Here is a 115,343-nt window from a genome sequence, read left to right as displayed (position 1 = left end):
TAACACGCTATGAAGGGGATTGGACATTCCAGAAACTTGCAAATAATAAGGTGAAAGTAACGACCAGTGGTTATGCTGATCCTGCTGGTGCAATTCCGTTGAGCTTTGTAAATATGTTTGTTCAACAGCAACCTTATCAGATGCTGCTTAAAATGAAGCGGGAAGTGACCAGTCCAATTTATGAACACCCTAAATTACCAGATATTTTAAAATAAATAGCTTAAAAAAAGCGCCTGAGATCAGGCGCTTTTTTATTAATCTGAACATTGCTGTAAAGCTTGTGCAGGGCTGCTTTCGCGTTTGATTTGAAATAAAACCAATAACAAACCTAACCCTGCCAACAATGCGCCAGCAAAAGATACTGCGCTATAACCCCAACCTAGATCGAGTACTAACGCGCCTGCTGCTGCACCTACGGCATTACCTAAGTTAAACGCACCAATATTCACTGAAGAGGCAAGTCCTGGTGCTTCATGAGCGACTGACATTACACGCATTTGCAAAGGTGGTACTAAAGCAAAGGTTGCTGCACCCCAGATCACTAATGCAATGGCTGCTCCAATCTGGCTTTGTGCAAGAATTGGGAAAGTCACCATCATCACAATCAACAGAACCAAGAAACCAATCAAAGTTTTGTTAATGGACAAATCTGCAAAACGTCCGCCTAAATGGTTACCAATTGAGAAACCGACACCAATCAGCACCAACATGAACGTAATGAAAGTCGGTGAAGCATGGGTAAACTCAGTCAAACTTGGCGCAATATAGGTGTAGAGCGTAAACATTGCACCTGCACCGAGTACGGTGGTGAGTAGCGCAAGGACCACAGGAGTACGCGTTAATACCTTCAACTCAGCTTTCACATTTGGTTTTTGGGCAACCATACCTTGAGGGAGCGCTTTCCATAAAGCCAGCATGGTAATTACACCAAGCAAAGAAATCGCAAGGAAAGACATACGCCAGCCAATGTTTTGCCCAACCCATGTTGCTAACGGTACACCACCAATATTGGCAATGGTTAAACCCATAAACATGGTTGCTACAGCACTGGCCTGTTTATGTGCGGGTACAATGCTTGCCGCTACAACAGAGCCAATCCCGAAGAAGGCACCGTGGTTCAAGCTTGTGATGAGACGTGCACCTAATAAGCTCATATAGCTTGGTGAAAATGCCGCTATCAGGTTACCTACCGTAAAGATCGCCATCAGCAAAATAAGCGCATTACGGCGTGCAAAACCACCGAACCATAGGGTCATGAATGGGGCACCTAGCATGACACCAAGTGCATAACCTGTAATTAACATACCGGCCGTTGGAATTGAAATCCCTAAATCATTAGCGATATTCGGCAACAATCCCATTGGTGAGAATTCAGTGGTGCCAATGGCAAAGGCACCAATTGCCAATGCCAATAACGAGAACGCCGTATTTGATTGAGTGTTCATGAGTTTAGTCCCAAACTGGTGCCCATGGTTCTGGGCTAACTTCACGACTGTTACGATCAAGTTCGGCAATCATTTGCATTTCAGCTGAAGTTAACTCGATATCCTGTGCTTTTAAGTTGCTAATCAGGTTTTCACGTTTAGTCGAAGATGGAATAACTGCAAAACCACGTTGCAATGCCCATGCAAGTGCAATTTGCGCTGTCGTTGCTTTATGCGCTGCTGCAATTTCAGCGAGAACTGGGTCTTGAAGCACTTTGCCGTAGGCAAGCGTCATGTATGAAGTGACATCAATGTTCTTCTCTTGTAAGAAATTTACAAGCTTATGGTTTTGAAGATAAGGGCTTAGCTCAATCTGGTTCGTTGCAATATGTTCTACACCAATTGTGTCAATTGCTTGTTGAGTAAGCTCAATATTGAAGTTTGAAATACCAATTTGTTTAGTTAAGCCCTGTTGTTTTGCTTCACGTAAAAGCTTCATAACTTCAGGAATTGAAACGCCTAAATCTGGCGCTGGCCAATGGATCAACGTGAGGTCAACATGGTCAGTACGAAGCTTTTGTAGGCTCTCTTTTAAGCTTGGAATGAACTTATCTTGAGCAAAATTATCTACCCAGATTTTTGTGGTTAAAAATAAGTCCTGACGGGATACACCGCTTTCGGCAATCGCTTGACCAATCGCTGCCTCATTATCATAAATTTGAGCAGTATCAATGACACGGTAACCTATGTCTAAAGCAGTTTTAACAGAATCAATAACTGCTTGTTCTTTAAGACGGAAAGTTCCTAGACCAAAACGTGGGATATTCATGTATTTACCTAAATTTGAATAATCATTTAACTTGATGTGCATTTTGCTTTTTTTATTGTTGCGAAAAAATAGATGAATAAGCAAAATATCTTTGATCATTAGTCAATAATGGAATAAGACATGAAATCAACAATTGAAGAGCTGGTCGCGTTTATCGCAATCGTTGATACAGGCTCTTTTGTTGCGGCGGCAGAACATTTAAAACAAACGCCTTCAGGAGTCAGTCGATCTTTAACGCGCCTAGAAGCGAAGTTAGATGTGACTTTGTTAGAACGAACGACACGTAAATTAAAACTCACTCAAGAAGGGCAGCAGTTTCTGGTAAAGGCCCGTAAAATCTTAAATGAGCTAAATGCGGCTGAAGAAGAACTACAAAAATCTGATCAGGGCACTGCGGGACTCATTCGCATTGATTCAGCAACGCCGTTTGTCTTACACGTTATTGCGCCATTAATGCATAAGTTTCGTGAGTGCTATCCAAATATTGAAATTGAATTAAATAGTAATGATCAGGTGATTGACCTGCTACAACATAAAACCGATGTGGCATTTCGATTCGGAGAACTTAATGATTCAAGTCTTCATGCCAAATTAGTATGTAAAAGTCGCTTATTTATCGTTGCAAGCCCTGAGTATTTAGAAATTAAGGGTACACCGACACAACCTGAACAGCTTGAACAACACGATTTGATCGGTTTTACCAGACCTGCATATATCAATAGTTGGCCGATTAAAGTTGGCGATGAATATTTTTTTGCGCAATCAAAAATTAAAGCATCAAGTGGGGAGACAGTACGTCAGCTGACGATTAGAGGACATGGTATTGCACGACTATCTGAATTTGAAATTTGGAAAGATATTGAAGAAGGGCGATTGATAGCCTTATTTGAAGACCAAATTGAACATCAGTATCAAAGCATCCATGCTGTGTATTATCAACAAGAGCATCTACCAAAAAGAATTCGTTTATTTATTGAGTTTTTGGCAGAACAGTTAAAAGACGGTTTTAAAAACGCTCTCTAAAAGTAGTGTAACTGTCAGTTGGGAAATGAACTTCTAAAAGTGGAGTCGTTTGTCCTTCTGATGAATGTTGAGACAGAAAATAGCTTTTTTGATGATCTCGGCAGCTAAAATATAAAGTCGAATAAACCGAGTTCACCATTACAACTTCATTTGAGCTATTCCGTTTATATTGATAATGAGAAATCGCATTGGTCTCGTCATCAGTGCGTTGCTCCATTTTATAGTCTTGTTGATTTGTCATTTTTAAATAACCTTCTATGAGGCTTTGGCAAACAGTATGTCTGTACTGCTCATCTTTTGGTTGTTGTTGGCAACCAGCTAAAACAATAGTAAATAACAATATAGCTTTTAATTTCATGACTTTGCTACTTTCTGAGTTGATTTCTATAGCCTAAAGGTGTTCTATAAACCAGTACAGATACAGAAATTTTTAAAAAAGCAGCACAGAATGACTTTCCAATATCAGGTTCTTGCCAATCAATTAGCACATCGTATTTATCAAGATGAGCTTAAACCTCATCAGAAACTTATTTCTTTACGAGATTTTGCTCGTCAGCACAGCATTAGTTTAAGTACAGCAAAAAGTTGTTATGAGTTACTTGAGGCGAGGGGGCTTATTTATGTAAAGCCAAAGTCAGGTTATTTTGTGGTAGCTCGTGCACAATCTGGACCTATTCCTGAAAGTCCAGATTTCTTGTCTTTACCTCGACAAGTTTCAAATCTGGAATTGCATAATCAAATTCAGGAAGCTGCCTTACAAAGCCATCTTGTACCATTAGGCTCTATTCAGTTAACGCCTCATTTTATTCCTGTGGAAGGTTTACGTCGTTCTATTCAACGGGCTTTAAAAAATTGTCAGCCTCAAGACTTTCTTTATTGTAATAAACAAGGACATGAGCAATTAAGAAAAGCGTTATCTGATCATTGGCGTGAAGATGGAATTTTTATCGCGGCAGAAGATATTTTTATTACCAATGGCTGCATGCCTGCTTTGTCTTTGGTGATTCAACATCTAACAGAAGTAGGCGATAGTATTTTAATTCCGACGCCTACTTTTAATGGACAACTACAGCTTATAGCCAGTTTAAAACGGCAGATTATTGAAATTCCAGCGCATCATCGTGGTATCGATCTTGAGCGCTTAGAATCATTTATGAAGCAAGGTTTGGCTAAGGTTTGCTTAATGACAGCCAACTATCAGAACCCATTGGGATATTGTTTAAGTAATTCAGAAAAACAAAAGATTGCCGAATTAGCAGCAAAGTATCAGTGCTTTATTATCGAAGATGATATTTATGGAGAGTGTGGCTACAGCGGTGAGCGACCATTGCCTATACGCTATTGGGACCGTGAAGGCTATGTAATTTGGTGTGGGTCGGTTTCTAAGTCATTGTCGAGTGCGTATCGCGTAGGGTGGTTCTGTTTAAGCGCGAAGCTACAGCATTTAAGGCTTGAGCTGGTAGCCAGTAATATAGGGGTCAATACACCGCTACAATTAGGCCTAGCTGATTTTATTTATAGTCGTGGTTACAGGGAGCATTTAGAGCAGTTAAGACCGAATTTGATGCGGCAAGTCGAGGAGTATCGTAGTTGTATTTTAAATGCCTTTGAAGGTGTTCCAATTGCACTTAGCCAACCAGAAGGGGGTTATGCCTTATGGATGCAGTTACCTAAAACTGTAGATAGTTTGGCGCTCTATTACACTGCAAAATCTCACGGAATTACCGTAGTTCCCGGGCATGTTTTTGGTGAGGATGAACGCTATAGACATTTTATTCGTTTAAATGCAGGTCATGAGTTAACAGCAGATGTCCGCCAAGCAATTAAAGACTTAGCGGACTGGTCACGGCAACAGATTAAAACAGTGAGTTAGCCTTATTCTGCAAAGTCTGCCTTAAGTACAATGCGGTAGCGTGCCTGACCTGAGTGTAGACGTTCAATTGCTTCATTGAGCTGTGACATTGGAAATAGCTCAATTTGAGGTGCAATTTTTTTGCGTGCAGCAAACTTTAAAAGTTGACGTAGTGCAGCAGGTGAACCCGTAGGTGAACCAGTCACTGACTTGGCACCACCAATAAGAGAGCCAACAGAAACAGGAACAGGCTCAAGCGTAAGACCTAAGAAATGTAAGGTTCCGTTTGGTGCCAGTGTTGCAATAAAAGCAGACCAATTTAGAGTCACATTCACGGTACTTAGCAATAAATCGAATTTACCTTTTTGAGCTTTTACTGCCTCTGTATCGCGGCTATTCACTACATGGTCCGCTCCCATTGCCTTGAGTTCTTCTGTTTTGTCAGGATTAGAACTAAAAGCAGTGATTTCACAGCCCCATGCTTTAAGTAGCTTAATGGCGATATGACCTAAACCACCAATACCAATTACACCGACATGATGCGTTGCCTGTATTTTGTGTTTGAGTAGTGGATCAAAAACGGTAATTCCGCCACAAAGTAAAGGACCAGCACTTTCAGCGTCTAAATTTTCAGGGAGGGGAATAGCCCACTGCCAGCCTGCACGGACCTTATCGGCAAAGCCACCCGCATGTCCTACGATTGTTGCAACACTTCCGCCCGTGCACAGTACTTGCTGACCACCAATACATTCATCGCAGGCTTGGCAACTTTCAGCCGTCCAGCCAATGCCGACACGTTGCCCAATTTGTAGACCTTTGGCTTCTGAGCCCAAAGCAACAATTCGTCCAATAATTTCATGACCTGCAACCACAGGGTACACGGTCGAACGCCATTCATTATTTAAAACAGAAATATCAGAATGACATAAACCACAATATTCAACTTTTACCTCAACCTGATGCGGTTGTAATTCACCTGCGTCAAATTGATAGGGAACCAGTTTTTCACCTGCCTGCATTGCAGCATAAGCTTGAATCGTATTATTGCTCATCGGAAACTCCTTAAGCGGCTTTGAACCGTTCTGGTGGGTTATGAAGCTTTAAATTGGCAATCGTTTTCATGATCATCGACCATGCCTACTGCCTGCATAAAAGCATAGCAGGTGGTTGGGCCAACAAATTTGAAACCATTCTTTTTAAGTGTCTTGGAAAGTTTTACGCTCAGTTCGGTTTGAGCAGGGGCCTTACGATAATCTACAACATCATTGTTTTGTGGCGCTGCATCTACAAACTGCCAAAGCCATGTAGGAACATCACCAACTTGTGCTTTGAGCGCTTGCCAAGCAATAGCATTATCACGAATGGCTTTGAGTTTCCCCAAGTGACGAATTAAGCCAGCATCAGATAATTTTAGTTCTAAAAAATCATCTGTAAATGAAGCAATGTCTGCAATCGGATGATTAAAAAAATGCTGACGATAGCTTTCTCTTTTTTTCAATACGGTAATCCATGAAAGGCCCGCTTGCTGACCTTCAAGACAGAGCATTTCAAATAATCGTGCTTCGTCGTGTTCGGGTTTACCCCATTCTTCATCATGGTAAGCAATATAGAGTGGATCGTCGGAACACCATCCGCAACGTTGAGTTTTCATGATAATGCTCCTTATATTTATCTTAGAATTTTAAAGTTTAAATAAGACCCATTCATTTGGGCGAGTATCCCAATAATACAGTTCTGCTTGTGTTAAGTCTTCAAACTTCAGCCAAAAGTCTTTGCCGACTTTGTCTGAAAAACCGGTACTGATCAGTAGGGCATCATCGCTGATTTCCATGATCCAGCCTTGATAGCTATTGCCATTTAAAACGATCTTTTGCTGGTTACCAGACTCGGCAAACTCTACTAAGCGATTGATCAGCGCTTCCGACATAAAATGTTCCTAGCGTAAATATGAATAAGGATTAACAGCACCACGCCCTTTACCATCTAGATAAAGACCATAATGAAGATGAGGTGAAGTATAACGTGCATTGCCCGTATTGCCGACATAGCCAATGAGGTCGCCCTTTTTGACATAGTCACCCACATTTAAGCCACGTTTGTGACCATCAAGATGAGCATAATAATGCCATGTCCCGGCTGGACCTAAAATCCAGATGACTTTGCCACCGAGGTTATTATTACGAAGATCTGCAACGAGTCCTTCGGTTGCACTGTACACTTTGGTTCCACGTGGAGCCAAAATATCAATTCCTTCGTGACTACGACCCTGACTCCGAGCAGCTCCCCATGTGTCTTTTAATTCATCACGGTCAATACCTTTTACAGGTACAGGTAGTCGACTTGGAAGCTGCATACTTTTGAGTTTGATGACTTGAGCAGGTGGAAGTGGGGCAGGTTTTTTAGGTGTACTGGCACAGGCAGCCAAAAGAATAATCAGAAAACCAAGTGAGAAATGAGAAACAAAACGTCGCACAAAATACTCCCTGTCACAGCCATATCAAAATTATTTTACTCACTATGTCATGAACGGCTTGTCGAGATCAATTTTTTCATAGCGGTTGGAACACCTTTGGCAATGGCTTGTTCCGGACTCAACCATTGACCTTCAAGTTCAATAGCCAGATGTTCTTTTTGATCAGGTTCCACGTGGAACACGTGAGCATTAAGTAACCATGTGAAATGAGTGAAGCTATGGCTGATCTGAAAAGTTTGTGCATGAGGCTGTAATTTATATTGCTGGCTTATGCTCAGTCGTTCATGTTCATTTTCTAAAATAGGTAAACAGAATAAACCGCCCCATAGACCATGAGCTTGACGTTGTTGCCAGAACCATTCACCTTCGCACTGAATAATAAGAACATCTGCTGTTTTAACAGGTGGTGTTTTTTTCGGTTTTTTAAAAGGTAATTCTTGTTCTAACCCTTGCTGATAAGCCTGACAATGAGCTTGCATTGGACAATATAAACATAGCGGTTTTTTAGGAGTACAAATGGTTGCACCCAAGTCCATAATCGCTTGCGTGTAATCATGGTTGCGATGTGTAGGGCAAAGCTCTTCAGCGAGTTTCCACATTTCACGTTCGTGTTGTGGTTTGCTTAAGTCATCTTCAATAGCAAAGAAGCGAGCTAAAACGCGTTTCACGTTGCCATCCATAATGACGCCGTACTGACGTAAACCTAAAGACATGAGCGCGCCTGCGGTAGAGCGACCAATGCCAGGTAGTGCAATCCATTCTTCTAGCGTTTCAGGAAATTTACCTTGCTGCGTGACAAGACCAGCCGCTTTATGCAAATTGCGTGCACGAGCGTAGTAACCGAGGCCAGCCCAATAAGGTGCTACTTCATCCCAAGTTGTATGACCTAAAGCGTCTACCGTTGGAAAGCGCTCCATAAAGCGGTCAAAATATTGCAAGACCGTTTTCACCTGAGTCTGTTGTAGCATAATTTCAGAAACCCAAACTTTGTACGGATCATCGGCAACTTGCCAAGGCAAATCGTGACGACCATGTTGATCGAACCAGTTTAAGAGGGCATCAGAAAAAGAAAATTCAGGCATGAACAGCTATAGAAGAGAAGTAAGGGCTAAATTATAGCTGAAATTTGGGTGAAATTTTGTTTAAAGCAAACGAAGAAAATGGACATATAAAAACAGGGGCTACATCAAAAATGTAGTCCCTGTTCTATGGGTAAAAAGAATTAATCCTTTTGTACACCCCAAAGTTGATCTAGTTTCAACGGCTGGTTTTTATAGTAAGGAATGACATGAATGTGGAAATGATCTGAAGTTTTTCCAAAAACTTCACCATCATTAAAGCCAATATGAAAGCCATCTGGTTGATGACGAAGCTGGGTTTCATGACGGGCAATTTCAAGAAGTGTAAGCAAGCCTTGATGTTCTTTAGATGTAATGTCAAAAAAAGAACTAACATGGCGCAGTGGTGTTACTACACAGTGGCCTTTAGATAACGGATTAGAATCAGGCAAAATTACGGCAAATTCATTCTTATCAATGATGTCATATTCATCAAATTCGCAATACGGACATTTTTTGTCAGTCATTGTTGTATCCTCTCATGTTATTCCATTAAACCCCGAGTGCGGGAAATAAGACTAGGCTTTGCTCTAGCTCAACGGGAGTATAGTTATTGAAGTATGGTTTAAAAAATACAGTAAAAATATTGCAAAGTCATAAACATTTAAGGGAGCAAATGCAAAAAAATCATTTGCTCCAAATTTGCTTCTTTTATTTTAGAGTACGATCTAATAAAGCGTACATTTTAGCAAGGCCTTGTTTTTCCGCTTCGCTATTGTAGCCAAGGTCCACACCGTTCGCTTTAGCTCTTTCATCGGCAAGCGGGTTACTAAAGCCATGTTTAGCACCTTCTAAAACCACTACTTCATGTTTAACCTCAGCAGCTTGCATCTCTTTTTCAAAATTAGCAACATCTTCTAAGGTGACCATACTGTCTAATTCACCATGTAGAACTAAAACTTCACCTTGAATGTCGCCTTTTTGAGCAGGAACTTTAGGCGTTAATGTGCCATGGAAAGTTGCAGTTGCTTTTAGTGGAGCACCTGAACGCGCAAGATCTAATACGACTTTACCACCATAGCAGTAACCGACAGCAGCAATTTTCTCACTGTTTACTTCCGGCTGAGCAGCTAAAGTTTGAAGCCCAGCATTGGCACGATCAGTCACCGTGTCTAACTCTTCAAATGTCTGCATCATCCATTCATAGGCTTGAGCTGCGGTCGTTGTAACTTTTTTATCACCATACATATCAATTGCAAGCGCAGCATAGCCGTGTTCAGCAAGTTCACGTGCGCGTTGCTCTGTATATTCGTTACGTCCCCACCACTCAGGAGCAACAATCACACCCGCAACAGGTGTTTCGCTATCTGGAGCCGCAAAGTAACCAATTAAATGGCTACCATCTGGTGCAGTATATTGAATTTCACGGGTTTTAATTGCAGTACTCATGACATTAATCCTGAAATTTAAATCGATTTAAATACGCTTGATTAAAGCATAAAAATTAAGAGCTAAAATAAATAACTATGTAAAAATCTACATCAAAAGAAAAAGATACAAAGCTATAAGCAATAAAAAAAGAAGGAAACTAGTTCCTTCTTTTTATGTGATCATGATTAAATTAAGTTCGGCCTCGAGAAATGAACCCAATTACAGCTAGAATTACAGCTACAACTAATAAAATCACGGCAAAGTCTTTAGATAGCCCTGCAACACCACCAAACCCTAATAGACTGGCAATGAGTGCAATTACTGCAAAAATTATCGCCCAACGGAACATAATGCTGTCCTCCTTATTTTTCATTGTCATTTAACTATATAGCGTGTTTTTTACTCGGAATGTGTCGTTTATGTGGTTGAAATGTATATTAAACAATCATTTTGTGATGTCATAAATACAGCTTCTTTTTTAGTACAGACCACTTCAATGCTATACTGATACATCGTTTTATCTCATCAGCTGTTAAAAGATTATGTCTACCGAGACCTCACTTCGACCACTCTTTTGGAAAAACTATCCGTTAGAGCAACTGACTCAGGCTGAGTGGGAAGCTTTATGTGATGGCTGTGGTTTGTGCTGTCTGGTAAAACTAGAAGATGAAGATACGCATGAGGTGGCTTATACCAAAGTGGCCTGTAAGTTACTTGATTGTGGTACAGGGCGTTGCACGGATTATCCGAATCGTCAGCAGCAAGTACCTGACTGCCTACAATTAACGGTAGAGTCTTTAAAAACAATCCACTGGTTGCCATCAAGCTGTGCCTATAAGCGCTTGAATGAAGGCAAGAATTTACCTTCTTGGCATTATTTAAATACGGGTTCGAGACAAAGCGTGGTTAAAGCGAAAAAGTCAGTTGCAGGACGTTGTATTTCTGAAGTTGATGTCCATGAAGATGATCTTGAAGATTATATTGTACGCTGGGTGCGCTAATTTAGTCTTAAAAGAGAATGTTTGATTACAGCGTATAATAAAGTAACACTTTTATCGTAATTTTTTTGCTCATCTCCGTAATATAACAATAAAAACAAAGGAGATAAAAATGATGAGACGATTAGCAGTCCCCTTATTATGTAGTAGCTTTTTTTTGTTAATGGCCTGTGGGTCTAATAATACCAATTCAAAAAATCCTGAGCAAAATACGACTGCAAAAGCAGATCGGTCTGTTGCCATCAAACAAACTTATCAGGTTGAAGCAGTCTCACATTTTAATGAGCCTTGGGCTGTGACCAGTCTGCCTGATCAGCGTTTATTAGTGACCGAACGGCAAGGTAAATTAAAAATTTTTAACCCAAAAAATAAGCAAATGTTGGACGTGCAAGGTGTTCCAGCGGTGAACTATGGAGGACAGGGTGGTTTAGGAGATGTCATTTTACACCCTGACTTTGCCAAGAATCATTGGGTTTATCTCAGCTATGCTACAAAAGGGCAAGGTGGATCTGGTGCAGTGATTTCACGTGCGAAACTAGATTTATCTCATCCTAATCAGCCAAAACTCACCGATATAAAGCAGATTTGGCAGCAAGTACCTAAAGTCTCGGGACAAGGCCATTATGGACATCGCATGCTTTTTGGTACAGATGGTAAGCTGTGGGTCAGTTCAGGTGAGCGACAAAAGTTTGATCCTGCCCAAAACATGAAAAGTAACTTAGGTAAAATCTTGCGTTTAAATGAGGATGGCACCGCGGCTGTAGGTAACCCTTTTTATAAGCAAGGCGGGGTCACTGCTGAAATATGGTCACTGGGACACCGTAACCCGTTAGGTATGGCTTTTGACCGCCAAGGACAGCTGTGGGTGGTTGAGATGGGGCCTAAAGGTGGTGATGAGCTTAATATTATTACCAAAGGTGAAAATTATGGTTATCCAATCGTTTCAAATGGAGACCACTATTCGGGCCAACCTATTCCAGATCATCACACTCGGCCAGAGTTTAAAGCACCCGAAATTGACTGGACTCCTGTTATCTCTCCATCGAGTATGATCATTTATCGCGGACAACAATTTCCTGCATGGCAAAATAAAGCCTTAATTGGCGGGTTATCTTCCGAAGCGATTATTGTGGTGGATTTAGAGCATAAGCCCGTGAAAGAAGTGCAAAGATTGGATATGAAAAAACGTATTCGTGGGTTGCATGAAGCACAAGATGGTTCGATTTGGGTGATTGAAGATGGCTCAAATGCGCGTTTACTCAAGCTGAGTAAGAAACCCTCTTAATGCTAAGCAAGAGCCTGTAAATAAAGGGCGTGTCTCATAGATTCAAATTGTAGATTTCTGTGAGACACAATAGACTATAGTGAAAAGACGATAAAGCCATTTGAGATGTCAGACACCCATATTCCACTTCCCGAACGCCTGCGCCCAAGAGACTTGTCTGAAATTATTGGGCAAGACCATTTATTAGGTGAACATGCGCCCTTACGTCAAATGATTGATCAGGGACATTTGCCCTCTATTATTTTTTGGGGACCACCAGGCGTTGGTAAAACAACGATTGCTTTACTTTTGGCACAAGCGATAGACCGTCCATTTGTGAGCTTGTCTGCGCTGAATACGGGCGTAAAAGAATTACGTGAAGTGATTGCAGAAAGTGGTGATTTACTGACGCCTGTAGTTTTTATTGATGAAATTCATCGTTTTAATAAATCACAGCAAGATGCTTTATTGGGTGCTGTTGAAAAAGGCAAAATTACTTTAATTGGTGCGACCACTGAAAATCCATCTTTTGAAGTCAATAGTGCGCTTTTATCACGTTGTCAGGTCTATACCTTAAATAGTTTAGACAGTGAGGCAATTCAGACACTACTCAACAATGCACTTCAAAGCGATAAATTCTTAAAAGACCGTTATATCCATATTGAAGAATATGATGCGCTGATTCAATTCGCAGCAGGTGATGCACGTAAAGCGCTTAATTTACTGGACTTGATCGCAAGTACTTTTGAACCAGAAGTTGAAAACACGATTACCAATGCGGTAGTAGTGAAAGTCGCTCAGCAAAATATTGCGCGTTATGACAAATCGGGCGAGCAGCATTACGACCTTGTTTCTGCCTTTATTAAATCAATTCGTGGTAGTGATCCAGATGCAACGCTATATTGGATGGCACGTATGCTTAAAGGCGGAGAAGATCCTGTTTTTATTGCAAGACGTATGCTGATTGCAGCCTCAGAAGACATCGGAAACTCCAACCCCAATGCGCTATTGCTCGCAGGTGAGTGTTTCCGCTCTGTACAAGCGGTAGGTATGCCTGAGGCCCGAATTATTCTAGGTCAAACAGCAGTTTACTTAGCAACGAGTGCAAAAAGTAATAGTACCTATTTAGCGATTAATAAGGCACTTGAACTTGCTGAAAAAACGGCAAATTTACCTGTGCCTTTGCATTTGAGAAATGCGCCGACCAAGCTTATGAAACAGCAAGGCTATGGAATTAATTATCTCTATCCTCATGACTACCCAGAGCACTTTGTGCTGCAAGACTATTTGCCGCCTGAGTTGAAGGGAACCAAACTTTATGAGTCTGCGAGAAATAAGCGTGAGGTTGAAGGTGAGCGCTTACAGCAACGCAGATGGCAGCAGGAACAATAGTTCCTGCTTTATGCTATTCCAGCTCTTCAGTGACCTGACCATAAATCAGTAGAGTGAACACGCCTGTACCGCCAATAATATTGCCGATAGTGGTTGGGATGAGGAAAGTAAACAGATACTTGCTAATAGAAGCTTCTCCTTGCCAGACTAGATAGGACATTTCTGTGGAACCAACCACTACATGGGTAAAGTCACCCAGTCCTATCAAATACGTCATAAAAAAGATGAGTAGAAACTTATTACTGACCGAAGGCAACATCCAGACCAATGCAGCAATTAACAGCCCTGACATAATGCCTTTGAGCAGATTCTGGGTTGCAGAAAAGGAGCCCACATGATGTGCGAGTTCATCTAGTGCTTTATCAATATCTGGCGTAAACAGGTGAGTAGTTAGGAAAAATAAACTCGCCAAAGCTGTTCCAATGATGTTGCATAGAATCACAATGCCCCATAAGCGGCCCACTGCTCGTAATTTATCGAAAGTAAAGGGATTAAATAAAGGCACAACTGTGGTGATGGTATTTTCGGTAAAGAGTTGCATGTGACTCAAAATAGCGATCAAGAACCCAATGGTATAACCAACATTAGTGATTAAATCGGTCCAGACTGCATCAGCTGGGAGATAAGCAGCAATAATCGCTTTAAATACAAATGAAAAACTGATGACCAAACCCGCGGCAATCCCTGAAAAGATGAGTGCAGTTGTTGGACGATCAAGCTCTTCGGCACCATCACGGCGGATAATTTCATAAACCAGACGAGGTGACAGTTTCTCATGTTCTTCGACTGCCATTTTTTCACGCCAGCTTAAAGTTTTCTCGACTTTCTTTTCCTCTATTTCATGGTCCATCAGGTTTACTCCTTACTGAATAAATATCTTATATTTATTGTTTTATTTATTGTTAAGGCAGTGTTCAGGATAAATCTAGTCTATTCATAACAGCTTTATGTGTCTTTTTATAAATTGAATGCACAATGGCTGGATCATCAATCACAAAATCAAAGAAAAGTATAAGCTCTTAAAGTACGGATAAGTGCCATATAGTCACCTTGAGAAGCTTCAGAAATGACGGTTTCTACTTCAGCTTCGCTCCATCCTTGTTTTAAGGCAGAAGTGCTAAAGTTTTTTAATAAGACCAAAGGATTTTCACCAAAATGGATTGGATGATTCATTAATCTCTTTTCAAGCTTAGATAATTCCATAGGTTCATCCGAGTTTTTAAATTTAATTATTGTGAAGTGCTTTGTGTTTTTTTAGATTTTAGTGTTTTAAATTAAGCTTATGCAAGTGTTAATTTATTGAAATAGACAAATCTGTCTACATTGTTTGGGGCGCATGGCGCTGAATATAAAAAAACCGGGCTTTGGCCCGGTTTTTTTATGAAGTTTTACTGATTAGATGTCAGATAAATCTACGCCTAAACGAGCAGCAACTTCTTCATAAGCTTCAACAACACCGCCTAAACCTTGACGGAAACGATCTTTGTCGAGTTTCTTCTTAGAGTCTTTATCCCATAAACGGCAGCCGTCTGGAGAGAACTCATCACCAAGCACGATGCGGTCATGGAAAACACCGAATTCAAGCTTGAAGTCCACCAAAATCATGTTGCCTTCAGCAAATAATGCTTTTAATACATCGTTTACTTTATAAGTTAAAACTTTCATTTGTTCTAACTGTTCAGCAGTTGCCCAACCTAAAGCAATCGCTTGAGATTCGTTAACCATTGGGTCGCCTAGACCGTCATCTTTATAGAACAATTCAAATGTAGGAGGAGTTAACTCTTTACCTTCTTCTACACCTAAGCGACGGCATAGAGAACCAGCTGCGTAGTTACGAATTACACATTCAACTGGAATCATTTGAAGTTTTTTAACAAGCACTTCAGTTGGAGAAAGCAATTTTTCAAAATGCGTTTCAATACCCGCAGCAGCAAGTTTTTCCATGATGAAGGCGTTAAAACGGTTGTTCACCTTGCCTTTACGATCTAGTTGTTCGATTTTTTCGCCGTTGAACGCAGAGGCATCATCACGAAAGACTAAAATCAGATGGTCGGCATTGTCTGTTTCATATACAGATTTTGCTTTACCAGTATAGAGCAAGGTTTGTTTAAACATGAGGGAACCTTTTTAAAAAAAATGCCTAGTAAACGACTAGGCTGGCCAATTTTGGTAAATCTGGTTTAGCACTTCAGCAGCCACATCTGGGCTTGCAAAAGTGTTATCTACATTAAATAGAGCAAGAGTATGACTAGAACCTACACCAGTAAGTTTAAGCACATAAGTATTGTCATTTACTTTAATCGTCGCTTGATTACTGCCTTGAGCGATGATGTTGAAATTTAAAGTACTTAAAGTTGCTTTGGTGTATTGCCAGATCTCGGCTGTATTTCCATCAACTTTTAACAACGGGTTTTTATTACCGTCAGTCACAAGCTGAGGACGTCCAAGCGCAGTCGTCGTTTGAGCAGAGGCATCTAGTGTCGCATTACCTTGGGTTTGTTCAGGGCGTGGCAAGGCATAACGGTTGCCACGCTTGTTTTCAAACTTCGGTGCGTTATCGATAGCGCGCTGTTCTACAGTTGGTGCAGGATACAAAGGTGTCGCTGGTCGTACAGTTGCATCGGCAGGATATTCAAGCGGGGCAAGTTGCTTGGCATTTTTATAATCTAAAGAGTGATTATTAATTGCGAAGCGACCACAACCAGCTAAACTTAAGGCTGAAACTGCAAGGACTAAACCAAGACGTAATTGCATCATAAATTGCTCTTATTAAATAATTCCCGCATCTTTTAGGGCATTGCGGAGAGGTTCGCGATATTGCTCAGCGAGAGGAGTGAGTGGTAAACGAATACCAGTATCAATCAGTCCCATCTCATGTAGTGCCCATTTCACAGGAATTGGGTTTGATTCGCAAAATAGAATATTGTGTAAATTTGCAATCTTATTGTTAAGCGTCTTCGCTTGTTGTTCATCTTTGGCAATTGCGACAGCACATACTTCACTCATTGCTTTAGGTGCAACATTTGCAGTAACCGAGATGTTACCGTCAGCGCCAAGAAGCATAAGTTCCCATGCTGTCTCATCATCACCTGAGTACACAGCCATCTTGCCGTTTAATGCCTCAATTAAAGCTTTACCACGAGGTACGTCACCTGTTGCATCTTTAATGCCAACAATATTCGAGATCTCTGCTAAGCGTACAGCTGTGTCGTTTGAAAGGTCTACGCCAGTACGACCAGGTACGTTATAGAGAATAAGCGGTAATTCAACAGCTTCAGCAATCGCTTTATAGTGTTGGTAAAGGCCTTCTTGGGTTGGCTTGTTATAATATGGTGTTACAAGTAAAGCTGCGTCAGCACCGAGGTCTTTAGCAGCTTTAGTTAATTCGATTGCTTCACGGGTTGAGTTTGCACCAGTACCGGCAATAATTGGAATACGTTTATTGGCTACACGAATAATTTCTTTAATAACCTGTGTGTGCTCTTCCATGCTCAATGTTGAGGCTTCGCCGGTTGTACCGACGGCTACAATACTGTTTGTACCTTGTTCTATGTGCCACTCAACCAGCTTCTCAAGACCCTTCCAATCTACACCGCCGTCTTTCAACATGGGTGTGACGATTGCGACGATTGAGCCTTGAATGGTCTGTGCTTGCTGAGTCATTTTTAAAAATATCCTATTTATCCATCCGAATCTGAGGTAAGAAAAACAAAATGTGGGATGGTTGCAGTATTTTGATTGTCCAGTTCTAACAATAACAGATTGTTGAATGACAATTATGCAAATTATGACTGATCAGACGCATAAGAACAATACGCCTAACGGATAATCGCGATGTAAACTTGAGGAAAAGATAGGATGTTTTCATTATTGCGCGCTAAGAATACCCAGTAAACATAACAATACGGCTTGATTCGACTGAGCCTTACTTAATATGGGCTTTTTTTGTGGCAAGATAGAATGCAATTTCCCAGTTGGGATTGAAGATGACATGAAAATGAATAAACAACCACAAAATGCGGTTTTAATCGTAGTTGATGTACAAAATGGTTTTACACCGGGTGGAAATTTAGCAGTCGCCGATGCCGATATAATTATTCCAACGATTAACCAACTTGCTGGTTGTTTTGAAAATGTCGTCCTGACTCAGGACTGGCACCCGGATAATCATATCTCTTTTGCAGCCAATCATTTGGGTAAGCAGCCATTTGAAACCATTGAACTCGACTATGGACCACAGGTGCTTTGGCCTAAGCATTGTGTACAAGGTACTCAAGATGCCGAGTTTCATCCTGATTTAAATATTCCGACAGCTCAACTGATTATCCGAAAAGGCTTTCATGCTCATATTGATAGCTACTCGGCTTTTATGGAAGCAGATCACGCCACCATGACCGGTTTAACCAGTTACCTAAAAGAGCGTGGCATTGATACGGTTTATGTGGTCGGAATTGCCACGGACTTTTGTGTAGCATGGACTGCTTTAGATGCAGTTAAGCAAGGTTTTAAAACTTTAGTGGTTGAAGATGCTTGTAAAGGGATTGATCTGAATGGTTCGTTAGAACACGCGTGGCAAACCATGCAGCGACAAGGTGTTGTCCGTATTCAGTCGACTGATCTGTTGAGTAAGCACTAAGTATATTGCTCTAGTTTTTAACTTTCATATTTTAATTTTTAGGGATAGAAAGTATGGCTGCATTCCTACGCTTTACCCAATTTATTCAAAAAACTTTTGCCCTATGGGTGATTGTTTTTGCAGCGCTAGCGCTATGGCAGCCTGAATTTTTTGTCTGGCTCAAAGCGTACATTCCATGGATTTTGGGCATTATTATGCTTGGTATGGGAATGACCATGACCGTCGATGACTTTAAAGGGGTATTACAAAGCCCTAAAGCGGTATTGATTGGGGTGATAGCGCAGTTTGTCGTAATGCCTGGCTTGGCATATGTTTTATGTAAACTATTTAATTTACCGCCTGAAATTGCGGTTGGGGTCATTTTGGTGGGTTGTTGCCCAGGGGGAACGGCTTCAAATGTGATTACCTATATGGCCAAAGGCAATGTGGCGTTATCGGTAGCCTGTACATCGGTATCAACACTTTTGGCACCTGTATTAACCCCTGCGATTTTCTATCTGCTTGCCAGCCAATGGCTAAAGATTGATGCAGCTTCGATGTTTATTTCGATTTTGCAGGTGGTGCTACTGCCTATTGTGATTGGTTTGATTTTAAGAACATGGCTTAAACGTCAGATCGAATCTTATATTCAAGTCATGCCTTTAGTTTCGGTCATTGCAATTGTAGCGATTGTGGCCGCGATTATTGGTGGAAGCAAAGCAGCAATTTTACAGTCGGGTTTGCTTATTTTGGCTGTGGTGATTTTACATAATGGGCTTGGATATTTATTAGGTTTTACCGCAGCGCGTTTCTTTAAATTACCTTATGCGGACAGTAAAGCGATTGCTATTGAGGTGGGGATGCAAAACTCAGGCTTAGGTGTTGCACTTGCGGCAGTCCATTTTGCTGCTTCTCCGATTACAGCTGTACCAAGCGCAATTTTCAGTCTTTGGCATAATATTTCTGGGCCTGCGCTTGCGACTTATTGGGCAAGTAAACACAAACAAGAATAACTGTATAAACAACATTCATTAGGAAAGAAGGCCAAACGAATAGTTTGGCCTTTTTATTTAAAGCATATTTTAGGGGAGCTAAAGCTAGAACTGGTATGTCTTTTGCTTTGAATTGATGCACTAAAAATAACGTGAATATGAGTATAAATCGTAAAGAAAAATAAGGCATTTCCTTGATGAATCAGATTTTTAAATTATTTATTCCCATGCTCTCAAGCAATTTAATTCTAGTTTTAAGTGGATTGATTGATATTGCTTATGTAGGGCATTTTAGTAACGATCATGTAGCAGCATTATCGGTGACCTTATCTTTATATACAGTGGTTTATGTCATTGGTATGGGGATTCTGCAAGGCGTGATGCTCAAGCTTTCAGAAGCTTATGGTTCCCATGACATACCACGCATTCGTCAAATTTTTATTCAAGGCATCTGGCTGATGTTATGTTCGGCATTGCTGAGTATTGGCTTGCTTTACTTGTTCCGTGATTTACCAAAATTGTTTGGAGCATCTGAACATGTTGTGTCAATTACTAAAAACTGTATTTGGGCTTTGGTATTTATTTTACCTGCCCATTTACTGATGCGCTTATTTACAGCTTTGTCTCAGGTCACTGAAAATGCGCATAAGGTTTTACTATCAGATAGTATTTTCTTCATTCTTAAAATTATTTTGTCCTATCTTTTGATTTATGGCGTTGCTTCATTTTCAATTCCGCCACTCGGTGCCATAGGGGCTTTATTAGCCACTCTCATTGTACGGTGGTTTATGTTGGCTGTTTACTACCTGTTTTTTCTGGAGAAAAGATACATCTTTATTGAGCATCCCGAACGGTCAGTTGAAGATAGCCGAGAAAGTCTGCGGATGATTTTAAAAATAGGTATACCGACTGCGATCATGGCGTTGATGGACGTTGTTGCATTTTGTTCGGTTGCTATTCTGATTTTGCCTTTTGGGAGTGTGGTGTCAGCGGCACATCAAATTGTCGCGAGTACTGGCGGCTTCATGTTTATTTTTCCTTCGTCAATTGCCTCGGCTTATAGCATTTTGGTGTCACGATCTATGGGCAGCGGGAACATGGAAGAAGCAAACAAAATTGCCAGACAAAGTATATGGGTGATTATGGCAGTAAGCGGCAGTCTATCCCTGTGTTTATGGCTGGAGAGGGACTTAATTGTCACCTTTTATTCAGATGATTTGGCTGTTCAGATTTTGGCTGCATCACTGCTGTTGATTGTCTGTATGTCTCACTTTCTAGATGGCTTAATGACGTTATTGACCTCTTTGCTGCGTTGTTGGGATGTGTCGATTTTACCAATGCTGATTTTCTTGGTCGTGGTGTTATGTTTCGGATTAGGCGGTGGTTGGTGGATGGCCTATAAAGGACTGCATTGGCAAGATATCTCGATTTCTGCGATGGGAATTTATGGTTTCTGGTGGATGGCTGCCATAAGTTATTTAGTGGCTTGTCTAATGAGTGCCATCTGTTTCCATTTTAGAAAACAATTAAGAGGTTTTTGATTAGGTAGATCAACACACTCTTAAAGAGGATGTTCTACTAACCAATCTTCAATCTCATTTTCAGAAATTACTTCAAAGCCGTGGCGCTGCAAAAGCGCTGTGGTGATTCCAACTCCCGTAATTTTCTCACCTTGAAAAGTACCGTTATAAATTTTTTGGCTACCACAAGATGGGCTATTCTCTTTTAAAACCACACAAGTCGCTTTTATTTGCTGTGCAACTTCTAGGGTGCGGTAAGCACCTTTTAAATATAACTCTGTCACATCTAAACCAGATGAATCAGTAATTCTTGCTTTGCCATCAAGCACATCTTGACCTGTTCCGCCCACAATTTCTGCGGGTAAACGGGGAGTGGTAAAACCACCTAATAGCTCTGGGCATAATGCTTGGGCTTTTTTATTGATTAATAGCTGCTTAAGTCGGGTATTTGGACAGGATTTACCATCATATCGAACAGGTTCACCAATTAAACATGCGCTGACTAAAAGCATAGTTTTCCAAACTCAAAGCAAGAGAGATTTTTGAAGATAAAGAATCATAAACAGAATATCGAATATGACAATTGATTTTAAAAACAGGCAAACTAAAAGATTACTAAAATTATGCAATTCATAATTAAGTTATGTATTGCATAATTTAATTGTTTTTAGTAGCATCTAATTCAAGGTAAATGGCCATTGGAGATCCAACAAGGATGTTGGTCTCCATAAATCTATAAATGATTTTTAGGAAAAGACGATTTTTAAAGGTTTATTGAAAAATCTCAATCGTACTTTTAGATAACAAAGGACAGTGTGTATGGAAAACAAACACCACATGGAACGGAAATTAATCATTAAAAGCTCTACGCTCATCATATCTTCGTTTTAATGACTCGTTTTTTTCTCATAGGATGCGTTGGGTTAAGCCAATTTGACGGTTCAAATACTCACCCAATAGCAACGTATTCTATAGAGAAAGGAGCTGAGTTCATCAGCAATAGAGATAAACGGAACAGGTAATCACCAGAGGGAAACTAGATGGATATTTTAGAGAACCCATTAGAATTATGCGGTTTTGCATTTATTGAGTTTGTTTCAAAAGAAAATGAATTAGATCCAGTTTTTGAAACAATCGGCTTTTCAAAAGTAGCCAAGCATAAATCGAAAGAAGCGTACTTATGGCGTCAAGGAAATATCAATATTATCCTGAATTATCAGCCAGAATCTTATGCTTCATTCTTCTTTAATGAACATGGTCCATCTGCTTGTGCGATGGGTTTTAAAACACGTGATGCAGCAAAAGCTTTCCAAAAAGCAGTAGAGCTTGGTGCTGAACCAATGTATTCAAAAGTTGGGCCAATGGAGCTCAACATTCCGGCAATTAAAGGTATTGGTGGTATGCCAATCTTTTTAGTTGACCGTGATATTTATGAAAATGACTTTGTTTTCTTTGATGATGCCGAGAAACGTCCAGTAGGGGCAGGCTTAAATGAGATTGACCACCTAACCCATAACGTCTACAAAGGCCGTATGGAGTATTGGGCAAACTTCTATGAAAAAATCTTTAACTTCCAAGAAATTCGCTACTTTGATATTAAAGGTGAATATACAGGTTTAACGTCTAAAGCATTAACAGCACCAGACGGTAAGATCCGTATTCCGTTAAACGAAGATTCTGACAAAGGAAACGGCCAAATTGCAGAGTTCCTATCTGACTTTAATGGCGAAGGTATTCAGCATATCGCGTTTATTTGTGATGACTTAATCTCGACTTGGGATAAGTTAAAAGGCCTTGGTCTGAAATTCATGACACCGCCGCCAAATACGTATTATGAAATGCTAGAAGATCGTTTACCTGAGCATGGTGAACCGACTGATGAATTAAAACAGCGCGGTATTTTGCTTGATGGTAATACTAAAGACGGTCAGAAAAAGCTTTTATTGCAAATTTTCTCTGAAAACATGATTGGTCCAGTTTTCTTTGAATTTATTCAACGTAAAGATGATGATGGCTTTGGAGAAGGTAACTTCAAGGCGTTATTTGAGTCGATTGAACGTGACCAGATTCGTCGCGGCGTTTTAGAAACTAAATAAATAAGCTGAGCTTTATTCCTGATCTAAAAAAACCAAGAGTTTGATCTCTTGGTTTTTTTTTATGGCTATTGATTAGCGACTTTTAATATATTGATTGATGAGATTCACTTCATTTTTCAAGATTTCAATCGTTTTACTGTGAGGGTCGACTGGTAAAAACATTTCGCTATCCAGTGCGACAATACAAAACTCGATGCTTTGGTTTGAATTAAACACAGGTAAACCTACCGCATTAATTCCTGTCAATAAATCGCCTTTCGCTGCCGACATTTGTTGCTGGCGAATAGTGTCTTTAAGCTCTGTAAATGCTTGCCAGTTTTGTGGTGCGATGTTTAGACCAAGCTCTTGATGCTTTTGCCATTCTGCTTCCATTAATGGACGAACAAAATGTTCTGGAAGATAAGAAGCAAATAGTCGTCCCGCAGCAGAATTAACTAAAGGCATAATCGAGCCGACTTTAGTAACAATCGAAATAGGATGGTTTGATTCAATCGACTGAACCACGACAGGGCCTTTTGGTGACCATTTACTAATTTGTATACCGCAACCAATTTTGTTTTGTAGGTCGTAAATTAAATGCTGTACCAGCTGTAGTGTGTCGCTATGTTGAACACAGTTGAGACCTAAGCGCCATGCCTGATCACCTAAAGCATATTGTCCATCATCAAGCTGTTTTGCATATTCCATACGAATAAGGCTGACCAGATAGCGGTGGACCTTGGCAGGATGCATTTCTAGCTTGCTAGACAGATCTTTGAGAATAATAGGTTGATTGTGCTCTAAAAGGGCGTTTAGTACAGATAAACCGACTTCAAGTGATTGAACCCCCCCAGATACTTTTTCTTCAATCATTTAAATACCCTTAATAAATTTACTTCAGCTGTTAAACAGTGACGATCAAAACATAAATTGAAATTGGCGCGTTTTACATCATGCCTGAGCCTAGTGAAAAATAGAAATCACCTTTTTCTATTAGCGAAATTGACATGTTTAATAACCAACAACTTTCTAAAATCACTATGCTCTTATTTATAGCGCAATTTTCTAGAAATTTAGCAGTTTTAAATAATATAAATCGGCATTGATATAGAACTGCTATTAAAACAATTCTAATCAATGCCGATTTTTAGTTCGCTCTTTTAAAATTAGGTTCCTAACTCTTCTTCATGCAAGAAATGGGTGTGGTGTGGAGCACGTTTGGTTTTGCTCCATTCCTCTAGCATTTCAGCTTTCATTTCTTCAGTAATTTTTGCAATTTTTTCTTCAGCATGCGCATCGTTATAAGTCAGTTCTAAACGATGACCATTTGGATCGAAGAAGTAAATTGAGTGGAAAATGCCATGGTTAGTTACACCTAAGACTTTCACACCATTTTCTTCTAAATGTTGCTTGGCAGCCATCAACGCATTTAAGTCTTCAACTTCAAAAGCAATATGTTGTACCCATTGAGGCGTATTTTCGTCTCGGCCCATTTCTGGTTGAGTTGGCAATTCAAAAAATGCCAAAACGTTACCTTGACCAGCATCTAAGAATAAATGCATATATGGGTCAAAGGCTTTAGTTGACGGCACATGGTCTTCAGCAAAAGCTAAAATGAAATCCATATTGAGCATTTTTTTATACCACTCAACAGTTTCTTTCGCATCCTTACAACGATATGCAACGTGATGTATTTTTTTAATGGCAAATGTCATATTAAAACTCCTTTTTACTATTCCCAATCTGGTTGTTGTTCTGGCGCCGCGTTATAAAAGGCTGGGATAGACAAACAATGGTGATAAATCGATTCAATTTTTGGAAACGCAGATAAATCAATCTTGAAGCGTTTCGCGTTGTAGACCTGTGGAATCAGACAGCAATCTGCAATGGTTGCTTGTTGTCCAAAGCAAAATTGTTCATTTGAATCTTGAAGTAGCTGTTCGAGATTTTGAAAGCCTTCAATAATCCAGTGTTGATACCAATAATTTTTCTGCTCATCTGAAACATTTAAGTCATTTTTTAAGTATTTCAGTACGCGTAAGTTGTTTAATGGGTGAATATCACAGGCGATTGCTTGAGCAAAAGCGCGAACTTTTGCTCTGTCTTGCACATCTCTTGGAAGTAATTTGGTTTCTGGATATTGCTCATCCAGATATTCCAAAATACTTAACGATTGAGACAAGGTTAAATCGCTGTCAATTAAAGTCGGGACCAGAGCACTACGGTTTAACTTTAAATAGTCTTCGCTTTGCTGTTCGTTTTTTACCAGATGAACTGGAACAGTCTCATAAGCTAATCCTTTAATGTTTAGACCAATCCGTACTCTGTAGGCTGCAGAGCTACGAAAGTAACTATACAGCTTCATAGTCAGGCTCCGAAGTTTCTGCAAAATCGAAATTTAATGCAGGAAGGACTGTATTTCGAACTTCACCGAAGCCAATGCGAATACCATTTTTCTCACAATGACCTTTCATGATCAGGGTATCGCCGTCTTGCAAGAAACCACGAGTTTCGCCATTGGCAAGTGTTAAAGGCTTGGTGGTGTTCCATGTAAGCTCAAGCAAGCTACCATACGAATCTGGTGTAGAACCTGAAATGGTACCTGAACCCATTAAATCGCCAACCTGAACATTACAGCCGCCAATGGTGTGGTGAGTAAGCTGTTGAGCCATAGACCAATACATATATTTAAAATTGGTTTTGCAGATCACATCAGCTTGAGCCGATTTCGGGCTTTGAATTTCAACACTCAAATTAATGTCGTAACTATTCGCGATATTTTCTTGTAAATACGTTAAAGGTTTAGGCTCTTGTTTTGGGCCTTCCACTTTAAATGGCTCAAGTGCTTCAAGTGTGACTACCCAAGGTGAGATGGCACTAGCAAATGATTTTGAATTGAAAGGACCTAGAGGCACATATTCCCATTGCTGGATATCGCGTGCTGACCAGTCATTAAGTAATACCATTCCAAAAATATGATCCCACGCATTTTCAATTGAGATTGGTTGGCCAAGCTCGGTTGGTTTACCAATAACAAATGCTGTTTCAAGTTCAAAGTCGAGTTTACGCGTAGCTGAGAAAACTGGACGCTCTTCATTTGGAAGTTTAATTTGTCCAGATGGACGCACGACTTGAGTGCCACTGACTACCACAGAGCTAGCACGGCCATTGTAACCAACAGGCAATTCAGTCCAGTTTGGAAGTAAGGCATTTTTAGGATCGCGGAACATACAGCCTACATTGGTGGCATGTTCCTTAGAAGAATAGAAATCGGTATAACCAGGTACTTGAAGTGGTAAATGCAACGTAACACTGTCTTGCTTAACCAAAACTTCCTGACGCAATGCTTCATTTTCTTGAAGCGTTAAATTTTCAACCGAGAGAAGAGACTGTAGTGTCTTACGAACTTTTGACCAGTTGGCTTTGCCAGACTCGATAAATTTATTGAGTGTTGGCTGGTTAAAATATGTGTCTTGTTCTGAAAGTTTTAAAAGACCGTGCTTTTCAAGAGCAGCGAGATCAATCACCCAATCACCAATAGCTACACCAACTTGACGCTCACTTTCGTTAGCTCTGCTAAAAACACCGTAAGGCAAATTATGAATAGTGAAATCTGATTGAGGTGAAACTTCAATAAAAGAGTTTAGTTTTTGTTCCATTTTCGCTTCCTTGTCTTTATCTCGGGTCTTATACAAATAAAAGTTCGGTCTAGGACTGAGCTACTCAATAAGTTTTAACCTTTGCTTAGATCATCTTTTGTCTTATGAGTTTGATATAGACCGAGCACAACCAATTACTTCATGTCTCTATAATACTGAATTCATCAAATTACGCAATACATAATTTAATTACACATTTCATAATAATTGTCATTTCTTGTATTTTCTGTTTTCATTCGCGCTTATGAGAAAAGTCACGCAATTATTTTTTTCATGAATCTCTATGAAAATCTGATCAATTTATGATATACGTAATTTATTGGAAAAAAATTACGTGACACGGATGAGAATAATCATATGTCAGCACAAGAGCAAGGAAACCTGAAACATGGTTTGAGTAATCGGCACATCCAGCTTATTGCATTGGGTGGGGCGATTGGCACAGGGCTTTTTCTTGGTATATCACAATCGATTAAATTAGCAGGTCCATCGGTTATCCTCGGTTATGCCATTGCAGGATTTATTGCTTTTTTAATGATGCGTCAGCTTGGCGAAATGGTGGTTGAAGAGCCAGTCAGTGGATCTTTTAGTCATTTTGCCTACAAATATTGGGGACCATTTGCAGGGTTCATGTCAGGATGGAACTATTGGGTACTCAATGTGCTCGTCTGTATGGCAGAACTAAGTGCAATTGGTCTTTATATTCAATATTGGTGGCCGCAAATCCCAACGTGGGCATCTGCTTTAACCTTCTTTGTCTTAATTAATGGCATTAATTTGCTACATGTTAAGTTTTTTGGCGAAATGGAATTTTGGTTTTCTATTGTCAAAATCTTGGCGATTCTTGCAATGATTGGTTTTGGTTCATATTTACTTGCAACAGGCACGGCAGGTCCGCAGGCAAGCATTTCGAACCTTTGGGCACTTGGTGGTTTCTTCCCATTTGGTGTTGAAGGCTTAGTAATGGCAATGGCAGTCATTATTTTTGCTTTCGGTGGTATTGAGCTTTTCGGTATTACTGCAGCTGAAGCACGTGACCCTGATAAAACTTTACCTAAAGCTGTGAATCAAATTATTTACCGTATTTTGATTTTCTATATTGCGACGCTTTTTGTTTTATTCTCGCTATTCCCATGGAACCAAATGGCACAAGGCGGAAGCCCTTTTGTGATGGTCTTTGCTTCTTTAGATAGCCAAGGCATTGCAACATTATTGAACTTTGTCATTTTGACAGCTGCGGTTTCAGTTTATAACGGCACAAGTTATTGCAGTAGCCGTATGCTATTGGGCCTTGCGCAACAAGGAAATGCACCAAAAGTATTTGCACGTATTAATAAACGCGGTATTCCAACCAATGCAGTAATCCTTTCTGCGGCAGTCACTATTTTATGTGTACTGTTAAACTATATTTTCCCTGAAAAAGCATTTGGTTTGCTCATGATGCTGGTGGTTGCAGCGATTGTAATTAACTGGGTTGTAATTTCATGGACGCATTTAAAATTCCGCAAATATATGCAGCGCCAAGGACAAACAACGAAGTTCCCAAGCTTTATGTATCCGTTTAGCAACTATTTATGCATATTATTTATGCTTGGCATTTTGATCGTGATGTCTTTAACACCAGATATGCGTGTTGCAGTCATGATGATTCCTGGTTGGATCTTATGTTTAATGGTGGCGTACCAATTTAAACGCCGAAAATTAAAAGCTGAGCAGTCTGTACCTGCCTTAGAAGCAGATATTTAATAATTTATTGAGTTGTATCTAAAAAGGACGTCTGACAGGCGTCCTTTTTATTTTTAAAATTTAGCAACAGAAATTAAAGGATTTTACTATTGTTATAATATAACATTTCATTAATTTAATGATGAGCAATTTTCCCATTTTTGGTGAAGATAGAGCATATTTATGAAGCGTTATTTAGGTTTAATTTTATTAACTCTCACAGCATGTAGCACTCCAACTCCCAAGCCAACAATTCCTCAACACACCCAAACATCTTTACCTCAACCTACAAAAACAGTGGTCAGAATAAAGCCTCAACCCGAGGCGTATGTTGCGTGGTTAGCAACAGCAGACCATCGACAGTCTGTGCAAGCTTACAAGCAATTTCTTAAGCAAAAGGCATTTGCCGATTTAGTGCCAGACCATGAGTTATTACGCTCAGCTCGAGATTGGCAGAAATGTGGAGTTGAGCCTTATACAGTACCTCCACGCGAGATTTGGTCCAATATCGTTCCGACACTTAGTATTTTAAAAGCGTTAGTTGAGGATGGTGTAATTAATGATTTTGAAGTGACTTCGGTCTACCGAGCGTTATCTCTAAACCGCTGTGCTGGTGGTGCTGATGCTTCTCGACATGTCTTTAATGCAGCGCTTGATTTTCGAATTGGCCCAGAACAGCCGAGTGATTTAGACCAATTCAATATTCAGCAAACTAAAACCAAACTTTGTCAGTTCTGGGCGACAAAAGGTCAAGCGCTTAATATGGGACTGGGTGTTTATGCTTCAGGACAAATTCATATTGATAGCCAAGGATTCCGTGCATGGGGGCCTGACCATCACTACAAAACCTCAATTTGTCAGGGATTATAAAAGCAATTTTTTCAACGACTAAGTAAATTGGCTTAAATAAAACTAGAATAAAAACTTGATCCATAGTTATGTTATAACATAACATTATTGTGGTTTAGAAATAGATTACGCCTGTGATCTGGTCATATTAAATGGCCAGCCATGATCAGTTTAAATATTATTCAAAGAGATCAAGCCATGCGCACTGCAATCGCCAACTCATTTGCTAAGCTTCCTGTCACTGTTTTATCGGGCTTTTTAGGTGCAGGAAAGACCACATTACTCAACCATATTTTAAATAATCGTGAAGGCCGCCGTATTGCCGTGATTGTCAATGATATGTCTGAGGTGAATATTGATGCGGCATTAGTACGCGAAGGTGGGGCGGAGCTTTCAAGAACAGATGAAAAGCTGGTTGAAATGAGTAATGGCTGTATCTGTTGTACGCTACGAGAAGATTTACTGGTTGAGGTAAGACGTTTAGCTGATGAAGGACGCTTTGACCAGTTAGTCATTGAGTCAACTGGCATTTCAGAACCTTTACCTGTGGCAGAAACCTTTACCTTTGAAGATGAAGATGGAAACTCACTCAATGAGTTCGCTCGACTCGACACCATGGTCACGGTAGTCGATGCTTTTAACTTTCTTAAAGATTACAGTTCAGTTGACTCCCTGCAACAACGCGGCGAGTCATTAGGCGAACAAGATGAGAGAACTGTGGTTGACCTCCTTATCGACCAGATTGAGTTTTGTGATGTGATTGTGCTGAATAAAATTGACCTGATTGATCAGGCTCAGCAAGACCAACTCATCGCCATTTTAAAAACATTAAACCCGCGTGCCCGAATTGAAATTGCACAATTTGGAAACATCGCTTTAGATAAAATTTTAAATACGCAGTTATTTGATTTTGATGAAGCTGCGCAAGCACCAGGCTGGTTAAAAGAGTTACGCGGCGAGCATACGCCAGAGACTGAAGAGTATGGAATCAGTAGCTTTGTTTACCGCGCGCGTCGACCTTTTCATCCAAAGCGTTTTTATGATTTGGTACAGGCTGAGTGGCCGGGAGTCGTGCGTTCCAAAGGCTTTTTCTGGTTGGCTGCCGAACCAACATTGGCTTATTCATGGTCACAAGCGGGTGCAATGGCTCGACATGGCTTAGCTGGTTATTGGTGGGCGGCCGTTGCAGAAGAAGATTGGCCGAGTGACCTAGCCAGCATTGAACAAATTAAGAAAAATTGGGATGTCCGCACAGGTGATGCGCGTCAGGAACTGGTTTTAATTGGTATGCAAATGGATGAGCACGCGTTAATACAGCGCTTAGATCGTTGCTTGTTAAGCGATGAAGAAATGGCTTTAGGGCCACAAGTTTGGCAGAGCTGGTCTAACCCTTTTAAGCAAGATGATGAAACCATGTTGATTGCTTGATTAAATAAGCCCCTATTTTAAAGGGGCTTATTTTTATGATTTGTCTTTAATGAAAAGCTTTCGAATGTAGCTGTTAAGCGGTGTGGAATAGTATTTTTCAATTGCTGCGCTAATGATGAAAGTTAGAATCAGATAGCTAATTAAAAGCATAATTTTGATGCTAGAGTCGGTCTGAGCCGGAACAAAGGCAACTTTCATAAGGCCTAGTACTACCAGATGGAACAGATAAGTCTCATAACTTCTTTGCCCCAACCAAACCATAATTTTTGTAAATAAGTTATACGCTTGCGTTCCAGCGGGATGTTGAAAACACAAAATCAGTAAGCCTGTAGCAAAAGCAAATAAGCTAATACCCCATGTACTCACTTCTTTAATTGGCGCATATAAATATAGAGCGGCCATACCCAAAATAAGCAACCAAGAAAAAGGTTTTTTATAGTGCCAATTTGGCTGGTATTTATGAGAAAAAATCGCCGTTAAACAGCCAATTGCTATGCCGTCAAAACTTGAAAAATAATGATATAAATAAGCGCCGCTTTCTTCTCCAAAATGCAGAGATCTAAAATAAGGGCCATATAAAATTACGCCAACAAGTAAAGCAATAAAGACCTTATTACTACGTGTGAGTAGGCACAATAATGGGAAAATAAAGTAAAAAACTTCTTCTACAGAGAGTGACCACAACACGCCCAAAGCGTAGTTTACCCAACCGAATTTAATAATCAGGATATTCATCCAGAAGGTTAAAGCTGCAAATATTGTTAGTGGATAAGAGACTTCAATGCCATTGGGTGCTTGGTTCATAAAGGGTTTTAAGTCAAATGAACCAAGTATGCTTACACCTAAAATGAGTAATATCAGACACGGTAAAATACGCGCTGCCCGTCGGATATAAAAATGCTTGAGGTTAATTGCGGAAAATTGTTTATCTCTTTTTAAAGTGTGATGGGTAATTAAAAAACCCGAAATCACAAAAAACATGGTGACGCCATAATTTCCATTTCTTGCGATGACTGTGCTAAATGCTTCACCTAAGAAATCAAAACCTAACCATGTATCTTTGAGTTTATAGGGAATATTAAAATGATGTAAAAGAACCAAAAGGATAGAGATTCCTCGAAGAATATCTATTTTATAATTACGCATTCGATGTGCTTCCAGTTTTATTAATATACTGTGTGGCAGAAGAATACTATCGATCAGTTATTTTAAATAAAAGTTTTAAGCATCATTTCGTAAATTAGAAAAGACGATACTTTTTATATCCTTGAATTGAGCATAGACTTAGCAGAAATAACTATTAAATAAATATTGATAAAATACTAATATATTTGAATTTCTCTACATAAAACTTTAAATTAGCTCTTATTGAGATATGTTTATTTTTTAAACTTTTTGAAATCTATTTAATTCATAAATTAACATGTTGTATGTGGTTGTATATACATAGCATGTCAACTAAAATACCTTTTTGCCTGCTGCCTTTTTGAGTAATTAGTTATGCCCAGAACATCAAAACAAGAACATACTGAGCTTTCGATTGAAGCTGATAGTCCAGTTCCTTTATATCAGCGCGTCAAACAGCTGATTTCACAAAAGATTTATGAAGGTTCGTGGGCTGTAAATAAAAAAATTCCTTCGGAAAGTGAACTCGTTAATCAACTCGGCTGTAGCCGTATGACGGTAAACCGTGCGCTACGTGAGTTAACAACAGAAGGCTTACTTGTTCGAATTCAAGGCGTTGGTTCTTTCGTTGCTGAAGGGCAAGGCCGAACTGCACTTTTTCAGATTAATAATATTGCCGATGAGATTATTGCACGAAACCATAAGCATCACGCTGAAGTTTTAGTCTTAGAACAAATTTATGCAAATGCAGAGCAAAGCGTGTTAATGCAGACTCGCGAAGGCCAAAGATTATTTCACTCGATTATTGTGCATTATGAAAATGATGTACCTGTTCAGGTCGAAGATCGTCTGGTTGATGCAGCGCTTATTCCAAATTATTTAGAACAAGATTTTAAAACCATTACTCCAAATGCTTACCTCATGGCAAAAGCACCCGTGACAGAAGGTGAACACATTGTTGAGGCCGTTTTAGCATCTCCTCAAGAGTGCAAGTGGTTGAAGATTACTAAAGCTGAACCATGCTTACTCATTCGCCGCCGTACATGGTCAAATAAACAACTCATTTCAAGTGCGCGTTTGATCTACCCGGGTAGTCGCTATTATCTCGAAGGGAAATTTAACCCATGATTGAATTGATCAGGGCCGATCAATATACAAAAATGCTTTGGAAAAATGGTGCGGGTTTTACTTTGGAAATTGCCAGAAGCCAAGGTGGGGGTGATTTCGATTGGCGTATTTCGATGGCAGATGTGACCACTTCCGGACCATTTTCACTATTTCCCAGTAAGCAGCGCATTATTAGCGTACTTGATGGACAGGGCATGGTGTTGCATGTCGATGATCTTCCTGCCAAAAAGCTGAACCAAGGTGATATTTTTGCATTTCATGGTGAAAGTCATGTCCAAAGTGAACTGGTTGACGGTGCAATTCGAGATTTAAATTTAATTTATGATTCTGCAAAGTTCCATGCCCGTTTTCAGTGGTTGAATGATGCGGCGGAGCAGACATTTATTAGCTCGGCAGACCTGATTTTTATTTTTAATCAGGGCGCTGAAACGGAAGTAAATGTTGATGATCATTCCTTTCAGATTGCTGCTACTGAGACTTTAAAAATTGAAAAAAATAGTGGGGTAACATCGGTTCATTTTACGCAAAATCAGCCAAACGGTTGTTACGTTATTGAGCTAATTCAACGTTAAAACTTAAGTGATTTGCTTCTTTGAGAGCACATGTCTAGTGAAAAGATATGTGCTTTTTTTATGCTAGACACAAAAATAAAGTAATTTAATTCATTAGCTTATTCAATTTTTTCAAAAAAATATGAGTCACCCTCTTCACGCCAAAAAATATTTGTGTAGTATATGGATGTATATACAAGTTAATACATTACTATACAAATGCAGAAACAAGTGATGTTCTGCTGATGTAAGCTCAAAGGAAGGAGTCCGCCTGTGACAACAATGACAACAAAATTTCGTGATGTAGAAATTCGTGCGCCACGCGGCACTGAATTGACGGCTAAAAGTTGGTTAACTGAAGCTCCATTACGTATGTTGATGAATAACCTTGATCCGGACGTTGCAGAAAACCCGAAAGAGTTAGTTGTATACGGCGGTATTGGACGTGCAGCACGAAACTGGGAATGTTTCGACAAAATTGTAGATACTTTAAAAAATCTTGAAACTGATGAAACGTTATTAGTTCAATCAGGTAAGCCAGTAGGCGTATTTAAAACTCATAAAGATGCTCCACGCGTTTTAATTGCAAACTCAAACCTTGTACCGCACTGGGCAAACTGGGAACACTTCAACGAGTTAGACGCAAAAGCTTTGGCGATGTATGGTCAAATGACAGCAGGTTCGTGGATCTACATTGGTAGCCAAGGTATTGTACAAGGTACTTACGAAACTTTCGTTGAGGCAGGTCGCCAACACTACAACGGTGACTTAAAAGGCCGTTGGGTTCTTACTGCTGGTTTAGGCGGTATGGGTGGTGCTCAGCCTTTAGCTGCAACACTTGCAGGTGCGTGTTCTTTAAACATTGAATGCCAACAAGCAAGTATCGATTTCCGTTTACGTACGCGTTATGTAGATGAACAAGCGACTGATTTAGATGACGCTTTAGCGCGTATTGACCGCTATACAAAAGAAGGTAAAGCAATTTCAATTGCGCTTCATGGTAACGCTGCTGAAATTTTACCTGAGCTTGTACGTCGTGGTGTACGTCCAGACATGGTGACTGACCAAACAAGTGCGCACGATCCCCTTAATGGCTACTTACCAGTAGGTTGGACTTGGGATGAATACCGTGCACGCGCGAAAACCGAACCAGAAGCTGTTGTAAAAGCTGCAAAACAGTCGATGGCAAAACACGTACAAGCGATGCTTGATTTCCAAAAAATGGGTGTCCCAACATTTGACTATGGCAATAACATCCGTCAAATGGCGAAAGATGAAGGCGTAGCAAACGCTTTTGATTTCCCTGGCTTCGTACCTGCATACATCCGTCCATTGTTCTGCCGTGGTATTGGTCCATTCCGTTGGGCTGCGCTTTCTGGCGACCCAGAAGACATTTATAAAACAGATGCCAAAGTTAAAGAGTTAATTCCTGATGATGAACATTTACATCACTGGTTAGACATGGCACGTGAACGTATTAGCTTCCAAGGTTTACCAGCGCGTATTTGCTGGGTTGGTCTAGGCTTACGTGCAAAACTTGGTTTGGCATTTAACGAAATGGTTCGTAGCGGTGAATTATCAGCTCCAGTTGTGATTGGCCGTGACCATTTAGACTCAGGTTCGGTTGCGAGTCCAAACCGTGAAACCGAAGCAATGCAAGACGGATCAGACGCAGTATCAGATTGGCCTTTATTAAACGCGTTGCTCAATACAGCAGGCGGCGCAACGTGGGTGTCTTTACATCACGGTGGTGGTGTAGGTATGGGCTTCTCTCAACACTCAGGCGTTGTGATTGTGTGTGATGGTACAGATGAAGCTGCTGCACGTATTGCTCGCGTACTGACCAATGACCCTGCAACAGGTGTTATGCGTCATGCCGATGCAGGTTATGAAATTGCGATTAACTGTGCGAAAGAGCAAGGCCTACACTTGCCAATGATCACGCAATAAAAAATACACGGAAGAACTGGCGGTGCTTTTTGCAATTGTGAAAAGCACCGTCTCAGCAGAATATAGTGCAAAAAATTAGGAAGCCAACATGGAATTATTAATCCAACCGGGAAAACTAACCTTAGCCGATTTACGTCAAGCGTACCTCAACCCGATCAAAGTTAAATTAGATGAAAGTGCTTCATCTGCAATTAATGCAAGCGTGGCTTGCGTTGAGAAAATTGTAAATGAAGGACGTACAGCTTACGGCATTAATACAGGCTTTGGCTTACTTGCTTCAACCAAAATTGCTCCTGAAGATTTAGAAAAGTTACAACGTTCATTAGTTCTTTCACATGCCGCAGGTGTTGGTGAAGCACTTGATGATGCAATGGTTCGTTTAATCATTCTATTGAAAGCAAATAGCTTGGCGCGTGGTTTCTCTGGTATTCGTCGTAAAGTGATTGATGCTTTGTTGGCCTTAATTAATGCCGAAGTTTACCCACACATTCCACTAAAAGGTTCAGTAGGCGCTTCAGGTGACTTGGCACCACTTGCACATATGTCTTTAGTGTTACTTGGTGAAGGTAAGGCGCGTTATAAAGGTGAATGGTTACCAGCAGTTGAAGCTTTAAAAGTTGCAGGTTTAGAACCGATTTCTTTAGCAGCTAAAGAAGGTTTAGCACTTTTAAATGGTACACAAGTTTCGACCGCTTATGCTTTACGCGGCTTATTTGAAGCGGAAGATTTATTTGCAGCTGCAACAGTTTGTGGTGGCTTAAGCGTTGAAGCAATGCTGGGTTCACGTGCACCATTCGATGCTCGTATTCACGAAGTACGTGGTCAACGTGGCCAAATTGATGTGGCTGCGGCTTATCGTGATCTATTAACAGACTCAAGTGAAATTGCGCATTCACACGAAGACTGTAGCAAAGTTCAAGACCCATACTCTTTACGTTGCCAACCACAGGTGATGGGTGCATGTTTAACCCAAATCCGTCAGGCTGCTGAAGTATTAGAAATTGAAGCAAATGCTGTATCTGATAACCCGCTTGTTTTTGCTGAACAAGGTGATGTGATTTCTGGTGGTAACTTCCATGCAGAACCTGTAGCAATGGCGGCCGATAATTTAGCATTGGCAATTGCAGAAATTGGTTCACTGTCTGAACGTCGTATTTCAATGATGATGGACCGTCACATGTCACAACTTCCACCGTTCTTGGTGGCAAATGGTGGTGTTAACTCAGGCTTTATGATTGCTCAAGTTACCGCTGCTGCTCTTGCAAGTGACAACAAAGCGCTTGCACATCCAGCAAGTGTGGATAGCTTGCCAACTTCAGCTAACCAAGAAGACCATGTATCAATGGCTCCGAATGCGGGTAAACGTCTTTGGTATATGGCTGACAACGTCCGTGGCATTTTAGCTGTTGAATGGTTAGGCGCTTGTCAGGGTCTAGACTTCCGTGAAGGCCTAAAAAGCTCGCCTAAACTTGAACAAGCTCGTAAAATCTTGCGCGCTCAAGTGCCTTACTACAGTGAAGACCGTTTCTTTGCTCCTGATATTGAGCAAGCAAGTGAATTACTCTCAAGCGGCTGCTTAAACGAGTTAATTATTCCAAAACTACTCCCTAGTTTATCTGAAGTGTGATTGATAAAACGGTCACATGGAGTGGCCGAATCTAACTAAATATCCTCAAGGATTGGAGATTATAATGTCACAAAACTCCACACTACAGCGGGGTTTAAACACCCGCCATATTCGTTTCTTGGCATTGGGCTCAGCAATTGGAACTGGGCTTTTCTATGGTTCGGCAACTGCCATTAAAATGGCAGGGCCTTCAGTATTACTTGCGTATATCGTTGCAGGGATTGCAATTTATATCGTTATGCGCGCATTGGGTGAAATGGCTGTCCAAAACCCTGTCTCTGGTTCATTTAGCCACTATGCTTCACAGTACATTGGTCCATTGGCTGGCTTTACGACAGGCTGGACTTATGTTTTTGAGATGATCATTGTGGCGTTGGCTGATGTCACTGCTTTTGGTATTTACATGGGGTTCTGGTATCCCGATGTACCACGGTGGATCTGGATTTTATCCCTGATTATGTTCTTGGGTGCAATTAACCTCATTCACGTTAAAGTCTTTGGTGAACTCGAGTTTTGGCTGTCTATTGTCAAGGTGAGCGCCATTGTTGCCATGATTTTAGGTGGAATAGGCTTAATGTTCTACGGCTTCCATGCTGACCATAGCAGTGTGGTACCAGGGATTCAAAACTTATGGATTTATGATGGCTTTATGCCACATGGGATTGCAGGCTTAGTTGCATGTTTATCTGTGGTTGTATTTGCTTTCGGTGGTATCGAAATTATTGGTATTACAGCTGGTGAATCACAAGATCCGAAAACCACCTTACCTAAAGCAATTAATGCAGTTCCAGTACGTATTTTACTTTTCTATGTGTTGACCATTTTTGTACTGATGTCGATTTTCCCATGGAATCAAATTGGTAGCCAAGGTAGTCCATTTGTACAGATTTTTGAGAATTTGGGCATTCAATCAGCAGCTACAATTTTAAATATTGTCGTGATTACTGCTGCTGTTTCAGCGATTAATAGTGATGTATTTGGTGCTGGTCGTATGCTTTATGGCATGGCAAACCGTGGTCAAGCGCCTCGAGTTTTCCAGAAATTATCACGTAATGGTGTGCCATGGATGACTGTAGTGGTTATGGCTGGCGTGCTATTAATTGGTGTAGTGCTGAACTACCTGATTCCTGAAAATGTATTCATGATCATTGCCTCAATTGCAACTTTCGCAACCGTTTGGGTGTGGCTCATGATCTTGCTTTCGCAAGTCGCGATGCGCCGTAAGTTGTCTACTGCTGAAATTAAGGCATTGGATTTCCCCGTTATTGGTTGGCCGTATGCTCCTGCGTTTGCAATTGGTTTTATGGTATTCATTTTAGTCATGATGGGTTATTTCCCAGATTCACGCCCTGCAATTTATGTGGGAATCACATGGCTTGTTCTGTTAATGATCGCTTATCGTATTTGGGTCAAACCTCAGCAAAATTCGGGAAAGCAAAATAATTCAATTCCGCAAAATATCGAGATAGAAAGCTAACAAGTCAACTGCCCAATAGCTTTACTGTTGGGCAGTTTTGAGGAAAGGCGAATGAAAAAACTTTGGCAAAATTGCCACATTGCGACCATGCAAAATGGGCAATATTCCTATATTGAAGATGCAGCAATAGTCACAGAAGGGCATCTGATTCACTGGATTGGAAAACAACAACAACTTCCTGCCGACACTTATTCCGAAACAGTTAACTTAAATGGCGCTTGGGTAACCCCGGGGTTGATCGACTGTCATACGCATAGTGTTTTTGGTGGCAACCGTAGTGTTGAGTTTGAAAAACGCTTGCAAGGTGTGAGCTATGCTGAAATTGCAGCAAGCGGTGGTGGCATTGCCAGTACAGTACGTGCAACGCGTGAAGCCAGCGAAGAACAATTACTGAAATCAGCTCTTAAGCGTATTCGCTGTATGCAACAAGACGGCGTTACAACCATCGAGATCAAATCTGGCTACGGACTCAATTACGAAAATGAGCGCAAGATGCTGCGTGTGATCCGTCAAATTGGTGAAGCTTTACCAATGACGGTAAAAAGCACTTGCTTGGCTGCACATGCGTTACCGCCAGAGTACAAAGACCAAAGCGATGCTTATATCGAGCATATCTGTACAGAGATGTTGCCTAAACTACATGCTGAAGGTTTAGTCGATGCAGTAGATGCATTCTGCGAGCATTTGGCATTTTCACCAGCTCAGGTTGAACGTGTTTTTAAAACGGCACAATCATTAGGTTTGCCCGTTAAGCTTCATGCTGAGCAGCTCTCATCGCTAGGTGGCTCAAGCTTGGCAGCACGTTATCATGCTTTATCGGCTGACCATTTAGAGTACATGACTGAAGATGATGTCAAAGCCATGGCAGAGTCGGGCACGGTTGCAGTGTTATTACCGGGTGCCTTTTATTTATTGCGTGAAACACAATATCCACCAATTGAAAGCCTGATTAAACATGGTGTGCGTATTGCGCTATCGAGTGATTTAAATCCGGGCACATCTCCAGCACTTTCTTTACGATTAATGCTCAATATGGGCAGCACACTTTTCCGCTTAACACCAGAGCAAGCATTAGCGGGTGTCACCATTCATGCTGCACAAGCGCTCGGTTTAGAGCAAACACACGGCAGTTTAGAGCAGGGTAAAGTCGCTGACTTTGTGGCTTGGGATATTGAGCATCCATCTGAAATAGTTTACTGGCTGGGCGGCGATTTGCCGAAGCGAGTCGTTCAGCATGGACAAGAAGTTATTTTTTAGACGGTGGCACATGAATCACACATTTAAATGGCAAGGTCGCCATGATGGCGAGGGTGAAGCACACCAACGTATTCACCATATTATGAACAAAACCCAACCTGCTGAATTTGCCCTGATTGGTTTTAGCTCTGATGAAGGTGTGAAGCGTAACAAGGGGCGAGTCGGTGCTGCCGATGCACCAGATGCAATCCGTACTCAACTGGCTAATTTACCGATTCATCGCCCAGTCAGTATTGTCGATTTGGGTACAGTGACCTGCGAATATGACAATTTAGAGCAAGCCCAAACTGAGTTGGCGGAGCAAGTCGCAACTAGCCTACAAAATGGTTTAAAACCGATTGTATTGGGTGGTGGACATGAGGTTGCATTTGGCAGCTTTAGCGGTCTGTTCCAATATGTACAAGCCCACGCGCCAGATAAAAAAATAGGCATTATTAATTTTGATGCCCATTTTGATTTGCGTGAAGCAGAGCATGCCACGTCTGGAACACCATTTTTACAGGCAGCTCGACTTTCAGAACAGCATCAAAAACAATTTAATTATTTATGTATTGGGGTCGCCAACCATGCCAATACTAAAGTTTTGTTTGATACTGCCGATGCGCTGAATTGTTCATATTTACGTGATCATGAGGTTAATATTTTTAACCTAAACAACGTGCTCGCGACAGTTGACGCATTTATTGAAAAAGTAGACTGTTTGTACGTTACGATTGATTTAGATGTCTTCGCGGCTGCGGTTGCACCGGGGGTCAGTGCACCAGCTGTTAAAGGAATTGATTTAGCCACTTTTGAAGCGATTTTTAAGCATATTCAAGAGACTGGAAAAATTAAACTTTTAGATATTGCTGAATGCAATCCAAAATTTGATTTAGACAATAGAACAGCAAAACTGGCTGCCTATATTGTTTATCAATATTTGTTTTCTTGAGAAACAATTTTTAATGTAGCAATTAAAAAGTGCACTGAGATCGTTCAAGTGCACTTTTTTTTAAGTTCTTGGTCTATTAAAGTCAGATGTGGAATATAGATAGCAACTATAAATAATTTAATTAAAAAGAAAATTAATTTATAAAATCATTTAGTTAAAAAAATACTCGATTTTTACACCATTTTATATGCTGCTTGGCACGTAATTTGTTTTGTCTTTATTTTAACCTTTGTTAAATATTTCTGGATAATTAAATGAAAAACAGAACCTTACATTTTGCTTGTATCAGTGTTTTATTTTGGATGTCTCATTCTTCTAATGCTGCAACCCCCGAAATAAATACAAATAGCATCGAAAAATCACAATCTAAACAAAACAGTAATGTCTCTGTTCGGGTGAAAGCTTTAAACCAACTTTTACAGGAACAGTGGGAATACACTTTGAAAAATAGTCCTGAAACTGCAACCGTTTTAGGAGATTTACGCTACAACAATCGATGGACAGAGCTTTCAAAAAATCAGATCGAGAAAGATAAAAAAAGTACGCAAAATTTTTTAAAACGTTTTGAAGCAATTGATAGCACTGGGTTTTCAGCAACTGATCAATTAAATAAAGATTTAATGATTTATCAGTTGAAAGAAACACTTAAAAATTATGATTTGAAATTGTATGAGATGCCTTTTAATCAAATGTGGGGGCTACATTTACAATTTCCGGGATTTATTAGTTCGATTCCATTTGATAATGCTAAGCAATATCAAGACTATATTTCTCGTTTAAAACAAATTCCTCTTATTCTTGATCAAGGTATTCAGTTAGCGAAACAAGGCCAAAAAGATGGTTTGATGCCACCCAAATATTTAATTGAAAAGGTGGCAAAGCAGATTAATAGCATTGCGACTCCCGCAGGGAAGGACAGTGTTTTTGCCTCTCCATTAAAGCAATTTCCAAAAAATATTTCGAAAGCAGAACAAGAGCGTTTAAGCCGTGAAGTGCTACAAGCTATAGATCAGAATGTTCGACCTGCCTATCAAAAACTCGGGACGTTTATTCAGAAAGATTACTTACCCTATGGACGACAACACGAGGGTATATGGAGCTTGCCAAACGGTGACGAGCTCTATCGCTTTTATGTAGAAAACAGTACGACAACCTCGGAAAGCCCTGAAAATATTCATCAGCTCGGATTAAAAGAAGTTGCTCGTATAGAAGCCGAAATGCTGAAAATTGCCAAAGCACAAGGTTTCAATGACTTAAAAAGTTTCCAACAATCCTTAAAAACAAATCCCGCTGTTTTCCCAAAATCTCGTGAAGAAATTCTAGAGATTTATCGGGGATATATTGCCCAAATGCAACCAGAGTTGCCGAAGCTATTTGGTTTATTACCCAAAAATAAAGTCGAAGTTTTGCCTGTAGAGCAATATCGAGAAAAAGAAGCGGCAGGTGCGGAGTATCATCAAGGCACGCCTGATGGTTCACGTCCCGGACAGGTGTATGTAAATACTGGCGACTTCTCTGAACGTTCCAAAATATCAATGGAAGCGACTGCTTACCATGAAGCAATTCCCGGCCACCATATGCAGATTGATATTGCCCAAAACTTGCCAAATTTACCGATGTTCCGAAAGCAGCCGAATCACACCGCCTATATTGAAGGATGGGCACTTTACGCAGAGCAGTTGGGTAAAGATGTTGGTTTTTATAAAGACCCGCTTTCAGACTATGGAAGACTATCGAGTGAGTTGTTCCGTGCTTGTCGTCTAGTGGTTGACACTGGTGTACATTATAAAAAGTGGACCCGTCAGCAAATGATTGATTTTATGCGTGAACACTCAGCTTTAGATGAACCAGATATTCAGGCAGAGACAGATCGCTATATCGCTATTCCTGCCCAAGCATTGGCATATAAGATGGGACAACTGAAAATTTTAGAGCTACGAGAGCTAGCCAAACAGGAGCTTGGAGACCGTTTTGATATCAAAGCATTCCATGACATGATTTTAAATGCAGGAACACTGCCTTTAAATATTCTGGATGCGCGTATTAAAAATTGGATTAAGTAACAAAAAGCGGCAGCTTAAAACAAAAATCGAAATTTAGGTCAGGTCCTCGTAGGGCCTGATTTAAAAACCAATAGAAAACAGAATATAATTATAAAAAATATATTTTATTTCAGAACTTTAAAATGGAAAAATCTTTAAAAGAATACCAAGCTATTATTTTTGATTTAGACGGTACTTTAGTCGACTCCTTTAGCTTTTTTTTAGGTGCTTTAAATCAGCTTGCCAAGAAGCATAAATTTAAATCTGTAGAGCTACATGAAGTAGAGCAGTACAAACACCTTTCACCAAAAGAAATTATGAAAGAGATGAATGTTTCTAAGTGGAAACTGCCTTGGATTGCCAAAGATTTCATTCGTTTAATGAAAGAAAGAGACCAAGAAGTTTGCATGTTTGAAGGCATGCGGGATCACTTAATTGAACTGCATAAGCGGGGATATACGCTCGCAATTATTACTTCAAACTCTAAAGAAAACTGTCAAAGTATTCTCGGTACAGAACTATGTGAACTTTTTAGCCATATTGATGGTGGCTCGTCTATATTTGGCAAAGCTAAACGAATTAAGCGTGTTCTCAACATTTTGAATTTAAATAAAGAGCAGGCCATTTATGTCGGAGACCAAACGACTGATGGCGAAGCTGCACATAAGGCAGGCATTGATTTTGCTGCGGTAGGTTGGGGGTATACATCGGCTGAAAAATTAAAAACCATTCAGCCCAAAGTCGTGCTAACAGACTTAGCAACCATGAAAGAATTTTTCTAAATATATGAAATGCAGGACCAACCATGAATAACAATAACAACCCGATTGGAATGATTGACTCTGGTTTAGGCGGGTTGTCTCTCTTTAAGCATATTCGGGAGGCTCTTCCGAATGAAGACATTATCTATTTCGCTGACTCGAAATATGTTCCTTATGGCGACAGAGAAAGCGACTGGATTGTTTCAAGAACCACTCACTTAATCTCAAATCTTATAAATGACGGGAATTGCAAAGCGATTGTGGTTGCTTGTAACACCATGACGGCTGTAGCGATTGAAACAATCAGAGCACAAATTAGTGTTCCACTTATTGCAATAGAACCGGCCGTAAAACCTGCTGTGGCAATGACTATGAGCAAGCATATTGCGGTTTTGGCAACTGCAACGACGGTGAAGGGCAAAAACTTAAAGAGTTTAATTGAAACGTATGCGCAAGATATTAAAGTGTCTTTGGTGCCTTGTATTGGCTTAGCTGAAAAAATCGAAACGGGCAAAGCACATACCGCGGAAGTTAAAGATTATTTAAAAAATATTTTGGCGCCGTTGGTCGAACAAAAAGCCGATACGATTATTTTAGGATGCACACACTATCCATTTGTTTCAGATACGATTCAGGAAATTGTAGGCCGTGATATTCAAATTATTGAGCCTTCGGAAGCTGTAACTGCGCAATTAATGCGTCAACTCAATCAATATGATTTAAGTTCTAAAAGTCCAAATGAGGGGAATCATATTATTTGGACCAGTTCAGACCCGTTGGAAGTTGCGAATGTTAGTTTTTCTTTGTTAGGTAAGCATTTACCAGTAAAGGATATCGCAATATAAATTTTATAAGGATGGTAAGAGAGTTTTCTCTTACCATCTTATGTTCTAGCTCAAATTAAGCACTTTTAAGTTCCCAACGTTGTTTTGGGTCATCAGATCGTTGACTAATACCTACAGATGAACCCCAGATATGTGTCAGTACAGCATCTGGTTGGCCTTCTACAAAGATATAACCATCTTCAAATGCCCAATTAGTTTGGTACTGACGACCCGCGCCTTGTAAGAAAACATCGCCACTATGCCAATTAACTGGTTTTATTTCTTTACCATTGGTACTGTTCAATGCTGTTTGCAGTTGTTCAAAAGATTCATTTGATTTTAAGCTGACTTTTAAAATCTTTTTGACCGTATCCATATTTTTTTCATTCGTATGTAAATTTAGAGTTTTTCTAAGCTCTAGAAGCACCTTTACTGCTTCTTTTTTAAGATCCTGAGTATTTTCATATTCTTTATACGCTTTTACATGAAGCTCCGCCATGCTCTCTTTCTTCATATTTTTTAGTAGAGCATCGATATTGTCATGGCGTAAATGCAATCGGAACTCTGACCTTGTAGTCCAATCTTTTTGATCCAAGACATCTAATTGCACAGAGGCAAGAATGATCTTATAGATTTGTTCATTATGCTGAGCGAAAGGATTCATAGGCAAATCTTTAAGTTCAGGAATATCTAAAAATAGCAAAGGAGAGGAAGCATATTCATGGAACTTTTGTTCGATGCGACGAATTGATTCATGAGCGAGTACTGCATCTAAAAAGTCATTCAGCTTAGTCTCATCAAGTTTACCAACAAGCTCCGATTTAATCGTTTCTTCGCCGTTACTATCAATAAAGGTATCTAATAGACTAACGATATCAAGACAATCACTTGTTCTTAAGTGGGCGAGTGTTTCTTCATCTTGCTTTGGTAAAAGAGTAAGGAAATGCTCTAAGTCCTTGTCTAATAATTTATATGCAATCGCATCTGTCTTAACATAAGCACCGAGCACCCAACTAGAACGAATATCTTTAACTTTGTTGTATAGCTTATTCTCTCGCCCACTGCGATAGTCGCGGCTGTCAAAATACCAAAGTTCTTCTTCTATGTTTTTAACCTTGTCATGTACTGTAAATAGTCGGTCATTTGTATGCGAGTAAGCTATCTTACCCGTTTCTCCAAGTGAACTTACAGCATCTTGTAAGCCATGGGTTTGTCCACCGTATGCGCTTGCGATACATGCACCTGTTTCTTTGTTAACGATTCTAAAGTTTCCACCTGGAAATCCATTAGCCATGATGAGTTGCTCCTTATAATTAGAAAGTTTTTGTAATTGTCGAAATTAATAATTATCAAGTAAATTTCGAAGCGTGATTTATACCATAATTTTTCACATATAAATCCAAGCATTTTTGTTGGTTTTTGTATATAACATATTGATTTGGTTGTATTTATTAGAATATCTTAAGAAGAAGATACCACTATTTTATAAAGTTTCATGAACGTAATAAAAGAGTCCAGTATGTATTTCAAAGACATATTAGGCTTTTTAATAGATGAATTATCAGAACAAAGGTGACTTTCATAACACGATATTTTTAAATTATTCTACAGTTACTGACTTAGCCAAGTTACATGATCGGGCGATATCTCTCTATATATTTATATAGACTGTTAAATTAGAATTAACGATTAATCTATTTTATTAATTAAATATATATAACTCATGTTTATATTTTAAATTTAATTAAAAGCTATAAATATAAAATAAGGAAAATATTATATAAACATTAATTAAATTATTATATTTAAACTTTTTCATTAAAATAAATTGACGTTCTTTATTATACCGATTATTATCTCGTTGCTGGCCTACATTGCCAGACGGTTTTGACAGACCGTAAGTCCCCATAGCGGATTATAGTTATACTATAAGTCGTTAGACCCTTGCGTCCCCTTTCTTTGCGGTAGGACGGAAGGGGGACGCCCCGTGCGTGCTGGTCTCTATGGGCACCAGTCTGTCAACCCTCTTTCGTTCTGCCACCCTAATCAATTGACGGTGATCTGGTGGTAGGACTCCATTTTTAAGGAGTTGGCCATGCCATTATTCAAACTCATTTTCTCTCTCATTTAACTATTTTATTTATTTAAAATTTGGGTTTTTGCTACCTGATATTTTAAATTTATAAATTATTTTTATTTTAAAATCTTAATTATTTTATTTTCCTATTTTTATGGGAGGATTAATTGTTATTTAAAAAATTATTTTAATATTTAAACGAATAATGTTTTTATTTTATTTAAAGATATAAATAATCATGAGAATAATATGAAACTTCATAAATTTATATTGTTTTTAAACCTTGTGGTCGGTGCTTACAGTATTACAAATGATGATGCCAATGCTCAGCAGGAATTTAAAAGAATTTGTTTGTCAGATGAACACATGCAAGCCAGTTGTAATTGTGTTTGCCAACAGCTTGAACAGGTGTATTCACCTCAAACCGTACAACGTTTAAAACACACCAGTTTGCAAAGTCCTGTTCTCCCACAGGACTTTGCCCCTAACTTGTTCAGCAGCATTCAACGCTGCGATAAAAATAAAATGGGCTAAGTTCGCTTAGCTCCTTTATCTCTGTGTCGCAATGATCTCTCAAACTTTAAATCAGCGCAAAAGTAAAAGTCCATTGTGACTCAGGGGCCTAGGAGAGTTCTCTACTATCAAACTAGATTTTCTTTCGTGGAAAAGCCTCTGTGTAGCGGTATGAAGGCAATAAAAAAGCCCGCTATGCACTTACACATATCGGGCTTAATCAATCAATTATTAAAGCAGGTGATGCTTTAATAATGATATTTTTTGAATTACTCTACAGTTACTGACTTCGCCAAGTTACGTGGCTGGTCAACGTCTGTACCACGTAATACAGCAACGTGATAAGACAACAACTGAACTGGTACGCTATAAACGATTGGAGCTAACCATTCGTTTACTGCTGGAATATGTACAACGTGTTGACGGTCTTTTTCATTGATTCCGCTATTTTCATCAGCGAAAACGAATAATTCACCACCACGTGCCTGTACTTCTTCCATATTTGATTTGAGCTTATCAAGCATTTCATCATTTGGAGCAAGAATGACGATCGGCATTTCATTATCAACAAGTGCTAATGGACCGTGTTTTAACTCACCAGCTGCATAGCCTTCCGCATGAATATATGAAATTTCTTTTAGCTTTAATGCGCCTTCCAATGCGATTGGATAATTCGTACCACGGCCTAAGAATAAGCAGTGATTTTTTTCAACGAATAATTCAGACAAACGCAAAATTTCTGGATCATGTTTAAGCGTATCAAGAATAACTTTCGGGCTGTGCCATAACTCACGTGTAATTTCTTCAAGAATAGCAGGGCTAATACGTTGTTTAACTTGACCAATTTTCAAGATTAACAACATAAGCGCAGCAAGCTGAGTCGTAAACGCTTTAGTTGAAGCAACACCAATTTCAGGACCAGCAAGCGTCAATAAGTGATGATCAGTTTCACGAACCATTGAAGACGTAGCAACGTTACAAATAGTCAAAGTCTGAATATCGATATTGTTTGCTTTCGCACGCTTTTGAGTTTCACGTAGTGCAGCTAAAGTATCAGCAGTTTCACCTGACTGTGAAATACAAATATAAAGTGTATTTTCAACAATTACAGGAGTGCGATAGCGGAATTCACTTGCGATTTCAACTTGGCAAGGTACGCCAATCAGTTGTTCAAACCAATATTTCGCAATCATTCCTGAGTGGTAACTTGTACCACAAGCAATGATTTGTACGCTTTGAATTTTGTTGAAATCTGCATCAGCATTTTTCAAGAAATCATCACGTAAGCTATTGCCATCAAGCGCTTGAGAAATCGTTTGCTTGATTGCTTCTGGCTGCTCATAAATTTCTTTGAGCATGTAGTGCTTGTATTCACCTTTTGATGCACTGCTTACGGTTGCATCAAGCTCTCTTACTGGACGTTCAACGCGTTCGCCATTTGCAAATACTTCAATTGAAGTACGGGTAAGACGTGCAATATCACCTTCTTCAAGGTACATAAAGCGGTTAGTCACTGGTAAAAGAGCAAGTTGGTCTGAACTAATAAAGTTTTCACCAATACCTACACCAATCACGAGCGGTGAACCTTCACGTACAGTAATAAGTTCATCTGAGTAATCGCTATGGATAATACCTAGCGCGTAAGCACCTTTAAGCTGAGGTACAACAGTTTCAACAGCATCTAAAAGGCTATCTGTGCTTTTTAGAGCTTCAGCAACTAAGTGTGCAACAACTTCTGTATCTGTTTGAGAAGTAAAAACGTAACCTAAAGCTTGAAGGTCGTCTTTTAATTCTTGGTAGTTTTCAATGATACCGTTATGTACAACAGCAACCTTACCAGACATATGCGGGTGAGCATTATTTTCAGTGGGTTTACCGTGTGTTGCCCAACGGGTATGTGCAATCCCGATAGCCCCTGTAAGCTGGTGTTCAGCAACTGCATCGGCAAGATTAATAACTTTACCTACACGACGCTCACGTAAAATTTGTTGGTTATTCAGTAAAGCAACACCCGCAGAATCATAACCGCGGTATTCAAGACGTTTTAAACCTTCAATTAAAATCTCGGTTACACAACGTTCTGCAACGCCTCCGACGATACCACACATACTTCAATCCTCTTATTTTTTAACCTTTTGGGGACGTTGATAATTTGCTTTTGAAATTTGTTGCGCACGTTCAAAGGAGAGACTTTGTTCGGCTACATCTTTCGTAATCACAGAACCCGCACCAACTGTTGCGCCATTCCCAATGGTCACCGGAGCAACCAGCGAGCTATTAGAACCGATAAAAACGGCATCGCCAATAGTGGTTTTGTGTTTATTTGCACCGTCGTAATTACAAGTAATCGTACCTGCCCCAATATTCGATTCAGCACCGATTTCTGCATCACCTAAATAGGTGAAATGGTTAGCTTTACTACCCAATCCAATCGTTGTATTTTTAACTTCAACAAAGTTGCCGATATGTACTTCATTTGCCAATTTAGCGCCTGGGCGTAAGCGTGCAAATGGTCCAATTTGAGCATTTTCACCAACTACTGCACCATCAAAAACGCTATAGGCTTGAACTTTAGTGCCTGCCGCAATTTTGGTGTTCTTTAAAATACAACCAGCGCCGATTTCTACAAAATCGCCAAGTTCACAGTCACCTTCAATAATCACATTTACGTCAATACGAACGTCATGTCCAACTTTCACAGAACCGCGTAAGTCAAAGCGTGCAGGGTCTGCAAAAGTTACGCCTTGTTGCATAAGCTCTTTTGCTTGTTGTTGCTGGAACTCACGTTCAAGTGCAGCAAGTTGTAAGCGGTCATTGACGCCTTCAACTTCAAAAGCGAGTTCTGGTTGAATAGATGCGATTTCTAGGCCATCTGCAACAGCCATTGCTACGATATCAGTTAGATAATATTCGCCTTGCGCATTTTCATTTGAAAGTTTAGGCAACCACTCATGAAGTTTTGCGTTGCTAACACAGTAAATACCTGTGTTGATTTCTTGAATCTGACGCTGAGCTTCTGTTGCATCTTTATGCTCAACAATCGCTTGAATCTTACCTTCTTGACGAACGATACGACCATAACCTGTTGGGTTGTCGACATGTAAAGTAATCATGCCAATGCCCGTTTTACTTGAAACTTCAACAAGTTGCTCTAGCGTTGTTTGACGTACTAAAGGTACATCACCATAAAGAATTAATGAAATACCGTCTTTAGGAAGTACGGGTAAAGTCATTTGTACCGCATGACCTGTACCTAGTTGTTCTGCTTGTTCAACCCATTGAATCTTTTCTTGTGCAAAAGTTTGTTTGACGTGGTCACCACCATGCCCATAAATCGTAATAATATTTTCTGCGTGTATTTTTTTTGCTGTTTGAATGACATGTCCTAGTAGCGGGCGACCAGCTAAAGGTTGCAATACTTTAGGTAGTTGTGAACGCATTCGCGTTCCTTTGCCTGCAGCAAGGATAATGACGGTAGTTGACATGAGTAAACCTACTTAAATGGCGTTACGCCCCAGAAAGTAATAAATATGATGATACAGAGTGCCGCCCAAAGCCCTGCAATGATGTCGTCTAGCATGATCCCGAAACCACCAGCAACTTTCTGGTCGGCAACACGGATTGGCCAAGGTTTCCAAACATCAAATAGGCGGAATAAGCAAAAACCAATTAGTGCCGATTGTAACGACATTATATTAAAAAATATTAAAGGCAGAAGAGTAATTGATTGTCCTGCAAATTCATCCCAAACAATTCGACCATCATCATGAACATCAAGGACTTTTGCAGTTTGACCACAAATATAAATTCCCACCAATGACATGATGAGGATAGCGATCAAGCTTAATTTAAAGCCAAGCGATAACCAGATTGGAATGAAGAGTAGGGCAAAGGCAGAGCCAAAAGTACCGGGAGCTTTAGGTGCGAGACCAGATCCGAAACCAACTCCACAGAAAACGATGCAGCGGTTGAACCAAGACATGTCCTTAAAATGAATCGGTGGCTTATGCAAAGTGTTGGTATCCATGAATTTGCAATGGGTAATCTGAACCCAAGTGCTCAAAAGTTAGTTGTGTTTGCTCAACGATCTCTCCGATCATTGTAATCTTAATGTCTAGTTGTTTTTGCAAAAGTTTTTCATAATTTTGCGGTGTTATTGTAAAACATAACTCGTAATCATCACCACCAGCTAAAGCATATTGCCAGCGCTGTTGTTCTGGTAGTGCTTGTAGTGTTGAATCAATCGGTAACTTTTCTAAAAGTAATCGGGCACCGACCTTTGAAGCTTTTAAAATGTGACCTAAATCTTGGGCTAATCCATCAGAAATATCAATCATACTAGATGCTAATCCCTTCAGCTGTTGTCCAAGCTGACAACGTGGTGTCGGATAGTCTAGTCTTTTTTGTAATGGATGACCTAGGTGCTGTAAACCATACGCGGCATCACCAACTTGTCCGCTCACACAGACATAGTCACCGACTTTGGCACCTGAACGTAACACGGCTTGTCCGGTTTCAACCCAGCCCATGGCTGTGACAGTAATGGTGAGGTGAGGGCCTTGGGTCGTGTCTCCACCAATGAGAGCAACGCCAAATTGATTACAGCAGTCATAAATTCCCTGACTGAATCCTTCAAGCCATTCATGATCAATTGTAGGTAGGCTGAGCGCAAGTAAAATACTATGCGGTTTTGCCCCCATGGCAGCAATATCTGAAAGATTGACAGCTACGCTTTTCCAGCCAATCGCATGGGCAGAAGTATCAAGAGGAAAATGACGTCCAGCAACGAGTGTATCTGCACAGATCACCAATTGTTGGTTTACGGGAGGGGTAATTAAGGCTGAGTCATCTCCAATACCTAAGGTGACATCTGTATAAGATTGTCTGTTAAAGTACTGGTCAATAATAGAAAACTCAGCCATATCAACTTCAAACCTATTAGTTTGCTTGTTGTTTTTCAGCACTACGTAGTGTTGAACTTAAACGATCTAGAACGCCATTAATATATTTATGGCTATCTGCTCCACCAAAGTGTTTAGCGAGTTCAATAGCTTCATCTAGAACGACACGATAAGGTACTTCTAAATGATCACGTAACTCGTAAGCACCCAAGCGTAATGTTGCTAGCTCTACACCATCAAGTGCACTAAGTTCACGGTCAAGAACCGGAATAAGTAATGCATCAAGATCTTCGTGCTGTGCAATCACTTGTGTTAGAAGTTCGTGATAGTAGTTTAAGTCTACCTTGTGCATTGCATTTTCAGCACGGGTGCGTGCTTCGATTTCATGTACAGGGTTGTGACTCATTTGCCACTCATAAATACCTTGTACAGCAAAACGACGTGCTTTACGTTTTGCTGCATAAGCGGCTTGCAGTGTTTGAGACATGCTTTAAATTGCCTTTAATAAATTAACCATTTCAATAGCAGTCAATGCAGCTTCGCTACCTTTGTTTCCTGCTTTTGTACCTGAACGTTCGATGGCTTGCTCGATGCTATCAGTAGTTAATACACCATTGATGACAGGCAAGCTGCTTTCTAACGCCACTACACCTAAACCTTTTGCACATTCACCAGCAACGAAGTCAAAGTGTGGTGTGCTACCACGAATCACTGCGCCAAGTGCGATGATTGCATCAAACTGGTTTGATGTAGCTAATTTTTTAGCAACAATCGGGAGTTCCCATGCGCCAGGAGCGTGAATAACAGTAATGTTATCTTCATTTACACCGTGACGTTTTAATGTGTCGATTGCACCATCCAATAAGTGTTCAACAACAAAGCTGTTGAAACGACCCACTAAAATCGCATAACGACCTTCGCTTGCGAGATGTAATAAACCTTCAATACGGCGAATTGCCATAGCAACCTCGATTATTTCGTTGTGATTTGATCAGCAGTGACATATTCCACTACTTCTAAATTAAAGCCAGATAAAGCATTGAAACGTAATGGTGAGCTAAGAAGCTTCATTTTTTCAACACCTAAATCACGCAAAATTTGAGCACCGACACCAATAGTTTGATATTGATGTGAAAGTGCTGCATTGGATTTCACCGGTTTTGGCTTATTTAAATCATCCAACGCTGGTCCCAAGTCTTGCAAATGATCTTGACCGATCCAGACTAAAACACCGCGATCACTCGCTGCAATCGTCTGTAGGGCACGGTCTAAGTTCCACGCAGGTTCACCATCAGCTTTATTTAGCTTAAGCAAATCGCGAATTGGACTAAAACCATGCACACGTACTGTTGTAACACCTTCTTTTGGCTCGCCTTTAACTAAAGCCAAATGAATGTCCGGGTTACCAATCTCACGATAACGATAAAGTTCAAATGAACCATATTCTGTTTGAATGGTTTTTTGATCCAGACGTTCAACCGTTTGCTCATTGGTCATGCGGTAGTGAATCAAGTCCGCAATTGTACCAATTTTTAAGCCATGCTTCTCAGCAAAAATTTCTAAATCTGCACGGCGTGCCATTGTGCCATCTTCATTAATGATTTCACAAATGACAGAAGCTGGTTCAAGGCCTGCTAAACGTGCTAAATCACAACCTGCTTCGGTATGGCCTGCACGATGTAAAACACCACCTGGCTGTGCCATTAACGGGAAAATATGACCCGGCTGTACGATATCAGTTGGTTTTGCATGCGCTGCGACAGCAGCTTGAATTGTATGTGCACGCTCTGCTGCTGAAATACCGGTGGTAATACCTTCAGCGGCTTCGATTGATAAGGTAAAGTTTGTACTGTGCTGAGCACCGTTTTGGTCAACCATCAACGGAAGGTTTAACTGTTTACAGCGCTCACGGCTTAGCGTTAGGCAAACTAGACCACGTGCATGGGTAATCATGAAGTTAATATCTTCAGGACGAACATGCGTTGCTGCAATGACAAGATCACCTTCATTTTCGCGATCTTCGTCATCCATCAAGATAACCATTTTGCCTGCACGAATATCGGCGACAAGATCTTCAACACGACTCAGCGGCATTCGCTTTCACCTTTTTTTGTCGTAAGACAATTTCTATTTAATAAATTTTGCATAGTTTACGCTGTTTAGAGAATTTTGCCTATGATTCTGATTTATCCAAATTTGTGACATCTAAGAATAGATCGAGATTTATTTATACAAATAAATCATAAGAAAAAGGAGTAGTTTTAAATAAAAGCTATGAATTTAAATAAAAAAACCTAGCCAAAAGGCTAGGTTCTGATGCGCGTAGTTACTTTTTATGAAGCTGCACTACTTGGACTATCATTTTGTGGGATTGATTTTTTCCCCATTAAAATTTCAGTGCGGATATTTTGAGCAAGTTCAGCACATTCTGCATTCATACCATTGATCATAAAGGCATGACGTGTCATCACATTGCTTGGGTTTGGCATTGCAACAAGTTGGTAGCTGTCTTGAATTGCTTTGAGCTGTTCATTCTCAAGATATAAAGCAGATTCTTTAGCGTGAAGATGCTGTGCTAAACGTTGAGCAGCTTCTTTTGCATCGATTTGCATAGCTTCTACAGCATTACATGTTGCACTACGAGTTTGCAGCGCAAAGCGTTTATCTTCACGATAACGTTTATATAAAACATCTGAAAGTAGTTGGAATACGGTTCCAATCATAAGCAGACATTCTACGGCATGCGTATGAGAAGTTGAAATCGCAAGTGTCGCGCCTTCGGCATTAAACTCATCTACTACTTCAATATCTGTGAGCTTCAATTGATAATGCTTAACGCATAACTCAATACTCTTGTTTAAAAAGAGCTGGCAGAGTTTGAAATAAGGAACAGATACCGATTGGTTAACACTGCTTAATAACTGTTTAGGGTCATAAAACTGAATATTGAGTGCCAACGTATGTTGGTCAGCTGAATCTGAAGTTTTCTCGGCTTGTTGGCGAGCTGCTGGTTTTGCTTTAGCTTGTTGCTGAGCTTGTGCAACCAAGGTTACCGTATTTTGTTTTTCTAGAGCCAATGCTTGAGTTAACTGCTGAATTTCATGCTTCAAGCGGTTTTCTTCATTAATGCGTGCCAAATATTCGCTTCGTGTTGGACGAGCAATCGCGCGATAGGCAAGCCATAATAAAACATGCAAAAACAGAGAAGCTAAAATTGCAAGCCATTGAGTACGAAGAATTTCTCCAATACTTGGCTGAATCAACGTAACTTCGATAGATCCGACTTTCTTTTCATTTTGAAGGGCATCACGAGCAAAAATTTCGCCTTGGCGGGTTTTTGAAATTCCGCTTGTTGCTAGAACCTGTTTGTTCGCATCAAGAATGCGAATAGACGCAACACTTGGATTGGTCGCATAGCGATTGGCAATCAGAGCTAAAGACACCGTATTAGCAGGTTCAAGCTCAGATAAGCTGTCTGCAACGAGCTGACTGGTCATGAGCTGACCTTGACTCGCACGGTTTTCATTAAGCTGGTGTGTCGTTGCAATGACCAATAAAAAGGTATGCAATGCAAAACTAACGATCAGTAGGCTAGCAAATAGCCCTTGTCTAGGCGCAATCAAGTTAAACTTCCAAGGCAATTATATTGAAATTCGATTATGATTCTTACAATAGTTGTCACTCAGACTAGAGTCAATTCATGCGAGAAATCATTCTTATATCCTTTTTAGGACCGGACCAACCAAACCAGTTTACCCGATTAATGCAAGTACTATCCGTACATTCATTGCAAATACTGGATGTAGGTCAGGCTGTTATTCATAATCAACTTACATTAGGCATTGTGGTCGCTTCTAATAATGAAACTGCGACCGCATTGGCAATGAAAGAGATTTTGATTTTAGCACATGATATTGGCTTAACAGTGCGCTTTAAACCAATCACGGGCGCAGAATACGATCAATGGGTAAGTGAAGGCGGCCGTACTCGTTATATCGTCACGGCTTTAGCCCCAGAACTCACTGCTGCACACTTACAAGCAGTTACAAAAATTGTGTCTAGCCAAGGCTTTAACATCGAAACAGTAACCCGTTTATCAGGTCGTGTAGACTTCGAAAGAGATAGCGCATTCCCACGTCGTGCCTGTGTACAGTTTGGTTTAAGCAGCGGCCCAACTTTAGATGCACAAGCCATGCGTGCTGCTTGTTTACTTCTTTCAAGCGAATTAAATATTGATGTTGCTGTTCAAGAAGACAACGCTTATCGCCGTAACCGTCGTTTGGTGTGTTTCGATATGGACTCAACATTAATTGAACAAGAAGTGATTGATGAGTTAGCGATTGAAGCAGGGGTAGGCGCACAAGTTGCTGAAATTACTGAAAGAGCAATGCAAGGTGAGCTTGATTTCCAGCAAAGTTTCCGTGCACGTGTTGCATTATTGAAAGGACTTGATGCTGCTGTTTTACCTAAAATTGCAGAGCGTTTAACCATTACCGAAGGTGCAGAACGTCTTATCTCGACCTTAAAGGCACTTGGCTATAAAACGGCAATTTTATCTGGTGGATTCCAGTATTTTGCTGAATATTTACAAGGCAAACTCGGTATTGATGAAGTTCACGCTAACATTTTAGATGTGCAAGACGGTTTCGTAACAGGCGAAGTGAAAGGTGCGATTGTAGATGGCGCCCGTAAAGCTGAGCTATTACGCGAACTTGCAAATAAGATGGGTATTTCTCTAGAGCAAGCGATGGCAGTAGGCGATGGTGCAAACGATTTACCGATGCTTGCGATTGCAGGTTTAGGTGTTGCCTATCGTGCAAAACCATTAGTACGCCAAAACGCAAATCAAGCGATTTCAAGTGTTGGTTTAGATGGTGTGCTTTATTTACTCGGTATGCATGATAAAGATTTAAATCGTGCTTAACCTATAAGGATAAGCTTTAAGCGCTACTTCAGAGTAGCGCTTTTTTTATGCAGAATAGTCATAAAAACAAGCAAGTTATGACAAAATTTTGCACAGAAAAAAGGCAATAAAAAAATCTGAAAAAAACTTATTTTGGTCCTTAAAAACGGCATATTTTTTTGTAATGACACGCCAGAATTGATGCCATATAGGGAATCGAACTTTTTGAATTTTACAAAAATGTAATGACAAAAGAATGTTGCGACAAAGTATGTCGCATTAAGAAAAAACGGGTCTTTTTTTCTAAAAAAAAACATCCATAATGCATCCTAAGCTTCAACACAAATCATGAATTAAAGTTGTTTTTGGAATGAGGTCGGGTATTAAAGACCGAATGTTTTTAGACGTTTTCATTAAGACGGAGGTTTCTATGGTAACAGCGAATTTTGCCGCTATCGCCGGATTCAGCTTAATTGCTGTCGCGCTTGTTGCTGTGTTCTTTTCTCCTTACCGTCGTTGGCTTGGTTTTATGCTTGCAGGGATGTTCTTTTGGGGGCTATTGGAAGTGGTCCGTTTTGGAGTTCAAGTCACTTTTGAAATGCCAGTCACATATAGTTATTTAACTGCATTAAGTCTAGCGATGGTAATGGTTACATTTATTTTGTTACGTGAGGATAAACAAGCACAAAAGGCATTGGCAAATCGCCAATATATAGAACACACGCCAGTATATGAAGATGATCAGCAGCAATGTTCTAGCCGATAATTAAATTGTTATCTAACGGTAAAAAGGTATGCACAGCATGCCTTTTTCATTTACGAAACGTGATTTTTATTATACAAAGCATTTATTAAAAAATAGCCAGTTATGCTACGATAGATGCGTCTGTTGACGTTTCATCTAGATTGCGTTGCCAGCTAAAAAATATCAATTGATGCATAAAACACAGGCAATGGTATGTCCTTGCTAAGTTTTGCTCTAAAGTTTTCATAAAAATACAATAGGCGTGAATGTTCATGAAACTTTCTTCCATACCTGTAGTCAAGTTACCTCTTGTTGATGTCAGTACAGACCCATTAGATTTGTTGGTAGCAGGTTTAGTGCTGCGTATGAAGCAGTTGGCGCGTACTAGCCCTAAGTTTATTGAACTGATTCATGACCGCGCATTCCGTATTCAGATCGGTACAGATTTAGGTGTTGCACGTCAGATCATTATTAATAATGGTCAGATTGATACCGTTGCAGGCGCACCTGAAAAAGCTGATTTTATTTTGCAATTTGCAGACAGTGAGCAAGGTGTAAAAACTTTGATCAAAGGTGACCCAACAGCATTTATGACGGGTATGCAAGATGGCAGCATTAAAATGGAAGGTGACTTCAGCCTACTGGTATGGTTTAACCAAGTCGCTAAGCTCATTCCACCTAAGTTACCAAAACCAGTAAAAGATAAAGTACGTCAGGCACGTGCTTTCATTAAAGAGAAAACTGGACGTTAATATACAGATATAAAAAAACTCCCGTTTTGGGAGTTTTTTTATGTCTATGCTTCGACTTCCAAATTAAAAGTTACTGGCCCATCATTAATGAGGTGTACTTTCATATCCGCAGCAAAAATTCCGGTTTGAACGTTTTCAAATTGAGAATGTGTATATTCAACCAATTGTTCGTATAACGCTTTTGCATCGCTAGGTGGCATTGCCGGGCCAAAGTCTGGACGCAAACCTTTTTGTGTTTGTGCCATCAAGGTAAATTGTGACACAAGCAAGATTCCACCATTTGCTTGAGATACATTCCAACCCATTTTGCCTTGCTCATCATCAAAAATTCGATATTTCAAAATTTTATCAATAAGCTTTTGGCCAATAGCCAAAGTATCATCTCTGCCAATGCCTAAAAACACCAGTAGGCCGTGTTGGATTTCGCCTGTAGTTTCACCGTCTACAACCACTTTGGCTTCAAGAACTCGTTGTATTAAAGCGCGCATAGTTAAAGCAAATTTCTATAATTAATTGAATTAACGTAGTTTAGCAGAATTTAAATTAAATGATTTTTAAAAGGAAATTTCATGGAACTGCAACAATGGTATAAAACCTCGTAATTCATCCATAAAAGTATGCTTTAATGCTAAGAAGCAAGCGAATAATCATTGACTATGTCTCCAATTATCCATTCTTTACTAGATACAGACTTGTACAAATTTACGATGCTACAAGTGGTTCTACATAAATTCCCGCAAACACATAGTGTCTATCATTTTCGTTGCAGAAACTTAGAAGATACAGTCTATCCATTAGTGGATATTTTGGATGACTTAAACGAGCAACTCGACCATTTATGTAATCTCAAATATAAAGAAGACGAGCTACAATATTTAAGAAAATTACGATTTATTAAAAGCGACTTTGTCGATTACTTAGAATTATTCCAACTCAAACGTCGTTTTATTCAGGCTAGTATTGATGCAGAAGGCCGATTAGATATTCATATTGAAGGACCGATGGTTCAGGCGATGATGTTCGAGATTTTTGTCCTAGCCATTGTAAACGAGTTGTATTTTAGCCGTATCAAAACAGATCAAGTTTGGGCCGAAGGCGAACGCCGTTTACAAGCAAAGCTCGATTTGATTCAGCAATATGAAAAATCTCAACAGCCAAACGATCCACCGTTTTTAGTTTCTGATTTCGGTACACGTCGTCGTTATAGCTTTGCTTGGCAAAAACATGTCGTAGCGGCATTTCATAAAACTGTACCAAATGTGTTCCGGGGTACAAGTAATGTGTTGCTGGCTAAAGAGCTTAACATTACACCGATCGGGACCATGGCACATGAATTCCTACAAGCGTTTCAGGCACTTGATGTACGTTTGCGTGATTTCCAAAAAGCTGCTTTAGAGACGTGGGTACAAGAGTACCGTGGAGATTTAGGAATTGCCCTAACCGATGTGGTAGGGATGGACGCTTTCTTACGCGACTTTGACCTGTATTTTGCCAAACTATTTGATGGTTTACGTCATGACAGTGGCGACCCGTATGAATGGGGTGATAAGGCGTATGCACATTACCGTAAATTAAAAATTGATACCAAAACCAAAATGCTGACCTTTAGCGATGGCCTTAATTTGCCAAAGGCATGGGAGTTGCATCAATACTTTAAAGATCGTTTTCAGGTGAGTTTCGGTATTGGTACTAACCTAACCAACGATATGGGGCAAAAGCCACTGAATATTGTGTTGAAACTGGTTGAATGTAATGGTCAGTCAGTTGCGAAGATCTCTGATAGTCCGGGTAAAACCATGACTGACAACGATACTTTCTTGGCCTATTTGCGTCAGGTTTTTGAAATCGAAGAACTTGAAGAAGTGGTTTAAGTAAAAAGTGGTCTCGCTATTTTTTATTTTTAAAAGTGAGAATGCTGATATCTGATTTTCTGCTAAAGCGTAGCAGAAAATCAGAGTTTGTTAGATATATGCTTATGCTAAGATTGAAAATAAGCTGGTATAAAAAGAAACCATGACGATGACACTCCCTGATTTTAAACTCGATTTATTAATAGAAGCAGAAGAATTAGTGCCTTATTTAGGCAATGAATATATTCGCATTATAGATTTGAGCCGTGCATCGGTTTATGAACAACTCCATATTCCACATGCCATTCATTTACAGCCTAAATGGTTAGTGGCTCAACAAGAAGAAGCCACTGGTATTTTGCCAGATGAAGCGGGTTTGCAAGCACTTATTGAAAAATTGAATATTTCACCTAATCATCATGTTGTAGTTTATGACGATGAAGGTGGAGCATGGGCTGGGCGTTTAATCTGGAATTTGCATTGCCTAGGATTTACCCGTACCAGTTTAATTAACGGCGGTATCCATGCATGGTTAGGTGCAGGCTTACCTACTACAGCAGAAGTCGAAAAAGTTTCTCCTGTTACAGACTTAATTCAAATTGATTTATCACATGCCGCTCAGTTCCGTGTGAACTATGAAGAGCTACGCAAACAAGTTGAGCAAGAAAGTGTGCAACTGTGGGATTGCCGGACGAGTGATGAATATAGTGGTGTCCGTTTAGCAGCGCGACGCGGCGGTCACATTCCAAATGCCCTCCATTTTGAATGGAGTACTGCACTTAATCGTCAAAATCATCTAAAATTGCATCCGCTTGAACGCACGCGGCAGCGCCTTGAACAACTTGGGTTCGATTTACAACAACCTGTAGTTGTGTACTGCCAGTCACATCACCGTTCCGGTTTGGCCTATATTCTGGCTAGACTCTTGGGCTGGGAAGCAAAAGCCTATGATGGTGCGTGGAGTGAATGGGGCAATCGCCTCGATAGTCCTATTATTACTGGAGAATCACCGTCGTGAGTTTCACATCTCGATTAAAAAAAGAATTATTTATTAAGGCACAAAACCTTGTACCACAGCATCAATTGAGCCGTGTGGTAGGTAAAGTTGCTGCGAGTGAAAATCCAGTTGTGAAAAACGCTGTTATTCATGCGTTTAAAGCTAAATATGGGATTGATTTATCGATTGCTGAACAAGGCAATGCTCTGAAATATAAATCTTTTAATGACTTTTTTACCCGTGCATTAAAAGAAGGTGTACGTCTGATTGATGAAAATGCAGATAGCATCGTGTCCCCAGCAGATGGCGCAATTTCCCAAATTGGTAAGATCACTGCGGGTGAAGTATTTCAAGCAAAAGGTCAAAGTTTCTCTGTAGAGAAATTAATTGGCGATCCACAACTTGCTCAACCATTCCAAGACGGTGAGTTCGCGACGGTTTATTTATCACCGCGTGATTACCATCGTGTTCATATGCCGTTTGCAGGGACATTAACAGAAACGTTATACGTGCCAGGCGAGCTATTTTCAGTAAATCAGGTCACTGCTGAAAATGTACCGGGATTATTTGCTCGTAATGAACGCATGGTGTGTTTGTTTGATACTGAACTTGGTCGTATGGCTGTTGTTCTAGTAGGTGCGATGATTGTTGCTGGTATTGAAACTGTGGCAACAGGCAAGGTAAAACCTTCAGGCCGTATTGAATTGCAACATCATCAGTTAAAGCTAGAGAAAGGTGCTGAGCTGGGACGTTTTTATTTAGGTTCTACAGCCGTTATTTTATTTGAAAAAGATAAGATCGAATGGGAACAACGTTTTAAAGCTGAGTCTGTGGTTGTAATGGGCGAGCGCATGGGACATACAGTTTAGTAAGCGATATAATCCCTATAAAACAAGTAAACCCTGAGTTTAATTATTCAGGGTTTATTTTTTGATTTAAATTATATAAAAGCAAAATATATAACTATGTCTGGATTTATATTATATGGAAATATAATTATTATTAAGTGATCTGAAATAGGACGTTATATTAACTAGCCTATAAATATGTGTCTAAAGAGAGCAAAAATATTAATATGATTGAAAATTAATAAATAAAAATAGAAAGAAATACTTAAGTTAGACTTAAGTCGTAATTTTAATCTTATTTGAAGATAAGTTATTAAATCTAAAAAAATTATTTAATTTTATAAATATGAAGCGCTTTTTAGATATTACACAACTTTAGCCTTGGCACAATGCTTGCTACTTGTTCAGGACTTTACTGTAACTTTCATATTTTTTTAGGTTCTGAAATCATGTTAAAAGTTAAACGCCTGACAGCTTCGGTTTTATCTGTACTTTGTATTTCACTCAGCCATGCCAATGATTTTAAAGTTTTAAATCAAATTTCAAAACAACCTACTCAACTTCAAACTGGGAAATATAAAGGTAATTATTATGTTCCATCTACTTTAAATACCATTACATGGGGCTATTTACCAAATCGAGATGCTAAACCCGTGCTTACTGTTCCGTCGGGTAGTGTCGTAACATTTGATACGGTTTCTCATGAAGGTTTGCTTGAAGACCAAGGGCGTAATGCTGAAAAGTTTTTTAAATCGAAGGGTGTAAATTCTAATCAAATATTGGAAGATGCAAAAATAATTACGCAATCAAATTTAAAGCATGATTTTCATAAAGATGGGCCGCATATTGTGACAGGCCCTGTTGCAATTGAAGGCGCACAGCCCGGTGATATTCTGAAAGTTGAAGTACTTAAAGTTGAGCCACGTGTTCCTTACGGTGTGATTTCAAATCGACATGGTAAAGGTGCTTTAGTAGGGGAGTTTCCTAAAAAAGTAAAGCAAGAAAATGCATCGGCTGAGCATCCTGAACGCTATGGAAATGTATCGATTTTTACCCCAATCGAAAAAAATGCTAAAGGTGAGTACGAAGGTGTATTAAAAACAGAATCGGGTAAATCAATACGTTTTCCGCTCTATCCTTTTATGGGAATTATGGGGGTAGCAGCCAATACGTCTGAGCCTGTTCACTCTGTACCCCCTGCAATGTATGGCGGAAATATTGATATTAATGAACTAGGTGCAGGTTCAACTGCGTATTATCCTGTTCAGGTTAAAGGTGCATTATTCTATACGGGTGATAGTCATTTCGCGCAAGGCGATGGGGAAGTGGCATTAACGGCACTAGAAGCTTCAGCCCGCGCCACACTGAAATTTACCTTACTCAAAGCAGGTAAGGACAAAATACCGGGCAAAGATTTAAAACAACCTTTGGCTGAAAATGCTGAGTTTTGGATTACACCGGGACTTGATGAAGATCTTGATGAAGCGATGAAAAAGTCTACACGTGAAGCCATTCGTTTCTTAAACCAAGAATACGGTATTGATGAAGCGACAGCGTACGCCTATTTAAGTGCCGCAACTGATTTTGAAGTTTCACAAGTAGTAGATAAAACCAAAGGGATCCATGCAAAAATCAGAAAAGCTGATTTTAAAGAGTTTGAGAGTAAATAATTGAGATGACCTAAGCTTGGTATTTAAAATATTAAATACCAAGTTAATTTTATTTTAACTATTTATAAGTTTTATATATTTTATAATTAAGTATAATAAATCTCACATATATTGATTAGTATAAAATCTAATGCAATCACTTCCTAACGTTCTACTATATTTGGCTGCACTATTAACATTCTGTGCCGCATTACTTCATTTTTTTTGTGTGTTCTGGGGAGCAAATAGTTTTCGGTTTTTAGGGGCTGGTAAAAGTATTGTCCAGATGGTCGAAAGAGGGCACTGGTATCCTAATTTTACAGCTATAACTGTGGGATTAATTCTAACTGTATGTTCTATGTATGCCTTCTTTGCAGCAAAGGGAATACAGATATTACCTTTTACCAAAATTATTCTGTCGCTTGTTGCAGCGGTTTTTCTTATCCGTGGTTTTGCTTTTCCATGGTTAAAATCAAAATTTGTGGGAAATAGTGATTTATTTTGGTATATCAGTTCAGCCTTTTGTTTAGTACTAGGCACTTTATATGCCGCAGGCGTATATTTAATTTGAAACGAATATATTCTAGGTGAACTAGAGTGAATAATTTTAAAAAATAAAAGGGAGCTTGGCTCCCTTTTTAATTATTTAGTCCAACCATATTTTTTGAAAATAGTATTGCCTTGTTGTGAAGATAGAAAATCTACAAAACGTTTAGCCTCGGCATCTTTTAAACTATGTTTAGTCAAGGCTACACCTGTGTCACGATAGACAACTAGCTCTGGTTCGATAGGAATAATTTGTCCAACGTCTGGGTTACTGATTCCCCAAATATTAAAGACTAACCAAGCATCATAGCTGCTATTTTCTTCCCAGTTTTTCTTGGCAATACCTGTGTTGGCTGCATAGGTAACAATATTCTTTCGAAAAGCTTTTGTTAATTGGATATTTCCAGTTCTGCCAGCGATATCTTCCCACATACCAACTTGACCTGCACCATGTGTAACTAAAACCTTAACGCCAGATTTAGCGAGGTCTTTAAATCCTTTAATATTTTTAGGATTTCCTTTTCTCACCAAAATCGCTGCGGGGCGTAAATATAAAGGTTCAACCGAGTCTTTTATAATTTGCTCAGAAAATGTATTTTCGAAATCAGACATCATGGCTTCGGAACCACTATAGATAACATCTGCATCTAGTTTCGCTTTTTCAGACCATTGAGCAGTAGGACCAGAAGTCACATGAACTGCTATTCCTGTCTTATTAGTGAATTGTTTGGCGGCTTCTTTCATAGCGGGTGCTGGCCCACCCGGACCATATACTTGTACATCTGCAAAACTATGGATAGATAGAGAACCGAGAATAAGAAAAATCAGGTAGGGTATAAATTTTTGTTTTAGCATTTTAATCGCTATCGTAATTAAGAAAATATCAGCATATATTTTTTATTATTAAAATTGGATTAATTTTTGCAACGATATTTATAATATATATTCTTTAAAATATATTTAATGAGATTTTAAGAGACTATATAAATGTAAATTATTTTGAGTTGAATATAAATATAGAAGATTCTATGGTAATTTATATTTTATAAATTAATTATTTAATTAGATGTAATGTAAATAATAGAGGAGTAATCCCTTGATTAGAAAAAGTAATTCTTTTTTAAAAATTTTATTTAGCAGTATTTGTTTGGCATCTGGTTCTGCTATGGCTGCTCCAATTACAGATTTGGGTAAGCAAATTGTGAGCGAAAAACCGGGTTCAATATTGTCGCTAGAACAGCAAGCTGTGACGGATTTGTTTCCTCATGCAGATCAGCGTTTGTTGGTCAATTATCGTAGTCGAGGTATTCAGGGCGAACCTATTGTTGCATCGGCTTTTATTTTATTACCAAAAGGAACGCCACCCAAAAATGGCTGGCCGATACTTGCTTGGGCGCATGGTACGACTGGAGTTGCTGATACTTGTGCACCTTCGGGCGACTATGTGGGTGGGCCAGTTCACTCATATCAAGAAGTTGCTTCCAAAGCTTTAGATGGTTGGCTTGCACGTGGCTATGCAGTAGTCGCACCTGATTATCAAGGTTTAGGTACATTAGGCGCACATCCCTATATGAATGCAAAGAGCCAACTGCATACAGTGGTTGATGCAGTGCGTGCATTACATATGCTTAAGCCAAAAGATTTCAATAAACAATGGTTGGTAATGGGGCATAGTCAAGGCGGGGCTGCGGCAATTGCGGTGTCTGCCTATGGTCAAAAAGATGCTCCCGAACTAGATTTAAAAGGCGCAATCGCTCTTGCGCCAGGCGGCTATCAATATGAAGGCATTGCAGAATATGTGAAAACTAATCCGAACCCAGAACCTAGTGTGGCTGCTTTTTTCCCAATTGTGTTATTGGGAGTACAAGCAGCAGAACCAAGCATTGTTCCTGAAAACCTAGTCAGTCCAGAAATGAACATGGTGCTAACTCAAGCACGTAGTCGCTGTTTATCTGAACTTCAATCTGATTTGAAGAAGTCACCTTCTAGCATATTTCGCCCTAACGCAGACTTAAAACCTCTTTTGGCTTATTTAAAACAGCAGTCTATTGAAAATATGGTGCCGACTGTGCCTTTAATGATTGTTCAAGGCTCTAAAGATCATTTAGTCGACCCTAGAGGGACATCTGCTTATTACCAACAGCTATGTAAATTAAAAAAACCAACTATTTATCAAACGATTGATGGTGGCGATCATCGTGATGCACTGCGTCAAAGTAATACTTTTGCCACTCACTTTTTAAATGTCATAGAGAAAAATCAGACAAAATCTTATTGCTCAAATTTTAAGTAAATTGGTTTAAATAATACAAAAAAGCCGACTTTTCATGAGTCGGCTTTTTAAATGTGAGAGGGCCAAATTTAGGTCATGTTATAGAGTCTTTCTTTTGGAAAAACTGCGGTAAATGTTGATCCCTCGTTTTCTTTGGACTGCACATCTAAATAAGCGCCGTGTTGCATAAGCACGTGTTTTACAATGGCTAAGCCTAAACCTGTACCACCTGTTTGACGACTACGATCGCTATCAACACGATAGAAGCGTTCGGTCAGTCGTGGCAAATGTTTAGGGTTAATTCCGATGCCTGTGTCTTGCACACTAAAGTAAGCATGTTCGCCATCATCATGCCAGCCAATGGTAATGGTTCCACCTTTTGGTGTGTACTTGATGGCATTGGTAATTAAATTACTAAATGCGCTGGCAATTTCCATGTCAGAACCAATCAGGTCACAGTGGCTATCAATATGTAAATTGAGCGTGTGTCCATAATCGGCATTGTAGGCCTGAGCATCATCAAACAGTTGATTCATTAAACTCGGCATTTCAATAATCTGGTTTTTTGCGATTTTCTTGTTATTTTCTAAATTCGATAATAGCAGTAAATCATTGACCAAAGCATTCATACGCTTGGTTTGTGACTGCATTTGATCAAAGGCTCGTTTCCAGCGTGGGCTAATATCTTCTTGGTCGGTAAATGTTTCAATATAACCACTCAGCACCGTTAATGGCGTACGAAGTTCATGCGAAATATTATCGACGAAGTCTTTACGCATTTGCTCAAGGTTGTGCATACGAGTCACATCGTAAGCCACCAATAAACGACTTTCTCCACCAAATCTTGTGAGTTTAACCTGCACATAACGGTCATCATCAAAATTTGAGTGAAGCTTAATTCCATCAGGTGCCTGATCAATATTGTTAAAATATTCAATAAAAGTAGGCTGACGTAAAATCGTTAAGAGGTTTCGGCCACGATCGAGAGGGCTGATCCCTAACAAACGTTCAGCAGCAGGGTTCCACCACTCGATTTGATGTTGATCATCAATGAGTACAACCGCTTCAGCAAGAGCAACTAATGAAGACTGAGCCCGGTCAATTAAACCGACCATTTCGGCCTGAACAATTCGTTCTTGGCGCTGGGCACGGTAAACATTAAATAACAATGCCCCCCAAATCCCGTTAAGGTTTGGAGGAACGTCATAAGGTTTATTCGCAATCCAGTCATTGACCAGATATAAAGAACGCAATTGGAGTGTAAAAAACACCACGAAGGCGATAAAAATACAGCTCCAGAAATACCCAATACCGAAACCGACTAAACCGGCAATAATTAGAAAAAATAATAAAAGCCGTAAATCTTGTTTGGCAAACGTCCATAAACTACTGTAGCGAGAAAGCTTTTGTTCACGTACCTGTTCAGGGACGGGGTAGGGTTCATACATAAATCTTGGTTAACCTGCGGCTAAATCTGCACGTGTTGAGAAACGGTAGCCAGTTCCACGTACAGTCTGAACAAATCGGTCAACACCAAAAGGTTCTAACACTTTACGCAAACGACGGATATGCACATCGATAGTGCGGTCTTCAATATATACATTACCGCCCCATACCTGATCGAGCAACTGGGCACGCGTATATGCACGTTCTGGATGGGTCATAAAAAACGCAAGTAAGCGATATTCAGTTGGGCCCATATCTAAAATGCTGTTGCCAAAGCTAACACGCTGGCTTACAGGATCAAGAATTAAACCATTGGCATCAATTGTTTTTTCACCACTTAATGCATTTGCACGGCGAAGAACTGCCTTAATACGTGAAACCAGTTCACGTGTTGAGAAAGGCTTCGTCATGTAATCATCTGCACCCGCATCAAGACCTTGTACTTTATGGTCTTCTTCTCCGCGAGCGGTCAGCATAATCACTGGAATTTCTGCTAAATTCTCATCACGTTTTAAGCGGCGACATAAATCGACACCACTTACGCCTCCAGGTAACATCCAATCAAGCAAGATAAGCGCCGGACGTTGGTCGACGATAATTTGATGAGCCTGTTTGGCATCTTCTGCCTGTAAACACTGAAAGCCTGCCATGTCCAAAGAAGTATGGATCATTTCACGAATAGGAAGCTCATCATCGACAATTAAAATATAGTCATCTTTCACAACGCAATATCCTATAGATTTAACGGTGAACCGTTTTGTAGTTATGACAGGCTTATTACAAAGATTAATTATGACAATTTCATTGCAGAAAAGTCTATAAAAATGAATTTAGCAATAATTTGTGACAAAACTAAGGCAAAGGTATGACCAAATTATGACATCTAAGCCTTAAACTTTCTAAAATCATTCAATAGGTTATCACCTTAATTGCTTAGCTATTTTTTCACATTTTTGGCTGTCAAAAAACTTTAATATTATTTTGAAACTTGAGCTAATAAAGATAAAAAAACGATACGGCATGCAGTTAAAACCTGCTCAAGAGACTGCTCAAATCCTCCCATCACCCAACGAATTGCAATTTGAGTGACATATCCATTCAAACCAGTTGCGATTAAAGAAAGCTCATTTTCATGGTGCTGAATTTGGGGCATGGTCAGCATAACGAAGGCTTGAATCATGCGATCAAATTGCGCAAGTGTTTCTTGAATGGTGGCTTGATTATGTAATTCTTGCACCAGAACTGCATCGACATAGACAATACGAGCTAATCTCGGATCATCTTTTAATGTCGTCAGCAGTGCTCTTAAACCCGCATCAACCATTTTTTCGGGATCGGGCGCAGCTTTAATCACGGCTTGCATCAGATTTTGCTGTAATTCTTCAATCATTTTTAAAAAGATGGTTTGAAATAAATCTTCACTCTTTTTAAATGATTCATAAAAATAACGTTCGGTGAGTTTTGCCTCTTGGCAGACATCTTTTACCGTCACTGAAAAAAAACCAAGGGTTCCATAGGTTGCAATACCCGCTTCAATCAGCTTTTCACGGCGTGCCTCTTTACGTTCAGATAGAGATAACCCTTTGAACTGACGTTCTTTACTCACACTTTTTGTTTTCTTTTTACTGGTTGAGTCGTTAGTCGCCATAAATAAATTGTTTCCTAAAGAATGGTTTCCTAATTTATAGGTTTTGGCCAAATATGCTCACTATGATAAAGCCCTCAGCAGAATTGTGCCATTCTATCTGAAATTACAGTGTACTATATTGACAATGTGTATTGTCAAAATTATATTGAAGGTGTCTAAAGTGCACATGCAATGAACCGGTTGTGCAAATCGAAAAACAAAGGATGGACAATGAAAAATTTTAAAAACAAAGTCGCTGCAATTACGGGCGCGGGTTCTGGCATTGGGCAACAGTTAGCAATTCTTCTGGCAAAACAGGGCTGCCATCTTTCGTTGAGTGATATTAATGAAAAAGGATTACAACAAACTGTCGAGCTTTTAAAGCCGTACAGCAATATTACTGTTACCACCAAAAAGCTTGATGTGTCTGACCGTGAAGCGGTAAAACAATGGGCGCAAGAAACTGTGCAAGATCACGGTTCTGTTAACCTGATTTTTAACAATGCTGGCGTTGCGTTAGGCTCGACTGTTGAAGGCGCAACCTACGAAGACTTAGAGTGGATTGTTGGAATTAACTTCTGGGGTGTCGTATACGGTACTAAAGAATTTTTACCGTTCATTAAGCAAACTCAAGATGGGCACATTATTAACATCTCGAGCTTATTTGGTTTGACTGCTCAACCGACACAATCTGGTTATAACGCAACTAAATTTGCTGTGCGTGGCTTTACCGAATCGTTACGCCAAGAGTTGGATATTGAAAAAAGTGGCGTGAGTTCTTTGTGCGTACATCCGGGGGGAATTCGTACCAATATTGCTAAAGCTGCAAAAATGAGTGATAGCTTGAGTACTTTAGGTATGGACCCAGCTAAATCGATTCAAAACTTTGATAAGTTTCTACGTACTCCACCAGAAGAAGCGGCTCGTCAAATCTTGGATGCCGTTTTGAAAAATAAACGCCGTTTATTGATTGGTAGTGATGCAAAATTTCTTGATGCATTGCAGCGTTTGTTCCCAACAGGATATCAACGTGCTTCAACTGTTGTGACCAAATGGATGAAATAAGATTTAAATAAAAAAAAGCCATCAAATGATGGCTTTTTTTATGTGGCTTGGATGGTTCTAAATAAGAACTTTGATCGTCTTTTTCTTCCAAATAAATTGATAATACAAGCCTTGAATAATACATAGACTGACAAATGCCAAGGCATAGGCAACCCAAATGCCTTTAAGTCCCCACATTGAGCTAAACCAGTAAGCGCATGGAATTTCAATAAATAAAATGGCAGAGATGTTAATCAGCATTGGAACAGTCACGGTACCGCTCGCACGCATGATAGATGCAAAAATGGCACCTGCGCCAAAGAATAAAATCGCCCAAAGTACAATAAATAAAAGCTGTTGACCTAACACCACCACAGTTGGGTCGGTAATAAACAAAGCCATTAAATATTTTGAAAATAGATAACCAAGTGCAATTAAGGCACCTGTAAATAAAAAGTTCATTCCCAGAGCCGTGCGGGTTACTCGCGCTAATAGATCTGATTTACCGGCACCAATCGCTTGCGCTGCAAAAATTGAGGCTGCGATGGAGATCGAAATCGCTGGAAACTGAATATAGTTGAGCACCTGATTCACTGCTCCATACGCTGCTGTAGCATGTGAACCATAATGGTTAACCAACCCAACAATAACTAAACCCGCCATTGAGGTGGTAATCATTTGAATACCAGTTGGGACGCCTAAGCGTAAAATAATTTTGCTCAGTTCTGGATTATGACGGATATGTTGCAGAAGTTGACGATTCGGCCGAAGTGAATGATTTTTCTTGTTAAGATAAATCGCGAGAAAAATTAATATTGCGATATAACTAATAATTGATGCTATAGCAGGAGCAATAATCCCTAGGGCAGGAAAGCCAAAATAACCTTTGAGAAGAATTGGTGTAATAATTACACCGATGACACTGGTTAAAGCTAGAGCCAGTAAAGGGGTCGTACTGTCTCCCACACCACGTAAAATTGAGGTATAGATAATATAAACGAACAGAAGTGGACTACCCGCCAACATCCATTGTACATAAGGCAAAGCAAGATGCATTACCTTGGGATCTGTACCTAAAAGCTCCAAAATATCATGGGCGAAAAACACACCAAGAATCGCGGTAATAATTCCACCAATGATGGTCATAAACAGGGTAGAACCGACCACACTTTGGACTTTCTCTATATTTTGCGCACCCCATGCTTGCCCTACTAAAACAGTAGTACCCGTTGAAATCCCAATAATAAAAGCGAGTAGCAAAAATAAGATAGGGAAATATACAGAAACTGCCGCAATTGCATCTACTCCCATCATTTGACCAACAAAGATGGTGTTAATAGTTCCCGACAAGTTCTGCAAAATATTGGTTGCAATCAAGGGTAGCAAGAAAACAAAAAATGTTTTCCATAGATTTTGCTGTTGAATTAAGGACTGTCTTGGTGGCATGTATTCTCCATCGCCCATCTCTTTGTTGAGCTGGGCGGATATTCAACTTAGCATATTTGGAGTGAATGACTTGTAGTATTTTTACAGTGCTAAGTGGCTAAATTTATTAACATTGATTCAGAATTTCTCCTGCTTTTTGCAGAGTCTCATCATTTTTAGCAAAGCAGAATCGAATCAAGCGTAAAGACTCAGGCGCTTGCTGGTAGAAAACCGAAACTGGAATAGCCACAATCTTGTGTTGCTCGGCAAGAAACTGGCACATTTCCACATCGTTTAAGTCGGGACGAATTTGACTATAATCAAGATTTTGGAAATAAGTACCTTGAGAAGGTTTAAGTAAAAAACGACTATTGAGAATTGCCTGATTAAATCGATCTCTTTTCGTTTGGTAAAACTGAGAAAGCTCTTGAATATGTTCTGGATGTTGCTCCATATATTGCGCTAGAGCAATCTGACAAGGGGTCGTACCACAGAAATTCGCATATTGATAAATCTGGCGGAATAAACGCATCAGCTCAGGTGAAGCGACGCAGTAACCCGTTTTCCATCCCGTCACATGAAAGGTTTTTCCAAAAGAACCAATCACAAAACTACGCTCTCTGAGCTCTGGAAAATGCAATGCGCTAAAGTGTTGTTGACCATCAAAAACTAAGTGTTCATAGACCTCATCGGATAAAACCAGAATATTTTTATCTTGAATCAGTTCAATGAGTTCTAACCAGTCTTGTTTTGCCCAGATCGTACCGGTTGGATTATGGGGCGTATTCACCACAATCATACGGGTTTTGTCATTAATCAAATCTTTAACTTGTTGCCAGTTCACCTTAAAGTCAGGTGCTTGCAACGCAATATGAACAGCTTTACCGCCTGCTAACTCGACAGAAGGGCCATAGCTATCATAACTTGGGTCAAAAATAATGACTTCATCACCTGCATTGATGCAGGCTTGTATGGCACAAAAAATTGCAATGGTTGCGCCGGGAGTAATCGTGATTTGAGTAACAGGATCAAGTTGAAGTTGATCACGCTGCTGAAATTGTAAAGCGAGTTGCTCCCGTAAACCGAGAATGCCATCGCCAGGCGGGTACTGATTATGTCCAGCTAAAGTCGCTTGAGATAAGGCTTCAAGTAAGGCTTGTGGCGCCGGAAAATCTGGAAAGCCTTGTGACAGGTTGAGTGCACCTAGACGATGTGCTAGTGCCGTCATGGTACTAAAAATAGTCACGCCTTGAGTGGCCAATTTTGACTGTAGCTGAAGCATATTGTTCTCTTATTAAAAATATTTAAAGTTATAAAATTGACTCAATCACTGCCCGAATTACACCGAGTGTCAAACCAATAAATGCACCCACTACAACACCATTTACTCGGATCATATGCAAGTCGCCACCGACTTCATTTTCAATTTTCCCGATCATTTCACGTGAATCCCATTCATGAATTCGTTCACTCACATAGCGTATGATTTTATGGCTATATTGATCCGTAAAGTTCATGGCAAGTCCTGTCATTTCTTTGTTGAGAACTTCACGTACTTTTACATTTTGAACGAGATTTTCACCCAACTGCTGAATCGCAGCTCGCAGGTTCATTGCAATACCAGAGTCTTCTTTCATTAAATCTTCTTTAATGGCATCACACAAAATAGTGACAGCACCACTAATAAAATTTAGAACTTGAGGACTATCAAGGAGTGCATCTTTACCGCTGTTAAGGCGTTGACTGGCAACACTATCGGATTTCGCTAGTTCCAGCATGAGTGAATGTGCAATCGTTTCAATTTCTTGTCGCCATGGGTGTTCATGGTCGGCCAGCATCGATTCTACTTTTTCAACCAATGAGTCGATGGTACGTTGTTGAACATCAATACCAATCCAGCTTGCGCCTCTTGCAAGTGACCAGACGCCCAGTGCTTTAAACATTTTTCGGGTTAATTCACGGGTTTTATCCGGGTTTTGCACCACCCACTCATGGGCAATATCGAGACCACGTTGTAAAACGTCTTGGTGGAAATCATTTTCCAACACTGCACGTAGCATTTCACTGGCGAGTTTGTTGACTTGGGTATTACGCACCCATTGCACGCTGTTGTTTTGCACGAAATTAGCAATTTGCTCTTGGCTCACAAATTCAAAAATTTTCGGTACAGTTTGCTGAATGAGCTGCACCACTTGCGTATTGTTTTGCGGACTTGCCAACCATTGACCAATTGCGAGGCTTAAGTCTGTTTTTTCTAAGCTTTTTTCGACCACTTGAGGCGAAAGAAAATTTTCCTGTACAAAACGGCCCATTGACTCGGCAATGCGTGCCTTGTTACGCGGAATAATCTCGGTATGGTCCCGTAAAAACTTAGGAATCGGTAACTTACCAAAAGGGTTCCGAAACAGAACTGTAATCGCGTACCAATCGGCTAGACCGCCAACTACACCTGCTTCGGCCCCTAGCATCAAAATATGAATAAAACCTGTGTACTCTGGCAGAAAACGGTCGGCTACCATCAGTGCAATCCACAGCACAACGACGATGATCAGCGCTAGGGTAGCAAAATATTTACTACGTTTAAGACTGGGCACGTGGTGAACTTCTTCTGCCATGCTCATAAATTTATCCTATTCATTTTTGTTTTACTGGAGGCTCGGGCGGTGGCAATAATTCTCCTGTCGGACTCAATCCATATTTTTGTCCGATAGATTTGAGAATTAACGTTGCATCAAAAGCATCTTGAGGAGCCTGCTTTTGATCCCGATAACATTCAATAGTATACGACACTTGAACAGGGTCGATATTGACCACTTGTGGGAAATCATAGAACGGATCATGCCAGAAACCCGGATAGCGACGACCATAGCCATAAGGATAAAAGCTTGGAGCAGATGGATAAACCACAGCCTGACGTGGTGGTTTCTGACTTTGGTTACTTGGGTCATTCAGTACTTTAAAAAAGCGGAAACCTTTTTGTACGGTCGTTTGCGCTGATTTTACCAAAGTGATTTCTTCAGCTGCACCGTAACTCATATTCGGATCGGCTTGAAAACTAATACGAAATGTTTGCGTATTTAAAGGGTATGCGGAAAACTGGCCAAGTTGATCAAAGGTTTTTGGTTTACTTGGAGTCGTTGCACAAGCAGTTAAGGTTAAGGCAGTGCCTAAGGCTAAACAAAGAGAGAGATATTTCATGGTGAACTCCCAGCTGAGCATTAAAACAAAGATGACTCAGCATTAAAAATTAAGAAGCTTTAAAAACTACTGTTCGGTTCTAATAAAAATTCGGTTTCCTCTGGAGTAGAAACACGCCCGAGAATGGTATTGCGATGAGGATAGCGTCCAAATCGATCAATAATGACTTTATGCTTTTTCTCAAAGCTCAAGTTAATTTCATTGCCAAGACGTTGAAATAGTTTCAAGGCAAATTCATGGATCAATTTTGATTCACTATGCATAAATGGCATATATAAAAAAGAGCGTTGCTCTGGATTAAGCTGTGCATCGAGTTGCAAACTAATTGCTTCTTGTGCCAAAGCTAATGCCAAGCTGTCATAGGCAAAAGATTGGGGCTGATCACGATAGATGTTGCGAGAAAACTGGTCTAGTACAATAATCTCTGCCAAACGACCTTCTGCTGTTTTTCGCCAAGACCAGAGTTCTGCTTGAGTTGCCTGTCGATGAACATCAGAAAAATTTTCACGGATTTTTTTGTCAAAATCATCACTTTTTGCAAACCAAAGTGAACGGTGTTCAGGAGAAAACCAGAAGTTTAAAATGTCTTGTTCGTTCATGATATTGACAACTCTTTAGCAATTATTCTTCAATAAAATCACAATTCTTTCGTGTCTTAAATAACAAGATTGTGATAAAAATTGCCAAACTGGAATGATGTGATTATATAAGTAACCGTATCATCTCACGATTTTGTATATAGTGATCTTTAATAAGCGAGCAAATGCATGAGTCAACCCACTACACCATCTCAATCAGTTATTCCTGCTTGGGTGGATTCGTCGCTACTACAAGGCATGTTACGTGGAATAGAGCGTGAAAGCCTACGTATGCAAAGTAATGGGTTCTTATCACAAGAGTTACATCCGAAAGCATTAGGTTCAGCTTTAACACATCCAAAAATTACGACTGATTATTCAGAAGCGTTGATGGAGTTTATTACTTCACCTAAGCCAACGATTGAAGAAGCTCTGCACGAGCTCACCGATATTCATGCGGTTGTGCATCGTCATTTAGAAAATGGTGAGAAACTCTGGCCGCTGTCTATGCCATGTATGTTAGATGACAATGAAGAAAGGATTCGTCTAGCACAATACGGCACCTCTAATATTGGTCGTTTTAAAACACTATACCGCCGTGGACTGGGAATTCGATATGGTCGCCGTATGCAGACCATTTCAGGCGTGCATTACAATTTATCTTTTCCAGATACACTTTTTGCCGAGCTACAAGCTCATGAAACTGACGAACAATTAAAATCATTAAGTTTGCAGGATTACCGTAGCCATCGTTATTTTGGCCTTATTCGTAATTTTATCCGTTTAACACCGTTAGTTATGTTTTTAGTGGGCGCTAGCCCAACAGTATGTCGTTGTTTCTTAACTGGACATAAACATCAGTTGTTACCTTTAATCAAAGGTTCATACTATTTACCGTATGCTACAGCTTTGCGCATGGGACGATTGGGCTATCAAAACTCAGCTCAAAAAAGCTTAGGTATTCATTACAACAATTTGACTGGCTATCTGGATGGTTTACAAAAAGCCGTTCATTCTCCTTACCCACCATTTAGCCGTTTAGGGTTAAATGATGCCTCTGGTGAGCCGTTGCAAATTAATGATCATGTTTTGCAGATCGAGAATGAATATTACAGTCTCGTACGCCCAAAACAGGTGCCTCAAAAAGGTGAGACGCCGTCTCAAGCCTTGAAAAATCGAGGAGTGGGATATGTTGAGCTACGTGCTGTTGATGTAAATCCATACTCGGCAATTGGTGTTGATGAAACGACAGCAGGCTTTCTTGAAGTGTTAGCACTTTATTGTCTGTTAAGTGATAGCCCAGACTTGTTATGTCCTGAGCAAGACTTGGTTGAGAAAAATCAGACCGAGGTGGTAAACCGAGGTCGAGCACCGAACGCAACCATTACAGATTTAACAGGGTCATATCACATCGAAGATTGGGCACGTTTATATATTGCAAAAATGCAAGATTGTGCACAGCTACTCGATCAGACCTACGCAACGGACTTGTATGGTTCAGCATTAGCGATCATGCAAGCACGAATTGATGAAGTTGATGAGACTTTATCTGCCCATGTTATTGACGATACGTTAAAGCATGGTGGAACTTGGAGTTTTGGTAGCCACATGGCGCAATTACATGCTGAAAGTTATGAACAGCATGAGCTTAGTGTGGAAACCTTGAAACATTTTGAACAATTGGCTGCACAGTCGTTACAGCAGCAAGAACAACTTGAGCAAGATACTCAGGTCAGTTTTGATCAATATCTTGAACAATATCGATAATAAAACGAGGTTTTACATGCGATTAAGTTACCGTTTGGTGAGTGGGCTACTTGTTTTAGCAAGTATTGTCGGCATGTCTTTTGCGTTGTATCTGGAACATGTAAAAGGTTTAGAGCCATGTCCGCTCTGTATTTTTCAACGTGTTGGCTTAATGGCGATGGGCCTTGTAGCACTCATAGCCTTTTTGCATAACCCAGTTTCCAATGCGGTTAAACGTTTTTATGCATTTTTAGCAGGCATCGCAATTTTATGGTCAGTAGGTGTGGCAGGACGTCATGTCTGGTTGCAACATTTACCACCAGATCAAGTACCAAGCTGTGGCCCAGGTTTAAATTATTTAATTGATGCCTTACCAATGAAAACGGTTTTACAAGAAGTATTGTCGGGTTCAGGTGAATGTGCAGCAATTGATTGGACCTTTTTAGGTCAATCTTTACCAGTTTGGTCATTGGTCTATTTCCTCTTACTATTACTGGTCTGTTTATGGCAGTTATTCCGTTTTTATCCAGTATTTAAGACAACCAAAAAAAGAGCTTAAAGCTCTTTAAAAAAGCCCAACACTATGTTGGGCTTTTTATTGCTTGGGAATAGGTCAAAATATAAAAAAACGAATTAAAAAAAAGCATAATCATGTAGACAGATAGTTCTGTTTTTTATAAAGTGCAGCTGTTTATATATCCTTATGATTATAAAAAAATGCTTTTTAATATCTTTAATGTTTTGGAAAAAATAGGGTTAAGTGCGCAGAAACGTGCCGTCCATGTGCAATTTTCTAATGAACTACTCAATAGCCAAGTTTTTTTACAACGTATAGAAGGCCAACATCAGCTAAATGGGGGATTGGAAGCTGAGTTGATCTGCCTTTCAACGAGTGCCCAAATTGCATTGAAGCAGTTTATAGGTGTGCAAGTTGCCGTTGATCAGGTCACTGATTCTGGACAATTATTTCGAACTACTGGAATTGTAACAGAAGCGAGTTATGGCCAGAGTGACGGTGCTTTAACGCTTTATAAACTCACCTTAAAAGACGCGACAAACTTATGGCACAAGCGCCGTAATAGTCGTGTTTTTATGAATAAAAGCATTATTGAAGTCACGGAAGTTTTATTTAAAGAATGGCAAGAAAGAAGTCCACTTTTTGCGACAAGTTTAAGTCTTGATCTTAGTGGATTAAGTCAGAGTTATGATATTCGCCCATTTATCATGCAGCACAATGAGTCTGATTATGACTTTCTTACACGCTTGTGGCGAAGTGAAGGCGTTAGTTGGGTAATTGATGAAGCAGAGCTTTTTGTTCCTCACTTTACTGCACCTATACAACCTCAAAAACTAAGACTCATTGATGACAATAGCCAGTACCAAGCTTTAGAACGACGCAGCATCCGTTATCACCGCAGCAGTGCAACAGAATATCAAGATAGCATTACGGGTTTTGTTGCGGTGCGGACTTTGCAGCCGACTGCTGTACATGTGCAACGTTGGCAACCTGATGCTCTAGCACATGAAGAAGGTGTAGGTTCAGTTATCACTACACACCTACATTCAGAGCAATTTGATTCAGCGAGTTTAAGTCTTGAACAAGCATGGCATCTTAGTCCAGCTTGGATGCAAGATTTGAAAGGGGAAGATCAGGCTACTGCTTCAAGTAGTAATCAGCTAGAGAAATTGAATCAGCAATTTACGGATATGTACGCGAGTCGGGCCAAATATTTTAAGGCTTATAGTAGCGTCCGTGATAGTCAAGTTGGCTATTGGTTTAATTTACAGGAGCATCCTGAAATTGATCAGCATGAAGGGGCTGATCAAGAGTTCCTGATTATTGCTAAAAATTTTTATAACCAAAATAACTTACCAAAAGATTTACATCAGCAAGTGAGCCAGTTGTTAACCCGAAGTCGTTGGGATAAACATGGTTATGATGATATTGAGCGCCAAGGTAATGAGCTGACCCTAATACGCCGTCAGATCAAGACGGCACCTGAATATAATCCAGAACAGCATCGCCCAATTGCTTACCCGCAAAGAGCCAAAGTCGTGGGGCCAGAGGGAGAGACTATTCATGTTGATGAATGGGGGCGCATTAAGGTGCGTTTTCTATTCACCCGTAGTGATGATCATAGCCATGACGGTGGCGCGGGTAGCAATGACAATGATACCGACTCAGCTTGGGTGGATGTACTAACGCCTTGGGCAGGCGAAGGTTATGGAGCACGCTTCTTACCACGTATTGGTGAAGTGGTGGTCATTGACTTCTTCGATGGCAATATTGACCGTCCATTTGTGACTGGGCGCATCCATGAAGCGCAGCGCTCACCAACCAAGTTCGATGTGAAAGGGCAGCTTCCTGATACTAAAAAACTGAGCGGAATTCGCAGTCAGGAAATCAGTGGTAGTGGCTTTAACCAATTACGTTTTGATGACACAACGGGGCAAATTAGTACCCAATTACAAAGTAGCCATGCAGCGACACAGCTGAATTTGGGTAATTTAAGCCATCCGAAAGAACAAGCGACGAGCCAAGGCCGTGGAGAAGGCTTTGAGCTTAGAACAGATGCTTGGGGAGCTGTGCGTGCAGGTAAAGGCATGCTCATCAGTACCTATGCACAAGAGCAAGCGATTGCAGACCACTTAGAGGCCGCACAAGCACAATCCTTACTTTCACAAGGTTATGAAAGCATGAAAATGCTCAGTGAAGTTGCAGCAAAGCAACAGACTGATGCTTTGAACGTGATTAATCGCTTACCCAAGTTCATCCAGTCACTTGAGCTAAAAACTACAGGACAGGCATTAGATAGTACGGTGAACCTATTTAAAGAAGGGATTAATAACGATCCTATTCACGCTTTAAAAGACTGTGGTGGCTTTATTCAAGATATTGGTGCGCTAGGGGGAAATGCAAAAGGCGTTGTAGACGAATTTAATTCTTTTTTTAGCGATGCCAAAGATGCGGTAGAAAACTTAAAAGCATTTATTGAAAATGTTGAAGAGCATGGTGCTGACATCGTTAAAGGAAAACTTGCCAGTATTAAAGACCGCATTCATAAAAATCCATTTGAAAGTATTCAAGAGGTTGGAAAAGTCTTAGCGAATGTCGAGACTAAAGACTTTGACATGATGAGTGTATGTGGAACGTTTAGTAAAGGCAGTAAATTGGAAGTATCACCTTCTAAAGCATTAAGTTCTTTGCAAGGCTTTATGGAAGGTTATACCCAAGGTTTAGAAAGTAGTTCCGATACTAAACAGCAAGAACAAGGCAAAATTTTTAGACAAGCCTTGATGTTATTAGCATCGCCAAATGGCATTGCCTTGACGACACCTGAAAATATTATTCTGCAAGCTTCGCAAGATATTGCTGAAAGTGCCAGCGGTTCAATTAATTTAAGTGCACAGAAAAATATCATTGGGCATGCGCAAGACAAGATCAGTTTGTTTGCCGCGCAAAAGGGTTTCCGTGCTTATGCAGCAAAAGGAAAGCTCGAACTACAAGCACAAGACGATGCCATTGAAGCAATTGCTAAAAAGGTCATTAAGCTCATTTCTACGGAAGAAAAAATCGAGCTTACGAGCCCAAAAGAAATTGTATTAACGGCAGGTGGATCTCAGCTCAAAATTAATGCAGATGGTGTATTTTCAACAACAGGTGGCAAGTTTGAAAGTAAAGCTGGGCAGCATTTGTTTACGAGTGGGGCAACAGTAAATGCTGAGTTGCCGAAAATGCCTGAGAGTGGAATGTACAGTAAGAGAATTGATTTAAAAAATCTTGTACCAGAAAATCTTTTGAATACAGAATTAAACTATAAAATTATTAATCAAACGAAAAAAGTAGAATATATTGGTGAATTAGATGAATTTAGAACAAATCGTTTATTTTCAGATGCTTCCGATAAAATAGAATTTAGATTTATTGACAGCGAAAATGGAGAAAATGGAACAATGTTCATAAGTTTATCGGATCCTGATGATGAGCTATTCAGTTGTTTAAATGAAATGAGCACTGAAGATGATATTGATGAAAATAATGGAGTTGAGTAATGAGTAAGATAGTATCGATTTTATTATTTTTTATAGCTAGTTCTGCTTTAGCAGCTGAAAAATGTGATTATAAAGTTCAGTTTGATGATACGATTCCTGCAAATGTATCCTCCATAAAATTAGGGAAGGCTAAAAGCTATACGAAATTTGAAGTTAAGCCGGATTATTTTGAAACTACAATACAGGATTGTGCTTTTAAAAATAATAAATATTATATTTTATCTAGTTCAATTACCCACCCTGCAAATACATTAGCTCAGTCAATATTGGTGGTAAGTATTTTTGATAAATCTGGAAGCTTAAATGAACATAAATTTATAAATAAAAAATGGACTTGTGAAATAGATGATGGTTTTTATAAAAAAAATAATAAATTAGAAGTCCTTTATAGTTGTGCAGATAAGTCAGAAAATTTGAAGTATAATAAATATGCGGTTGAGGTAAAATAAATGGCTTATACATACGAAGATAAACTAAATTTTATTGCTTCAATCTATTGTTCTGTTAGGAGAATAGCATTTAAGAAGGATGTAAGTTGGGAAACGATATTAGCTCAAGCCGCTCAAGAAACTGGGTGGGGAGAAAAAATATTAATAGGTACAAATAATATATTTAATATAAAGGCCGATAGTAGGTGGAAGGGTCCTAAAAGTAAGCATTTAGTTTGGGAAGATAAACCTGATGGAACGCGTGTACAGGAATATCATGATTTTAGAAATTATAAAGATTTTGATGAAGCAGTTGAAGATAGGGTTAAATTTTTAGAAGAAAATCAAAGGTATCATAAATTTTTCAGTAATGGGGTGAGAGGCATATTTGAAAGGGAAGCTCAAGCATTGGAAGATGCTGGATATGCTACACATAAGGAAAAAAATAAAGCTACAGGAAAATTTGAATTAGTATATGCAGATAAATTAATAGAGGTATTTAGAGGGCCTTCAATGAGAAGGGCTATAGCTAGAGGTGAATCTAGTGGACAATGCACTATTGTGAATGCTGTATTTTTAGATGATGATAATAGCAAAGAAGTAAATAAAGAAGTTGAAATCGTCATAGATGGAAATATCAAGATAACAAAAGTTACGGATAGTAATGCGATTATTAAGGGTATAGTTGTAAAGCCAAATGGAACTATTAGCTTTAAGAAAGATAATATCATTGTTCCAGCTAAAATTCCTTCAGCTAAAGCTCCTCTAAATATTAAAATTACTAAAGCATCAACCCCTGTAACAGATAAATTAGATCAACACAATGGCAATCCTTCTAAGAGAGAAACTCCTGTAGAAAACTCAAGACAAACACAATCTTCTATACCAGCACCAAATGCTGATAATGGTCTGGTTTCTTTTAAAATAAAATTTGTAGAAAATGATACTAATAAAAGTATTAAAAATTTTTCGTATGGAATTTTTTACAAAAATAAGATGAAAGAACATGTTGCTGATAGTAGAGGTGAAGAGCAGATCCGTGCAGAATCTGGTGCAAAAATTACTATTTATGTTAAAGATTTTTCTGGGAAACTTAATCAAAAAATTGAAGAATTTAATGTTCAAGAGAATATATTAAAAACCATTAAAATTCCAATTAGAGAAATAAAAGTGTTGATAATGGACCACTCTTCAACAAGGGCTATGGGAAATTATCATATTATTTCAGAATATAGAGGTTTAAAGAAAAATAAATATACACGAAATGATGGCAGAATCACTTTAAAGGGTTTAGCTGGCTTTGGAGTAAAATTAACTATACCCTCAGGTCAAGTCGTGTTACCGGAAACATATTTTGATAATAAAGTTTTATTTTATAAACGGGCTTTGTTTGAAAAATATGAACAGCCTGCTTTTGCAAAAACAACTCCACCATTAAAAGCAGATGGTGAAATTGTTGTTTCAAAAAATAAAACTGCACCAATATCGCAAAATGATGTACGTGGAAATAATGGGCATCCTATTAAATTAGTCAGTAAAGAAGGCACATTTGAAGTAGAGACTTACTTGGATACTACAAAAGCACTAGCATCGAATTTAAGTTATGAAATAGTTTATAAAGGACAATCTCGAGTCCATATAAGTGGAAGTACTGGGCGTAAATTACATAAATGTGAGATAAATCAAGAAATAAGTATAAAGTATAAAAGTGGTAATAAAATATTAATTGAGAAGTATACTGTAATTGAAAATATGTCTCCTATTAAGATTTATATAACAAAATCTAAAGGAGGGTTTAATAAAGCAATTTTTGCCCAAACTTTAAGAGCAAACTCTACGGCAAAAAGCCGTGGGTTGTGCGCAATGTATGTCCGATTAGCTTTTGAAGCAGCTGGTGGAAAAGTTAATCCTAGACCTGCTTCTGCTTATCAATATGTAAGAGTTATGCAGGATAATGAATTTAGAGAAGTAGATAAGGATGGATATACGCCACAAATTGGTGATATATATATAATTGATAGATTTGGTTCACATGTGCATGGGCATATTTCTGGTTATGATGGGTCACAATGGATTTCGGACTTTAGGCAAAATGGAATAAATATCTATAGAGGAAGGCCTACCATTAGTTATAGAATTTTTCGGTATTATGATTAGAGGATAAATATGCTTGCTGATATTAAAAAACTACTATATGTAATTTTTTTAACATTTTTTTGTTTTGGGTGCAATTCAAAACAATCTGCACAAGAGTCTAAGGAAAAATTGGATTCTATAAGTAAAGAGAGTACAAACCAAAAAGAAGTTGATATAGTATCTTTTGTTCTAAACTTTTATAAAATATATTCCCCTTATGATTTTGGACGAGATAACGAAAACAAATTGAGTGATTTTTTATCAAAAAAAGGTGATGAGTTTTTAACAAATAACTTGAAATCATTGATTTTAGAGGATATTAAATGTACAGAAGAGGGTTATGTATGTAACTTAGATATGGACCCATTTTATAATAGTCAGGATAAAATAATATTATCAAATGCCTTAAAAAAAAATGATAAAAGTGTAGATATTTTGTTTAATAATAAAAGTAAATTAACAATTTTATTGGATTGTAGTAATAAATGTTTAATTTCAAATGTTATTTACTCTGATGGATCTAACTTGGAAGAAAAATTAAAACAGAAAGATTAAATATAAATTAGAAACTAATTTTAATATTAAAATTCTTGTTGGATGAGTAATAACTCATAAATTTATAATAGAATTAATATTAATTAATAAAGTTACGATGATTAGGTTTTAAATAGTAAAGACAACTTATTTTTTAAAGATAAGCAATAGTTATAGAGCTCTTTTTAAAATATTTTAGATTCTATAAAGAAGCCCAACATAAGTTGGGCTTTTTTTACGTCTCTACAATTCCTTCTAAATCTTCGAGCTTATAGTTCGGCATATCAATAATATGGGTTTGAATACCCTCTTGCACATAATCATTCACATGAGGATATAACCAGCGAGTAATCTGTTCCGCAACACTCGAGTGATACTGAATTTCAAAGTGATTTAAGCCATAAAACACGGCTTTATGTGAGTCTGGAACTTTAAGCTGAAAACGTGGGTTAGGGTGTTCGCCTAGCGCGCTTTTTACACTCACTAAGTAGTCGCCAATTACGGTCAACGCTTTATTGCGCACCTTTTCAAATTCTAAGGTCCCTGCCACTAAAAAGGTGTTGATATGGGAAGGTAGCGGAGCAGGGGCGCGGTTATCATCCATCATACCAATACGGGCATCCATATGTTCCCAATCATCATCACGAACGCTGCCGTGGCGTAGGTCTAAAATACCATTACTCCGAATATTAACCAGTTGACCGAGTAAGCCGACAAAAGGGAAAGCCCCAAGTTTATCTTGTATGGTAAAGCCAAAGCGCTCTAAAACTGCCCCATGATGTGGTGAACCAATACAGACTAGATTCTCGACCATATGAATCCATTGATACATATTTTGTTTGCCATAAAATAAAGCACTACGAGAGACTAACCCACCCATACTATGGCCAATGATATCAATGCTGGTAATTCTTGGATTACGTTGTACCAAGTCTTCTAATAAGTTTGAAAAACTGCGTCCATTGGCTGAAATACGTCGACCTGTATTGTAATTTAAATACAGCATGGTGTTATGGTCACGCTGCGCTAACAGGCGCTCTCCAATTCCACCATAGTGTGCATTTGACCAAGTCAGATGGTTCATACACAAACCATGAGCTAAAATCACAATACGGCCTGCAAGTTCCCCTTGTTGTATTGCACCGTAGTGATCGTATAGCACCATGGGTAAAGCGAGAGGGCTGTGCTGTTTAAGTAGATAATCCCCAAAAATCCCATTCAAAATGCCGACTAAAAAATGTAAGCTCGGGGTGAGGGGTTTTTCGTGAAGTGTGGGATATTTTTCAATAATATGACGTAAGCTTGGCGCTAAAAAACAACTCCCATATTTTTGTAAAGCACCATAAGAAAATTGATATGCCTTTTGCACAAATGGTCGTTTTTGAAAGTTTTTAGCATTTTGTGTGCTCACACCAAAAGCATTTTTTAATACTTCAATATTAATAACTTGAATTAATTCATGTACACCATTTAAGCTGGTACTGAACAGTTGAGCTAAACCTTCTAATACGTCTGCCTGACTAGGTGGCGTACGATCCCATTTACAATAAGTTTCATGTAGTGGTGTTAAGCTCGGCATATCTTTTCCCCATATACGTTATAACCGACGTTTTAAGCTGTACTTTTTATCAACGGCAGCTAACGTTTCCATCTTAGTAGTTTAAATAACACATGTTTTTAAAATACTGATGAATGGTTAGTTGAGTGGTTTTTCTTGTCTGACAATAGTGTTTTTATATACAAACTGAGAACAAAAATGTGAGTTTATTCTCAATTTAGAGGGAAAATATATGAATATTATCTACCTCCATGGCTTTAATAGTAGCTCTCTTTCAATTAAAGGGCTAAGCCTTAAGCAGTATTGTAGCGAATTGGGCATAAATGTGCATTTGCCAGATTTGAACAGATCTCCTGATCTAGTGGTTGAGCAAGTTTCAGAGCTGATAGAGTCTTTACAAGATGTAGCCTTAGTCGGTAGCAGCCTTGGCGGGTTTTTTGCGACATATTTTGTCGCGAAATATAATGTTCCAGCTGTACTGATTAACCCTGCTATGCAACCATGGAAACTGTTTGATGAGTTATTTCAAGTTGAAAGTATGCCCTATGTGGTGAATGATCAATGGTCAATTGACTATGTCCAGTTACGGCAGTTACAACAACTGGAGCTGAAACAACCTGAAAATGCCGACAAAATACTCGTCTTATTGCAACAAGGCGACGAAATTTTGGATTATCGTCAAGCACAACGCTATTATAGTGCTGCAACGCCATCCTCATTGATTTTGACGGATGCTCATGGCAATCATGCTATGGAAGATTTTGAAGAAAAATTACCGTTAGTGATCGAATTCTTTGCGCACACCATCAAATAAGGAAAACGTACAACGTGACACAATATACGGCTCAATCGCTTGAAGTTCTTTCTGGTTTAGACCCTGTTCGTCGTCGTCCAGGGATGTATACCGATACGACTCGACCTAACCATTTAGCCCAAGAAGTTATTGATAATGCTGTTGATGAAGCATTAGCTGGTCATGCCGACAAAATATGTGTCACGGTTTATAAAGATGGTTCGTTGTCGGTTGAAGATAATGGTCGTGGTATGCCGGTCGATATTCACCCTGAATATGGCCAAAGTGGTATCGAAATCATTCTGACTAAGCTCCATGCCGGTGGTAAATTCAGTACCGATAACTACCAGTTTTCAGGTGGTTTGCATGGTGTGGGGATTTCGGTTGTAAACGCTTTATCAACACGTGTTGAGGTCGAAGTTCAACGTCAGGGTAACCTATACCAGATGGCCTTTGAGCAAGGTGAACCAGTAGCACCTTTAGCAGTGCTAGAAGGCAAAGCACCAAAACGTGCGACAGGTACAACTGTACATTTTTGGCCAGAAGCTAAATATTTTGATAGTCCAAAATTTGCGTTAAAAGCACTCAAACACAATTTAAAAGCCAAAGCTGTTTTAGCGGCTGGCTTAAAAATTACTTATATCGATCAAATTAACGATGAAAAAATTGAATGGCAATTTGAAAATGGCCTCGTCGATTATTTGATGGATGAATTGCAAGACCGCGAAATTTTGCCAAATCCTGCATTTGTGAGCAGCGGTCAGGCAGATCGTGCGGCATGTGAATTTGCGATTTGTTGGAATGTGGAAGGTGGTGAGCAGGTTCAAGAAAGTTACGTCAACTTAATTCCAACTGCACAAGGCGGTACTCATGTGAACGGTTTACGCTCTGGGGTTACTGAGGCGTTACGTGAATTCTGTGAGTTACGTAACTTGTTACCACGTAATCTTAAACTCTCGGCAGAAGATGTTTGGGATGGCGTGAACTATATCTTGTCGCTCAAGTTCCAAGAACCACAATTTTCTGGTCAAACCAAAGAGCGTCTTTCGAGTCGAGAAGCATCAAATATTGTTTTAAATATTGCTAAAGATGCTTTTTCACTCTGGCTAAACCAACATGCTGAAATCGCGATGCAACTGGCTGAAATGGCGATTTCTAAAGCAGGTCGTCGTTTAAAAGCAGCAAAGAAAGTTGAGCGTAAAAAAATTGTTTCCGGCCCTGCATTGCCGGGTAAATTGGCAGATTGTGTTGGTCAAACACGTGAGGACAGTGAATTATTTATTGTCGAGGGTGACTCAGCAGGTGGTAGTGCCAAGCAAGCGCGCGATAAAAACTTTCAGGCGATCATGCCAATTCGTGGAAAAATCTTAAATACATGGGAAGTTTCTTCTGATGAAGTACTCGCTTCTCAAGAGGTTCACGACATTGCGATTGCCATCGGGGTAGACCCAGGCAGTGATGATTTATCTGAACTACGTTACGGCAAAATTTGTATTTTAGCCGATGCCGATTCTGACGGTTTACACATTGCGACCTTATTATGCGCCTTATTCGTTAAACACTTTCCAGCATTGGTTGAAGAAGGGCATTTGTATGTAGCAATGCCACCATTATTCCGTATCGACATTGGTAAAGATGTCTATTACGCGCTTGATGATGATGAGCTTGAAGCTATTTTGAAAAATGTTAAAGGCAATCGAAATCCGCAAATTACCCGATTCAAAGGGTTGGGTGAGATGAACGCGATTCAATTACGTGAAACGACTATGGATCCGAACACGCGTCGTTTAGTTCAGCTCGACCTAGATGATGTTCACTTAACGGCAGGTTTACTCGACAAGTTGCTTGCGAAAAAGCGTTCGGCAGATCGTAAGCAGTGGCTTGAGCAGAAGGGTAACTTAGCTGATATTACTGTTTAGAAAAATGAAAAAAACCCGCTCAATTAGCGGGGTTTTTTATATAAACCTAAGATTGTTAGAAATCACCACAACGATTCCTGCTATTAAGGTTTAGACCATTAAATTAGACAGATCTGTATATTTTAATTTAGGTCGTAATTTTTATAGCATGTGGAAATTGAAAAATATCACAATTCGCTCCCCCTCCAATTCGATCTACTACTGCAAAATCACTTGGTGCTTCAAAGGTAAGCAAAGGATGATGCCATGTGCCTGCCCGATAATTGATGCTTTGCTGTCCGTTTGAAATAAAAGCACATAACTTTGAAATATCAGGAGTATTTTCATCCAAAGCGGGTGCAACAATAATTAAAAACTTTTGTTGCTGTAGTGGAATAAATGCCTGAGAGCCTTTCGGATGACGCTCTAACATTGAAATCTCTAAAGGCAGCACACTGGTCTTAATATTACGGAAAATACTAATTCCTGCTTTTGCTTCCCCTTCAATTTCAGTTTCAACGAGCGCATGGTAGCGCTCGGTGTGGGCATCATTAATATGAAAAAAGTCATGCCCGTCACAACAGATGACTTCTCCGAAGGGCTGAAAGTTTTCAATTGTTAAGGGCTGAATTTGAACAGTATTCATCATCATGACTTGGCAATTTTTCCCCATAAACGAACACGGCTAATACCACCATCTGGAATCATGTTAATACGAATATGCGAGATTTTTTCATGTTGTAAAATCTCATTCACATATTCATGAATATGGTCCATTTGCATCGGTTGAGCTTCAAGTAAATAAGACCAGAACATACTTTGAGGAATTAACTGTGCATCGGTTGCGTTTTCAAGGTAAACCGCTTGAATGGATATTTGGGCAGGGAAGTTCCCTTTAAAATGAGCTGTATCAATTTCAAGCTTTTCAATTTTTCCGCTTTTACCCAACGCAAGAATACACCAGTCATAACCCGGTGCACGGCGGCGTTTGGTTTCCCACCCATCGCCCATGTTGACGCCACGGCCTGGGTTAATCAAATTACGCGGGTGTCCAAAATGAGCATCACTATAGGCAACTACGCGGCCACCATTTTCGAGAGCCAATAAATCGAGAGTTTGTTCGCTGTCAGTTACCTGAATATCAACATCACCATAGACACGTAAACGGGCAATACCGCCATCTGGGAAAATCTTAAGGCGTATATGAGTGAAAAGTGCATCATTATTGACCATAAAAATATGATGTTGGCTTGGGCCAAGTTCAGTATTTCCTAAAACATTCTCCCATTTTGCCCCTGTCAGGTCCCCATTTGGTGCATAACATGCTTCTAATGATGCAGATGCAGGATAATTTCCTGTAAAAAAGCTGGTATCAATATCAAGTGCAGTGATTTTTCCACTTACACCTAACTTCACGATACACCAATCATAGCCTGCGTGACGTTTACGGCGCGTTTCCCATCCGTCCATCCATTTGCCGTTGTCATCAAATTTATCTTCAACAAAAATAGGTGCATCAAATTGCAGCATACGCTTTGCTTCTGCAAAGAAATCATCTGAACACTCAATGACTTGTGCACCAATTCGGGCATCTGCCAAATTGGTTTTCGTATTCAAAATCTCAGGAAGTTCAAAAGCTGGAGCGTGCAATGTTGCCATAGTGGAGTATCCGTATTTCTTGTTAAAAACATGATTTTTCATTTAAAACTGCGCTAACACGGAGCGTGCTGAGACGAGTTTTATACTTAAATATATAAGCATGGTGCATGCCAGTTTTGTGGAAAAGCTAAATAAATTTTGAACGATGGCATGTTTTTAGCATAAGCACCCTATAGGTGAATATCTATAGGAGAGTGTTATGAATGTGGTGATTATTGGTGCAGGAATGGGAGGTCTAACCACAGGCATTGCATTAAAGAAATTTGGTCACCAAGTTCGCATTTTTGAACAAACTGAAAAGATTCTTCCCGTCGGCGCGGCAATTTCACTGTGGTCGAATGGTGTGAAATGTCTGAACTATCTGGGATTAACTGACAAAATCGCCAAACTTGGTGGACAAATGGATGATTTGGCCTATGTGGATGGTTTAACTGGAGATGTGATGACACAATTCAGTTTACTGCCATTAATTGAAGAAGTGGGCCAACGACCTTATCCAGTTGCACGTGCTGATTTACAAAATATGTTAATGGATGAATTTGGTCGTGATCAGATTTATTTAGGCAAAAAAATGGTCAGCCTTGAAGACAAAGCTGATTATGTGGAGGTCCATTTTGCAGATGGCAGTTCAACGCAGGCTGATCTATTAATTGGGGCCGATGGTACGCATTCACTTACACGGACTTATGTGCTCGGTCAGCAAGTGCAGCGCCGTTATGCGGGATATGTGAACTGGAATGGCCTAGTTGAAATATCTGAAGATTTAGCGCCAGCCCAGCAATGGACGACTTATGTGGGCGAAGGCAAGCGAGCTTCTTTAATGCCAGTTGCAGATGGAAAGTTCTATTTCTTTTTAGATGTGCCTTTACCAGCAGGGTTAGATAATAATCGAGATGAATATAAAAAACTTTTAAAACAATATTTTGTTGATTGGTGCCAACCCGTACAGCAGCTTATTGAACGCTTAGACCCGCAAAAGACCAATCGGGTAGAAATACATGATATTGAACCGTTCACTCAATTTTATAAAGGTCGCGTGGTGATTTTGGGTGATGCTGCACACAGCACGACACCTGATATTGGGCAAGGCGGTTGCCAAGCCATGGAAGACGCGATTTATTTAGCGCGTTCTCTGCAAATTAATACTTTGGGGCTAGAAGATGCTTTACGTCGCTATCAAAACAAGCGCAATGAACGTGCCAATGAGTTGGTGCTTCGCGCACGCAAACGTTGTGATGTGACACATATGAAAGATGAAGCTGTTACACAAGCATGGTATGAAGAATTACGCCGTGAACAAGGTGGACATATTATGCAGGGGATTATTAGTAATATTGTGGGTAATCCACTTGATTAAAAACAAAAACAGCAAGGAATTTTCCTTGCTGTTTATCTTCTAAATTTGGATTTTAGAAGTGGTATTTAACCAGTGCACTAACGTTATTTTCGTCTCGACCTTGAAGGCCAAATTTATTATTCCACACTGAGTGCTCGATACCTAGGTATAGGCGTGTATCAGGAGAAATGTGTTTACCTACATTCCATTTCCACTGAGTTGTCCAGTTCAACTCGCTCGCATGGTCGCCTTCAGCAGTTGACCAGTCAAGGAAACCATCTACCAAGAAATCTTCAGATCCTAATTTTAATGGAATACCATAAACGAATGTCATTTGATAATCGTCGTCAGTGTTCTCATTATTTGCACGGTAGAAGTTTAAATTTGCATATTGGAAATATGGGATATCTAAATCAACTGCAAAACCATAAAGGAAGTTGTCGAAGTTGTTGCCGTCTTCACTGTTACCTTCCCAAGTAGTACTAATGAGTACATCTTTGATTGGGCCATACGACAGTTTTTTACCAGACACTTCGCCTAAACTTAGACGTGGTGATAACTCAAAGTAAGTACTCTTGTGGTCATTTTCACCACGCATGCGGTCCATAAAGAAAAACACATCAGCGTATTTAACTTTTGCTGCATATTCCAAAGTAATTGTGGTTTCTTTGTCATCTACAACTTCATAGTTTTCACCATAAAGTCCAGTCACACTAAAATCTTGCCAAATTGGTTTTGCCTGAACCATGGCAGTTGCAGATAACAAGGCACAAGTCGCCGCAAGTTGCTTTAATTGCATTTAAATGATCTCCCCCCAAATAAAGCACGCTAAGGATACAGGGTCTTAAGCAAAAATGAAGCCAAATTTGATCAACGGTTAAAAAAAAGCCCACCGAAGTGGGGCGCTAAAAACTAAATCTTTAATGAGTATTTCTTGTGTTTATTGTTTGGCTTAAATGTGGGGTGCGCGAGCTACGAAATGAAGGTAAATGATTAAATAATAAATTCAACAAGATAGCAAAGATACATGTTGAACTAATGCCCGAATGGAACAAAGTTTGTACCCAAACCGGGAAATGAGCATAAAACTCATGGTTAATAATTGGGATCATCCCAGCTGATAAAGCAGTTGCGACAATAATTAAATTTTTCTGATCGTTATAATCTATTTTTGCCAAAGTGCGAATTCCACTCGCTGCAACCGACCCAAACAAGACCAAACCTGCACCACCAAGTACGGGCATTGGAATCGCTGCAATCAAACGACCCATAATAGGTAGTAGACCTAAAATAATCAGAATGACACCACCTGCTGCGACTACAAAGCGGCTTTTGATGCCTGTAATCGCCACCAGTCCAACATTTTGGGCAAAAGCGCTTTGCATGAAAGAACCAAAGATAGGGGCAAAAGCACTCGAAAACATATCGGCACGAACACCATTGGCGATACGTTTTGAATCGACTTCAGTTCCTACAATGTCTCCGACAGCAATAATATCGGCTGTGGTTTCAGTCATAATGACCAAGGTCACAATCAACATCGATAAAATTGCACTTAGCTCGAAAGTCGGTAAACCAAATGCAAATAAGTGTGGAAATTGGAGCCATGCGCCTGAACTCACCTGACTAAAATCACCAAAACCCATCAGGTAGGCGAGGGTAGTACCAGCCACAATAGCCAACAAAATTGATATGCGTCGGATGCCTGCTTGCGGCAGCATATTTAGAACAATCACAATGCCTAAGGTCAGCAGTGCCAAAGAGATATTTTCTACGCTACCCCAGTCAGGTGCTTTATTGTTGCCACCCATCATCCAGCGAATCGCAACGGGTAACAAAGATAGACCAATAATCGTGATGACGCATCCTGTCACAACAGGTGGGAAAAAACGAATAATTTTAGAAAAATAAGGTGCAAGACACAGTCCAATTAAAGAGGCTGCAATGACCGCACCGTAGACAGCAGGTAAACCACCGCCTGTGGTGATAATCGCGACCATGGTGGCCACACCCGCAAAAGATACACCCTGTACCAGAGGTAATTTTGCGCCTAAATATTTGGTTCCGATGGTTTGGATCAGAGTTGCCAATCCACCTACAAATAGGGCTGCTGCAATGAGCATTCCGATTTGTGCTGAGCTTAAGCCAGCTGCCGTTCCAATAATCAAGGGCGGGGCTACAATGCCACCATACATGGTCAGCACATGCTGTAAGCCGTAAGCAAAACTTTTGGAAATTCCTAAATATTCATGCTCTGGAGAAATTGCATTTTTTTGCTGATGATTCATATTTTTCTCCTATTTATAATTGAGTTAGCTACCGCGATAAGTGGAGTAAGCAAATGGGCTGATCAGTAATGGAATGTGGTAATGCTGATTAATGTCTTCTATGAAAAACTGAATACAAACACGCGGGAAAAAAGTTTTGACTTGCTGCGATGAAAAATAAGGAGCAATTTCAAATTCAAGCTGATAAGCACCTTCTGCAAAGTCTGTTATTCCAAAATCACTCACTCGACCATCTTGATTGGTGGTTGCGGTCGCTATCAGCTCATGGGTTGCTGCATGAAACAACTTCACTTCTACGTCTGCAGCTGGTTTACCTAAATTCGTATCTAAAATATGAGTGCTGATCATGCTTGTATTTCCTGAGATAGACGTAATAGAGCAATCGCTGCAAGTTGCTCATGTACAATTGTTTTTTCGATAGCTAAGTCGTTTTGTAGTCGTTCATGTAGCTTTTTTAAAATTTCATCGCTACTGAGGCCTGCCGCTTTAATTAAAAAAATAAAGCCAAACTTTTGTTCATAATCAAGATTACCTTGCAGCAGAGCTTGTTGAGTTAGTTCATCTAAAGAAATGCCAGCTTGTTCTTTAGATGAAAAATCTTGCTCTTTTGCATTGAGTTGTTTTTTAGCTTGGCGTTCACCAATTTTTGGATGGGTTGCTAAAGCCGCTAGTATCTCTTGCCATGACCACATTTGACTTAACTGTTCTGCATATTCCAAAAGAGATGCTTTTGTTGAATAGGGACGATTTGAGATGATTTTTTCGGCCCATGCTTGAATGTGGACACAGTTTTTTAACAAAGTCTTGAGTTGTTCTGGTGGGGCTTGATTAAACTCGGCTAAAAACACTGTTATTCCTAATCTCGTTGTCTTGATATAGAGTTTTAGCAATAACAGTGCCAATAGCGAGTTTTGGTTCGCTTAAGAATTTTGAAAATTAAAAATCAATTATTTAGTTATGTGATTTTTATACCAATGTTCAGCAATATCCTGACGACGACATATCCAGACCCGATCATGCATTTGAATATAGTCGAGAAACTTCTGTAGTGCTTTAAAACGGCCTGGACGCCCTAAAATGCGGCAATGCATTCCAATCGACATCATTTTTGGTGCAGTTTCTCCCTCTGCATACAACACATCGAAACTATCTTTCAAATATTGAAAAAACTGTTCTGAACTATTAAAGCCGCCTGGTGAACAGAACTTCATGTCGTTACATTCTAAAGTGTAAGGAATAATCAGATGAGGACGTGATGCGCCATCAGCATTGGTAAGCGTTGTCCAAAAAGGCAGGTCATCACCATAATAATCTGAGTCATATTGTATTTGTGGAAACTCTGCGAGTAACTGGCGTGTATTGGGGCTGTCACGTCCGGTGTACCAACCTATCACTTTATTTTCAAACAGGTTTTCTAAGACAGTTAAAGCCTGCTCCATATGCTGTTTTTCGACTTCAATATCGGTATCTTGATAGTGAAGCCAGCGGTAACCATGAGAAACCACATCATAATCAGCTTGTTTAATCGCTTCTACAATATAAGGGTTGCGGGCAAGCGCCATTGCAACCCCAAAAATGGTCATTGGAAGTTTGCGCTTTTGGAACTCATTATGAATGCGCCAAAAACCAGCACGTGAACCATATTCGTACATAGAGTCCATCGACATATGTTTAGCTGGGTAACTTGCAGCGCCAATAATCTCTGATAAAAACTGTTCTGAGCCATCATCGCCATGCTCTATATGTTTTTCGCCACCTTCTTCATAATTAAGAACAAATTGCACAGCAACCTTGGCATTATTAGGCCATTTAATTTGTGGCGGTTGCCCGTGATATCCGATTAAATCACGTGAATAAGGAGACTTCTGGATTTGCTCAATAAGCTCTGCTCCAGATAGATAAGATTTGGACACGATTGCTCTCCTTTTGTTCAATTTTTCATAAAAATTTAAAAAATCAGCTTGCATATTTTTATAGATGGACTGATATTGAAGGTATGAAGATCTTCAAAATAAGTTAAAAGCAGTACGTTTAAGTCAGGAGATAACAAACCATTACACCATCAAAATGTACAATTGAAGTCAGTTCATGCATGCTTAAAACATGCCAACATAAAAAAGTTTTGCATAGAAAAGATCCACAGTAAGAAAGAGAGGATGGTATTTATGAATATTGAAATCCGCACAGATAAAAACATCCATAACAGCGAACGTTTAATTACTTATGTACGTGCAGAACTTACTCAAGAATTCCAACGTCATAGCGAACGTATTACGCATTTTTCGGTTCATTTTAGTGATGAAAATGGGGACAAAGGTGGTGACAAAGATATCCACTGTATGATTGAAGCGCGTCCTTCAGGTTTGAAACCAGTTGCAGTACATCATAAAGCAGGAAATATTGACGCCTCGATTCATGGCGCGATTGAAAAATTAAAACGTAGCCTTGAACATACTTTTGAGAAAAAAGAACACCCGAGAGGTGGTCAACCAGAATTCATTGATGATGAAGTTTAATTTAAAATGCTAAAAAGCCCTTCGGGGCTTTTTTTATATTTGATGAAAATAAAACTATTCACAACATTAGGTTTGCAATGCGATGCAATCAACCTCTAAAATCTTCAGAAGAGATTAGGCATAATAGTCCTAATATATTTTTGAGAGATGGTCATGTTAACCACCCAGCAGCAAGCTTTAATTAAAGCCATAGAAGAATTAGAACTCGCGCAAGTGCAAAAATTACTTGCTGAAGGACTTGATCCGAACTTTATTGATCCGGAACAAGGGCCACCTGTATCAATCATTTGTGATGGAATTTTTAAATGGTGGGAAGATGTATCAGAAGCTTATGAAGCGGGTACACCACTATCAAAAGAAGAAAAGCAACAATCATTACAAGTTTACCTCGATATTCTCGAAGCTTTGATTCAAGCCAAAGCGAATGTACACCTTTGGGATGCAGAAGAGTTTTATGGTCCTTTATGGGATGCGGCAAGCTCGGCATGTGCGCCAGCTGTCCAACGTTTATTAAATGAAAAAGTTGATCCAAACACACGCGATGAAGAGGGACTCACTATTTTATCTTCAATCAGTCAGTTGTTCTTTGATTGTGACTTTGATGAAATAGATTGGTCAGAAGCGCTTCAAGAAGAGCGTGAAACATTAGAATTATTGCGCCAACATGGGGCAAAAATGTCAAAAGAACTAACTACTTGATTGGATAATAGAATGAGAACATTTCAAATTTTAACTTTTGCTTTGACCACTGTTGCTGCTGGAAGTACTTTCGCTGCGGAGTTTTCTTTTGACCGCCCAGGTGCTGGTTTTGGAACAGGGATTACTCCAGTTGGTAAATTAGCTTGGGAACAAGGTTTGCCAAGTGCGACTTATACAGAGTCAACGGTTGATGGCGTCAAAGAAAAAACCGTAACTGTAAATGAAGATATGTTATTCCGTACCGGTTTAGCTGATGGTTTGGAATTACAATTAGGATGGCAAGGTCCAGCATGGACTCAAACCAAACGTGCTGGTAAAAAACATGACACTTCAGGCTTTGGTGATGTCAGCATCGGTTTGAAAAAAGCAATTGATCTAAATGATGAAAACTTATCAATGGCTGTGTTAGCTGAAGCGATCATTGCCACTGGAAATGATGAATTTACTGCGCATGACGATATTTATAGCTTAAGTTCAGCAGTTGCTTATAAATATAATGACTTAGTCGGCACATCAATTACCATGCGCTATGAAGTACAAAATAGTAACTGGGCAGTAACTGCAATTCCAACGATTGATTATAAAATCGCAGGTAAGCTGTCAGGTTATTCTGAGTTTATTTACCGTAAAGCTGAAAGCCAAGACTACGAATATGGTTTAGGGACAGGTTTAGTCTACGCCGTAAATGATCGTACTCAGCTCGATGCAAGTATCGGGGTTGATTTAGAGGGTCAAGACAAGAGCTACAACGGTGGCTTAGGCGTGGCATTCTTGTTCTAATCGAAGCAATTTAAATTTATGTTAATGAAAAAGCTTATTCATCAGGGAATTCTTTATTTTCTAGCAGTTGCTGTTTGTGTGTTTAGTCAGTTGGTTTCTGCGCAAGATAAGTTACTCTCGCCCGAACAAGCTTTTTCATTTTCGGTTGAATCTTCTGAGCCGCATACTGCGAGTTTATCTTGGCAGATTCAGCCAAATTATTATCTTTATCAGCATAAATTTTCCGTACAACAAGGTACTCAACCTTTAACTTTAAAGTTACCTAAAGCGGTTGCCCAATATGATGAAAATTATGGGCAAAGTCAGGTTTACTACCATCAAGTTAATTTCCAAATTAAGACTAAGCCTTCAGAGCATTATAGTGTGACGTGGCAGGGCTGTGCCAAAGACCGTATTTGTTATCCACCCCAGACCATTGAGTTTCAGACCGATGCAGATGGCTTGGTGGGTGTGCAAAACCAAGCAGGAACAGCGCCAAAACGATTACTAGATTTAGCGAATACACAATCCGACACTTCCTCGGGTTCAGAATCTTTAGAAAAAGAGCAGAGTACAGAGACAGCAGTTACTACAACCACACCACAAATTGCGCAAGATCAGATTTGGTCTGCTAAGTTAATTGAGAACTCGCTTTGGTATGGTGTTTTATTATTTTTAGGTTTAGGCATGTTGCTCGCATTTACACCATGCTCTTTACCGATGCTTCCTATTTTAACTTCACTCATCATTCGGGATCATAAAGGGCTAAAGGCTTGGACCATTGCGCTTACTTTTGTGTGTAGCATGGCATTGGTTTACGCAGGCTTAGGTTTAATTGCTTCTTCGGCAGGTTTAAATTTCCAGCGCTGGTTGCAACAGCCAGCAACCTTAATTGCTTTTAGTTTGCTGTTTATTGTCTTTGCTCTGAATTTATTCGGTCTGTTTGAGCTTCGTTTACCACAAACATGGTTAAACCGACTTGATCGTATTCAGTCAATGCAACAAGGCGGTACTTTGGTCGGTGCTGGGGTTATGGGTGTCGTTTCTGCGCTTTTGGTGGGTCCTTGTATGACCGCACCTCTCGCTGGAACTTTATTATTTATTTCTCAAACACAAAATCAGTGGCAAGGTGCTTTGCTTTTATTCTGCCTAGGCTTTGGAATGGGAATTCCGCTATTGCTGGCAAGTATTTTAGGGGCAAAATTCTTGCCTAAAGCGGGCGACTGGATGCATCAGATTAAAGTAATTTTTGCTTTTCTGATGTTGGGATTAAGTCTTTATTTTATTCGTCCTTTGCTGCCAGATTTGGGCATGCAAGTGCTTAGCCTCGTATTAGGCCTTGCTTTTATAGGCTATGCTGTTTATCAGTTTTTCTGGAAAAAAGGGCAACTACAATGGCTCTACGCGATTTTATTATTAATCGTTACCCCTTTTATAGCCTATAACCAATATCAACATATTCAAAATCGAACTTTGCAAAGTTCTGACCACATGGCTGAGTGGCATATTGCAACAACAGCAGCGGACTTTGAAAAATTTTTAGCGGCAGCGCCTACTGATCGGGCTATTGTGGTTGATATCTACGCAGATTGGTGTGTTGCTTGCCAACCGATTGAGCACCGTATTTTAAAAGCACCTGAGGTTCAATCTGCTCTTGCACCTTATTATTTAATTAAGCTTGATTTGAGCCATTATGATCAGTCGCATGAAGCGCTACTCAAGCAGTGGAATATTTTAGGACCACCGACCTATTTATTTTTAAGTCCAGAGCAAAAAGAGATTCGTGCTTTACGTTTAACGGGCGCTTTTAGTCAGCAAGAGCTTTTGCAGCAACTCGCGAGTTTGGCAAAATTCAAAGAATCATAAGGTATCAATAGTTTCGGTTTGATGAAATGTACGTACCTGATTACGTCCCGAAGCTTTTACCGCATAAAGTGCTTGGTCAGCCTGCCGAATAACCAGATAAGGATCTTGTGCAAAAGCTGAACTGCTTATTCCAAAACTCGCACTAATGTGAATAGGATTATTTTGAGCGGTAAAAACAGGTAATTCTTGCAAGGCTTGGCGACAACGCTCAGCAATTTTCTCTGCTTGAATAATATCGGTGTGAGGGAGTAATAAAATAAATTCTTCTCCACCAAATCGACCAATAATATCCTCGCTACGCAAATTCTCTGAAAGACATTGAGCAATTTCAATTAAGACCTGATCACCTTGATGGTGGCCGTATATATCATTAATTTTTTTAAAATGATCGATATCAAGAAGTACCACAGCATAATCAAATTGTTGTTGGTGTAGCGACTCCAAATGCATGTTTAAACTACGTCTATTTAATACATTAGTTAATGGGTCGATTTGGCTTAAACGTTGAATATAAGTTTCTCGCTGACGCCATTGGGTGAGTAATATTTCAAATAAAACAAAACAGGCCAATAAAATAGGCATAATAAAAAAAGCCATACTTCCTAACCAGAAAGAATTGGTTTGGGCATGATCCATGGCTCTAAAATTAAATAGAGGTGCATACGCTAAAGCACCTGTCATACTTAAATATGTACATACAGTTAAAATAATTGTCGCAGGTACAAGAGCGCTATAAACAATTTTACGGTCAAATAACACCAAACCCACCCCAATCGTACCCACATAACCGACCATAGTGGCAGGGCTGATACTGCCAATTAAATATCCATCATGACATAGCATAAGTGCAAAGAACTGCACGCTAATGAAAGGAATAACTTTTTGAGCCCATTCATCATTTTTGTAGCGGTAACAGGGAATAATCAAAAGGACTAATAAAAATAAGGTAAATAAATTGAGCCAGATTTGTGATTCAACTAAAGGTAAATTTGCCCATTGCCAGACACTTGGTGTAATTAAAATATAGCCTTTCCATAAAATCCAACTGAAATTCATTGCGCAAGCAAGTGTGAGCATCAGTGCGCTTTTTTGTAATGGCGTCCAGTTGATGATGTGATTATTGTGGATGAAATCGATTATCACCTGTTTTATTCTATTTACGGGATAAGTGATTAAACGATTTTTCATAAGAAATAAGGGCTCCTAAATATAGATGCCTCTTTGTTAGACCATCCTAAAATTGGATTGTTTCAATAATTTATATTTTAAACATAACATGATTTTCAATTTATATATGATGACTTTTTATAAAGAAAATGATGTGAAAAGTTTTGAGGCCTATTCACATCATTTATAAATAAATTAAGTTTTATCGAGTTCGTGGGCAAATTCAGCAATATCTGCCAATGCTTGTTTAGCCTCATCAAACCATGCATTAAACATCTGGAAGTTATGCCACATGCCCGTATAAAGTTTGAATTGAACTTTAACACCAGCATCTTCAGCTTTTTCTCTAAAACGCTTGGCATCGTCTAATAAGATTTCTTTAGAACCCACTTGAACCAAAGTTGGTGGTAGGCCATGTAAGTCATCGAAGATAGGGGAAACACGTGGATCATCGGCTGCGATGTGATTGCCTATATAGTACTGAGTGCCTGTTTGTAGGGCTTCAATTGATAATAAAGCATCATGTTTTTTGTTAAACCGAAGAGACTCACTTGTGAGTGTTAAATCCAAAAATGGAGACAACAAGATCAGGCCACTCGGCATGAGTTCGGGTTGTTCTTTCAAACGCAAGCAAAGTGCTAGCGCTAAATTTGCCCCGCATGAGTCACCCGATAAAATAATATCTTTCGGTTGGATGCCTTGTACTACCAAAGACTGATAGATGTCATATAGAGCTTCGGTTGCCTCAGGGTATGGATGTTCAGGTGCAAGCGGATAGTCCACATGAATAATCTGCATTTGAGTACGGGCAGCTAAATCCGTCATAAAAGCATGATGTGTTTTAACACTACCAAGGAAAAAAGCACCACCGTGAATGTGAAAAATCAGCTGAGTCGCAGAATCTTGCGGCTTGATTTCTTCACCTTTAATGCCTGCTAGTCGAATCGGGCGCACAGAAACATTTTTTTGTCGTGGAAAAGCACGACACATCTGATCTAGCACAGGACGTAAGGCAGTAGCCGGCAAATTTAGCTGGCTTGGCTTGCGAATTGTTGTTTTAAGAAAAGTTTCTGTAAAATAATATTTCCAAACATTTGATATATTCATATAGCATCCATTTTTATGCTAGTTTCTTGTTTTCTTGTAAATTTTATTTTGCAAGATTACAAGGTTACACGAAACAGTCACATTCAAAAATTGCAATATCTTTGCGACTTCTGAATACTGAAAATCTTGAAAGACCCAAGGATATTACAAAAATGAAAAAGATTGCTTTAGCTTTAGGACTCATTGGTATGGCTGCATTTGCCAATGCGGCTGATTCACTCAATGGAACGGTATGGAAAACGATTGATGATCAGACCAACAAGCCAAAAGCCGTAGTGAAATTTACGGAACAGAAGGACGGAACCTTAACAGCAACCATCCAAAACATTTTGACACCAGGTGAAGAAAACGCTTGTACAAAATGTGAAGGTCCGTACAAAAACAAACCGCTTAAAGGTGTCACCATTGTACATAATTTAAAAAATGTAGGTGGTAACAGTTATGAAAACGGTACGATTTTAGACCCAAAATCAGGTAAAACTTACAAACTGAAAGGTGAGTTAACCGATGGCGGCAAAAAGCTTAAATTACGTGGTTATATTGGCGTTTCTGCACTTGGTCGTAACCAAACGTGGATTCGCGCGAACTAAAAGTTTTAATAAAAAAACGAGCCAAATGGCTCGTTTTTTTAGGCTTGAATATTTTGATAGGCGGTTTCATCGAAACCTACAATGAAACCTTGTGAAGTTTTTAAAACAGGTCTTTTAATCAAACTTGGTTGAGCAATGAGTGCTTCAATGAGGTTTTCTTCACTGCTTAGAGCACGATTTTGTTCTTCTTCTGAAAGCTTGCGCCAAGTCGTTCCTTTTTTGTTGAGAATGGTATCTTTTCCAATTTCTTTTAACCAGATTTTTAAAGTATCTGCATCAATGCCTTGTTTTTTATAATCATGAAAATCATAGTTAAGCCCTTTAGCCTGTAAGGCATCAAATGCTTTTTTCATTGAGTTACAGTTTTTAATTCCATAAATTTTTAACATTTTATCGGACCATGTCAAAAAGAGAGAGCACACAGCCTAACCCAAAATGCTTTTAAGCACTACTTTATACCGATACTTTTAAAACAAATGAAAATTAATGATTAATCGAAAGAGAAATGTCATGTTATTGTCATAAGACAAGGTAATAATGAGCTTAATAAGAAGAAGTTAAAACTAAAAGAACTTAGCGCAAAATAAGAGGCAGAAAAGAGAAAACCCGCATTTAATCATCCTGATCATGCGGGTCTCATTTCAACGTCCAATGTCACATCCTTGCAAATAAACTTATCATAAGTTTATTTTATCTTCCTACGGCGTCCTATCCTTTTGCGTCATCCTGACTGCTTCCCTGTGCCGTGGGGCTATAATGCCGTTAAAGCTGTGTAAGAAAAATACTCAAAAACGACATATGCTGTAAGCGAAAACGACAATGTAAGTGAACGAGTGTTCACTTATTCTTGAATTTTATAGTCGATAATAACGGGTGCATGGTCGCTAAACCATTGATCTTTATAAACCCATGCGTTAATTGTACGTGCTTTCCAGTCTGGCGAGCATGCATGGTAATCAATACGCCACCCTACATTTTTTGCACGAGCTTGACCGCGATTTGACCACCACGAATAAAGTTCTGCTTCTGCGCGAACTACACGGAAAGTATCGACATAGCCAAGTTCATCATAGATATGATCAAGCCAAGCACGTTCATGTGGTAAACAACCAGATGATTTCTGGTTACCTGACCAGTTTTTGATATCAATGCGTTTATGAACAATGTTGTAATCACCACAAATGATGACTGACTTGTTTTCATCACGCCATTGTTTCAAGATTTTTGCGTATTCACCTAAAAATAAATCTTTACGTGCTTGCGCTTCTTCACCACTTGAGCCCGAAGGTAAGTATAATGATGCAATATGTACCGGATGTGACAAACCTAAATCGAATTCCGCGGAAATAAAGCGGCCTTGACTGTCAGCTAGCTCAAACCCTAACCCATCTTTAACAGAGACGAAGGGTAAGCGGCTATATATCGCAGTCCCCGCATAACCTGCACGCTCTGCTGGAAAGAGATGGGTATGCCATCCTTCGGGTCTAAATTTTTCAGTCCATTGTTCATGGGTAATGCGGCTTTCCTGCATGCATACGACATCGGCATCTGATTGTTCTAACCATTCAAGTAAGCCTTTCGTTACTGAAGAACGTAAGCCATTTACGTTAATGGAAACGACTCGAAGAATTTTTATATCACTTGGATACTGATCCTTTGGTATCATGCGAAAATTTAACCTCAATTGTGAATTTGGAGCACCTCATGACAACGCCTGTGTCATTTCACCCGCAAGCATTTATCGAACTCGCATTATCACGCGGTGTGCTTAAATTTGGTGAGTTTACTTTAAAATCTGGACGCGTGAGTCCTTATTTTTTTAATGCAGGCCTACTCAACGATGGTGAAGCTTTATCTCTTTTAGCGCAAGGCTATGCTGATAAATTAACACAATGTGAAAATGTTGATGTGATTTTTGGACCAGCTTATAAAGGTATTCCATTTGTAGCGGCGACTGCTGTTGCTTTGTCGCAAACACATAACAAGAGCGTGCCATGGGGCTTTAACCGTAAAGAAGCAAAAGATCATGGTGAAGGCGGTGTATTAGTTGGTGCTGCGGTTGAAGGTAAAAAAGTCTGGATTATTGATGACGTGATCACTGCAGGTACAGCGATTCGCGAAGTGGTAACAATTTTGAAAAATGCTGGTGCAACTATTGCGGGTGTGTTGGTTGCGCTAGATCGTCAAGAACGTGGTCAAGGTGAACTTTCCGCAATTCAAGAAGTTCAAAAAGAATTAGAAATCCCTGTGCATGCACTGATTACTATGAAGGACTTAATGGATTATTTAGATGGAAAAGACGAAAAAGAAGCTTTAGCCAATATGCAATCTTATCGTGAAAAGTACGGAATTTAATTTTTAACAATTTAAGGGGAAGCATAAAGCTTCCTTTTTTGTTATTAATTTTCCTTAAATAACATATAAATAATACAGTTAAAAATTATATAAAATATTCTTTCCTCTTATAAATTATTAAATAATACTTTGATTTTTTACTAAATAGTATTTTTTATTCTTTGTTTTTTTATTTTAAAATTCACATGAAATTAATAATTATATTTAAGACTTAAAATCATCTTTAAAAGCCATATTTTTTCTTTTTGGTAAAATATATTAAATTGATGATGAATAATAAATTTAATAATTTTTATTTTTAAAAATTTTACCTAAGTTATTGATCTTGACGAATGCTTGAAATGAGCTCATTTATAGATAAAAGCGTTAAAAGATGTAAAAAATTTTCCAGTTTTTCATTTCATAAGGATACGAGGTGGAGATATGGCAGTTTTTGGATATTCATCAGCAACTTCAGTAGTACCTGGAAGTTCAATAAGTTTTTATCTCAGTACTGATTCACCTGGGGTAACTAATTTAACCATAGAGCGTATAGGAACAACTTCAATATCATCAACAATCTCTACAACTCTTTCTAATCGATCACTGCCTACGGTAAATCCATGGGAAGGATTTGGATGGCCAGTTTCAACAACTTTTAACATCCCTTCAACTTGGCCTTCTGGACTATATCGTCTAGCTTATTCTGGACAGGATGTACTTACTTTTGTAATTCGACCAGCCACTCCAGCGGCTGTTTCTAAGGTACTTTTACAAGTCTCTTTTCTGACACCAACCGCCTATAATCCAGCAGGTGGCAAAAGTTTATATGATTTTAACAGTGGGGGCGCGGGAACTCGGGCGAGTAAAGTTTCGTTTGATCGATCTGGTGGTACTCCATCAAGTGATGGACCTGAGTCCATTCTTATTCACTGGCTCGAAACTGAAGGAATAGCGATTGAATATTGCTCGAGTGTGGACTTACATAGTATTTCAAATTTACTTATGAATTATGAGTGTCTTATCATTGCAGGACATGATGAGTACTGGACAAGAGCAATGCGGGACCAAACGGAACAGTTCGTTGCTAACGGCGGGAACATGATCATACTCTCTGGGAACACTTGTTATCGAGCTGTGAGGTTAGAACAAGGGAACCGCATGGTTGTTTTTTATAAATTTGCTGGTAGTGACCCTAACCAAAATGCTTATGATACGACCGTAGCATGGGCAGAGCCTCCATTGAACCGGCCACAGAACTCGTTCCTTGGTACTGGTTTTACTGATGGGGCTTATGGTGGAGCAGCAACAGCATATACGCTCAGGTTTCCGAGCCATTGGGTATTCAATGGTGTTTCATCTGCAACCACAACATCAGCTTTCATGACTTATGAGGCTGATGCTGCAGCTTATGTAGAAGAAATTGAGGGTTATCCGCGTGTTACAGGGGATGAAAATACACCACTTACAACGACAGTGCTTGCTTCGGCAGATCTGCGTTCATGGAATGGTAAACCAGGGCGGGCGACAATGAGTATATTTTCTCGTAATGGTACTGTTTTTAATGTTGCAACAACGGACTGGATATCTGTTTTGGGAAGTGATTCTGTTGTAGCTACTATTACACGTAACGTGTTTTCTCGTCTTAAACAGCGTATAGCTTGGGATTGGGAGAATATTGGATATGCAAATGATTGCCAAGCACTTACAGCATTGGAAGGCAAACTTTTCGCGGCAACTGCACAGAATAGGCTTGCACAACGTTATCCTGTTGGTGCAGATATAGCTTGGCGTGACATTAGTGAGGCGAATTATGTCACCGCCATGGCTGCTCTTGGAGATACGCTTTATTGTGTTACAACCGATAATCAACTTTGGTGGTATCCTGCTTCAGAAGTTGGTCACTTCTGGACTTCAATAGGGACTGGTCCGACTGGTGGAACCAAGGCATTAGCTGCTACGGGCGGGATGCTTTATGCAATTGATAGTCTAGGAGCATTATGGAGGGCACCAGCAACGAGAACATCGCCGTCATGGACAGTAATGACGACGTTTACACAGGATGCAACTGTCAATGCAATGGCTGCTTATGGAGATATCCTATTCGCGTCGACTACAGATAATCGCTTGTTACGTACAAATTCTGACTATATTAGTGAAAGTACTGCTTGGATATATATTCATCATTGTAACTACTCTGCTGGTCTGGCAGTAGTTGAATCAATCCTATTTGTTGCTACAACCCAAAATCTTCTTTGGAAAATCGATCTTTATGGACTTCGTCAGCCTTAAGATCGTACAAATGTATAGCATTAATAAAAAGGCATACCTCTAATAGGGGTATGCCTTTTTAATATTTTTTTTAGAACTGATAATTCAAACGCAATAACACATTACGTGGTGTGCCTGGCATGCTGTCTGAACGCCAGTACTCTTTATTGGTTAGATTATTCACCGCAAGTGTGACATTCCACGGATCTGCACTATAGCCAATCGCCGCATCGACACGGTTAAAGCCTTCCATTTTTACCTGATTATTAATATTTGGATAATAAGAGCCCACATAGGTCACACCCACTTCGGTATACCACTGTTCAGTTGGTAAATAGCGAACAAATAAATTACCCGTGTTTTTAGATGTGTTGGCTAAATAGTTGCCTTCTTGTTCAGGTTTTTGTTTATCTTCTTTTACTTTTGCATCTGTGTAGCCATAACCACCACGGACAAAGACATTATCAAGTACGCGACCAATAAAGCTAAATTCAAGACCACGAGATTGATGTTGTCCAGCAGTTGCCCACACATCTGGTTGGTCATTAGGATTTGGTTTATAGCGAATATTATTTTTACGAATATCAAAGACAGAAAATTGAGTATTTAAACGACTATCTAACCATTCGCTTTTTACCCCGACTTCATATTGCTCGTTATATTGAGGCTCTTTATCCATTTTTGTGACATCAGTGCTTCCAGTAACTTGGTTAACACCCATTTGCCCGCCAAATGGTGCAAAGCTCTTAGAGTAAGAGGTATAAAAGCTATGTTCCAGAAGCGGTTGCCATACAAAACCCACATTTGGGCTAAAGCTGCCATCTTTTACATTACGATGTTCATTCTTAATTTTGTTAGTAGTTGAAAAGTCAAAGTAATCGTAGCGGATGCCCATCATCAGTTTAAGTTGGTCATTTAGACCAATTAAATCTTGAATAAATACGCCGTAAGTTGTGCCTTCATTATAGTTATGCTGACTAATTTCTAATGGGCCATTGCCACGACTGTACTCTCGTTCACCAGTGATTGGATTAACGTAACCATAAATGGCTGACCCATTTTGAGTTTTATTGGCTAGACGTGGCTCTCGTTGCTCATAAGTCCAGTCTGTACTCACCATAATTTGGTGTTCAAGCGAGCCTGTTTTGAACTTGCCCTTAATATCAAAGGTATTGGTGGTGGTCTTATTGCTGGTTTGTTGCCAGTAGTAAATTTGGTCGACGTAACCTTTTTTAGTACAAGACTCATTCTTTGAGTTTTTACCATCTAAACCACAATAAGTTCCAAAATAAAAGTGGTCAAAGTTCTGTTCTGCTTGTCGGTAACTTGCTGCCCAGTGAAAGTTCCAATCAGGCGCATATTGATAATTCACATCGGTGCGGACAACTTGCAAAATATCATCAACATAATCGCCGTCTTGGGCAAATCCCATTTTAATTGAAGTCCCTGCAGGCAGAATGTCACGTGATGGTCCGCGATCAGGTACACGACCTAATTTGTCATAGGTGTATTGTGTGGTCCAAGTGAGTGTTCCATCATCATTTTTATAAGTAAAACTTGGTGAAAACATTTCAATTTTATTTTCAATGCCAGAACGGAAGCTGCCTGACTCGCCATATTCTCCAGTTAAACGTACTGCTAGATTGTCATTAAGTACTTGGTTGATGTCAGCCGTTGTTCCGTAGTTATCATATGAACCAGCGTACGCACCAACTGAACTTTTAGAGTCAAAATTGGCGAATTTACTCACCATATTCACAACCCCGCCGCCAGCACTACGGCCATATAAAACAGAGGCGGGGCCTTTTAAAATTTCAATACGTTCGATATTTGCTGTACTACGACGTACTTGTCCGCTTTCACGTATACCATCACGGTAAATATCACCTGTATCAGCTCCAAAACCACGAATCGTGATCCCATCACCGCGCATATCATAACTGGTTGATACCCCTGGGGTGCCTTGCAGCATAACGCTTAAATCATTTGATCCATAAATTTTATATTTCTGAACATCAATCGTATCGACGGTTTGAGGAATATCTTTTTTGTCTAAACCGTTGCGTGTGACATTGGCTTTGTCATAGTCGATATAACTTTTAATTGGGTCGAGTTCACTCATGGCCTCAATTTTTATGGTAGGCATGGTTGCTGCAACTTTTGCCGCTGAATCAGTCGCTTCCTCTGCGTAGGCACCTTGAATATTCAAGATCATTAAACTGAGTAAGCTCAGCGGGAAAAGACGCTTCATTTGGGGAGATGGTATAGAAATTCTTAACATAAAAATAAAATCAATTAACAAAAATAAAAGTATAAATGATAATTATAATCATTTAATTGTTTAGAATTAAAGAACTATTATCTTAAAAAATGACATATTTATTTTTTAATAACTGATTTTTAATAAGTTAATTAGCAAATTAAACGAATTGTATGAGTTGACTCATTAGTTTTTCTTGTTAATTGGGTTTTAAAGGGGGGCTTTTCATCGATTAAAAGCACCCTTCTGGAATTACGTGTTATTTTTGAGAACATCTAAAATATCCATTTCTGGATCATAATTTTCATCAATTGTTTTGCAAATTGCTTGTCCCACAATGACATGCGTTCCATTAAAGGTCATGGTTGGCGCTTCATATAATTCCCAACCATGATTCAGTGCTTTAGTCACTCTTGCACAAAAAGCAGAGTCATCAGGTCCAGTTAAATAGCGATAAAGTTTCATCTTTAGCCTTTAAAAATAATATTTTATGGGAGTAGTTTAACTGAATTTACCTTAATTCAAGATAAAGAAATAACCGATAAGGTTTTACTAAAATTAAGAAAAACGAGTGAAAAATCTCAGCTATACTCATGCTAATTTAAATTTTAAGAAGAGCTTGAGCATGCGTGTACTTGTCGTCATGGATCCGATTGAAACCGTAAATCTGAAAAAGGATTCAACCATGGCAATGTTGTGGGCGGCGAGCCGTCGTGGACATGAGTTAGGTTATGCATTACAACAAGATTTATATATCGATCAAGGTAAGGCTTACGGTCTCATCTCTCCGTTAAAAGTTTTCGAAGATTACAACCATTATTATGAGTTAGGCGAAAAGAAAAAAGAATCAATCGCGGCTTATGATGTTGTCCTCATGCGTAAAGATCCGCCTTTTGACATGAACTTTGTCTACACAACTTACGTGCTTGAACAAGCTGAACGTGAAGGTTCATGGATTATTAATAAGCCCCAATCACTGCGTGACTGCAATGAAAAATTGTTTGCTACGCAATTTCCTGAATTACAAGTGCCAACACTTGTAACATCGCAGCAGAGTTTGATTCGCGAATTTATTACCGAGCACGGTGATGTGATCGTTAAGCCACTTGATGGTATGGGTGGTATGGGTATTTTCCGTTTATACCAAGACGGTGTAAATATTGGTTCTACCTTAGAAATGCTTACAGAATTAGGCACCCGTCCAATTATGGCTCAGCGTTATATTCCTGAAATTGTAGAAGGGGATAAACGAATTTTAATGGTAAATGGCGAGCCTATTCCTTACTGTCTGGCACGTATTCCGCAAAATGGTGAAGTACGCGGTAACTTGGCAGCTGGTGGCTTAGGTCAAGCGCGTCCACTCACAGAAAATGACAAACTCATTGCTGCTAAAGTTGGCCCTTTCTTACGTGAAAAAGGTTTGGTATTTGTAGGTCTTGATGTAATTGGTAATTATGTCACTGAAATTAATGTGACAAGTCCAACCTGTATTCGTGAAATTGATGCGCAATTTGGTACATCAATTGCCGATGACCTATTTGATGTATTAGAAGCCGGTCGTCCAGCATAAGGGTCTAGTTCGGGTGGTTTTCTAAGCTTATTATTGGAAATCACCCGAAAATATATGAATTAATAAAATCACAATATGAAATACGCTAGCGCTTTGTAGGCATATTTTCAAAAAAGCACATCTTTCTGTTATAAACGAGTGAAATTAGCTTTTCGTTAATGAAGCTTTAGGATTAAAATAAACGGCTACAAAAATAGATGACAATTTCCATTGTTTTTTGAGTTGAAGAATTAGACCGTGACCGATTCACAGCAAAGCAAACCTAAACATGTCATGATGATGGCTGCCGGTACAGGTGGACATGTTTTTCCAGCCCTCGCCGTAGCCAAAAAACTTCAACAACAAGGTTGTCAGGTTTCATGGTTAGCCACGCCAACAGGTATGGAAAACCGATTATTAAAAGATCAAAATATTCCAATATATCAAATTGATATTCAAGGTGTTCGTGGCAACGGATTAGTCCGTAAAATTGCTGCACCTTTTAAAATTTTAAAAGCCACTTTAAGCGCAATGCGTTATATGAAACAGCTTAAAGTTGATGCAGTTGCAGGCTTTGGCGGTTATGTTGCGGGGCCGGGTGGTTTGGCCGCACGTTTGTTAGGTATTCCTGTACTTATTCACGAACAAAATGCAGTTGCTGGTTTTACCAATGGGCAGTTGTCTCGCGTTGCTAAAGTCGTATGTGAAGCATTTCCAAATACCTTTCCTGCTGGTGGAAAAGTCGTTACAACAGGAAATCCTGTACGTCATGAAATCACAGATATTTTAAGCCCAAAGTGGCGTTATGATGAGCGTGCGCAAGCAGGACAGCCTCTAAATATTCTAATTGTTGGTGGTTCTTTAGGTGCCAAAGCACTCAATGAACGCTTACCGCCAGCATTAAAACAATTACAAGTTCCACTCAATATTTTTCACCAGTGTGGTCAGCAACAAGTTGAGGCAACTCAAGCACTTTATGCAGATGCACCAGCTAATTTAACTGTACACGTTTTGCCGTTTATTGAAGATATGGCAAAAGCTTATAGTGAAGCGGATTTAATTATTTGCCGAGCTGGAGCACTCACCGTAACAGAAGTTGCAACAGCAGGTGTGGCCGCAGTTTTTGTACCACTCCCTATAGCAGTTGATGACCATCAAACTGCAAATGCCAAATTTCTGGCGGATGTCGGTGCTGCGAAAATTTGCCAGCAATCGACCATGACGCCAGATGTTTTAAATGAATTGTTTACTTCGCTGATGAACCGCCAATTACTTACTGAAATGGCAGTGAAAGCGCGTCAACATGCCCAACCAAATGCGACTCAGCATGTGGTTGATCTTATCCAAAAAATGTAATCGGATTTACTATGTCTCCATCAACAGCTGCGAACCAAGCAAAAAAACTGATTAAAGTGCCTGAAATGCGCCGTATTAAACACATTCATTTTGTGGGGATCGGTGGCGCTGGGATGTGTGGCATTGCAGAGGTTTTGGGTAACCAAGGCTATAAAATTTCCGGTTCGGACATTAAGGCGTCTAAAACTACAGAACAATTAGAGAAAAATGGCATCAAAGTTTATATTGGCCATCAACCGGAAAATATTAAAAATGCCAATGTGCTTGTAGTTTCTACAGCAATTGATCCGGAAAATCCGGAAATTAAAGCTGCAATTGAACAGCGTATTCCAATTGTACGTCGTGCAGAAATGCTAGGTGAGCTTATGCGTTACCGTCACGGTATTGCTGTGGCTGGTACACATGGTAAAACTACAACTACAAGTCTTTTGACGACGATGTTGGCGGAAGAAAACCTTGATCCAACTTATGTTATTGGTGGCTTACTTAACAGTACAGGCGTAAATGCGGCGTTAGGTGAAAGTCGTTTCATCGTGGCTGAAGCTGATGAATCAGATGCATCTTTCCTTTATTTGCAACCAATGGCCGCGATTGTAACCAATATCGATGCTGACCATATGGATACCTATGAAGGTAGCTTTGATAAATTAAAAGATACGTTTGTACAGTTCCTTCATAACTTACCATTTTATGGTTTGGCTGTAGTTTGTGGTGATGATGCGAACATTCGTGAAATTCTGCCGCGTGTAGGCCGTCCGGTCATTACTTATGGCTTTAATGAAGATAATGACATTCGTGCAGTTGATATTGAACAAGATGGTATGCAATCGCACTTCACTGTGTTGCGTAAAGGTCGTGAACCATTGCGTTTAACAATTAATCAACCAGGCTTACATAATGTTTTAAATGCCTTGGCAGCAATTGGTGTTGCCACAGATGAAGGTGTTTCTGATGATGCAATTAGCCGTGCATTAGAAGGATTTAGTGGTGTTGGCCGCCGCTTCCAAGTGCAAGGTGAATTTGAACTTGCTGATGGCAACGTTAAGTTAGTTGATGACTACGGACATCATCCAAAAGAAGTAGAAGCAACTATTAAAGCTGCTCGCCAAAGTCATCCAGACCGTCGTTTGGTTATGTTGTTCCAACCACATCGTTATTCTCGTACCCGCGATTGTTTTGATGACTTCATTGAAGTGCTCTCTCAAGTCGATCAATTATTATTGTTGGAAGTTTACCCTGCTGGTGAAAAGCCTATTGTGGGTGCAGACAGCCGTACTTTAGCGCGTAGTATTCGTTTACGCGGACAAGTAGAACCGATTTTGGTTGATCCGGTAGAAGGTAATTTGCAAAACATCATGCAAAATGTGTTACAACCAAATGACTTGTTATTAACGCAAGGTGCGGGTAACGTGGGAGCAATTTCAGTAGAACTTGCGCAACACCATTTGTATGTGAAATAAACAAAAAGTATTGAATTATCGGGTTAAGGATTTAAACGTGTCAAATGCTACAAAATTCGGCAAAGTTGCCGTGTTATTTGGTGGGAAATCGGCTGAGCGTGCTGTGTCTTTGGATAGTGGTCAGGCAGTTTTGGACGCTTTGTTACGTTCAGGTGTTCAGGCTGAAGCATTTGATCCACAAGACCGCAGTGTGACTGAACTTGTAAATTATGATCGTGCATTTATTGTATTGCATGGTCGCGGGGGTGAAGATGGCCAGATTCAAGGTGTACTTGAATGGTTAAATCTGCCTTATACAGGAACAGGTGTGCAAGGTTCTGCTATTGGCATGGATAAAGTTAAAACCAAGCAAATCTGGCAAGGTAGCGATTTACCTACAGCGCCATATCGCATTATTACTAAAGAAACAGATTTAAATGCGGTGATTGCTGAGTTAGGCTTACCTGTCATTATCAAACCTGTACATGAAGGCTCGAGTGTCGGCATGAGTAAGGTTGAGAAAGCAGAAGACTTTGCTGCAGCAATTGAAAAGGCGACTCAGCACGATGCTGTGGTTATGGCAGAAAAATGGATCACCGGTCGTGAGTTCACAATTTCATTCCTAAATGGACAACCTTTGCCTGTCATTCGTTTGCAACCACCAGCAGATGTTGCTTTCTATGACTATGAAGCGAAATATCAACGTAATGATGTAGAGTATGGTATTCCTTGTGGTCTTAGTGAGACTGAAGAGAAAAACCTACAAGCATTGTGTTTACGTGCTTTTCAGGCCGTTGGTGCAGAAGGCTGGGGTCGTATTGATGCGATGCAGGATGAGCAAGGCAATTTCTGGCTTTTAGAGGTAAATACTGTGCCAGGTATGACCAGTCACTCTTTAGTTCCAAAAGCTGCTAAAGCTGTTGGTTATAGCTTTGATGAATTGTGCGTTGCAATTCTTGAGCAAACATTGGAAGGTACGGCTTAAATATGGCACAACTTCCGGCTTCCATGCGCCGTAAACGTGCGGCTATCACCTCTATTCATGATAAACCGCCTACGCGTAAGCAGAAGCTTGCGAATGCTGGTGGATGGGTGCTGTTGGTTATTGCTTTTGTAGTGCTGGCAGTCGGAATTTATGGGCTATATAAAGTTATTACAGATGCAACAGTTGCAAAACTAGAAGTTGTAGGTTCGGCGTCTTCGGTTGAAACGCAACAAGTGATGCAACATGTTGCTCCAATTATAAAAGCAAATTATTTCACATCTGATTTAGAACAGATTCGTGACAAAACATTAGAAATTTCATGGGTAGACCGAGTTGTCGTATCTCGTGCTTGGCCCAATGGTATT

At 39.6% G+C, this 115,343-nt stretch carries 109 protein-coding genes and 1 pseudogene (2 of these 110 only partly in view); 55 read left to right on the top strand and 55 right to left on the bottom strand.

The genetic code is table 11. From position 1 onward, the window contains the following. On the top strand, positions 1-215 hold the final stretch of the coding sequence (locus tag MKL33_RS16850) for an START domain-containing protein (protein WP_002119284.1). The gene continues 439 nt to the left of window position 1, outside the view; only the last 215 of its 654 coding nucleotides appear in the window; the start codon falls outside the window, past its left edge; the stop codon is at positions 213-215. Between the two features lie 39 nt (positions 216-254). On the opposite strand, the gene MKL33_RS16845 is transcribed toward MKL33_RS16850, so the two are convergent. Together MKL33_RS16845 and dkgB are read right to left on the bottom strand one after the other, a co-directional pair. Further along, entirely contained in the window at positions 255-1,445 is a 1,191-nt protein-coding gene (locus MKL33_RS16845) for an MFS transporter (protein WP_005066574.1), read from the bottom strand. Positions 1,446-1,449: 4 nt separating this feature from the next. After that, positions 1,450-2,253 carry a 2,5-didehydrogluconate reductase DkgB gene (gene dkgB / locus MKL33_RS16840; protein WP_270907382.1) on the bottom strand — a complete coding sequence of 268 codons (804 nt, stop codon included), beginning with the start codon at positions 2,251-2,253 and terminating at the stop codon, positions 1,450-1,452. A gap of 120 nt (positions 2,254-2,373) precedes the next feature. On the opposite strand from dkgB, the gene MKL33_RS16835 reads away from it, so the two are divergent. Beyond that, positions 2,374-3,276 (top strand): LysR family transcriptional regulator, encoded by a 903-nt coding sequence (locus MKL33_RS16835; RefSeq protein WP_017399454.1) that lies wholly within the window; start codon positions 2,374-2,376, stop codon positions 3,274-3,276. On the opposite strand, the gene MKL33_RS16830 is transcribed toward MKL33_RS16835, so the two are convergent. After that, positions 3,260-3,634, bottom strand: coding sequence for a hypothetical protein (locus MKL33_RS16830; protein ID WP_167562853.1), 375 nt, complete (start codon positions 3,632-3,634; stop codon positions 3,260-3,262). The two genes, MKL33_RS16835 and MKL33_RS16830, sit on opposite strands and share 17 nt — an antisense overlap. Positions 3,635-3,724: 90 nt before the next feature. Between MKL33_RS16830 and MKL33_RS16820 the strand changes: the two genes are divergently transcribed. Continuing rightward, positions 3,725-5,149 (top strand): aminotransferase-like domain-containing protein, encoded by a 1,425-nt coding sequence (locus MKL33_RS16820; protein ID WP_270907381.1) that lies wholly within the window; start codon positions 3,725-3,727, stop codon positions 5,147-5,149. Positions 5,150-5,151: 2 nt separating this feature from the next. Here MKL33_RS16820 and ahr read toward each other — a convergent pair whose 3' ends face one another. From ahr to MKL33_RS16780, 8 genes are all read right to left on the bottom strand, one after another. After that, the gene (gene ahr / locus MKL33_RS16815) at positions 5,152-6,180 is read right to left on the bottom strand and encodes an NADPH-dependent aldehyde reductase Ahr (RefSeq protein WP_014207999.1); all 1,029 of its coding nucleotides are present in this window, start codon (positions 6,178-6,180) and stop codon (positions 5,152-5,154) included. Positions 6,181-6,218: 38 nt separating this feature from the next. After that, positions 6,219-6,779 carry a DNA-3-methyladenine glycosylase I gene (locus MKL33_RS16810; protein WP_005066585.1) on the bottom strand — a complete coding sequence of 187 codons (561 nt, stop codon included), beginning with the start codon at positions 6,777-6,779 and terminating at the stop codon, positions 6,219-6,221. Positions 6,780-6,809: 30 nt separating this feature from the next. Continuing rightward, on the bottom strand, positions 6,810-7,055 hold the full coding sequence (locus MKL33_RS16805) for a hypothetical protein (RefSeq protein WP_005066589.1): 246 nt from the start codon (positions 7,053-7,055) through the stop codon (positions 6,810-6,812). Between the two features lie 9 nt (positions 7,056-7,064). Further along, on the bottom strand, positions 7,065-7,601 hold the full coding sequence (locus MKL33_RS16800; protein ID WP_270907380.1) for a M23 family metallopeptidase: 537 nt from the start codon (positions 7,599-7,601) through the stop codon (positions 7,065-7,067). A 47-nt stretch (positions 7,602-7,648) separates the two neighbouring features. After that, complete coding sequence (gene mutY, locus MKL33_RS16795; RefSeq protein WP_270907379.1) at positions 7,649-8,683, bottom strand: A/G-specific adenine glycosylase; 1,035 nt, start codon at positions 8,681-8,683, stop codon at positions 7,649-7,651. 140 nt (positions 8,684-8,823) lie between these two features. Further along, positions 8,824-9,186, bottom strand: coding sequence for an HIT family protein (locus MKL33_RS16790; RefSeq protein WP_002119132.1), 363 nt, complete (start codon positions 9,184-9,186; stop codon positions 8,824-8,826). 184 nt (positions 9,187-9,370) lie between these two features. After that, positions 9,371-10,108: a dienelactone hydrolase family protein gene (locus tag MKL33_RS16785; RefSeq protein WP_202733077.1), complete on the bottom strand. Its 738-nt coding sequence runs from the start codon at positions 10,106-10,108 to the stop codon at positions 9,371-9,373. Between the two features lie 172 nt (positions 10,109-10,280). After that, complete coding sequence (locus tag MKL33_RS16780) at positions 10,281-10,439, bottom strand: DUF1328 domain-containing protein (protein WP_002053759.1); 159 nt, start codon at positions 10,437-10,439, stop codon at positions 10,281-10,283. Between the two features lie 193 nt (positions 10,440-10,632). On the opposite strand from MKL33_RS16780, the gene MKL33_RS16775 reads away from it, so the two are divergent. The 3 genes from MKL33_RS16775 (at position 10,633) to MKL33_RS16765 (ending at position 13,744) form a co-directional block, all read left to right on the top strand. After that, complete coding sequence (locus MKL33_RS16775; protein WP_002119281.1) at positions 10,633-11,091, top strand: YcgN family cysteine cluster protein; 459 nt, start codon at positions 10,633-10,635, stop codon at positions 11,089-11,091. A 109-nt stretch (positions 11,092-11,200) separates the two neighbouring features. Next, positions 11,201-12,373 (top strand): PQQ-dependent sugar dehydrogenase, encoded by a 1,173-nt coding sequence (locus tag MKL33_RS16770; protein ID WP_182917723.1) that lies wholly within the window; start codon positions 11,201-11,203, stop codon positions 12,371-12,373. A gap of 105 nt (positions 12,374-12,478) precedes the next feature. After that, positions 12,479-13,744, top strand: a complete 1,266-nt coding sequence (locus MKL33_RS16765; protein WP_057069167.1) for a replication-associated recombination protein A — start codon at positions 12,479-12,481, stop codon at positions 13,742-13,744. 13 nt (positions 13,745-13,757) lie between these two features. On the opposite strand, the gene MKL33_RS16760 is transcribed toward MKL33_RS16765, so the two are convergent. From MKL33_RS16760 to dapA, 5 genes are all read right to left on the bottom strand, one after another. After that, entirely contained in the window at positions 13,758-14,594 is an 837-nt protein-coding gene (locus tag MKL33_RS16760) for a formate/nitrite transporter family protein (protein WP_002119112.1), read from the bottom strand. Between the two features lie 149 nt (positions 14,595-14,743). Beyond that, positions 14,744-14,947 (bottom strand): hypothetical protein, encoded by a 204-nt coding sequence (locus MKL33_RS16755; protein ID WP_130173141.1) that lies wholly within the window; start codon positions 14,945-14,947, stop codon positions 14,744-14,746. A gap of 192 nt (positions 14,948-15,139) precedes the next feature. Beyond that, a complete protein-coding gene (gene purC / locus MKL33_RS16750; protein ID WP_270907378.1) occupies positions 15,140-15,859 on the bottom strand; it encodes a phosphoribosylaminoimidazolesuccinocarboxamide synthase in 720 nt (239 codons plus the stop codon). A 36-nt stretch (positions 15,860-15,895) separates the two neighbouring features. Further along, entirely contained in the window at positions 15,896-16,498 is a 603-nt protein-coding gene (locus MKL33_RS16745) for a hypothetical protein (RefSeq protein WP_002119179.1), read from the bottom strand. A gap of 15 nt (positions 16,499-16,513) precedes the next feature. Then, positions 16,514-17,407: a 4-hydroxy-tetrahydrodipicolinate synthase gene (dapA, locus tag MKL33_RS16740; protein WP_017386188.1), complete on the bottom strand. Its 894-nt coding sequence runs from the start codon at positions 17,405-17,407 to the stop codon at positions 16,514-16,516. A gap of 328 nt (positions 17,408-17,735) precedes the next feature. On the opposite strand from dapA, the gene pncA reads away from it, so the two are divergent. The 3 genes from pncA to MKL33_RS16725 all read left to right on the top strand — a co-directional run bounded on the left by pncA (position 17,736) and on the right by MKL33_RS16725 (position 20,892). Further along, the gene (gene pncA, locus MKL33_RS16735; RefSeq protein ID WP_141314603.1) at positions 17,736-18,380 is read left to right on the top strand and encodes a bifunctional nicotinamidase/pyrazinamidase; all 645 of its coding nucleotides are present in this window, start codon (positions 17,736-17,738) and stop codon (positions 18,378-18,380) included. Between the two features lie 53 nt (positions 18,381-18,433). Continuing rightward, positions 18,434-19,372, top strand: coding sequence for a bile acid:sodium symporter family protein (locus MKL33_RS16730; protein WP_270907377.1), 939 nt, complete (start codon positions 18,434-18,436; stop codon positions 19,370-19,372). 176 nt (positions 19,373-19,548) lie between these two features. After that, complete coding sequence (locus MKL33_RS16725; protein WP_270907376.1) at positions 19,549-20,892, top strand: MATE family efflux transporter; 1,344 nt, start codon at positions 19,549-19,551, stop codon at positions 20,890-20,892. Positions 20,893-20,912: 20 nt separating this feature from the next. Here the strand turns inward: MKL33_RS16725 and MKL33_RS16720 are convergent, their stop codons facing one another. Next, entirely contained in the window at positions 20,913-21,383 is a 471-nt protein-coding gene (locus tag MKL33_RS16720) for a DUF523 domain-containing protein (RefSeq protein ID WP_068929670.1), read from the bottom strand. Between the two features lie 528 nt (positions 21,384-21,911). Here MKL33_RS16720 and hppD point away from each other — a divergent pair. Then, complete coding sequence (hppD, locus tag MKL33_RS16715; protein WP_002119157.1) at positions 21,912-22,967, top strand: 4-hydroxyphenylpyruvate dioxygenase; 1,056 nt, start codon at positions 21,912-21,914, stop codon at positions 22,965-22,967. A 72-nt stretch (positions 22,968-23,039) separates the two neighbouring features. Here hppD and MKL33_RS16710 read toward each other — a convergent pair whose 3' ends face one another. The 4 genes from MKL33_RS16710 to fahA all read right to left on the bottom strand — a co-directional run bounded on the left by MKL33_RS16710 (position 23,040) and on the right by fahA (position 26,605). Continuing rightward, on the bottom strand, positions 23,040-23,819 hold the full coding sequence (locus MKL33_RS16710) for an IclR family transcriptional regulator (RefSeq protein WP_005066619.1): 780 nt from the start codon (positions 23,817-23,819) through the stop codon (positions 23,040-23,042). A gap of 293 nt (positions 23,820-24,112) precedes the next feature. Continuing rightward, positions 24,113-24,661 carry a VOC family protein gene (locus tag MKL33_RS16705; RefSeq protein ID WP_005066622.1) on the bottom strand — a complete coding sequence of 183 codons (549 nt, stop codon included), beginning with the start codon at positions 24,659-24,661 and terminating at the stop codon, positions 24,113-24,115. A 17-nt stretch (positions 24,662-24,678) separates the two neighbouring features. Further along, positions 24,679-25,311, bottom strand: a complete 633-nt coding sequence (gene maiA, locus MKL33_RS16700) for a maleylacetoacetate isomerase (RefSeq protein ID WP_270907375.1) — start codon at positions 25,309-25,311, stop codon at positions 24,679-24,681. Further along, the gene (gene fahA / locus MKL33_RS16695) at positions 25,298-26,605 is read right to left on the bottom strand and encodes a fumarylacetoacetase (RefSeq protein ID WP_061874158.1); all 1,308 of its coding nucleotides are present in this window, start codon (positions 26,603-26,605) and stop codon (positions 25,298-25,300) included. Before fahA ends, maiA begins: the two co-directional genes overlap by 14 nt. A 357-nt stretch (positions 26,606-26,962) precedes the next feature. Here fahA and MKL33_RS16690 point away from each other — a divergent pair, with 357 nt between their 5' ends. The 3 genes from MKL33_RS16690 (at position 26,963) to zigA (ending at position 30,607) form a co-directional block, all read left to right on the top strand. Beyond that, complete coding sequence (locus tag MKL33_RS16690; RefSeq protein WP_262442000.1) at positions 26,963-28,351, top strand: amino acid permease; 1,389 nt, start codon at positions 26,963-26,965, stop codon at positions 28,349-28,351. 162 nt (positions 28,352-28,513) lie between these two features. Next, on the top strand, positions 28,514-29,200 hold the full coding sequence (gene zrlA / locus MKL33_RS16685; protein ID WP_270907374.1) for a D-Ala-D-Ala carboxypeptidase ZrlA: 687 nt from the start codon (positions 28,514-28,516) through the stop codon (positions 29,198-29,200). A gap of 141 nt (positions 29,201-29,341) precedes the next feature. Further along, positions 29,342-30,607 (top strand): zinc metallochaperone GTPase ZigA, encoded by a 1,266-nt coding sequence (gene zigA / locus MKL33_RS16680; protein WP_270907373.1) that lies wholly within the window; start codon positions 29,342-29,344, stop codon positions 30,605-30,607. Between the two features lie 33 nt (positions 30,608-30,640). Here zigA and MKL33_RS16675 read toward each other — a convergent pair whose 3' ends face one another. Beyond that, positions 30,641-31,753, bottom strand: coding sequence for an acyltransferase family protein (locus MKL33_RS16675; RefSeq protein ID WP_270907372.1), 1,113 nt, complete (start codon positions 31,751-31,753; stop codon positions 30,641-30,643). Positions 31,754-32,107: 354 nt separating this feature from the next. Here MKL33_RS16675 and hutC point away from each other — a divergent pair, with 354 nt between their 5' ends. From hutC to murI, 10 genes are all read left to right on the top strand, one after another. After that, positions 32,108-32,860, top strand: coding sequence for a histidine utilization repressor (hutC, locus tag MKL33_RS16670; protein WP_057069139.1), 753 nt, complete (start codon positions 32,108-32,110; stop codon positions 32,858-32,860). Then, positions 32,857-33,432, top strand: coding sequence for a HutD/Ves family protein (locus MKL33_RS16665; protein WP_270907371.1), 576 nt, complete (start codon positions 32,857-32,859; stop codon positions 33,430-33,432). Before hutC ends, MKL33_RS16665 begins: the two co-directional genes overlap by 4 nt. Positions 33,433-33,693: 261 nt before the next feature. After that, on the top strand, positions 33,694-35,361 hold the full coding sequence (gene hutU / locus MKL33_RS16660; protein ID WP_080947673.1) for a urocanate hydratase: 1,668 nt from the start codon (positions 33,694-33,696) through the stop codon (positions 35,359-35,361). Between the two features lie 88 nt (positions 35,362-35,449). After that, positions 35,450-36,988: a histidine ammonia-lyase gene (hutH, locus tag MKL33_RS16655; protein ID WP_000421598.1), complete on the top strand. Its 1,539-nt coding sequence runs from the start codon at positions 35,450-35,452 to the stop codon at positions 36,986-36,988. Positions 36,989-37,052: 64 nt separating this feature from the next. After that, positions 37,053-38,465: an amino acid permease gene (locus tag MKL33_RS16650; RefSeq protein WP_005804358.1), complete on the top strand. Its 1,413-nt coding sequence runs from the start codon at positions 37,053-37,055 to the stop codon at positions 38,463-38,465. A gap of 51 nt (positions 38,466-38,516) precedes the next feature. Continuing rightward, positions 38,517-39,722 (top strand): imidazolonepropionase, encoded by a 1,206-nt coding sequence (gene hutI / locus MKL33_RS16645; RefSeq protein WP_032036224.1) that lies wholly within the window; start codon positions 38,517-38,519, stop codon positions 39,720-39,722. Between the two features lie 10 nt (positions 39,723-39,732). Next, on the top strand, positions 39,733-40,653 hold the full coding sequence (hutG, locus tag MKL33_RS16640; RefSeq protein WP_270907370.1) for a formimidoylglutamase: 921 nt from the start codon (positions 39,733-39,735) through the stop codon (positions 40,651-40,653). Between the two features lie 254 nt (positions 40,654-40,907). Further along, positions 40,908-42,716: a DUF885 domain-containing protein gene (locus MKL33_RS16635; protein ID WP_270907369.1), complete on the top strand. Its 1,809-nt coding sequence runs from the start codon at positions 40,908-40,910 to the stop codon at positions 42,714-42,716. A gap of 122 nt (positions 42,717-42,838) precedes the next feature. Continuing rightward, positions 42,839-43,477 carry an HAD family hydrolase gene (locus tag MKL33_RS16630; RefSeq protein WP_270907368.1) on the top strand — a complete coding sequence of 213 codons (639 nt, stop codon included), beginning with the start codon at positions 42,839-42,841 and terminating at the stop codon, positions 43,475-43,477. A 23-nt stretch (positions 43,478-43,500) separates the two neighbouring features. Then, positions 43,501-44,301 (top strand): glutamate racemase, encoded by an 801-nt coding sequence (gene murI / locus MKL33_RS16625; protein WP_270907367.1) that lies wholly within the window; start codon positions 43,501-43,503, stop codon positions 44,299-44,301. Positions 44,302-44,356: 55 nt separating this feature from the next. On the opposite strand, the gene MKL33_RS16620 is transcribed toward murI, so the two are convergent. Next, positions 44,357-45,574: a hypothetical protein gene (locus MKL33_RS16620; protein ID WP_202744925.1), complete on the bottom strand. Its 1,218-nt coding sequence runs from the start codon at positions 45,572-45,574 to the stop codon at positions 44,357-44,359. A 1,032-nt stretch (positions 45,575-46,606) separates the two neighbouring features. Between MKL33_RS16620 and MKL33_RS16615 the strand changes: the two are divergent. After that, positions 46,607-46,901 (top strand): annotated as a pseudogene (locus tag MKL33_RS16615) (hypothetical protein). 238 nt (positions 46,902-47,139) lie between these two features. Here MKL33_RS16615 and glmS read toward each other — a convergent pair. From glmS to MKL33_RS16575, 8 genes are all read right to left on the bottom strand, one after another. Next, entirely contained in the window at positions 47,140-48,978 is a 1,839-nt protein-coding gene (gene glmS / locus MKL33_RS16610; RefSeq protein ID WP_270907366.1) for a glutamine--fructose-6-phosphate transaminase (isomerizing), read from the bottom strand. A gap of 12 nt (positions 48,979-48,990) precedes the next feature. Next, the gene (gene glmU / locus MKL33_RS16605; protein ID WP_032005035.1) at positions 48,991-50,355 is read right to left on the bottom strand and encodes a bifunctional UDP-N-acetylglucosamine diphosphorylase/glucosamine-1-phosphate N-acetyltransferase GlmU; all 1,365 of its coding nucleotides are present in this window, start codon (positions 50,353-50,355) and stop codon (positions 48,991-48,993) included. Between the two features lie 8 nt (positions 50,356-50,363). Further along, positions 50,364-50,897 (bottom strand): phosphatidylglycerophosphatase A family protein, encoded by a 534-nt coding sequence (locus MKL33_RS16600; RefSeq protein ID WP_069036308.1) that lies wholly within the window; start codon positions 50,895-50,897, stop codon positions 50,364-50,366. Further along, positions 50,875-51,792 carry a thiamine-phosphate kinase gene (gene thiL, locus MKL33_RS16595; RefSeq protein WP_069036307.1) on the bottom strand — a complete coding sequence of 306 codons (918 nt, stop codon included), beginning with the start codon at positions 51,790-51,792 and terminating at the stop codon, positions 50,875-50,877. The genes MKL33_RS16600 and thiL overlap by 23 nt, the downstream gene beginning before the upstream one ends. A 16-nt stretch (positions 51,793-51,808) precedes the next feature. Beyond that, positions 51,809-52,258 carry a transcription antitermination factor NusB gene (gene nusB / locus MKL33_RS16590; protein WP_002119137.1) on the bottom strand — a complete coding sequence of 150 codons (450 nt, stop codon included), beginning with the start codon at positions 52,256-52,258 and terminating at the stop codon, positions 51,809-51,811. Between the two features lie 3 nt (positions 52,259-52,261). Then, complete coding sequence (ribH, locus tag MKL33_RS16585) at positions 52,262-52,732, bottom strand: 6,7-dimethyl-8-ribityllumazine synthase (RefSeq protein ID WP_002119264.1); 471 nt, start codon at positions 52,730-52,732, stop codon at positions 52,262-52,264. A gap of 11 nt (positions 52,733-52,743) precedes the next feature. Beyond that, positions 52,744-53,865: a bifunctional 3,4-dihydroxy-2-butanone-4-phosphate synthase/GTP cyclohydrolase II gene (gene ribBA, locus MKL33_RS16580; RefSeq protein ID WP_002119278.1), complete on the bottom strand. Its 1,122-nt coding sequence runs from the start codon at positions 53,863-53,865 to the stop codon at positions 52,744-52,746. Between the two features lie 239 nt (positions 53,866-54,104). Beyond that, a complete protein-coding gene (locus MKL33_RS16575) occupies positions 54,105-55,412 on the bottom strand; it encodes a hypothetical protein (protein WP_014207968.1) in 1,308 nt (435 codons plus the stop codon). Between the two features lie 59 nt (positions 55,413-55,471). Here MKL33_RS16575 and serB point away from each other — a divergent pair, with 59 nt between their 5' ends. The 3 genes from serB to MKL33_RS16560 all read left to right on the top strand — a co-directional run bounded on the left by serB (position 55,472) and on the right by MKL33_RS16560 (position 58,171). Next, entirely contained in the window at positions 55,472-56,695 is a 1,224-nt protein-coding gene (gene serB / locus MKL33_RS16570) for a phosphoserine phosphatase SerB (protein WP_032005030.1), read from the top strand. 409 nt (positions 56,696-57,104) lie between these two features. Next, positions 57,105-57,440 carry a ciprofloxacin tolerance protein AciT gene (gene aciT / locus MKL33_RS16565; protein WP_002119105.1) on the top strand — a complete coding sequence of 112 codons (336 nt, stop codon included), beginning with the start codon at positions 57,105-57,107 and terminating at the stop codon, positions 57,438-57,440. A 251-nt stretch (positions 57,441-57,691) separates the two neighbouring features. After that, entirely contained in the window at positions 57,692-58,171 is a 480-nt protein-coding gene (locus MKL33_RS16560; protein ID WP_002119134.1) for a hypothetical protein, read from the top strand. Between the two features lie 44 nt (positions 58,172-58,215). Here MKL33_RS16560 and dtd read toward each other — a convergent pair whose 3' ends face one another. Further along, positions 58,216-58,659: a D-aminoacyl-tRNA deacylase gene (dtd, locus tag MKL33_RS16555; protein WP_032023101.1), complete on the bottom strand. Its 444-nt coding sequence runs from the start codon at positions 58,657-58,659 to the stop codon at positions 58,216-58,218. A gap of 168 nt (positions 58,660-58,827) precedes the next feature. Between dtd and pncB the strand changes: the two genes are divergently transcribed. The 5 genes from pncB to MKL33_RS16530 all read left to right on the top strand — a co-directional run bounded on the left by pncB (position 58,828) and on the right by MKL33_RS16530 (position 64,086). Beyond that, a complete protein-coding gene (pncB, locus tag MKL33_RS16550; protein WP_005078724.1) occupies positions 58,828-60,042 on the top strand; it encodes a nicotinate phosphoribosyltransferase in 1,215 nt (404 codons plus the stop codon). Positions 60,043-60,190: 148 nt separating this feature from the next. Next, the gene (locus MKL33_RS16545; protein WP_270907365.1) at positions 60,191-61,039 is read left to right on the top strand and encodes a sulfurtransferase; all 849 of its coding nucleotides are present in this window, start codon (positions 60,191-60,193) and stop codon (positions 61,037-61,039) included. Continuing rightward, positions 61,036-61,887, top strand: a complete 852-nt coding sequence (asd, locus tag MKL33_RS16540; protein ID WP_014207963.1) for an archaetidylserine decarboxylase — start codon at positions 61,036-61,038, stop codon at positions 61,885-61,887. Before MKL33_RS16545 ends, asd begins: the two co-directional genes overlap by 4 nt. A 428-nt stretch (positions 61,888-62,315) precedes the next feature. Further along, the gene (locus MKL33_RS16535) at positions 62,316-63,536 is read left to right on the top strand and encodes an acetamidase/formamidase family protein (protein WP_270907364.1); all 1,221 of its coding nucleotides are present in this window, start codon (positions 62,316-62,318) and stop codon (positions 63,534-63,536) included. Between the two features lie 130 nt (positions 63,537-63,666). Further along, positions 63,667-64,086 (top strand): hypothetical protein, encoded by a 420-nt coding sequence (locus MKL33_RS16530; RefSeq protein WP_270907363.1) that lies wholly within the window; start codon positions 63,667-63,669, stop codon positions 64,084-64,086. 71 nt (positions 64,087-64,157) lie between these two features. On the opposite strand, the gene MKL33_RS16525 is transcribed toward MKL33_RS16530, so the two are convergent. Next, the gene (locus MKL33_RS16525) at positions 64,158-64,916 is read right to left on the bottom strand and encodes an AcfC family putative adhesin (RefSeq protein ID WP_270907362.1); all 759 of its coding nucleotides are present in this window, start codon (positions 64,914-64,916) and stop codon (positions 64,158-64,160) included. Between the two features lie 241 nt (positions 64,917-65,157). On the opposite strand from MKL33_RS16525, the gene MKL33_RS16520 reads away from it, so the two are divergent. Beyond that, positions 65,158-66,354 (top strand): alpha/beta fold hydrolase, encoded by a 1,197-nt coding sequence (locus tag MKL33_RS16520; protein ID WP_270907361.1) that lies wholly within the window; start codon positions 65,158-65,160, stop codon positions 66,352-66,354. 68 nt (positions 66,355-66,422) lie between these two features. Here the strand turns inward: MKL33_RS16520 and phoR are convergent, their stop codons facing one another. The 3 genes from phoR to MKL33_RS16505 form a co-directional block, all read right to left on the bottom strand. Further along, entirely contained in the window at positions 66,423-67,781 is a 1,359-nt protein-coding gene (gene phoR, locus MKL33_RS16515) for a phosphate regulon sensor histidine kinase PhoR (RefSeq protein WP_002121907.1), read from the bottom strand. Positions 67,782-67,790: 9 nt separating this feature from the next. Further along, entirely contained in the window at positions 67,791-68,501 is a 711-nt protein-coding gene (phoB, locus tag MKL33_RS16510) for a phosphate regulon transcriptional regulator PhoB (protein WP_000650776.1), read from the bottom strand. Between the two features lie 254 nt (positions 68,502-68,755). Then, positions 68,756-69,427: a TetR/AcrR family transcriptional regulator gene (locus tag MKL33_RS16505; RefSeq protein WP_000224580.1), complete on the bottom strand. Its 672-nt coding sequence runs from the start codon at positions 69,425-69,427 to the stop codon at positions 68,756-68,758. 210 nt (positions 69,428-69,637) lie between these two features. Between MKL33_RS16505 and MKL33_RS16500 the strand changes: the two genes are divergently transcribed. After that, positions 69,638-70,471 carry an SDR family NAD(P)-dependent oxidoreductase gene (locus MKL33_RS16500; protein ID WP_002121857.1) on the top strand — a complete coding sequence of 278 codons (834 nt, stop codon included), beginning with the start codon at positions 69,638-69,640 and terminating at the stop codon, positions 70,469-70,471. A gap of 57 nt (positions 70,472-70,528) precedes the next feature. Here MKL33_RS16500 and MKL33_RS16495 read toward each other — a convergent pair whose 3' ends face one another. From MKL33_RS16495 to MKL33_RS16475, 5 genes are all read right to left on the bottom strand, one after another. After that, a complete protein-coding gene (locus MKL33_RS16495; protein WP_017387596.1) occupies positions 70,529-71,896 on the bottom strand; it encodes an MATE family efflux transporter in 1,368 nt (455 codons plus the stop codon). 106 nt (positions 71,897-72,002) lie between these two features. After that, the gene (locus tag MKL33_RS16490; protein ID WP_031968728.1) at positions 72,003-73,157 is read right to left on the bottom strand and encodes a pyridoxal phosphate-dependent aminotransferase; all 1,155 of its coding nucleotides are present in this window, start codon (positions 73,155-73,157) and stop codon (positions 72,003-72,005) included. Between the two features lie 28 nt (positions 73,158-73,185). After that, complete coding sequence (locus MKL33_RS16485) at positions 73,186-74,496, bottom strand: DUF445 domain-containing protein (RefSeq protein ID WP_069036304.1); 1,311 nt, start codon at positions 74,494-74,496, stop codon at positions 73,186-73,188. Positions 74,497-74,509: 13 nt separating this feature from the next. Then, a complete protein-coding gene (locus tag MKL33_RS16480; protein WP_270907360.1) occupies positions 74,510-75,073 on the bottom strand; it encodes a CC0125/CC1285 family lipoprotein in 564 nt (187 codons plus the stop codon). Positions 75,074-75,132: 59 nt separating this feature from the next. After that, positions 75,133-75,672 (bottom strand): DUF924 family protein, encoded by a 540-nt coding sequence (locus MKL33_RS16475; protein ID WP_002121850.1) that lies wholly within the window; start codon positions 75,670-75,672, stop codon positions 75,133-75,135. Positions 75,673-75,840: 168 nt separating this feature from the next. On the opposite strand from MKL33_RS16475, the gene gshA reads away from it, so the two are divergent. The 6 genes from gshA (at position 75,841) to MKL33_RS16445 (ending at position 84,569) form a co-directional block, all read left to right on the top strand. Further along, entirely contained in the window at positions 75,841-77,418 is a 1,578-nt protein-coding gene (gene gshA / locus MKL33_RS16470; protein ID WP_270907359.1) for a glutamate--cysteine ligase, read from the top strand. Between the two features lie 16 nt (positions 77,419-77,434). Continuing rightward, positions 77,435-77,956, top strand: coding sequence for a disulfide bond formation protein B (locus tag MKL33_RS16465; RefSeq protein ID WP_002121896.1), 522 nt, complete (start codon positions 77,435-77,437; stop codon positions 77,954-77,956). Positions 77,957-78,114: 158 nt separating this feature from the next. Then, the gene (locus MKL33_RS16460) at positions 78,115-81,450 is read left to right on the top strand and encodes a type VI secretion system Vgr family protein (protein WP_161282653.1); all 3,336 of its coding nucleotides are present in this window, start codon (positions 78,115-78,117) and stop codon (positions 81,448-81,450) included. Further along, the gene (locus MKL33_RS16455) at positions 81,450-81,899 is read left to right on the top strand and encodes a hypothetical protein (RefSeq protein ID WP_004745242.1); all 450 of its coding nucleotides are present in this window, start codon (positions 81,450-81,452) and stop codon (positions 81,897-81,899) included. Before MKL33_RS16460 ends, MKL33_RS16455 begins: the two co-directional genes overlap by 1 nt. Then, the gene (locus MKL33_RS16450; RefSeq protein WP_119685216.1) at positions 81,900-84,035 is read left to right on the top strand and encodes a glycoside hydrolase family 73 protein; all 2,136 of its coding nucleotides are present in this window, start codon (positions 81,900-81,902) and stop codon (positions 84,033-84,035) included. 9 nt (positions 84,036-84,044) lie between these two features. Beyond that, complete coding sequence (locus tag MKL33_RS16445) at positions 84,045-84,569, top strand: hypothetical protein (protein ID WP_119685215.1); 525 nt, start codon at positions 84,045-84,047, stop codon at positions 84,567-84,569. Between the two features lie 214 nt (positions 84,570-84,783). On the opposite strand, the gene MKL33_RS16440 is transcribed toward MKL33_RS16445, so the two are convergent. Continuing rightward, entirely contained in the window at positions 84,784-86,127 is a 1,344-nt protein-coding gene (locus tag MKL33_RS16440; protein WP_002121854.1) for a PGAP1-like alpha/beta domain-containing protein, read from the bottom strand. A 211-nt stretch (positions 86,128-86,338) separates the two neighbouring features. On the opposite strand from MKL33_RS16440, the gene MKL33_RS16435 reads away from it, so the two are divergent. Together MKL33_RS16435 and parE are read left to right on the top strand one after the other, a co-directional pair. Continuing rightward, positions 86,339-86,920, top strand: a complete 582-nt coding sequence (locus tag MKL33_RS16435) for a YqiA/YcfP family alpha/beta fold hydrolase (protein WP_069036042.1) — start codon at positions 86,339-86,341, stop codon at positions 86,918-86,920. Positions 86,921-86,934: 14 nt separating this feature from the next. Further along, positions 86,935-88,818 (top strand): DNA topoisomerase IV subunit B, encoded by a 1,884-nt coding sequence (parE, locus tag MKL33_RS16430; protein ID WP_202724428.1) that lies wholly within the window; start codon positions 86,935-86,937, stop codon positions 88,816-88,818. A gap of 127 nt (positions 88,819-88,945) precedes the next feature. Here parE and MKL33_RS16425 read toward each other — a convergent pair whose 3' ends face one another. Next, positions 88,946-89,449: an ureidoglycolate lyase gene (locus tag MKL33_RS16425; protein ID WP_202724454.1), complete on the bottom strand. Its 504-nt coding sequence runs from the start codon at positions 89,447-89,449 to the stop codon at positions 88,946-88,948. Then, positions 89,446-90,456 (bottom strand): allantoicase, encoded by a 1,011-nt coding sequence (alc, locus tag MKL33_RS16420; protein ID WP_270907358.1) that lies wholly within the window; start codon positions 90,454-90,456, stop codon positions 89,446-89,448. Before alc ends, MKL33_RS16425 begins: the two co-directional genes overlap by 4 nt. A 199-nt stretch (positions 90,457-90,655) precedes the next feature. On the opposite strand from alc, the gene hpxO reads away from it, so the two are divergent. Beyond that, entirely contained in the window at positions 90,656-91,813 is a 1,158-nt protein-coding gene (gene hpxO, locus MKL33_RS16415; protein WP_005078689.1) for an FAD-dependent urate hydroxylase HpxO, read from the top strand. Positions 91,814-91,865: 52 nt separating this feature from the next. Here the strand turns inward: hpxO and MKL33_RS16410 are convergent, their stop codons facing one another. The 5 genes from MKL33_RS16410 to puuE form a co-directional block, all read right to left on the bottom strand. Continuing rightward, positions 91,866-92,591 (bottom strand): outer membrane protein OmpK, encoded by a 726-nt coding sequence (locus MKL33_RS16410; RefSeq protein WP_005804406.1) that lies wholly within the window; start codon positions 92,589-92,591, stop codon positions 91,866-91,868. Positions 92,592-92,712: 121 nt separating this feature from the next. Continuing rightward, on the bottom strand, positions 92,713-94,080 hold the full coding sequence (locus MKL33_RS16405) for a nucleobase:cation symporter-2 family protein (protein ID WP_069036040.1): 1,368 nt from the start codon (positions 94,078-94,080) through the stop codon (positions 92,713-92,715). Positions 94,081-94,104: 24 nt separating this feature from the next. After that, positions 94,105-94,428 carry a hydroxyisourate hydrolase gene (gene uraH, locus MKL33_RS16400; protein ID WP_005066767.1) on the bottom strand — a complete coding sequence of 108 codons (324 nt, stop codon included), beginning with the start codon at positions 94,426-94,428 and terminating at the stop codon, positions 94,105-94,107. Continuing rightward, positions 94,425-94,928: a 2-oxo-4-hydroxy-4-carboxy-5-ureidoimidazoline decarboxylase gene (gene uraD, locus MKL33_RS16395; protein ID WP_068614311.1), complete on the bottom strand. Its 504-nt coding sequence runs from the start codon at positions 94,926-94,928 to the stop codon at positions 94,425-94,427. Before uraD ends, uraH begins: the two co-directional genes overlap by 4 nt. 99 nt (positions 94,929-95,027) lie before the next feature. Beyond that, entirely contained in the window at positions 95,028-95,993 is a 966-nt protein-coding gene (gene puuE, locus MKL33_RS16390) for an allantoinase PuuE (RefSeq protein ID WP_270907357.1), read from the bottom strand. Between the two features lie 252 nt (positions 95,994-96,245). Between puuE and MKL33_RS16385 the strand changes: the two genes are divergently transcribed. The 4 genes from MKL33_RS16385 (at position 96,246) to dsbD (ending at position 99,920) form a co-directional block, all read left to right on the top strand. After that, positions 96,246-96,596: an HPF/RaiA family ribosome-associated protein gene (locus MKL33_RS16385; protein WP_001019316.1), complete on the top strand. Its 351-nt coding sequence runs from the start codon at positions 96,246-96,248 to the stop codon at positions 96,594-96,596. A 153-nt stretch (positions 96,597-96,749) separates the two neighbouring features. Then, on the top strand, positions 96,750-97,295 hold the full coding sequence (locus MKL33_RS16380) for an ankyrin repeat domain-containing protein (protein WP_005066773.1): 546 nt from the start codon (positions 96,750-96,752) through the stop codon (positions 97,293-97,295). Positions 97,296-97,307: 12 nt separating this feature from the next. Continuing rightward, positions 97,308-98,075, top strand: coding sequence for a transporter (locus tag MKL33_RS16375; RefSeq protein ID WP_014207941.1), 768 nt, complete (start codon positions 97,308-97,310; stop codon positions 98,073-98,075). Positions 98,076-98,093: 18 nt separating this feature from the next. Beyond that, on the top strand, positions 98,094-99,920 hold the full coding sequence (gene dsbD, locus MKL33_RS16370; RefSeq protein ID WP_069036038.1) for a protein-disulfide reductase DsbD: 1,827 nt from the start codon (positions 98,094-98,096) through the stop codon (positions 99,918-99,920). Here the strand turns inward: dsbD and MKL33_RS16365 are convergent. Continuing rightward, positions 99,915-101,108, bottom strand: a complete 1,194-nt coding sequence (locus MKL33_RS16365) for a GGDEF domain-containing protein (protein WP_202744905.1) — start codon at positions 101,106-101,108, stop codon at positions 99,915-99,917. The genes dsbD and MKL33_RS16365 overlap by 6 nt on opposite strands. 174 nt (positions 101,109-101,282) lie before the next feature. Continuing rightward, positions 101,283-102,194, bottom strand: coding sequence for an alpha/beta hydrolase (locus tag MKL33_RS16360; protein WP_004790086.1), 912 nt, complete (start codon positions 102,192-102,194; stop codon positions 101,283-101,285). A 152-nt stretch (positions 102,195-102,346) separates the two neighbouring features. On the opposite strand from MKL33_RS16360, the gene MKL33_RS16355 reads away from it, so the two are divergent. Continuing rightward, the gene (locus MKL33_RS16355; protein ID WP_002121971.1) at positions 102,347-102,784 is read left to right on the top strand and encodes a DUF2147 domain-containing protein; all 438 of its coding nucleotides are present in this window, start codon (positions 102,347-102,349) and stop codon (positions 102,782-102,784) included. 38 nt (positions 102,785-102,822) lie between these two features. On the opposite strand, the gene MKL33_RS16350 is transcribed toward MKL33_RS16355, so the two are convergent. Together MKL33_RS16350 and MKL33_RS16345 are read right to left on the bottom strand one after the other, a co-directional pair. Further along, positions 102,823-103,173, bottom strand: coding sequence for an arsenate reductase (locus tag MKL33_RS16350; protein WP_270907356.1), 351 nt, complete (start codon positions 103,171-103,173; stop codon positions 102,823-102,825). A 452-nt stretch (positions 103,174-103,625) separates the two neighbouring features. Continuing rightward, positions 103,626-104,450 (bottom strand): exodeoxyribonuclease III, encoded by an 825-nt coding sequence (locus MKL33_RS16345; protein ID WP_270907355.1) that lies wholly within the window; start codon positions 104,448-104,450, stop codon positions 103,626-103,628. A 38-nt stretch (positions 104,451-104,488) separates the two neighbouring features. Here MKL33_RS16345 and pyrE point away from each other — a divergent pair, with 38 nt between their 5' ends. Continuing rightward, positions 104,489-105,139: an orotate phosphoribosyltransferase gene (pyrE, locus tag MKL33_RS16340; protein WP_270907354.1), complete on the top strand. Its 651-nt coding sequence runs from the start codon at positions 104,489-104,491 to the stop codon at positions 105,137-105,139. A gap of 423 nt (positions 105,140-105,562) precedes the next feature. Continuing rightward, positions 105,563-107,410, top strand: a complete 1,848-nt coding sequence (locus MKL33_RS16335; protein WP_270907353.1) for a N,N-dimethylformamidase beta subunit family domain-containing protein — start codon at positions 105,563-105,565, stop codon at positions 107,408-107,410. A gap of 70 nt (positions 107,411-107,480) precedes the next feature. Here the strand turns inward: MKL33_RS16335 and MKL33_RS16330 are convergent, their stop codons facing one another. Both MKL33_RS16330 and MKL33_RS16325 read right to left on the bottom strand, forming a co-directional pair. After that, positions 107,481-109,670: a TonB-dependent receptor gene (locus tag MKL33_RS16330; RefSeq protein WP_270907352.1), complete on the bottom strand. Its 2,190-nt coding sequence runs from the start codon at positions 109,668-109,670 to the stop codon at positions 107,481-107,483. Positions 109,671-109,901: 231 nt separating this feature from the next. Continuing rightward, positions 109,902-110,114: a DUF1737 domain-containing protein gene (locus MKL33_RS16325; RefSeq protein WP_005066797.1), complete on the bottom strand. Its 213-nt coding sequence runs from the start codon at positions 110,112-110,114 to the stop codon at positions 109,902-109,904. A 160-nt stretch (positions 110,115-110,274) separates the two neighbouring features. On the opposite strand from MKL33_RS16325, the gene gshB reads away from it, so the two are divergent. The 5 genes from gshB to MKL33_RS16300 form a co-directional block, all read left to right on the top strand. Then, complete coding sequence (gene gshB, locus MKL33_RS16320; protein ID WP_001265491.1) at positions 110,275-111,219, top strand: glutathione synthase; 945 nt, start codon at positions 110,275-110,277, stop codon at positions 111,217-111,219. Between the two features lie 237 nt (positions 111,220-111,456). Further along, positions 111,457-112,554: an undecaprenyldiphospho-muramoylpentapeptide beta-N-acetylglucosaminyltransferase gene (gene murG / locus MKL33_RS16315; protein WP_270907351.1), complete on the top strand. Its 1,098-nt coding sequence runs from the start codon at positions 111,457-111,459 to the stop codon at positions 112,552-112,554. Positions 112,555-112,565: 11 nt separating this feature from the next. Further along, positions 112,566-114,014: a UDP-N-acetylmuramate--L-alanine ligase gene (gene murC / locus MKL33_RS16310; protein ID WP_057075488.1), complete on the top strand. Its 1,449-nt coding sequence runs from the start codon at positions 112,566-112,568 to the stop codon at positions 114,012-114,014. Positions 114,015-114,051: 37 nt separating this feature from the next. Continuing rightward, positions 114,052-114,978 (top strand): D-alanine--D-alanine ligase, encoded by a 927-nt coding sequence (locus tag MKL33_RS16305; RefSeq protein ID WP_270907350.1) that lies wholly within the window; start codon positions 114,052-114,054, stop codon positions 114,976-114,978. 2 nt (positions 114,979-114,980) lie between these two features. Continuing rightward, positions 114,981-115,343: the beginning of a cell division protein FtsQ/DivIB gene (locus MKL33_RS16300; protein WP_002122049.1), read on the top strand. The gene runs 492 nt beyond the window's last position; 363 of the gene's 855 nt are visible here — the first part of the coding sequence; it begins with the start codon at positions 114,981-114,983; its stop codon lies beyond the right edge, outside the window.

It is taken from the genome of Acinetobacter sp. AOR43_HL (assembly GCF_027854635.1).
GTDB classification, from domain to species: domain Bacteria; phylum Pseudomonadota; class Gammaproteobacteria; order Pseudomonadales; family Moraxellaceae; genus Acinetobacter; species Acinetobacter pittii.
The sequence above is the reverse complement of the archived record's forward strand: the minus strand, read 5'-3'. Positions and strand labels throughout refer to the sequence as shown.

Excerpts from the sequence above, each read along its gene's own strand:
- glmU (WP_032005035.1), bottom strand. The coding sequence starts at position 50,355 with ATGTCAACTACCGTCATTATCCTTGCTGCAGGCAAAGGAACGCGAATG.
- phoR (WP_002121907.1), bottom strand. The coding sequence starts at position 67,781 with ATGTATGAACCCTACCCCGTCCCTGAACAGGTACGTGAACAAAAGCTT.
- glmS (WP_270907366.1), bottom strand. The coding sequence starts at position 48,978 with ATGTGTGGTATCGTCGGAGGCGTTGCAGAACGTTGTGTAACCGAGATT.
- maiA (WP_270907375.1), bottom strand. The coding sequence starts at position 25,311 with ATGAAGCTGTATAGTTACTTTCGTAGCTCTGCAGCCTACAGAGTACGG.
- ribH (WP_002119264.1), bottom strand. The coding sequence starts at position 52,732 with ATGGCAATTCGCCGTATTGAAGGTTTATTACATCTCGCAAGCGAAGGT.
- MKL33_RS16495 (WP_017387596.1), bottom strand. The coding sequence starts at position 71,896 with ATGCCACCAAGACAGTCCTTAATTCAACAGCAAAATCTATGGAAAACA.
- MKL33_RS16525 (WP_270907362.1), bottom strand. The coding sequence starts at position 64,916 with ATGCTAAAACAAAAATTTATACCCTACCTGATTTTTCTTATTCTCGGT.
- MKL33_RS16385 (WP_001019316.1), top strand. The coding sequence starts at position 96,246 with ATGAATATTGAAATCCGCACAGATAAAAACATCCATAACAGCGAACGT.
- fahA (WP_061874158.1), bottom strand. The coding sequence starts at position 26,605 with ATGGAACAAAAACTAAACTCTTTTATTGAAGTTTCACCTCAATCAGAT.
- hutH (WP_000421598.1), top strand. The coding sequence starts at position 35,450 with ATGGAATTATTAATCCAACCGGGAAAACTAACCTTAGCCGATTTACGT.
- hpxO (WP_005078689.1), top strand. The coding sequence starts at position 90,656 with ATGAATGTGGTGATTATTGGTGCAGGAATGGGAGGTCTAACCACAGGC.
- MKL33_RS16745 (WP_002119179.1), bottom strand. The coding sequence starts at position 16,498 with ATGCAATTACGTCTTGGTTTAGTCCTTGCAGTTTCAGCCTTAAGTTTA.
- MKL33_RS16450 (WP_119685216.1), top strand. The coding sequence starts at position 81,900 with ATGGCTTATACATACGAAGATAAACTAAATTTTATTGCTTCAATCTAT.
- MKL33_RS16500 (WP_002121857.1), top strand. The coding sequence starts at position 69,638 with ATGAAAAATTTTAAAAACAAAGTCGCTGCAATTACGGGCGCGGGTTCT.
- murI (WP_270907367.1), top strand. The coding sequence starts at position 43,501 with ATGAATAACAATAACAACCCGATTGGAATGATTGACTCTGGTTTAGGC.
- MKL33_RS16720 (WP_068929670.1), bottom strand. The coding sequence starts at position 21,383 with ATGCTTTTAGTCAGCGCATGTTTAATTGGTGAACCTGTTCGATATGAT.
- pncA (WP_141314603.1), top strand. The coding sequence starts at position 17,736 with ATGAAAATGAATAAACAACCACAAAATGCGGTTTTAATCGTAGTTGAT.
- pncB (WP_005078724.1), top strand. The coding sequence starts at position 58,828 with ATGTCTCCAATTATCCATTCTTTACTAGATACAGACTTGTACAAATTT.
- MKL33_RS16365 (WP_202744905.1), bottom strand. The coding sequence starts at position 101,108 with ATGAAAAATCGTTTAATCACTTATCCCGTAAATAGAATAAAACAGGTG.
- MKL33_RS16830 (WP_167562853.1), bottom strand. The coding sequence starts at position 3,634 with ATGAAATTAAAAGCTATATTGTTATTTACTATTGTTTTAGCTGGTTGC.
- serB (WP_032005030.1), top strand. The coding sequence starts at position 55,472 with ATGCGAGAAATCATTCTTATATCCTTTTTAGGACCGGACCAACCAAAC.
- hutG (WP_270907370.1), top strand. The coding sequence starts at position 39,733 with ATGAATCACACATTTAAATGGCAAGGTCGCCATGATGGCGAGGGTGAA.
- MKL33_RS16330 (WP_270907352.1), bottom strand. The coding sequence starts at position 109,670 with ATGTTAAGAATTTCTATACCATCTCCCCAAATGAAGCGTCTTTTCCCG.
- MKL33_RS16650 (WP_005804358.1), top strand. The coding sequence starts at position 37,053 with ATGTCACAAAACTCCACACTACAGCGGGGTTTAAACACCCGCCATATT.
- MKL33_RS16730 (WP_270907377.1), top strand. The coding sequence starts at position 18,434 with ATGGCTGCATTCCTACGCTTTACCCAATTTATTCAAAAAACTTTTGCC.
- dapA (WP_017386188.1), bottom strand. The coding sequence starts at position 17,407 with ATGACTCAGCAAGCACAGACCATTCAAGGCTCAATCGTCGCAATCGTC.
- MKL33_RS16805 (WP_005066589.1), bottom strand. The coding sequence starts at position 7,055 with ATGTCGGAAGCGCTGATCAATCGCTTAGTAGAGTTTGCCGAGTCTGGT.
- MKL33_RS16455 (WP_004745242.1), top strand. The coding sequence starts at position 81,450 with ATGAGTAAGATAGTATCGATTTTATTATTTTTTATAGCTAGTTCTGCT.
- MKL33_RS16725 (WP_270907376.1), top strand. The coding sequence starts at position 19,549 with ATGAATCAGATTTTTAAATTATTTATTCCCATGCTCTCAAGCAATTTA.
- dsbD (WP_069036038.1), top strand. The coding sequence starts at position 98,094 with ATGTTAATGAAAAAGCTTATTCATCAGGGAATTCTTTATTTTCTAGCA.
- MKL33_RS16465 (WP_002121896.1), top strand. The coding sequence starts at position 77,435 with ATGCGATTAAGTTACCGTTTGGTGAGTGGGCTACTTGTTTTAGCAAGT.
- MKL33_RS16835 (WP_017399454.1), top strand. The coding sequence starts at position 2,374 with ATGAAATCAACAATTGAAGAGCTGGTCGCGTTTATCGCAATCGTTGAT.
- MKL33_RS16505 (WP_000224580.1), bottom strand. The coding sequence starts at position 69,427 with ATGGCGACTAACGACTCAACCAGTAAAAAGAAAACAAAAAGTGTGAGT.
- MKL33_RS16620 (WP_202744925.1), bottom strand. The coding sequence starts at position 45,574 with ATGGCTAATGGATTTCCAGGTGGAAACTTTAGAATCGTTAACAAAGAA.
- MKL33_RS16765 (WP_057069167.1), top strand. The coding sequence starts at position 12,479 with ATGTCAGACACCCATATTCCACTTCCCGAACGCCTGCGCCCAAGAGAC.
- MKL33_RS16845 (WP_005066574.1), bottom strand. The coding sequence starts at position 1,445 with ATGAACACTCAATCAAATACGGCGTTCTCGTTATTGGCATTGGCAATT.
- dtd (WP_032023101.1), bottom strand. The coding sequence starts at position 58,659 with ATGCGCGCTTTAATACAACGAGTTCTTGAAGCCAAAGTGGTTGTAGAC.
- MKL33_RS16460 (WP_161282653.1), top strand. The coding sequence starts at position 78,115 with ATGCTTTTTAATATCTTTAATGTTTTGGAAAAAATAGGGTTAAGTGCG.
- ahr (WP_014207999.1), bottom strand. The coding sequence starts at position 6,180 with ATGAGCAATAATACGATTCAAGCTTATGCTGCAATGCAGGCAGGTGAA.
- MKL33_RS16435 (WP_069036042.1), top strand. The coding sequence starts at position 86,339 with ATGAATATTATCTACCTCCATGGCTTTAATAGTAGCTCTCTTTCAATT.
- MKL33_RS16480 (WP_270907360.1), bottom strand. The coding sequence starts at position 75,073 with ATGAAATATCTCTCTCTTTGTTTAGCCTTAGGCACTGCCTTAACCTTA.
- MKL33_RS16360 (WP_004790086.1), bottom strand. The coding sequence starts at position 102,194 with ATGAATATATCAAATGTTTGGAAATATTATTTTACAGAAACTTTTCTT.
- MKL33_RS16485 (WP_069036304.1), bottom strand. The coding sequence starts at position 74,496 with ATGAGCATGGCAGAAGAAGTTCACCACGTGCCCAGTCTTAAACGTAGT.
- MKL33_RS16775 (WP_002119281.1), top strand. The coding sequence starts at position 10,633 with ATGTCTACCGAGACCTCACTTCGACCACTCTTTTGGAAAAACTATCCG.
- zigA (WP_270907373.1), top strand. The coding sequence starts at position 29,342 with ATGATCAGTTTAAATATTATTCAAAGAGATCAAGCCATGCGCACTGCA.
- MKL33_RS16770 (WP_182917723.1), top strand. The coding sequence starts at position 11,201 with ATGATGAGACGATTAGCAGTCCCCTTATTATGTAGTAGCTTTTTTTTG.
- hutU (WP_080947673.1), top strand. The coding sequence starts at position 33,694 with ATGACAACAAAATTTCGTGATGTAGAAATTCGTGCGCCACGCGGCACT.
- MKL33_RS16755 (WP_130173141.1), bottom strand. The coding sequence starts at position 14,947 with ATGGAATTATCTAAGCTTGAAAAGAGATTAATGAATCATCCAATCCAT.
- MKL33_RS16545 (WP_270907365.1), top strand. The coding sequence starts at position 60,191 with ATGACACTCCCTGATTTTAAACTCGATTTATTAATAGAAGCAGAAGAA.
- gshA (WP_270907359.1), top strand. The coding sequence starts at position 75,841 with ATGAGTCAACCCACTACACCATCTCAATCAGTTATTCCTGCTTGGGTG.
- dkgB (WP_270907382.1), bottom strand. The coding sequence starts at position 2,253 with ATGAATATCCCACGTTTTGGTCTAGGAACTTTCCGTCTTAAAGAACAA.
- MKL33_RS16325 (WP_005066797.1), bottom strand. The coding sequence starts at position 110,114 with ATGAAACTTTATCGCTATTTAACTGGACCTGATGACTCTGCTTTTTGT.
- MKL33_RS16790 (WP_002119132.1), bottom strand. The coding sequence starts at position 9,186 with ATGACTGACAAAAAATGTCCGTATTGCGAATTTGATGAATATGACATC.
- MKL33_RS16350 (WP_270907356.1), bottom strand. The coding sequence starts at position 103,173 with ATGTTAAAAATTTATGGAATTAAAAACTGTAACTCAATGAAAAAAGCA.
- MKL33_RS16675 (WP_270907372.1), bottom strand. The coding sequence starts at position 31,753 with ATGCGTAATTATAAAATAGATATTCTTCGAGGAATCTCTATCCTTTTG.
- MKL33_RS16810 (WP_005066585.1), bottom strand. The coding sequence starts at position 6,779 with ATGAAAACTCAACGTTGCGGATGGTGTTCCGACGATCCACTCTATATT.
- hutC (WP_057069139.1), top strand. The coding sequence starts at position 32,108 with ATGCCCAGAACATCAAAACAAGAACATACTGAGCTTTCGATTGAAGCT.
- mutY (WP_270907379.1), bottom strand. The coding sequence starts at position 8,683 with ATGCCTGAATTTTCTTTTTCTGATGCCCTCTTAAACTGGTTCGATCAA.
- pyrE (WP_270907354.1), top strand. The coding sequence starts at position 104,489 with ATGACAACGCCTGTGTCATTTCACCCGCAAGCATTTATCGAACTCGCA.
- MKL33_RS16335 (WP_270907353.1), top strand. The coding sequence starts at position 105,563 with ATGGCAGTTTTTGGATATTCATCAGCAACTTCAGTAGTACCTGGAAGT.
- MKL33_RS16425 (WP_202724454.1), bottom strand. The coding sequence starts at position 89,449 with ATGATGATGAATACTGTTCAAATTCAGCCCTTAACAATTGAAAACTTT.
- MKL33_RS16665 (WP_270907371.1), top strand. The coding sequence starts at position 32,857 with ATGATTGAATTGATCAGGGCCGATCAATATACAAAAATGCTTTGGAAA.
- MKL33_RS16490 (WP_031968728.1), bottom strand. The coding sequence starts at position 73,157 with ATGCTTCAGCTACAGTCAAAATTGGCCACTCAAGGCGTGACTATTTTT.
- MKL33_RS16380 (WP_005066773.1), top strand. The coding sequence starts at position 96,750 with ATGTTAACCACCCAGCAGCAAGCTTTAATTAAAGCCATAGAAGAATTA.
- gshB (WP_001265491.1), top strand. The coding sequence starts at position 110,275 with ATGCGTGTACTTGTCGTCATGGATCCGATTGAAACCGTAAATCTGAAA.
- uraH (WP_005066767.1), bottom strand. The coding sequence starts at position 94,428 with ATGATCAGCACTCATATTTTAGATACGAATTTAGGTAAACCAGCTGCA.
- alc (WP_270907358.1), bottom strand. The coding sequence starts at position 90,456 with ATGGCAACATTGCACGCTCCAGCTTTTGAACTTCCTGAGATTTTGAAT.
- MKL33_RS16530 (WP_270907363.1), top strand. The coding sequence starts at position 63,667 with ATGCAATCACTTCCTAACGTTCTACTATATTTGGCTGCACTATTAACA.
- MKL33_RS16410 (WP_005804406.1), bottom strand. The coding sequence starts at position 92,591 with ATGCAATTAAAGCAACTTGCGGCGACTTGTGCCTTGTTATCTGCAACT.
- MKL33_RS16355 (WP_002121971.1), top strand. The coding sequence starts at position 102,347 with ATGAAAAAGATTGCTTTAGCTTTAGGACTCATTGGTATGGCTGCATTT.
- MKL33_RS16475 (WP_002121850.1), bottom strand. The coding sequence starts at position 75,672 with ATGAACGAACAAGACATTTTAAACTTCTGGTTTTCTCCTGAACACCGT.
- hutI (WP_032036224.1), top strand. The coding sequence starts at position 38,517 with ATGAAAAAACTTTGGCAAAATTGCCACATTGCGACCATGCAAAATGGG.
- MKL33_RS16535 (WP_270907364.1), top strand. The coding sequence starts at position 62,316 with ATGTTAAAAGTTAAACGCCTGACAGCTTCGGTTTTATCTGTACTTTGT.
- hppD (WP_002119157.1), top strand. The coding sequence starts at position 21,912 with ATGGATATTTTAGAGAACCCATTAGAATTATGCGGTTTTGCATTTATT.
- MKL33_RS16780 (WP_002053759.1), bottom strand. The coding sequence starts at position 10,439 with ATGTTCCGTTGGGCGATAATTTTTGCAGTAATTGCACTCATTGCCAGT.
- nusB (WP_002119137.1), bottom strand. The coding sequence starts at position 52,258 with ATGTCTCAAACACTGCAAGCCGCTTATGCAGCAAAACGTAAAGCACGT.
- thiL (WP_069036307.1), bottom strand. The coding sequence starts at position 51,792 with ATGGCTGAGTTTTCTATTATTGACCAGTACTTTAACAGACAATCTTAT.
- MKL33_RS16690 (WP_262442000.1), top strand. The coding sequence starts at position 26,963 with ATGTCAGCACAAGAGCAAGGAAACCTGAAACATGGTTTGAGTAATCGG.
- MKL33_RS16785 (WP_202733077.1), bottom strand. The coding sequence starts at position 10,108 with ATGAGTACTGCAATTAAAACCCGTGAAATTCAATATACTGCACCAGAT.
- MKL33_RS16405 (WP_069036040.1), bottom strand. The coding sequence starts at position 94,080 with ATGAATCATCAGCAAAAAAATGCAATTTCTCCAGAGCATGAATATTTA.
- zrlA (WP_270907374.1), top strand. The coding sequence starts at position 28,514 with ATGAAGCGTTATTTAGGTTTAATTTTATTAACTCTCACAGCATGTAGC.
- aciT (WP_002119105.1), top strand. The coding sequence starts at position 57,105 with ATGGTAACAGCGAATTTTGCCGCTATCGCCGGATTCAGCTTAATTGCT.
- murC (WP_057075488.1), top strand. The coding sequence starts at position 112,566 with ATGTCTCCATCAACAGCTGCGAACCAAGCAAAAAAACTGATTAAAGTG.
- MKL33_RS16600 (WP_069036308.1), bottom strand. The coding sequence starts at position 50,897 with ATGGATACCAACACTTTGCATAAGCCACCGATTCATTTTAAGGACATG.
- MKL33_RS16560 (WP_002119134.1), top strand. The coding sequence starts at position 57,692 with ATGAAACTTTCTTCCATACCTGTAGTCAAGTTACCTCTTGTTGATGTC.
- purC (WP_270907378.1), bottom strand. The coding sequence starts at position 15,859 with ATGTTTAAACAAACCTTGCTCTATACTGGTAAAGCAAAATCTGTATAT.
- ribBA (WP_002119278.1), bottom strand. The coding sequence starts at position 53,865 with ATGCCGCTGAGTCGTGTTGAAGATCTTGTCGCCGATATTCGTGCAGGC.
- MKL33_RS16635 (WP_270907369.1), top strand. The coding sequence starts at position 40,908 with ATGAAAAACAGAACCTTACATTTTGCTTGTATCAGTGTTTTATTTTGG.
- MKL33_RS16345 (WP_270907355.1), bottom strand. The coding sequence starts at position 104,450 with ATGATACCAAAGGATCAGTATCCAAGTGATATAAAAATTCTTCGAGTC.
- MKL33_RS16705 (WP_005066622.1), bottom strand. The coding sequence starts at position 24,661 with ATGACATTTGCCATTAAAAAAATACATCACGTTGCATATCGTTGTAAG.
- MKL33_RS16760 (WP_002119112.1), bottom strand. The coding sequence starts at position 14,594 with ATGGACCATGAAATAGAGGAAAAGAAAGTCGAGAAAACTTTAAGCTGG.
- MKL33_RS16710 (WP_005066619.1), bottom strand. The coding sequence starts at position 23,819 with ATGATTGAAGAAAAAGTATCTGGGGGGGTTCAATCACTTGAAGTCGGT.
- MKL33_RS16375 (WP_014207941.1), top strand. The coding sequence starts at position 97,308 with ATGAGAACATTTCAAATTTTAACTTTTGCTTTGACCACTGTTGCTGCT.
- MKL33_RS16630 (WP_270907368.1), top strand. The coding sequence starts at position 42,839 with ATGGAAAAATCTTTAAAAGAATACCAAGCTATTATTTTTGATTTAGAC.
- MKL33_RS16440 (WP_002121854.1), bottom strand. The coding sequence starts at position 86,127 with ATGCCGAGCTTAACACCACTACATGAAACTTATTGTAAATGGGATCGT.
- MKL33_RS16445 (WP_119685215.1), top strand. The coding sequence starts at position 84,045 with ATGCTTGCTGATATTAAAAAACTACTATATGTAATTTTTTTAACATTT.
- MKL33_RS16820 (WP_270907381.1), top strand. The coding sequence starts at position 3,725 with ATGACTTTCCAATATCAGGTTCTTGCCAATCAATTAGCACATCGTATT.